At 74.5% G+C, this 115,343-nt stretch carries 91 protein-coding genes; 56 read left to right on the forward strand and 35 right to left on the reverse strand.

Annotation, left to right across the window (positions count from 1 at the left end; genetic code table 11):
* Window positions 1–204 precede the first annotated feature (204 nt).
* The 5 genes from FB00_RS01800 (at window position 205) to FB00_RS01820 (ending at window position 5,800) form a co-directional block, all read left to right on the forward strand.
* Window positions 205–1,458 (forward strand): branched-chain amino acid ABC transporter substrate-binding protein, encoded by a 1,254-nt coding sequence (locus FB00_RS01800; RefSeq protein WP_047231071.1) that lies wholly within the window; start codon window positions 205–207, stop codon window positions 1,456–1,458.
* Between the two features lie 110 nt (window positions 1,459–1,568).
* The gene (locus tag FB00_RS01805; protein ID WP_186008848.1) at window positions 1,569–2,627 is read left to right on the forward strand and encodes a branched-chain amino acid ABC transporter permease; all 1,059 of its coding nucleotides are present in this window, start codon (window positions 1,569–1,571) and stop codon (window positions 2,625–2,627) included.
* Entirely contained in the window at window positions 2,624–4,021 is a 1,398-nt protein-coding gene (locus FB00_RS01810; protein ID WP_197088711.1) for a branched-chain amino acid ABC transporter permease, read from the forward strand. Before FB00_RS01805 ends, FB00_RS01810 begins: the two co-directional genes overlap by 4 nt.
* On the forward strand, window positions 4,018–5,094 hold the full coding sequence (locus FB00_RS01815; protein WP_082140854.1) for an ABC transporter ATP-binding protein: 1,077 nt from the start codon (window positions 4,018–4,020) through the stop codon (window positions 5,092–5,094). Before FB00_RS01810 ends, FB00_RS01815 begins: the two co-directional genes overlap by 4 nt.
* Window positions 5,081–5,800 (forward strand): ABC transporter ATP-binding protein, encoded by a 720-nt coding sequence (locus FB00_RS01820; protein ID WP_047231073.1) that lies wholly within the window; start codon window positions 5,081–5,083, stop codon window positions 5,798–5,800. The genes FB00_RS01815 and FB00_RS01820 overlap by 14 nt, the downstream gene beginning before the upstream one ends.
* A gap of 59 nt (window positions 5,801–5,859) precedes the next feature.
* Here the strand turns inward: FB00_RS01820 and FB00_RS01825 are convergent, their stop codons facing one another.
* Complete coding sequence (locus FB00_RS01825; protein ID WP_047231074.1) at window positions 5,860–6,864, reverse strand: sensor domain-containing diguanylate cyclase; 1,005 nt, start codon at window positions 6,862–6,864, stop codon at window positions 5,860–5,862.
* 163 nt (window positions 6,865–7,027) lie between these two features.
* Here FB00_RS01825 and FB00_RS01830 point away from each other — a divergent pair, with 163 nt between their 5' ends.
* On the forward strand, window positions 7,028–8,869 hold the full coding sequence (locus FB00_RS01830; RefSeq protein ID WP_047231075.1) for a PQQ-binding-like beta-propeller repeat protein: 1,842 nt from the start codon (window positions 7,028–7,030) through the stop codon (window positions 8,867–8,869).
* A 21-nt stretch (window positions 8,870–8,890) separates the two neighbouring features.
* Window positions 8,891–10,609 carry a PQQ-binding-like beta-propeller repeat protein gene (locus tag FB00_RS01835; RefSeq protein ID WP_047231076.1) on the forward strand — a complete coding sequence of 573 codons (1,719 nt, stop codon included), beginning with the start codon at window positions 8,891–8,893 and terminating at the stop codon, window positions 10,607–10,609.
* A gap of 20 nt (window positions 10,610–10,629) precedes the next feature.
* Here FB00_RS01835 and FB00_RS01840 read toward each other — a convergent pair whose 3' ends face one another.
* Window positions 10,630–11,565: a transglutaminase-like domain-containing protein gene (locus FB00_RS01840; RefSeq protein ID WP_047231077.1), complete on the reverse strand. Its 936-nt coding sequence runs from the start codon at window positions 11,563–11,565 to the stop codon at window positions 10,630–10,632.
* Window positions 11,566–11,705: 140 nt separating this feature from the next.
* On the opposite strand from FB00_RS01840, the gene FB00_RS01845 reads away from it, so the two are divergent.
* Entirely contained in the window at window positions 11,706–13,175 is a 1,470-nt protein-coding gene (locus FB00_RS01845; protein ID WP_082140855.1) for a DUF1254 domain-containing protein, read from the forward strand.
* 4 nt (window positions 13,176–13,179) lie between these two features.
* On the opposite strand, the gene FB00_RS01850 is transcribed toward FB00_RS01845, so the two are convergent.
* Entirely contained in the window at window positions 13,180–14,016 is an 837-nt protein-coding gene (locus tag FB00_RS01850) for a MerR family transcriptional regulator (protein ID WP_052877361.1), read from the reverse strand.
* 73 nt (window positions 14,017–14,089) lie between these two features.
* On the opposite strand from FB00_RS01850, the gene FB00_RS01855 reads away from it, so the two are divergent.
* Both FB00_RS01855 and FB00_RS01860 read left to right on the forward strand, forming a co-directional pair.
* Entirely contained in the window at window positions 14,090–16,468 is a 2,379-nt protein-coding gene (locus FB00_RS01855) for a S9 family peptidase (protein ID WP_082140856.1), read from the forward strand.
* Between the two features lie 7 nt (window positions 16,469–16,475).
* Window positions 16,476–17,468, forward strand: coding sequence for a hypothetical protein (locus FB00_RS01860; protein WP_047231078.1), 993 nt, complete (start codon window positions 16,476–16,478; stop codon window positions 17,466–17,468).
* 31 nt (window positions 17,469–17,499) lie between these two features.
* Here the strand turns inward: FB00_RS01860 and FB00_RS01865 are convergent, their stop codons facing one another.
* From FB00_RS01865 to FB00_RS01875, 3 genes are all read right to left on the reverse strand, one after another.
* Entirely contained in the window at window positions 17,500–18,144 is a 645-nt protein-coding gene (locus FB00_RS01865) for a zinc ribbon domain-containing protein (RefSeq protein WP_197088712.1), read from the reverse strand.
* Window positions 18,145–18,296: 152 nt separating this feature from the next.
* Entirely contained in the window at window positions 18,297–19,214 is a 918-nt protein-coding gene (locus FB00_RS01870; RefSeq protein WP_156186260.1) for a hypothetical protein, read from the reverse strand.
* Between the two features lie 2 nt (window positions 19,215–19,216).
* Entirely contained in the window at window positions 19,217–20,239 is a 1,023-nt protein-coding gene (locus FB00_RS01875; protein ID WP_047231079.1) for an SPFH domain-containing protein, read from the reverse strand.
* Between the two features lie 95 nt (window positions 20,240–20,334).
* Between FB00_RS01875 and FB00_RS01880 the strand changes: the two genes are divergently transcribed.
* The 4 genes from FB00_RS01880 to FB00_RS01895 all read left to right on the forward strand — a co-directional run bounded on the left by FB00_RS01880 (window position 20,335) and on the right by FB00_RS01895 (window position 24,861).
* Complete coding sequence (locus FB00_RS01880) at window positions 20,335–21,186, forward strand: NUDIX hydrolase (protein ID WP_047231080.1); 852 nt, start codon at window positions 20,335–20,337, stop codon at window positions 21,184–21,186.
* A 68-nt stretch (window positions 21,187–21,254) separates the two neighbouring features.
* A complete protein-coding gene (locus FB00_RS01885; RefSeq protein ID WP_047231081.1) occupies window positions 21,255–23,009 on the forward strand; it encodes a hypothetical protein in 1,755 nt (584 codons plus the stop codon).
* Window positions 23,010–23,255: 246 nt separating this feature from the next.
* Window positions 23,256–24,557, forward strand: a complete 1,302-nt coding sequence (locus FB00_RS01890) for an inorganic phosphate transporter (protein ID WP_082140857.1) — start codon at window positions 23,256–23,258, stop codon at window positions 24,555–24,557.
* 25 nt (window positions 24,558–24,582) lie between these two features.
* A complete protein-coding gene (locus tag FB00_RS01895; protein WP_047231082.1) occupies window positions 24,583–24,861 on the forward strand; it encodes a hypothetical protein in 279 nt (92 codons plus the stop codon).
* A gap of 10 nt (window positions 24,862–24,871) precedes the next feature.
* Here FB00_RS01895 and FB00_RS01900 read toward each other — a convergent pair whose 3' ends face one another.
* The 3 genes from FB00_RS01900 to FB00_RS01910 form a co-directional block, all read right to left on the reverse strand.
* Window positions 24,872–25,924, reverse strand: a complete 1,053-nt coding sequence (locus FB00_RS01900; protein WP_047231083.1) for a LacI family DNA-binding transcriptional regulator — start codon at window positions 25,922–25,924, stop codon at window positions 24,872–24,874.
* A 235-nt stretch (window positions 25,925–26,159) separates the two neighbouring features.
* Window positions 26,160–27,917 (reverse strand): discoidin domain-containing protein, encoded by a 1,758-nt coding sequence (locus FB00_RS01905; protein WP_047231084.1) that lies wholly within the window; start codon window positions 27,915–27,917, stop codon window positions 26,160–26,162.
* A 169-nt stretch (window positions 27,918–28,086) separates the two neighbouring features.
* Complete coding sequence (locus tag FB00_RS01910) at window positions 28,087–29,301, reverse strand: glycoside hydrolase family 3 N-terminal domain-containing protein (protein WP_047231085.1); 1,215 nt, start codon at window positions 29,299–29,301, stop codon at window positions 28,087–28,089.
* Between the two features lie 204 nt (window positions 29,302–29,505).
* On the opposite strand from FB00_RS01910, the gene FB00_RS20840 reads away from it, so the two are divergent.
* Together FB00_RS20840 and FB00_RS01920 are read left to right on the forward strand one after the other, a co-directional pair.
* Window positions 29,506–31,281 (forward strand): choice-of-anchor A family protein, encoded by a 1,776-nt coding sequence (locus FB00_RS20840; protein ID WP_052877362.1) that lies wholly within the window; start codon window positions 29,506–29,508, stop codon window positions 31,279–31,281.
* Entirely contained in the window at window positions 31,224–33,092 is a 1,869-nt protein-coding gene (locus tag FB00_RS01920; protein ID WP_047231086.1) for a DUF5979 domain-containing protein, read from the forward strand. Before FB00_RS20840 ends, FB00_RS01920 begins: the two co-directional genes overlap by 58 nt.
* 97 nt (window positions 33,093–33,189) lie before the next feature.
* Here the strand turns inward: FB00_RS01920 and FB00_RS01925 are convergent, their stop codons facing one another.
* Window positions 33,190–33,618 carry an SRPBCC family protein gene (locus FB00_RS01925; RefSeq protein ID WP_047231087.1) on the reverse strand — a complete coding sequence of 143 codons (429 nt, stop codon included), beginning with the start codon at window positions 33,616–33,618 and terminating at the stop codon, window positions 33,190–33,192.
* Between the two features lie 85 nt (window positions 33,619–33,703).
* Here FB00_RS01925 and FB00_RS20845 point away from each other — a divergent pair, with 85 nt between their 5' ends.
* On the forward strand, window positions 33,704–34,630 hold the full coding sequence (locus FB00_RS20845; RefSeq protein WP_156186261.1) for a hypothetical protein: 927 nt from the start codon (window positions 33,704–33,706) through the stop codon (window positions 34,628–34,630).
* A 72-nt stretch (window positions 34,631–34,702) separates the two neighbouring features.
* Here FB00_RS20845 and FB00_RS01935 read toward each other — a convergent pair whose 3' ends face one another.
* Together FB00_RS01935 and FB00_RS01940 are read right to left on the reverse strand one after the other, a co-directional pair.
* Entirely contained in the window at window positions 34,703–35,197 is a 495-nt protein-coding gene (locus tag FB00_RS01935; protein ID WP_197088713.1) for a nucleoside deaminase, read from the reverse strand.
* 19 nt (window positions 35,198–35,216) lie between these two features.
* A complete protein-coding gene (locus tag FB00_RS01940; protein WP_047231089.1) occupies window positions 35,217–36,353 on the reverse strand; it encodes a threonine aldolase family protein in 1,137 nt (378 codons plus the stop codon).
* A 101-nt stretch (window positions 36,354–36,454) separates the two neighbouring features.
* Between FB00_RS01940 and FB00_RS01945 the strand changes: the two genes are divergently transcribed.
* Complete coding sequence (locus FB00_RS01945; RefSeq protein ID WP_047231090.1) at window positions 36,455–36,697, forward strand: hypothetical protein; 243 nt, start codon at window positions 36,455–36,457, stop codon at window positions 36,695–36,697.
* A gap of 15 nt (window positions 36,698–36,712) precedes the next feature.
* Here the strand turns inward: FB00_RS01945 and FB00_RS01950 are convergent, their stop codons facing one another.
* Window positions 36,713–38,416, reverse strand: coding sequence for an alpha-amylase family protein (locus tag FB00_RS01950; protein WP_047231091.1), 1,704 nt, complete (start codon window positions 38,414–38,416; stop codon window positions 36,713–36,715).
* A complete protein-coding gene (locus FB00_RS01955) occupies window positions 38,413–39,402 on the reverse strand; it encodes a TIGR03885 family FMN-dependent LLM class oxidoreductase (protein WP_047231092.1) in 990 nt (329 codons plus the stop codon). Before FB00_RS01955 ends, FB00_RS01950 begins: the two co-directional genes overlap by 4 nt.
* Before the next feature lie 140 nt (window positions 39,403–39,542).
* On the opposite strand from FB00_RS01955, the gene FB00_RS01960 reads away from it, so the two are divergent.
* Window positions 39,543–39,995, forward strand: a complete 453-nt coding sequence (locus FB00_RS01960; RefSeq protein ID WP_047231093.1) for a VanZ family protein — start codon at window positions 39,543–39,545, stop codon at window positions 39,993–39,995.
* On the opposite strand, the gene FB00_RS01965 is transcribed toward FB00_RS01960, so the two are convergent.
* Together FB00_RS01965 and FB00_RS01970 are read right to left on the reverse strand one after the other, a co-directional pair.
* On the reverse strand, window positions 39,985–41,631 hold the full coding sequence (locus tag FB00_RS01965) for a fucose isomerase (protein ID WP_047231094.1): 1,647 nt from the start codon (window positions 41,629–41,631) through the stop codon (window positions 39,985–39,987). The two genes, FB00_RS01960 and FB00_RS01965, sit on opposite strands and share 11 nt — an antisense overlap.
* Entirely contained in the window at window positions 41,628–43,229 is a 1,602-nt protein-coding gene (locus FB00_RS01970; protein ID WP_082140897.1) for an FGGY-family carbohydrate kinase, read from the reverse strand. Before FB00_RS01970 ends, FB00_RS01965 begins: the two co-directional genes overlap by 4 nt.
* Before the next feature lie 459 nt (window positions 43,230–43,688).
* Between FB00_RS01970 and FB00_RS01975 the strand changes: the two genes are divergently transcribed.
* The 5 genes from FB00_RS01975 to FB00_RS01995 are packed head-to-tail and all read left to right on the forward strand — an operon-like array spanning window position 43,689 to window position 49,063.
* On the forward strand, window positions 43,689–45,026 hold the full coding sequence (locus FB00_RS01975; RefSeq protein ID WP_047231095.1) for an ABC transporter substrate-binding protein: 1,338 nt from the start codon (window positions 43,689–43,691) through the stop codon (window positions 45,024–45,026).
* Window positions 45,027–45,028: 2 nt separating this feature from the next.
* A complete protein-coding gene (locus FB00_RS01980) occupies window positions 45,029–45,997 on the forward strand; it encodes a carbohydrate ABC transporter permease (protein ID WP_052877364.1) in 969 nt (322 codons plus the stop codon).
* Window positions 45,994–46,926, forward strand: a complete 933-nt coding sequence (locus FB00_RS01985; protein WP_047231096.1) for a carbohydrate ABC transporter permease — start codon at window positions 45,994–45,996, stop codon at window positions 46,924–46,926. Before FB00_RS01980 ends, FB00_RS01985 begins: the two co-directional genes overlap by 4 nt.
* Entirely contained in the window at window positions 46,923–48,422 is a 1,500-nt protein-coding gene (locus FB00_RS01990) for an FGGY-family carbohydrate kinase (RefSeq protein ID WP_047231097.1), read from the forward strand. Before FB00_RS01985 ends, FB00_RS01990 begins: the two co-directional genes overlap by 4 nt.
* Window positions 48,419–49,063, forward strand: a complete 645-nt coding sequence (locus tag FB00_RS01995) for a class II aldolase/adducin family protein (protein ID WP_047231098.1) — start codon at window positions 48,419–48,421, stop codon at window positions 49,061–49,063. The genes FB00_RS01990 and FB00_RS01995 overlap by 4 nt, the downstream gene beginning before the upstream one ends.
* 57 nt (window positions 49,064–49,120) lie before the next feature.
* On the opposite strand, the gene FB00_RS02000 is transcribed toward FB00_RS01995, so the two are convergent.
* Complete coding sequence (locus FB00_RS02000; RefSeq protein WP_156186262.1) at window positions 49,121–50,179, reverse strand: LacI family DNA-binding transcriptional regulator; 1,059 nt, start codon at window positions 50,177–50,179, stop codon at window positions 49,121–49,123.
* A gap of 83 nt (window positions 50,180–50,262) precedes the next feature.
* Here FB00_RS02000 and FB00_RS02005 point away from each other — a divergent pair, with 83 nt between their 5' ends.
* Entirely contained in the window at window positions 50,263–51,249 is a 987-nt protein-coding gene (locus FB00_RS02005; protein WP_047231100.1) for a ketose-bisphosphate aldolase, read from the forward strand.
* A gap of 9 nt (window positions 51,250–51,258) precedes the next feature.
* Here FB00_RS02005 and FB00_RS02010 read toward each other — a convergent pair whose 3' ends face one another.
* Window positions 51,259–52,269 carry a LacI family DNA-binding transcriptional regulator gene (locus FB00_RS02010; protein WP_047231101.1) on the reverse strand — a complete coding sequence of 337 codons (1,011 nt, stop codon included), beginning with the start codon at window positions 52,267–52,269 and terminating at the stop codon, window positions 51,259–51,261.
* A gap of 107 nt (window positions 52,270–52,376) precedes the next feature.
* On the opposite strand from FB00_RS02010, the gene FB00_RS02015 reads away from it, so the two are divergent.
* The 5 genes from FB00_RS02015 (at window position 52,377) to FB00_RS02035 (ending at window position 57,630) form a co-directional block, all read left to right on the forward strand.
* Entirely contained in the window at window positions 52,377–53,039 is a 663-nt protein-coding gene (locus FB00_RS02015) for a GntR family transcriptional regulator (protein WP_052877365.1), read from the forward strand.
* Between the two features lie 221 nt (window positions 53,040–53,260).
* Window positions 53,261–54,136 (forward strand): dihydrodipicolinate synthase family protein, encoded by an 876-nt coding sequence (locus tag FB00_RS02020; protein WP_047231103.1) that lies wholly within the window; start codon window positions 53,261–53,263, stop codon window positions 54,134–54,136.
* A gap of 127 nt (window positions 54,137–54,263) precedes the next feature.
* Window positions 54,264–55,703 (forward strand): MFS transporter, encoded by a 1,440-nt coding sequence (locus FB00_RS02025; protein WP_047231104.1) that lies wholly within the window; start codon window positions 54,264–54,266, stop codon window positions 55,701–55,703.
* Window positions 55,700–56,845, forward strand: coding sequence for a sialidase family protein (locus FB00_RS02030; RefSeq protein ID WP_052877366.1), 1,146 nt, complete (start codon window positions 55,700–55,702; stop codon window positions 56,843–56,845). Before FB00_RS02025 ends, FB00_RS02030 begins: the two co-directional genes overlap by 4 nt.
* Window positions 56,842–57,630 carry a fumarylacetoacetate hydrolase family protein gene (locus FB00_RS02035; protein ID WP_047231105.1) on the forward strand — a complete coding sequence of 263 codons (789 nt, stop codon included), beginning with the start codon at window positions 56,842–56,844 and terminating at the stop codon, window positions 57,628–57,630. Before FB00_RS02030 ends, FB00_RS02035 begins: the two co-directional genes overlap by 4 nt.
* 3 nt (window positions 57,631–57,633) lie before the next feature.
* On the opposite strand, the gene FB00_RS02040 is transcribed toward FB00_RS02035, so the two are convergent.
* Window positions 57,634–58,086 carry a YchJ family protein gene (locus tag FB00_RS02040; RefSeq protein WP_047231106.1) on the reverse strand — a complete coding sequence of 151 codons (453 nt, stop codon included), beginning with the start codon at window positions 58,084–58,086 and terminating at the stop codon, window positions 57,634–57,636.
* Window positions 58,087–58,221: 135 nt separating this feature from the next.
* Complete coding sequence (locus FB00_RS02045) at window positions 58,222–60,042, reverse strand: carbohydrate-binding protein (RefSeq protein WP_156186263.1); 1,821 nt, start codon at window positions 60,040–60,042, stop codon at window positions 58,222–58,224.
* A gap of 111 nt (window positions 60,043–60,153) precedes the next feature.
* On the opposite strand from FB00_RS02045, the gene FB00_RS02050 reads away from it, so the two are divergent.
* Window positions 60,154–60,876, forward strand: a complete 723-nt coding sequence (locus tag FB00_RS02050) for a DUF305 domain-containing protein (RefSeq protein ID WP_197088714.1) — start codon at window positions 60,154–60,156, stop codon at window positions 60,874–60,876.
* Window positions 60,877–61,030: 154 nt separating this feature from the next.
* Here the strand turns inward: FB00_RS02050 and FB00_RS02055 are convergent, their stop codons facing one another.
* Window positions 61,031–62,011 carry a glycoside hydrolase family 19 protein gene (locus FB00_RS02055; RefSeq protein ID WP_082140862.1) on the reverse strand — a complete coding sequence of 327 codons (981 nt, stop codon included), beginning with the start codon at window positions 62,009–62,011 and terminating at the stop codon, window positions 61,031–61,033.
* Window positions 62,012–62,332: 321 nt separating this feature from the next.
* On the opposite strand from FB00_RS02055, the gene FB00_RS02060 reads away from it, so the two are divergent.
* The 11 genes from FB00_RS02060 to FB00_RS02110 all read left to right on the forward strand — a co-directional run bounded on the left by FB00_RS02060 (window position 62,333) and on the right by FB00_RS02110 (window position 77,315).
* Complete coding sequence (locus FB00_RS02060; RefSeq protein WP_047231107.1) at window positions 62,333–63,442, forward strand: LacI family DNA-binding transcriptional regulator; 1,110 nt, start codon at window positions 62,333–62,335, stop codon at window positions 63,440–63,442.
* On the forward strand, window positions 63,439–64,401 hold the full coding sequence (locus FB00_RS02065) for a carbohydrate ABC transporter permease (RefSeq protein ID WP_052877368.1): 963 nt from the start codon (window positions 63,439–63,441) through the stop codon (window positions 64,399–64,401). The genes FB00_RS02060 and FB00_RS02065 overlap by 4 nt, the downstream gene beginning before the upstream one ends.
* 3 nt (window positions 64,402–64,404) lie before the next feature.
* The gene (locus tag FB00_RS02070) at window positions 64,405–65,232 is read left to right on the forward strand and encodes a carbohydrate ABC transporter permease (protein WP_047231109.1); all 828 of its coding nucleotides are present in this window, start codon (window positions 64,405–64,407) and stop codon (window positions 65,230–65,232) included.
* Window positions 65,233–65,279: 47 nt separating this feature from the next.
* Complete coding sequence (locus FB00_RS02075; RefSeq protein ID WP_047231110.1) at window positions 65,280–66,566, forward strand: ABC transporter substrate-binding protein; 1,287 nt, start codon at window positions 65,280–65,282, stop codon at window positions 66,564–66,566.
* 134 nt (window positions 66,567–66,700) lie between these two features.
* Window positions 66,701–67,897 carry an ADP-ribosylglycohydrolase family protein gene (locus FB00_RS02080; protein ID WP_197088715.1) on the forward strand — a complete coding sequence of 399 codons (1,197 nt, stop codon included), beginning with the start codon at window positions 66,701–66,703 and terminating at the stop codon, window positions 67,895–67,897.
* Window positions 67,894–69,375, forward strand: a complete 1,482-nt coding sequence (locus FB00_RS02085; RefSeq protein ID WP_047231111.1) for an ADP-ribosylglycohydrolase family protein — start codon at window positions 67,894–67,896, stop codon at window positions 69,373–69,375. Before FB00_RS02080 ends, FB00_RS02085 begins: the two co-directional genes overlap by 4 nt.
* Entirely contained in the window at window positions 69,372–70,352 is a 981-nt protein-coding gene (locus tag FB00_RS02090) for a ribokinase (RefSeq protein ID WP_047231112.1), read from the forward strand. The genes FB00_RS02085 and FB00_RS02090 overlap by 4 nt, the downstream gene beginning before the upstream one ends.
* A gap of 53 nt (window positions 70,353–70,405) precedes the next feature.
* A complete protein-coding gene (locus tag FB00_RS02095) occupies window positions 70,406–72,499 on the forward strand; it encodes an SUMF1/EgtB/PvdO family nonheme iron enzyme (RefSeq protein WP_047231113.1) in 2,094 nt (697 codons plus the stop codon).
* Complete coding sequence (locus tag FB00_RS02100) at window positions 72,496–73,716, forward strand: CaiB/BaiF CoA transferase family protein (RefSeq protein ID WP_047231114.1); 1,221 nt, start codon at window positions 72,496–72,498, stop codon at window positions 73,714–73,716. Before FB00_RS02095 ends, FB00_RS02100 begins: the two co-directional genes overlap by 4 nt.
* A gap of 92 nt (window positions 73,717–73,808) precedes the next feature.
* On the forward strand, window positions 73,809–74,618 hold the full coding sequence (locus FB00_RS02105; RefSeq protein WP_231581662.1) for an HpcH/HpaI aldolase/citrate lyase family protein: 810 nt from the start codon (window positions 73,809–73,811) through the stop codon (window positions 74,616–74,618).
* 153 nt (window positions 74,619–74,771) lie between these two features.
* The gene (locus FB00_RS02110) at window positions 74,772–77,315 is read left to right on the forward strand and encodes an alpha/beta hydrolase-fold protein (RefSeq protein WP_082140864.1); all 2,544 of its coding nucleotides are present in this window, start codon (window positions 74,772–74,774) and stop codon (window positions 77,313–77,315) included.
* Between the two features lie 146 nt (window positions 77,316–77,461).
* On the opposite strand, the gene FB00_RS02115 is transcribed toward FB00_RS02110, so the two are convergent.
* Together FB00_RS02115 and FB00_RS02120 are read right to left on the reverse strand one after the other, a co-directional pair.
* A complete protein-coding gene (locus FB00_RS02115; protein WP_047231115.1) occupies window positions 77,462–78,148 on the reverse strand; it encodes a chitinase in 687 nt (228 codons plus the stop codon).
* A gap of 213 nt (window positions 78,149–78,361) precedes the next feature.
* Window positions 78,362–79,981, reverse strand: coding sequence for an asparaginase (locus tag FB00_RS02120; RefSeq protein ID WP_082140865.1), 1,620 nt, complete (start codon window positions 79,979–79,981; stop codon window positions 78,362–78,364).
* 185 nt (window positions 79,982–80,166) lie between these two features.
* Here FB00_RS02120 and FB00_RS02125 point away from each other — a divergent pair, with 185 nt between their 5' ends.
* Both FB00_RS02125 and FB00_RS02130 read left to right on the forward strand, forming a co-directional pair.
* Window positions 80,167–81,594, forward strand: coding sequence for a pyridoxal phosphate-dependent decarboxylase family protein (locus FB00_RS02125; protein WP_047231116.1), 1,428 nt, complete (start codon window positions 80,167–80,169; stop codon window positions 81,592–81,594).
* 77 nt (window positions 81,595–81,671) lie between these two features.
* Complete coding sequence (locus tag FB00_RS02130; protein ID WP_047231117.1) at window positions 81,672–82,214, forward strand: hypothetical protein; 543 nt, start codon at window positions 81,672–81,674, stop codon at window positions 82,212–82,214.
* Window positions 82,215–82,313: 99 nt separating this feature from the next.
* Here the strand turns inward: FB00_RS02130 and FB00_RS02135 are convergent, their stop codons facing one another.
* Together FB00_RS02135 and FB00_RS02140 are read right to left on the reverse strand one after the other, a co-directional pair.
* Window positions 82,314–83,459, reverse strand: coding sequence for a ScyD/ScyE family protein (locus FB00_RS02135; protein ID WP_047231301.1), 1,146 nt, complete (start codon window positions 83,457–83,459; stop codon window positions 82,314–82,316).
* A gap of 292 nt (window positions 83,460–83,751) precedes the next feature.
* Complete coding sequence (locus tag FB00_RS02140) at window positions 83,752–84,996, reverse strand: endonuclease/exonuclease/phosphatase family protein (RefSeq protein ID WP_082140899.1); 1,245 nt, start codon at window positions 84,994–84,996, stop codon at window positions 83,752–83,754.
* A 231-nt stretch (window positions 84,997–85,227) separates the two neighbouring features.
* On the opposite strand from FB00_RS02140, the gene FB00_RS02145 reads away from it, so the two are divergent.
* Complete coding sequence (locus FB00_RS02145; protein WP_047231118.1) at window positions 85,228–86,061, forward strand: VOC family protein; 834 nt, start codon at window positions 85,228–85,230, stop codon at window positions 86,059–86,061.
* 78 nt (window positions 86,062–86,139) lie between these two features.
* Complete coding sequence (locus FB00_RS02150; RefSeq protein ID WP_047231119.1) at window positions 86,140–87,513, forward strand: hypothetical protein; 1,374 nt, start codon at window positions 86,140–86,142, stop codon at window positions 87,511–87,513.
* 71 nt (window positions 87,514–87,584) lie between these two features.
* On the opposite strand, the gene FB00_RS02155 is transcribed toward FB00_RS02150, so the two are convergent.
* Both FB00_RS02155 and FB00_RS02160 read right to left on the reverse strand, forming a co-directional pair.
* A complete protein-coding gene (locus FB00_RS02155) occupies window positions 87,585–89,474 on the reverse strand; it encodes a glycerophosphodiester phosphodiesterase (protein WP_052877371.1) in 1,890 nt (629 codons plus the stop codon).
* 166 nt (window positions 89,475–89,640) lie between these two features.
* Window positions 89,641–90,450, reverse strand: a complete 810-nt coding sequence (locus FB00_RS02160; protein ID WP_231581663.1) for a MerR family transcriptional regulator — start codon at window positions 90,448–90,450, stop codon at window positions 89,641–89,643.
* A gap of 39 nt (window positions 90,451–90,489) precedes the next feature.
* Between FB00_RS02160 and FB00_RS02165 the strand changes: the two genes are divergently transcribed.
* On the forward strand, window positions 90,490–90,948 hold the full coding sequence (locus FB00_RS02165) for a DUF6194 family protein (protein ID WP_047231120.1): 459 nt from the start codon (window positions 90,490–90,492) through the stop codon (window positions 90,946–90,948).
* Window positions 90,949–91,064: 116 nt separating this feature from the next.
* On the opposite strand, the gene FB00_RS02170 is transcribed toward FB00_RS02165, so the two are convergent.
* The gene (locus FB00_RS02170) at window positions 91,065–91,739 is read right to left on the reverse strand and encodes a histidine phosphatase family protein (protein WP_047231121.1); all 675 of its coding nucleotides are present in this window, start codon (window positions 91,737–91,739) and stop codon (window positions 91,065–91,067) included.
* 133 nt (window positions 91,740–91,872) lie between these two features.
* Window positions 91,873–93,072 (reverse strand): hypothetical protein, encoded by a 1,200-nt coding sequence (locus FB00_RS02175; RefSeq protein WP_047231122.1) that lies wholly within the window; start codon window positions 93,070–93,072, stop codon window positions 91,873–91,875.
* 125 nt (window positions 93,073–93,197) lie between these two features.
* Between FB00_RS02175 and FB00_RS02180 the strand changes: the two genes are divergently transcribed.
* On the forward strand, window positions 93,198–94,064 hold the full coding sequence (locus FB00_RS02180; RefSeq protein WP_047231123.1) for an alpha/beta fold hydrolase: 867 nt from the start codon (window positions 93,198–93,200) through the stop codon (window positions 94,062–94,064).
* Between the two features lie 34 nt (window positions 94,065–94,098).
* Here FB00_RS02180 and FB00_RS02185 read toward each other — a convergent pair whose 3' ends face one another.
* On the reverse strand, window positions 94,099–96,423 hold the full coding sequence (locus FB00_RS02185; protein ID WP_047231124.1) for a glycoside hydrolase family 65 protein: 2,325 nt from the start codon (window positions 96,421–96,423) through the stop codon (window positions 94,099–94,101).
* A gap of 559 nt (window positions 96,424–96,982) precedes the next feature.
* Between FB00_RS02185 and FB00_RS02190 the strand changes: the two genes are divergently transcribed.
* The 3 genes from FB00_RS02190 to FB00_RS02200 all read left to right on the forward strand — a co-directional run bounded on the left by FB00_RS02190 (window position 96,983) and on the right by FB00_RS02200 (window position 104,900).
* Window positions 96,983–98,140: a multicopper oxidase domain-containing protein gene (locus FB00_RS02190; protein WP_082140867.1), complete on the forward strand. Its 1,158-nt coding sequence runs from the start codon at window positions 96,983–96,985 to the stop codon at window positions 98,138–98,140.
* 184 nt (window positions 98,141–98,324) lie between these two features.
* Entirely contained in the window at window positions 98,325–102,260 is a 3,936-nt protein-coding gene (locus FB00_RS02195; RefSeq protein ID WP_082140868.1) for a ThuA domain-containing protein, read from the forward strand.
* A 168-nt stretch (window positions 102,261–102,428) separates the two neighbouring features.
* Window positions 102,429–104,900 carry a chitobiase/beta-hexosaminidase C-terminal domain-containing protein gene (locus tag FB00_RS02200; protein ID WP_047231125.1) on the forward strand — a complete coding sequence of 824 codons (2,472 nt, stop codon included), beginning with the start codon at window positions 102,429–102,431 and terminating at the stop codon, window positions 104,898–104,900.
* Window positions 104,901–105,172: 272 nt separating this feature from the next.
* On the opposite strand, the gene FB00_RS02205 is transcribed toward FB00_RS02200, so the two are convergent.
* Both FB00_RS02205 and FB00_RS02210 read right to left on the reverse strand, forming a co-directional pair.
* The gene (locus FB00_RS02205) at window positions 105,173–105,802 is read right to left on the reverse strand and encodes a glycosyltransferase (protein WP_156186264.1); all 630 of its coding nucleotides are present in this window, start codon (window positions 105,800–105,802) and stop codon (window positions 105,173–105,175) included.
* Window positions 105,803–105,987: 185 nt separating this feature from the next.
* Complete coding sequence (locus tag FB00_RS02210; RefSeq protein ID WP_156186265.1) at window positions 105,988–106,980, reverse strand: hypothetical protein; 993 nt, start codon at window positions 106,978–106,980, stop codon at window positions 105,988–105,990.
* A 154-nt stretch (window positions 106,981–107,134) separates the two neighbouring features.
* Here FB00_RS02210 and FB00_RS02215 point away from each other — a divergent pair, with 154 nt between their 5' ends.
* Window positions 107,135–107,659: a hypothetical protein gene (locus FB00_RS02215; protein WP_047231307.1), complete on the forward strand. Its 525-nt coding sequence runs from the start codon at window positions 107,135–107,137 to the stop codon at window positions 107,657–107,659.
* 59 nt (window positions 107,660–107,718) lie between these two features.
* Here the strand turns inward: FB00_RS02215 and FB00_RS02220 are convergent, their stop codons facing one another.
* Window positions 107,719–108,939, reverse strand: a complete 1,221-nt coding sequence (locus FB00_RS02220) for a saccharopine dehydrogenase family protein (protein WP_047231128.1) — start codon at window positions 108,937–108,939, stop codon at window positions 107,719–107,721.
* 124 nt (window positions 108,940–109,063) lie between these two features.
* Between FB00_RS02220 and FB00_RS21900 the strand changes: the two genes are divergently transcribed.
* The 3 genes from FB00_RS21900 (at window position 109,064) to FB00_RS02230 (ending at window position 110,576) form a co-directional block, all read left to right on the forward strand.
* Entirely contained in the window at window positions 109,064–109,321 is a 258-nt protein-coding gene (locus FB00_RS21900) for a hypothetical protein (RefSeq protein ID WP_156186266.1), read from the forward strand.
* Window positions 109,322–109,402: 81 nt separating this feature from the next.
* Window positions 109,403–109,789 carry a hypothetical protein gene (locus FB00_RS02225; protein ID WP_047231129.1) on the forward strand — a complete coding sequence of 129 codons (387 nt, stop codon included), beginning with the start codon at window positions 109,403–109,405 and terminating at the stop codon, window positions 109,787–109,789.
* 43 nt (window positions 109,790–109,832) lie between these two features.
* Window positions 109,833–110,576 (forward strand): VWA domain-containing protein, encoded by a 744-nt coding sequence (locus tag FB00_RS02230; RefSeq protein WP_197088716.1) that lies wholly within the window; start codon window positions 109,833–109,835, stop codon window positions 110,574–110,576.
* Between the two features lie 32 nt (window positions 110,577–110,608).
* On the opposite strand, the gene FB00_RS02235 is transcribed toward FB00_RS02230, so the two are convergent.
* Window positions 110,609–111,496: an HNH endonuclease gene (locus tag FB00_RS02235; protein WP_047231130.1), complete on the reverse strand. Its 888-nt coding sequence runs from the start codon at window positions 111,494–111,496 to the stop codon at window positions 110,609–110,611.
* Window positions 111,497–111,537: 41 nt separating this feature from the next.
* Entirely contained in the window at window positions 111,538–112,866 is a 1,329-nt protein-coding gene (locus FB00_RS02240; protein ID WP_047231131.1) for an FAD-dependent monooxygenase, read from the reverse strand.
* A gap of 267 nt (window positions 112,867–113,133) precedes the next feature.
* Here FB00_RS02240 and FB00_RS02245 point away from each other — a divergent pair, with 267 nt between their 5' ends.
* On the forward strand, window positions 113,134–115,311 hold the full coding sequence (locus FB00_RS02245; RefSeq protein WP_052877372.1) for a family 43 glycosylhydrolase: 2,178 nt from the start codon (window positions 113,134–113,136) through the stop codon (window positions 115,309–115,311).
* The last annotated feature ends 32 nt before the right edge of the window (window positions 115,312–115,343 follow it).

Here is a 115,343-nt window from a genome sequence, read left to right on the forward strand (position 1 = left end):
GAGGCGCCACCTCCCGCGGATTCGTGGGTCCGGAGCCCTCCGAGATGCCGCGGAGGGCTCCGGGCGACACGTCCACGGGCAGGTTTCGTCCCCGGGTGACCTGTGTCACTATTCAGCACGCAATTCAGTGTTGAATTCAGCGATCGACCGCGGAGAGAAGCGGCTTGGCGGCCCTCCGCGGGGATCAGGACCACGGAGGTTGGCATGCATCGCACAGCACGACGGGCGAGCGGGGGTGCTGCTCTGCTCCTCGCGGCCACTCTCGTCCTCACCGCCTGCGGTCCCCAGTCCCAGGGCGGCGGAGACGACGAGACGACCGGGACGTCGACCGAGACCGACGACGGCGGCTCGGCAGAGCTGAGCATCGTCCCGTCGGTCCAGATCGACATCGACGGTGCCGAGGTCCCGGCCGCCGAGGCCGGCAACCCGGTCGACCCGGCCGGCGACGGCAGCGCCGAGTGCGCCGAGGGCACGTCGATCGCGATGGCGGGTGCCCTCACGGGCCCGAACGCCGCGCTCGGCCTCAACATCCTGTACGGGGCGCAGGTCGCGGTGGACGCTTTCAACGAGGCGAACCCCGGCTGCCAGGTGACCATCAAGGAGTTCGACACCGAGGGCGACCCGCAGAAGGCCACCCAGGTCGCGCCGCAGATCGTCGGCGACGCGTCCGTGCTCGGTCTGCTCGGCCCGGCGTTCTCCGGCGAGACCGCCGCGACCGGCGACGTCTTCAACCAGGCCGGCCTGCTGTCGCTCACGGCGTCGGCCACGAACCCCGACCTGACGACGAACGGCTGGACCAACTTCTTCCGCGGCCTCGCCAACGACGCCGTCCAGGGGCCGTCGGTCGCCAAGTACCTCGTCAACACGAAGGAGTTCGGCAGCGTCTGCGTCGTCTCCGACAACTCGGACTACGGCATCGGCCTCGCCCAGCAGATCACCGAGGGCCTGGGCGACGCCGCGAACGAGGACTGCGCCGCCGAGGTCAAGACGGGTGACAAGGACTTCTCGGCCGCCGTCCAGATCATCTCGGGCGCCGACGCCGACGCGGTCTTCTACGCCGGCTACTACGCCGAGGCGGCGCCGTTCGTGCAGGGCCTGCGCGACGGCGGCGTCGACATCCCGTTCGTCTCGGCGGACGGCACGAACGACCCGCAGTTCGTCTCGCAGGCGGGCGCCGCGTCCAAGGGCGCGATCCTCTCCTGCCCGTGCGGCCCCGCACCGGAGGACTTCGCGGCCACCTACGAGGAGTCGGCCGGCCAGGCGCCGGGCGTGTACTCGGTCGAGGGCTACGACCTCGCGACGATCATGCTCACCGGCATCGCCTCGGGCGTGACCGACCGCGCGGGCCTGATCGACTACGTGGCGAACTACTCCGGTGAGGGCCTGGCTCGCACCTACGAGTGGGACGACACGGGCGAGCTCGCCTCGGCGCTCATCTGGATCTACGAGGTCCAGTAGTCCGACGACGACGGGCGCCCCGCCCCGACGTCCCCCGCGCGGGGACCGGTCGGCGGGGCGCCCGTCGTGGACCACGACCTCGTACACCAGAGAAAGAATCAGGGAGCGTCATGCCCGCTCTTGCTGACGCGCTGATGCACAGCGCGACCGCCGGTCCCCTCGTCCACCAGTCCCTCATCGACTTCAACATCGCTGGCCTCGCCCGGAACTTCTGGGGCCTCACCATCGAGGGCCTCACCTACGGCGCGATCTACGCGCTCGTGGCCGTCGGCTACACGCTCGTCTACGGCGTGCTGCGGCTCATCAACTTCGCCCACTCCGAGGTCTTCATGCTCGGCATGTTCGGGCAGTACGCGACCCTCATGCTCCTGGGTTTCGCCCCGAGCGGGAACGTGTACGACAAGGGCATCGCCCTCACCGTCCTCTACCTCGGCATCGCGATGCTCGGCGGCATGCTCGTCGCGGGCGGCGCCGCCGTCGGGCTGGAACGCGTGGCCTACAGACCGCTGCGACGGCGCGGCGCACCGGCGCTCGTGTTCCTCATCACCGCGATCGGGATGTCGTTCATCATCCAGGAGTTCGTGCACTTCGTGCTGCCGAAGCTCACGGGCGGCACCCTCGGCGGCGTGAACGCCCAGCAGCCGATCCGGCTCGTGCAGCCCGAGGTGCAGTTCACGATCGGTGGCGCGCCGGTCACGAACATCACGATCGTCATCATCCTGTCCGCGCTCGTCCTCGCCCTCGCGACGGACATGTTCATCAACCGGACCAAGTTCGGCCGCGGCATCCGCGCCGTCGCGCAGGACCCGGTGACCGCGACGCTCATGGGCGTCTCGCGCGAGCGCGTCATCATGCTGACGTTCCTCATCGGCGGCATCCTCGCCGGCGCGGCCGCGCTGCTGTACACGCTGCGCGTGCCGAACGGGATCATCTACTCCGGCGGTTTCATCCTCGGCATCAAGGCGTTCTGCGCCGCGGTGCTCGGCGGGATCGGCAACCTGCGCGGCGCGCTGCTCGGCGGCCTGCTGCTCGGTGTCATGGAGAACTACGGCCAGGTCGTGTTCGGGACGGAGTGGCGCGACGTCGTCGCGTTCGTGCTCCTCATCGTCGTCCTCATGTTCCGCCCGACCGGCATCCTCGGCGAGTCGCTGGGGAGGGCGCGCGCATGAGCACCTCGACCCCTGCACCCCAGCCCGCCCCCGAGGGGCGCCCCACGTCGATGCCCCCCGTGGGCCGCGTCGCGACGAAGGACCGCCCCCACGGCGGCGTCGGCGACCGGTTCCGCCTGTGGTGGGACGCCCAGGCGCGACCCACCCAGTGGCTGATCGGCGTGCCGTTCCTCATCTTCATCGCGCTCGTGCCGATCCTCAACATCCCGGTGCTCACCACGGTGGGCACCAACTTCGGCGGCGTCATGGCGCAGTTCGGCATGATCGCCCTCATCGCCATCGGGCTCAACGTCGTCGTGGGCCAGGCCGGCCTGCTCGACCTCGGGTACGTCGGCTTCTACGCCATCGGCGCGTACACGGTCGCGATCCTCACGAGCCCCGACAGCCCGTGGAACCAGACCGACGAGTGGCTGTCGCAGGACTGGGCGTGGCTCGCGGCGCTGCCGATCGCGGTCGCGATCACGTCGTTGTCGGGGCTGATCCTCGGGTCGCCCACGCTGCGCCTGCGCGGCGACTACCTCGCCATCGTCACGCTCGGCTTCGGCGAGATCGTCCGCCTCCTCGCGGACAACCTCGACGAGCTCACGGGCGGCGGCCAGGGCCTGCGCGGCGTGGCCTACCCCCGCGTCGGGGTCTCGGAGGAGCTGCCCAACGGCGTCTTCTCCGCGGGCAACGCCGCGGGCACGCTCAACTCCGGCGTGTGGTGGTACTGGCTCAGCCTCGTGTTCATCGTCATCTCGCTGCTCCTCGTGGGGAACCTCGAGCGCTCGCGCGTCGGGCGCGCCTGGGTCGCGATCCGGGAGGACGAGGACGCGGCGGAGATCATGGGCGTCCCGACGTTCCGCTTCAAGCTGTGGGCGTTCGTCATCGGCGCGTCGATCGGCGGCGTCGCGGGCGCGCTCTACGCGGGCCAGGTGCAGTTCGTCATCCCGACGAACTTCAACGTCATCAACTCCGTGCTCTTCCTCTGCGCGGTCGTGCTCGGCGGCCAGGGGAACAAGCTCGGGGTGATCCTCGGCGCGTTCATCATCGTGTACCTGCCGAACTTCTTCCTCGGCCGCACCGAGCTGTTCGGCATCCCGATCAACGGCAACGAGATCGCGAGCTACCGGTACCTGTTCTTCGGGATCGCGCTGGTCGTGCTCATGATCTTCCGTCCACAGGGTCTGATCCCCGTCCGGCAGAAGCTGCTCGCCTACGGACGAGAGCTCTACGTGGCGGCGCGCCGTGCGGCGCAGGCGGCCACGCGGTCCGGGTCCGACGACGGTGCGCGGCCGGGGACCCCGGCAGTCGCCACGGCGTCGGGTGCCTCGGGCACGACGGGCGCTGCGCGCCCGACGGCCGGCGGGACCCGCACGGGAGAGAGCACGACGGACGGGGAGGAGACCCGATGAGCACCCACGACCCCGGCGGCATCGGGGCGGGCGGCGAGCACGGCGACGAGCACCTCGCGTCGTCGGGCCGCGCCGACTCGTCCCGCGCCGACCTCTACATGCCGGGCGCCGTCCTGGAGGAGCCCGCGATCGTCGACGTCGCGGACGTGCGGCCGGAGCTCGCGAACCCCGACCTCGTCGACGCGATGGTCGCGCCGGACCGCACGGTCCACGCGAAGGTCGGCGAGCCGCTGCTCCAGATGCAGAACGTCACCGTCCAGTTCGGCGGCCTCGTCGCGCTCGACGACGTGTCGTTCGACATCCGGCGCGGCGAGATCCTCGGCCTCATCGGGCCGAACGGCGCGGGCAAGACGACGGCGTTCAACGCGATGACGGGCGTCTACCGGCCCACCAAGGGACAGGTCGTCTTCGACGGGTCCCCGGTCGGCAAGCTCAAGCGGTACCGGATCACGCAGCGCGGCATCGCCCGCACGTTCCAGAACATCCGCCTGTTCAACGAGATGACGGCTCTCGAGAACGTCGTCGTCGGCTCGGACGCGCGGCACCGCACGTCCGTCCCGGGCGCCCTGCTCCGCACCCCGCGCCACCGGCGCGAGGAGCGCGACGCCATCGACCGGGCGCTCGCGCTGCTCGAGTTCGTGGGCGTCGGCGGGCGGGCGACCGAGAAGGCGCGCAACCTCTCCTACGGCGACCAGCGGCGCCTGGAGATCGCGCGCGCCCTGGCCACGGAGCCCAAGCTCCTGTGCCTCGACGAGCCCGCGGCGGGCTTCAACCCGGCGGAGAAGGAGTCCCTCATGGACCTCATCCGCCACATCCGCGACGACGGCTACACGGTCCTGCTCATCGAGCACGACATGCGCCTCGTGCGCGGGGTGACCGACCGCATCGTCGTGCTCGAGTTCGGGCGCGTCATCGCGGACGGCACCCCCGACGAGGTCACGAGCGACCCCAAGGTCATCGCGGCCTACCTGGGCGTGCCGGACTCCGAGCTGACCGCCGACGAGGGGGGCACGGGCGCGGACCGTGCCGCCGGGCCGACGACCGAAGGAGGCAGCGGCGATGCCTCTGCTTGAGCTGCAGGACATGACGGTCGCCTACGGGCGGATCGAGGCGGTGCGGGGCATCTCGATCACCGTCGAGGAAGGCGAGCTCGTCACCCTCATCGGGGCGAACGGCGCCGGGAAGACGACGACGATGCGCGCGATCTCGGGCATCCGTCCGGTGTCGCGCGGCAAGGTCCTCTTCGACGGCAAGGACATCACCAAGATGAAGGCCCACCTGCGCGTGCTCGAGGGCATCGTGCAGGCGCCCGAGGGACGCGGGATCTTCCCCGGCATGACCGTGATCGAGAACCTCGAGATGGGCTCCTACGCGCGCACGTTCGCGTCGAAGGCCGAGCACGACGAGACCCTCGACCGGGTGTTCGACCTCTTCCCGCGCCTCGCCGAGCGCAAGGAGCAGGTGGGCGGCACGATGTCCGGCGGCGAGCAGCAGATGCTCGCGATCGGTCGCGCGCTCATGGCACGCCCACGGCTCCTGCTCCTCGACGAGCCGTCGATGGGCCTCGCGCCCATGGTCATCCAGCAGATCTTCCGCATCGTCTCGGAGATCAACGCCCAGGGCACGACGGTCCTGCTCGTCGAGCAGAACGCGCAGCAGGCGCTCTCACGCTCCGACCGTGCCTACGTGCTGGAGACGGGAGAGGTCGTGCGCAGGGGCGGCGGCAAGGAGCTGCTGGCCGACTCGAGCATCAAGGAGGCGTACCTCGGCGTGGCCTGACGCCTGGCCCGGCCGGTCGAGCACGTCTCTGCGCGCTGTCGAGAACGACATGGGTGCCGTTATCCGACGGATAACGGCACCCATGTCGTGTTCGGCGGGGTGGGCGCGGTCGGCGTCGTGCGCGCCGCCGCGAGGCGGGCCTCGCCCTCGCGCACGAGCTCGTCGGCGTCCGCCGCTCCGGCGACGGACCACGTGAGCGACGTACGGAACGTCGGCCGGATCAGGCCCTCGGGCGCGCCGAGCTGCGCCAGGACCTCCTGACGCAGGGCCTCGGCGCTCGCGGCGGCCTCGACGTCGCCCATCGCGGGCAGCGTCGCGAGGACCGCGAACCGGTCGCCGTCGACGCGGCCCGCCTCGCAGCCCCCGGGGAGCCACGACCGCAGCCGGTGGCCGACCGTCGCGAGGAGGGCGTCCCCGGCGTCCTGCCCGTGGAGGGCGTTGACGCCGGACATGTCCTGGACGTCGAGCAGGAGCAGCGCGACGCGCGTGCCGCCCCGCGCGACCAGCCGGCAGCGCCGGGTGAGCGAGTGCCACGTGCTGCGACGCGAGAGCAGGCCGGTGAGCGCGTCGTGCGTGGACCGCTCCGCGAGCGTCCCGACGAGCGAGCGCACGAGCTCCGCCGCGCCGACGCTCGCCCAGCGGCCGCCGCGGACGAGCACGTCGTCGTACCGGCGGTCGTCGGGCCGCGACATGGCGAGCGTCGCGACCTCGGTGACGGCCGCCGTCGGAGCGACGACGAGCGGGGACCAGTCGGTCACGCTCGCGACCGGCCGGCGCTCGAGGACCGCGCGGCCGTAGCCGAGCCGGCCCGTCAGCGCGGCGACGAGGCTCGTGCGCACGACGACGCCGGTGCGCGCCGCCCGAGCGCCTGGCGGGGGGACCTCGTCGTCGTGCACGACGACGCACGAGACGTCGGGGTCGCGGAACAGGACCTCGAGCTGGCCCACGGGCATGGAGGAGCCGACCGTCAGCACCGGCCGCGCGAGGTCGGCGACCGTGCCGCTCGCTCGCGCGGGCGGGCGCATCGCCGTGTGCCGGGCCAGCTCGGTGAGTTCGTCGTGCACACGGGCAGTGTGGCGGCGTCACGACCGTCGCCGCCGGGACGGGCCCCAGTGTTCGTCGAGAGTTCACGGCCGCGTCACGCGACCGTCGCCGGGCGTCACCGGGACGCCGCGGGGCGGGCTGCGCGGGGCGAGGTCGCGAGGTCGCGTCGCCTAGGCTGGACGCGTGCCGCTCCGCCGTCGTGACGCCCGGGACCGACTGACCTTCGAGCTGGTCGAGTCGGCGGACGCGGACGTGGACCTCGAGGACGACGGCCATGCCTGGGGCTCCGCGAGCGGCTCCGCCCCTGCGCCACGCGGCACCGCCGGCCTCGCCTGGTCGGGCGCCGCGCGTCCGGTCGACCTCGACGCGCGCGAGCTCGGGCAGGGCGCGGCGGGCCTCGGCCTCGAGGACGTGCTCGAGGCGGACGCGCCCGACCCGGACGATCCCACGGCGGACGGGGCGCGTCCGGACTCCCCGCGGGCGTCCCGCCCCGGGCGGCGGAGGGCCGTGGTCGGCGCGGTCGCCGCCGGGGTCGCCCTCGTGCTCGGCGGGATGCTCGCGGTCGACGCGTGGCACGGCCGGGGCGACATCGCCCGTCTGCGCGCCGCGCCGGGCGGGGTCGAGCCGCTGCCCGACGCCCCGCGAGAGCAGTGGACCGCTGAGGTGGGTCTCACGGGCGGGCTCGCGCTGCTGCCCGGCAGCATGGTGACGGTGGTGGACGGGGAGGCGGTCGCCGTCTCGCTCGACAGCGGTGCGGAGCGCTGGCGGGTCGGTGTCGGGAAGGACGCGACGTGCGGGAGCGGGATCTTCTGGGCTCTGCCCTCGGGGGAGCCCGACGACACGCTCGTGTGCGTCGCCCCTGTCCGGGAGGCCCCGGGAGGGATCGTCCGGGACCGGTCGCCGGAGATCGACCCCATGACCGGACGCATCGTGGCCGCGACCTGGACGATCACGGTGGTCGACGACGACGGCGAGGTGCTGGGCCAGCGTGAGGCGAGCACGGACGGCGCGCTCCTGACCCCGGGCCCCGGCGGGACGGTCGTCCGCGCCGAGCGGGTGGGCGAGGTCCCGGCCGGCGAGGGCGCGGTGCTCGAGACGGACGACGCCACGGGGATGCCGCGCGAGATCCCGGACGGACGTCCCGCCGTCGTCCAGGTCGAGGACGCGCTCACGGGCGACGTGCGCTGGGAGGCGGAGCTCCCCTTCGTCGCGGGGGCGGGCCAGTGCATCGCGTGGGGCGAGGCCGACGGCGAGGAGTCGATCCGAGCAGACCTGGAGAACCTGTGGACGGCGGTCGAGACGCGCCTGCTGCGTGTCGAGGGCTGCGGCGTCACGGCATGGTTCACCCTCGACGGCACGCGCCTGGACGAGGCCGAGAACCCCGTCGACGGGGTCGTCGCGCTCTCCGACGGCACCTACTCCCGTGACCCGATCGGCTACGACTACGGCTGGGGACCCTCGAGCGGGACCGAGCCGAACTCTGCGCCTGCGATCCTCGGGGCGGACGGGTCGGTGCGCTGGGAGCCGCCGGGCAGCGTCCTCTCGCCGTCGGCGACCGACGGGCGCCCGGTGCCGACCCTCGTGCGGGACGGTCTGGACCTCGTCGCGTTCGACGTCGAGGGCACCGAGCTGTGGCGCACGTCCGAGCAGAGCACCGCCGGCGCGGTGCTCGTCGCGGCGGGCGGGACGCTCGTCGTCAGCAACGGGTACGGTGACGGCGCCCTGGCAGGCCTCGACCTCACGACGGGCGGCGAACGCTGGTCGCTCGACCGGGAGGAGCTCATCGCGGGGCTCGAGGTCGGGTCGGGATGGTCGGCCGACGTGGCCTACACGGACGGGTCCCGGGCGATCGTCTCCGTCTCCGACTGGGACGCGGGGACGACGTCGCTGCTCGCGCTCGACCTCGCCGACGGCGGCGTCGCGTGGACGGCGGAGACCGCCGGTCCCGACGGCGGCTCCTGGGTCGCGCCGCTCCAGGGTCGGCTGCTGCGGATGAGCGACACCGAGATCACCCGGCTCGGTTGACGGCCGTCCTACGCTGGGGGCGTGCCGCTCCGACGACGAGACGGCGGTGACGACCGTCGCACGTTCGAGCTCGTCGAGTCGGCCGGGGTCGACGTGGACCCCGACCTCCTCGACGCGCCGCACCCCGTGCTGCTCGGCGCGCTCCCGCGCGACGCGCCGCCCGGTCTCGAGCCGCACGACCCGACAGGGACCGGGGGCGGCGAGGGCCTGGACGAGGTAGGCGCCGGAGGTTCCCTACCGCGCGCGCCCCGCGTGGACCGTCGGCGACGGCGATGGGTCGCCGCGGCCGTGGTGACGGGTGTCGTCGCCGTGCTCGTGGGCGGGATGCTCGTCGTCGACGCGGTGACGAGCCGTGACGCGCAGGAGCGGCTCGAGGCCGCACGCGGGGCGGTGCGCCCCCTCGACGTCGCCCCGACCGAGCGGTGGACGGCGCCGGCCGCGGCCGACCGCGGTGTGGGGTTCCTGCCGGGCCTGCTCGTGACGGTCGAGGGCGACGAGGCGGTCGCGCTCGACCTGGACACCGGCGCCGAGGCGTGGCGCGCCCCGCTTGGCGCGGACGAGGCGGTGTGCGGGTCGTGGAGCCCGTGGGAGCTGTCGAGCGTGGCGTCGCGCGAGGTCGTGTGCGTCGCGGGCACCGGGATCGGGCCGTTCTGGTACGACCCGGGTGCGCAGGCGCGGTCGGGCACGGGCGTCCCGCCGGCGAGCGTGACGGTCCTCGACGACGCGGGGCGGGTCGTCGGGGAGCGCGAGGTCGAGATCGCAGGGGCGGTCCTTGCTCCCGGTCCCGACGGCGGCCTGGTCCGGGTCGAGCGCGTCGGAGATCCGGGACCGCCGAGCGGCCCGCCCGTGTCGGTCGACCCGGGGGCCGGCGAGACGGTCGACGGCGTCGCGGGGCGCGACGTCCTCGTGACGGTCGAGGACGCCGTGACCGGCGACGTGCGCTGGCGGAGCGAGCTCCCGTTCCAGGACGTGCCGTGGTCGTGCACGTCGTGGGACGCCGAGACGGGCGGCGAGGAGATCGACCCGGACCGGCTCACGCTCGTCGCGACGGAGACGCTGGTCGACGTCGGCGGGTGCGGCGTCGCGGCGTCGTTCCTCCCCGACGGCGAGCGCCTCGACGACCCCGACCTGCCCACGGACGGCGCCGTGCCGCTCGCGGGCGGACGGTTCCTCGTGGACGCGGACCGGCAGGGCACGACCGGGGCGCTGCGGGCCGACCGCGTGCTCGACCCCGCGGGGGTGCCCGTCCTCGACGCCCCGGGCGAGGTGCTTGACCCGCAGGCGACCGACGACCCGGCGCCCGGCGTGCTGTTCGTGCGCGACGGGATCGACCTGCGCGCGTACGACGACGAGGGCGCGCGCCTGTGGACCTACGACGGCGCACGCGTCCCGGAGGCCGTCTACGTGCTCGCCGAGGGCACGGCCGTCGTCGGGACGGCGAGCACGGTCCTCGGCCTCGACGCGCTGTCCGGAGAGCAGACGTGGTCGCGGTTCCTCGACGACCTCGGGGGCGACGAGGGCCGCTCGGCCATGGTGACGCAGGCCTTCACGGACGGGCGGTGCGCGATCCTCGTGCTCGTCGACCCGTCCACGGGCACGCACCCGCGCGTGGTCGCGCTCGAGCTGTCGTCGGGATCGGTCGCCTGGGAGCAGGACCTCGAGGGCGAGTGGGCGTCGTTCGTCCCCGCGCAGGGCCGGCTCTTGCGCTGGGACGGCCAGACGGTCGCGCTGCTGGGCTGAGGCGCGGCGCGCCCGCGAGCTCACCCGACGAGCACCGCGTCCCGCGGGAGGGCGGCCCAGCCGGTCCGGCGCGCGACCAGGTCGGTCCAGCCGAGCCGGCCGGTGGGCGACCACGTCATCACGTAGCGCCCGGGCCGGAGGCGGTCGTCCGTCGCCCACAGCCCGGCGAGCGCCGCCTCGGCGGTCCGGTCGCCCGCGTCGGCCAGGAGCGTGAGCTCGGCGACCCGGTCGGTGAGCGCGAGGACGGCCGGGTCCGGCGCGGCGCCGGGCATCGTGGCCGCGCCCCACACGTCCCACAGGAGGAGCTCGTGCTGCTGCCGGTGCGCGAGGTCGGCGAGCACGTACCGCTGGACGAACCCCGGACCGGCCAGCCAGGGCACGTCGGGGCCGGCGCCGTGGTCGGCGAGGTCGCGGCGCCCGGCGCGGTACGCCGTCCAGACCTCGGCGGCGGTCTCGAAGGGCGCGCCCTCGCCCGTCGGCAGGTCGTGGAGGTCGAACGCGCGGGACCCCTGCTCGAGCTCCGGGTCGGACCGGACCCAGCGCTCGCCGTCGTGCCGCTCGACGACGACGTGGTCGTGGTGGAACCCACCCTCGCCGAGGTAGTCCGTGAACCCGAGCCGCGTGCGCGCGGGGACGTCGTGCTCACGGAGCACGGCGACGGCGAGGAGGGAGTGGTCCCGGCAGCACCCGCCGGCCTGCTGCTCGGGGGAGCGCGGCGCGTCGAGCGGGCCCGGCGCGCGCTCCACGACCGCGTCCAGGGTCGACGCGACCCACCGCCGGTCGACGTCGTCGAGCTGTGCGGGGGTGGGTGCGGTCGCCCCGGCGCGGTAGTGCACGACGGCGGTCGTCACCGCGGCGTGCAGGCGCGCCGGGTCGGGCGTCACGGCGGCGAGCAGCGGGGCGTGGCGGCCAGGGTCGGAGTACGGGCTGTGGTCGGCGTAGCGGGAGACGTCCATGCGCCGACCCTCGGCCCCGCCCCAGGGGCAGGGTCAAGCCTCCTTCCGGTGGCGGTGCGGTGGCCCCCGACCTACGGTCGGCGCAGCCGCTCGGCGTCGAGCGCGCGAGCCGTGCACCGACCGACCAGGGAGCCTGAGCCATGTCCGACGCGAGTACCGGGTCGAGCACCGACGAGAGCACGGCGACGAGCGCCAGGGCCGACGCGCTGGCGGCGGCGGTCGCCGCGGTGAGCACGCCCTCGCCGGTGGACACCCCGCTCGGGCGGTTCGAGCTGGTCGACGGGGTGCCGACCCCGGAGTCGGTCGAGCGGCTGTACGGGTCGCTCGACTTCCTGCGCGGCGTGGAGGCGTTCCTCAGCGCGATGCCCGGCGCGTCGCTCGTGGCGATGCGGCGCGGGTTCCGCGAGCTCGGCCTCCTGCGCTCGAACCAGGTCGGGTACACCGACCCGCGGGCCGACTCGGGCGGGATCTTCCTCACGCCGAACACGGCGACCACGTACGGGTCGCTCTTCGTCGACCTGCGCGAGACGGGCCCGCTCGTCATCGAGCCCCCCAAGAACTCGCTGTGCGTGGTCGACGACTTCTGGTTCCGCTACGTCGCCGACATGGGCATCGCGGGTCCGGACCGCGGCGAGGGCGGTCGCTACCTGTTCCTCCCGCCCGGCTACGACGGCGAGGTCCCGGACGGCTACTTCGTCTACCGGACGCCCACGTTCACCAACTGGGTCGTGCTGCGCGCCCTGGGCGGCGTCCCGGCGATGAAGGAGACGCGGATCTACCCGCTCGCCGACGCGGGGGACCCGCCCCCGACCGAGTTCGTCAACATCGCGGGCACGCGCGTCAACACGGTCCACGCCAACGACGCCTCGTTCTTCGACGAGGTCGCCGAGATCGTCGCGGAGGAGCCGACGAGCGCGCTCGACCCCGAGCGCGCCGGGCTGCTGCGCGCCGTCGGCATCGTGCCCGGGCGTGCGTTCGACCCGAGCCCGGAGCTGCGCGCGACGCTCGACACGGCGGCACGGGCGGGGGCAGCGATCAGCCGCGCGCTCGTCTACTCGCCGCGCGACCCCGAGGCGCGGATCGCGCCCGGATCGAGCTGGCTCCAGGCGTTCCTCGGCGGGTCGTACGAGTTCCTCGCCGACGGGGCGCGCCTGCTCGACGCGCGCGCGCAGTTCCACTTCTTCGCGACCGTCATCACGCCGGCGATGGCCCACGCCCAGGTCGGGGCCGGGTCGGCGTACGCGTACACGGCGCACGACGCGCAGGGCCGGATCCTCGACGGCGCGCGCACGTACCGGCTCGTGCTGCCGCCGAACCCGCCCGCGAAGAACTTCTGGTCGGTGGACCTCTACGACACCCAGACCCGCTCTCTGCTCCAGACCGACGACCCGTACCCGAGCCTCCTGAGCCTCAGCGGCACGGTCGCGACGGAGGAGGACGGCAGCACCGTGCTGTGGTTCGGCCCGGAGCCGCCCGCGGGACGAGAGAGCAACTGGGTCGGGACGGTCCCGGGCCGGTCGTGGTTCCCCATGCTGCGCCTCTACGGGCCGCTCGAGCCGTGGTTCGACCGCACGTGGCTCCCGGGGGACCTGGAGCTGGTCGAGGACTGACGGGCTAGCGGGCCGAGTGCGGTCCGGCGGCGAGCGCGACGTCCGCGACGACGGCGTCCGGCTCGTCGGACCACGGGACCGCGTACACCTCGCGCGACGTGGCGTGCGCCAGCCCGGTCGCGACGCGCAGCGCGTCGAGATACCCGACGATCTGCGGGAAGCGGCAGTCGCGCGAGGGGACCTCGACGTACGCCTCCGTGCGGGCCGGGTCCTCGCGGAGCACGACCGGCCCGGCGGGGACGACCGCCCCGCGGTACGGGACGCACGCCTCGACCCGCCCGGGTACGTCGCGGCCGACGGGCGAGTGGTAGATCACCCAGTGCGCGGCGCCCGCCTCCGCCCCGGCCGCGGCGAGGTGCGCGCGGATGGTCAGCAGGTCGGCGCTGAACGTGGGGACGAGGTCGTCCTGGGTCGTGGACGACGTGATCGTGGCGACCGTGCACGCGGGGACCTCGCGCCACCGGACCTCGGCCTCCCCGCGCCCGGTCGCGAGCGCACGCGCGAGCTCCTCCGCGGTCGCGCGCTGTTCCGCGAGTGCCCGCTGCCGCTCGTCCCACCACCCGAGGAGGACGTCGCGCACGTCGCGCGGGTCGGCGTCGAGCACCTCGGGGACGCGCGCGAGCGGCACGTCGATCCGGCGCAGGAGCGCCAGGGCGCGGCCTCGCTCGACCTGCTCGGGCGCGTACGCGCGGTAGCCCGTGCGGGGGTCGACGCCGGCCGGGACGAGGAGGCCGTTGGCGTCGTAGAGCCGCAGCGCCTTGATGGACAGCCCCGACGCGCGCACCATCTCGCCGCTCGTGAGCGTCCCCGCCGTCGGGCGGTCCCCCTGCTCCTGCGTCACGCGTCGAGCGTAACGACGGGAGCAGGCCGTGCCACGGCGACGGCGCGCCGCCGGGCGGCACTACCCTGGCCAGATGCCTGACGACCTCACGCAGACCGCCACGCCGACCCCCGCGGAGCGGGAGGAGCCGCAGGCGCCCGTCGCGCCGCGCCGCCCGGCGCCGCGCACGCACCACGGGGAGACCGTGGACGACGACTACGAGTGGCTGCGGGACAAGGAGTCGCCCGAGGTCGTCGCGCACCTCGAGGCCGAGAACGCGTACACCGAGGCGCGGCTCGCGCACCTCGAGCCGCTGCGCGAGCGGATCTTCGAGGAGATCAAGGCGCGCACGCTCGAGACCGACCTGTCGGTGCCCGTGCGCCAGGGCGCGCACTGGTACTACGCGCGCACGGTCGAGGGCTCGCAGTACCCGATCCGGGCACGCGCGCCGATCGACACGAGCCTCGGCAGCGACGCGCCGTCGTCCTGGGTGCCGCCCGTGCTGGAGCCGGGCGTGCCCGTGCCGGGCGAGCAGGTGCTGCTCGACGACAACGTCGAGGCTGAGGGCCACGACTTCTTCTCGCTCGGGTCGTTCGACGTGTCGGTCGACGGGACGCGGCTCGCGTACGCGGTCGACGTCGTCGGTGACGAGCGGTACACGCTGCGGATCCGTGACCTGGAGTCCGGCACCGACCTCGTCGACGAGGTCCCGGGCACGTTCCCGGGCGCCGTCTTCTCCCCGGACGGGCGGTACGTCTTCTACCCGACGGTCGACGACGCGTGGCGGCCCTGGCGCGTGTGGCGCCACGAGGTGGGCACCCCGGCGACGCAGGACGTCGTCGTGTTCGAGGAGCCCGACGAGCGCTACTGGGTCGGCGTCGGCGTCTCGCGCTCGCAGCGGTTCGTGCAGATCGACGTCGGCTCGAAGATCACGTCGGAGACCTGGCTGATCGACGCCGCGGACCCGACCGGCGAGCCGCGGGTCGTGTGGCCGCGCCGCGAGGGCGTCGAGTACACGGTCGAGCACGCCGTCGTCCCGGCGACCTGGCTCCCGGCCGACCCTGCGGAGGTGTCCCCTCCCGAGGCCGCGACGGGCGACGACCGCAGGGCCGACGGGGAGCAGGCCCAGGGTCGCGACGTGCTGCTCGTGCTGCACAACGACGGCGCGGAGAACTTCGAGCTCGTCGTGACCGGCGTGCCCGACGGCGACGACTCCGCGGGCGGGCCGGCCGGCCCGGGCGACGCGACCGTCGTCGTGCCGCACGACCCGGAGACGCGGCTCGAGGGTGTCGACGCGTTCGCCGGGCACCTCGTGGTGTCCTACCGGCGCGACGCGCTGTCGCGGGTCGGGGTGATCGACCTCGCGAGCACCGAGCCGCCGCGCCCCGCGGGCCTGCCGACGCCGATCCGCACGGGCGACACCCCGGCACCCACGGGCGACCACTGGCACGTGCACGAGGTCGCGTTCGACGAGCCGCTGTACACCGCGGCGCTCGCCGGGAACCCGGAGTGGGACCAGCCGAACGTCCGCCTGTCCTACGCGAGCTTCGTCACGCCGTCGACCGTGTACGACCTGCGGGTCGAGACCGACGAGCTCACGCTCCTCAAGCAGCAGCCCGTGCTCGGCGGGTACGAGGCCGCGGACTACGTGCAGCGCCGCGAGTGGGCCACGGCCGAGGACGGCACGCAGGTGCCCGTCTCGCTCGTGTGGCGGCGCGACGCCGTCGGGCTCGACGCGACGGGCACGGGCGCGGAGCCCGCGCCGCTGCTGCTCTACGGGTACGGCTCGTACGAGATCAGCATCGACCCGGGGTTCTCGATCTCTCGACTGTCGCTGCTGGACCGCGGGGTCGTGTTCGCCGTCGCGCACGTGCGCGGCGGCGGCGAGATGGGGCGACGCTGGTACGACGAGGGCAAGACGCTCGCCAAGCGCACCACCTTCACGGACTTCGTCGCGGTCGCGCGGCACCTCGTCGACGCGGGCTGGACGAGCCCCGAGCGCCTCGTGGCGCAGGGCGGCTCCGCGGGCGGGCTGCTCATGGGCGCGGTGACCAACCTCGCGCCCGAGCTGTTCGCGGGCGTGCTCGCGCAGGTCCCGTTCGTCGACGCGCTCACCTCGATCCTCGACCCGTCCCTGCCGCTGACCGTCGTCGAGTGGGACGAGTGGGGAGACCCCCTGCACGACCCCGAGGTCTACCGGTACATGCGCACGTACACGCCGTACGAGAACGTGCCCGACGACGCGGCCCACTACCCGCGGATCCTCGCCGTGACGTCGTTCCACGACACGCGCGTGCTCTACGTCGAGCCGGCCAAGTGGGTCGCGCGCCTGCGGGCGGCCGGGGCCCCCGCGCTGCTGAAGATCGAGATGCACGCCGGGCACGGCGGCGTCTCGGGCCGGTACGAGGGCTGGCGCGAGGTCGCGTACGAGGACGCGTGGGTCCTCGACGTGCTCGGGCTCGCGGCGCGGTGACGGTCGGGTGACCGGCCCGGCGCCCGCCCCTGACCCGCGGACCTCGCGCGACGCGACGCCCCCGGGGACGGCGGCGCTGCTGCTGCGCCCGGTCGGCTACCTCGCGATCGGGCTCGTGTGGACGGCGATCGGCCTGTTCGTCGTCGGCCTGTACCTCGCGGTCGCGGCGTACGGCCTGTTCGAGCCGCCCGCCGACCAGGAGCCGTGGGCGGAGCTCGTGGCCTCGCCCGGCGCCGTGCTGGGCCGGCTCGCCGTGCTCGCGCCGATCGTCGTCGTGCTCGCGGGGCCGGTCGCCTGGTACCTGTCGTGCGCGATCTGGCCGCTCGCGGCGCTGTCCTTCGTGTACGCCGGCCGTGCGCTGCGGCCGTCGTACCGGGGAGACCGGCTGTCCTTCACGAGCCACGCCGCGCCCGGCACCACGCTCGGGCCGCCCGTGCCCGGGCCGGTCGCGATGTCGCTCCAGCCCCAGCGGCGCTCACGGCTCACGGACACGCTCATGCGCTTCTACGCGTGCGGCTGGAACCTGGACCTCCGCGAGCTCTGGCCCGCGGTCCCCGCGGGGATCGCGTGGGTGCTCGCGAGCACCGGGGCGTCGACGGCGCTGCCGTCGGGCTGGCGGGTCGGGCTCGTCGTGGCCGCGGTCCCGTTCGCGCTCTGGTCCGTGGTCGCGTTGCGCCGGGCCTGGACCTGGCGGTTCCACCGCGAGCGCGCTCGCCTGGCCGCACGGCGCCGGCTCGAGCGGCACGGCGACCAGTACCGGATCGACCCGCGCGTCGTCCGCACGCGCCCGCAGTCGCCCGAGCACCGGGCCGGTGTCGAGGCCGAGCGCGCCGAGGCGCGCGTCGCGCAGGACCGCCTGACGAGCCTCACGAGCGACGAGATCGGCGAGCGTCGCGAGGCCGTGCTCCGGGCGCGCCGCGAGCGTGAGGCGCGTGCGGCGCGGGAGGCTCGCAAGGCGGCGCGTCGGGACCGGCGGGGCGGGACGCCGTCGGACCGCTGAGCCCGCCGCCCTGGGTTCCGACCGCCGGCGTTCAGGCGGCCTGCGGGCTGCCGCACTCCGCGCAGAACCTCGCGCCCGCGGCGTTCTGCGTGCCGCACTCGCGGCACGCGGCGACCCGGGCGAGGCGCTCGCCGCACTCGCCGCAGAACTTGCCGCCGTCGACCTTCGCGTCGCACGACGGGCACCGGGTGACCGCGGCCGTCCGCACGTCCGCGCCGCCGACGAGGTCGGTCGTGCGGAGCTGCTCCTGGACCTGGTAGCGGCGGGCCTCGGCCTGGAGCTGCGCGAGCTCCTCCACCTGCTTCGGTGAGCAGCGCACGCACTGGCCGACCGCGTCGTTCCAGCAGACCTCGTGGCACATCCAGTCGCCGCACCCGTGGCACTGGCGGAAGGCGTCGCGCACCTCGCCGACGGCGGCGTCGAGCGCCTTGTCCTTCGCCGACGAGTTGGTCTGCCGGTCGGCGGCCCACGACCCCGCCGCGTACGACAGGTCGGCCACCTTGCCGCCGAAGAACCGGCCCGCCGCCTGGATGAGGCTGCTGCCCTTGGCGACCACGTCCGTCTGGTAGGCCGAGCGGTAGCCGTTGCCGCACCGCTCGCACCGGAACTCGAACTGGTACCCACCGGCGTTCGACAGGTCGCGGACGTTGTCGGTGAAGGCGATGGGCGCACTCATGGCAGGGACCTCGGCAGGCTCGGGGGGTCGGCGTCCCCGCAGGCCAGGCCCGCGGGCGGGGGACGTCATGGGGATCCCATGACCGCAGCGATGCTACCCACGGACCCTCGTCGCCCGGGCGGATCACCCGGGTGAAATCGGGCATCCCGTGGTCAGGCGCGGACGAGCCGGAGCGGGGCGTCGGCGGTGCGGACCGTGACGGTCTGGCCCCACGAGGCGACGAGGCGGTCGTCCTCCATGCCGTCGCCGAACACGACGAGCCGGTCCGAGGCGACGGTGAGGGCGACGTCCGCGCCGTCGTCCACGACGCCCTCCGTGAGCGTGGCGCCCGTCGCGGGCGACGGCCATGCCTCGCGCACGAACCAGCCGAGCCGGTGCTCGGTGCGCCCCGGCGCCGGGCGGCCGCCGCGGTCGTGCGCGAGCGACGCCCACCAGCCCGTCGCGCCGGTCCCCGTGGCGACGAGCACTCCCGACGACGACTGCCGCTCCTCGCCCGCCGCGCACCGGAGCGTGTAGCGCGCGCTCTGGTGGCTCGGGTGCCCGACGAACACCTCGTTGAGCGCCGTGAGGTGCTGCCCGTCGTCGAGTTCGGCGCGCACCATGGTCAGCGCGTCGACGGGCAGGACCGCCGCGGGGTCGGGCGCGCCCGTGGCGACGTCGGCTCCGAGCCCGCTCAGGAGCGAGGTCGCCGCCCGCACCGAGTGCCGCACGAGCACCCCGGCGTTGACCCCGGGCTCGGGGTCGACGCCCAGCACGGGCTGCCCGAGCAGGTACTTCGCGACGTTCGCGACGAGGCCGTCCTGCCCGACGACGACCACGACGTCCTCCGGCGCGAGGAGGAACCGCGACAGGTCGGCGCGCTCGACGTCCGCGCGGGCCCAGCCGTCGGGCACCGCGGCCGCGACCGCCGCGCGGGCCGCGGTGAGCGCGTCGTGCCGAGACTGCACCTCGCCGAGCGACCGGCCCCGCGAGCGGAGGAAGAACTCCGCCTGACCGCGCGTGCCGTGCCGGTCGAGGAGCTCGTCGAGCTCGGTCCGCCGGTGCACGACGACGGCGCGTCGCCGCAGCACCGTCAGGCCGCCTTCCCGGTGGTGCCCGCCGTGGCGCCGAGCAGCGAGCCCAGCACACCCGTGAGGAGGTCGGGGGTGATGGTGAGGTTCTGGACGTCGGGGAGCGAGCCCGCCGCCTCGCGGACCGCGAGGGCGAGGAGGGTGCCCTGGCCGGCGCTCGCCCAGACGTCCATGCGCGCCTGCTCGGCGGCGGCCTCGGCCGCGCCGACGACGCGCACCTGCTCGGCCTTCGCGTCGGTCGCGAGCTGCGCGCGCTCAGCGGTCGCGCGGGCGTCGACCAGCGCGGCGGCGGCCTTCTCCTCCGCCTCGCGCCGGGCGTTCGCGCCCTCCTGGGCGACGAGGCGCTCGCGGCGGGTCGCGAGCTCGATCGTGCTCGCCAGCTCGTTCTCCGCGATCGCGCGCTCGCGCTCGACGGCGAGGGCCCGGCGCTCGTACGTCGCGCGGTCGGCCTCGGCCTGCACCCGCTCGCGCGCCGGCGTCTGGAGGGCGCGCTCGACGTCCTTCTCGGGCCGGACGGCGAGCACCTGGACGCCGATGACGGCGATCCCGGTCGCGGCGAGGCGCGGGTCCGTGGTCAGCGCCTCGGCGAGCACGTCGCGCACGCGGGGCACACCGGCCGTCAGGGCGTCGGCGAGGGGCATCGCGGCGAGCGCGTCGGCGGCGCGGCTCTGCGCGAGCCGTCCGACGATGCTCGTCACCTGGTCCCGGCCCGCGGTGCTCGTCTCTCCGCTGCCCGGGTCGACGGCGAAGTCGAGGCGCTGCGAGACGGTCACGGGGTCGGCGAACCGGTACGTGACGCCGGCCTGGACGGTGACGTCCTGGTGGTCGGCGGTCACGGCGTGGAAGAAGACGGGCAGCTCCTGGTCGTCGACGGGGACCTCCGAGAGGACCGACGTCGTCGGGCGGAACCAGAACGCCTGCCCGACGCCCTCGTGCGCGACGCGCCCGCGGCGCAGGTGCACGACGTGCCCGGTGGGGCTGCCGAGGAAGTGCCGGGTCCACGGGTAGGTGCGGATGGTGGCCATGGTCGTCTCCGATCGTTGTCGTCACTCTGACGATAATGACGCTAGACCGGCGGAGATTTCTCGTCAACCTGACATCAATGTGCGACGATGGCCGCATGACGCCGTCCGCGAGCCCGACGCCCGACGTCCCGCCGACCGCCGCGCTGCTGCCCGTCACGGTCGACGTCGTCGCGCTCACGGTCCGCGACGACGCCCTGCACGTGCTGCTCGTCGAGCGCGGCATCGAGCCGTTCCACGGCGCGCTCGCGCTCCCGGGCGGGTTCGTGCTGCCGCGGGAGGGGCTCGCCCGGGCGGCTCGGCGCGAGCTCGCGGAGGAGACCGGCGTCCGCCCGCCCGGTCACCTGGAGCAGCTCCGCACCTACGGGCCGCTCGACCGCGACCCGCGCGGGCCGGTCCTCTCCGTCGCCTACCTCCTGCTCGCGCCGGAGTTCGGCGTCGTCCACGCGGGGTCGGACGCCGGGGGAGCGGCCTGGTACCCCGTCGAGCCCTTGCTCGGGGCGGTCCCGGGCGGGCCGACGGCGTCGGGCGACCGGGCGCCGTCGGGCACGGGCCTCGCGTTCGACCACGCGCGGATCCTCGCCGACGGCGTCGAGCGCGCCCGCGCCAAGCTCGAGTACTCGGCGCTCGCGACGGCGTTCTGCCCGCCCGAGTTCACCGTCGCCGACCTGCGGCGCGTCTACGAGGCGGTGTGGGGCGTGCGCCTCGACCCGCGCAACTTCTCGCGCAAGGCCACGACCACCCCGGGCTTCCTCGAGGACACCGGCCGCACGACGTCGGGCGGCGCCGGCCGCCCCGCGGCCCTCTACCGCGCCGCGCCGAACCCGGGGTCCCTCCCCACGACCGGCCGCGCCTGGGGAGCGACCCCGGGTTCGGCAGGGGACCCGGACCTCGCGCCCGCGAGCGTGCCCGCCGTCCTCGACCCGCCGCTCATGCGTCCGCGACGCTGACCGCCGCGGCGCGGGCCGGGGGAGAACTCCCCCTCGACAGCGGCGTCGGGCTGAGTACGCTCGCGCGCATGTCGACCTACAGCTACTGGCGCAGCGACCAGGGCAACATGCAGGCCCTCTCGGACGAGCTCGCCGCGCAGGCCGCGATGGCGCGGTCGCGGGAGGCGTCGCTCAACCGACGGCTGCGCTCGCTCGAAGGTGACCTGTCGAGCCGCGTGGAGGTGCTCACACGCCTCGTCAACGCGCTCATCGAGCTGGGCGAGGTGCGCGAGGAGCTCGCGCTGTTCACCCCCGCCCGACGCGCCCGGGACGCGGCGCGCGCCCTGACGCGCGCGGTCGTGGCGGGGGAGGGCGACGTGTCGCACCTGCGCCGGTCGCCCGACCTGGCCGACGTGCCCGGCTACTGGCTCGTCCCCGCGGCGCTCGCCGTCGCCGAGCTCCCCGCGGGCCGGCTCGACGCGGAGGCGGCGCAGGAGGCGCTGCTGCGCGACCGTCGTCGGGCCGCGACGTACCTCGTCGCGGTGTGCGCGCTCGTCGGGCAGCCCGGTCTCGCGCGCGAGTGGACGCCCGGGGTGCTCGACGCCCCCGTCCTGCCGGCGGCCGGCTGGGGCAGCGCCGACGGAGCGCCGGAGGCGGGGCCGGAACGCCCCGGCGAGGCGCCGGACGAGGTCCTCGTGACGACCGCCGAGCGGGCGCTGTGGCGCGCGGCGGCCGCGGGCCACCTCGGGGACGACGGCGTCGCGGTCGTCCGCGCGGCGCTCGCCGAGCGCGTGGCCCTGCTCGACGACGACGCGCACGCCCGCTGGCGCGCCCGGCTCCTCGAGGCGGCGCCCGCGCTCCCCGCGAGCGGGGACGACTGGGGCTCGCCCGAGGCCGGGGCCCCCGACGGGTCCGGCACGCGTCGCCGGGCCGCGGCGCCCGACGCCCTGCCGCTGCTGCGGTCCTGGACCGCGTGGTCGCGGGCCGTCGTCGCCGGGGAGATCGCCCTGGCCGCGGCGGCACGCGGTCCGCTCGCGCTCGGGGCGTCGTCGTCGGTCACCACGGGCGACACGGGCACGGTGCCCGGCACCGCCGCGACGCCGAGCGGCGCACCAGCCCCGGGCGCGGCGCTGCTGCGGGTCGTCGGGTCGCTCGTGAACGAGGGGGCCCCCGTCGAGCGTGGCCTCCTCGAGCGCGCGGAGCTGCTGGCCGACCGCGTGGGCCGCGCGCCCGAGGACGACGGCCCGGAGTGGGACGCGTCCGCGGGGGCGCTCGTCGACCTGCTCGTCGACGACGCGCGCGGCACCGACCCGGGGCTCGCGGCGCTCGCGGCACCGCTGCTCGTCGACGACCTGCGCGTCGCGAGCCACGCGCGCGCCTCCGAGCTCGCGGCGACCCCGGCGCCGTCGCGCGCGCTGCGCCTCGCCGGCCGGACCGTCACCGTCACGCCGGCCGACGACGGTGCGGCGCTCGCCGCGACGGCGCGGTCGGAGCTCCTGGCGCGCCCCGTCGACGGGGTGTCGTGGGGCGTCGTCGGCGGGGTCGGGGCGATCGCGGTGGTGGCGCTCGTGCTCGGCATCGCGGTCGCGCCGGCCTGGTTCGCGGTGACCGTCGTCGCGGGCGTGGTCGCCGCGTGGCAGTGGTTCTCGGGCGAGCAGCGCGCACGGGACCAGCGCGCGGCCGCGCGGTCGAGCGCGGAGCGGTTCGACGCCGAGCTGGCCGAGGCGCGCACCGCCGTCGCGGCGGAGGCGGAGCGTGCGCGGACGCAGCGCGAGGCGGTCGCGACCGTCGTCGACGACCTCGACGACGCCCTCGCCGACCTGGGCGCGCCGACCCCCGCCTGACGCGAGCGACCCGGGCGGTCCGGGTCCCCTCCGAGCCGCGTCCGCCGCCCCGCCCGCCACCCGTCAGGAGGGCCCGCCAGGGCCGGACCGCCCGTGCCCGCGGGCCGTCCGGCCCTGCTCGGCACCTGCTCGACCAGACACCCGTCGGGCGTTCGAACGGCGGCTTCGAACACCGGATGAACTGTCGGTGAACAGTGGCAGAAGAATCCACAGGATGGTCGAGCGGGCTCCGGGGATGACCCCACCATGGACGACGTGACCGAGACGCTCCTGCTGGTGCTCGTCGTCGTGACCGCACTGGCCTTCGACTTCACCAACGGCTTCCACGACACGGGCAACGCGATGGCCACGTCCATCGCCACCAAGGCCCTCAAGCCCAAGACCGCCGTCGCCCTCTCCGCCGTCCTCAACATGGTCGGGGCGTTCCTCTCCCTGGCCGTCGCGGCGACCATCGCGAAGGGTCTGGTCGACGCCAACGTCATCACCCTCGAGGTCGTCCTCGCGGGGCTCGTGGGCGGCATCACCTGGAACCTCCTGACCTGGTTGCTCGGCATCCCGTCGAGCTCGTCGCACGCCCTCATCGGCGGCGTCGTGGGCTCGGTGCTCGCGGCCGTCGGCACGCAGGGCGTCATCTGGAGCGGCGTCGCCGCGAAGGTGCTCATCCCCGCGCTGCTCGCCCCGCTCGTCGCGGTGGGCGTCGCGAGCGTCGGCACCTGGGCGGTCGCCCGCCTCACGCGCGACGTCCCCGAGGACGTCTCGACCCGGGCGTTCCGCTGGGGCCAGGTCGGCTCGGCCTCGCTCGTCTCGCTCGCGCACGGCACCAACGACGCGCAGAAGTCGATGGGCATCATCCTGCTCGCGCTCATCGCGGCGGGCGCCGTCCCGGCGGACTCGGGCGTGCCGTTCTGGGTGATCCTCGCCTGCGCGTCCTTCATGGCGCTCGGCACGTACCTGGGCGGCTGGCGCATCATCCGCACGCTCGGCAAGGGCCTCGTCGAGATCGACACCCGCCAGGGCATGGCCGCCGAGACGTCGTCCGCGGCCGTCATCCTCATGTCCGGCCTGTTCGGCTACTCGCTCTCGACGACGCACGTCGCGACCGGCTCGATCCTCGGCTCGGGCGTCGGGATGCCGGGCGCCAAGGTCCGCTGGGGCGTCGCGGGGCGCATGCTCGCCGCGTGGGGCCTGACGCTCCCGGCCGCCGGGCTCGTCGGCGCGGCCTGCTACGGCATCCAGCACGGGATCGGCGGCACGGCCGGCACGGTCGTGGTGTTCGCCATCCTCGTCGCGACGTCCGTCGCCATCTGGGTCGCCTCGCGCCGCAAGCCCGTGGACCACAACAACGTCAACGACGCCTGGGAGGAGGGCGCCGTGGACGCCGGGCTCGAGACCGAGGTCGTCGAGGCGCGCGAGGCCGCGCTGGAGCGCCGCCTCGACGCGGCAGACCCGTTCGCCGACGCGGAGCCGCAGGCCGCCGCGTCGCCCGTGCCCCCCTCGGGCGCACCCACCGTGACCCCGACCGCCGCGCGCCAGCGCGCGAGCGTCTGACCCCGGCAGCCCGGAGGAGAGAACCGTGTTCGTCGAGATCGACTCGCTGCTCAAGGTCGTCGTCGCCGGCCTCGTCGTCGGCGCGGGCCTGCCCGCACTCTTCGCGCTCGGGGTCCGGCTCGCCGCCGGCCGCGCCGTGCCCGTCGAGGTCGGCACCCCGGACGGCCGCTTCACGTCCGACGGCCGGACCGTGCGCGTCGAGCGCGCCACCCGCGGTCGCCAGGTGGGCGCGCTCGTGTGCTTCGCCGTCGTCGTCGTCGCGATCGCGGCGGGCATCGCCTTCATCGCGAGCGGCGGCCACTGACCCGGACGGGTCAGGCGGAGCCGCGCACCACGAGGGTCGGGTCGAACAGGACCGAGCGAGGCTCGGTCTCCGGGGCGTCGATGGCCGCGAGCAGGAGGCGTGCCATCTCGGCCGCCATCTCCTCGACGGGCTGACGCACCGTCGTGAGCGGCGGGTGCGCCTGGTGCGCGACCGTGGAGTCGTCGAACCCGACGACCGCGACGTCCTCCGGGACGCGCCGCCCGGCCTCCTGGAGGACCGTGGACGCGCCGTCGGCCATGAGGTCGCTCGCGCCGAACACGCCGTCGACGTCGGGGCGCGCCGCGAGGAGCTCGCGGGCCGCGGCCTCGCCGCCCGCCCGCGTGAAGTCGCCCTCCACGACGAACGGCTCGGGGAGACCCGCGACCCGCACCGCGTCGAGGAACCCCTCGAGACGGGCGCGCGCGAAGGGGACGTCGGAGGGCCCGGCGACGGTCGCCAGGCGAGTCCGGCCGCGGGTCACCAGGTGCTCGGCCGCGAGCCGGCCGCCCGCCGCCTGGTCGAGGTCGACCCAGCTCACGCCGGCCGACTCGTCCGCGCCGTCCAGGTGCGTCGAGAGCACGACCGGCACGGACAGCGCCGCGAACCGCGCGGGGAGCGGGTCGCCGGAGCTCGACGTGATGAGCAGGACGCCGTCGACGTGGCCCTGGCGCACGTAGCGCACGACCTGGTCGTGCGCGGGCGGGTCGGCGGGCAGGATCGCGAGGTGGATGTCGCGCGGCCGGAGCACCTGCTGCGCGCCGGCCGTGACCCGGCCGATGTACGGGTCGGTGAACAGGCGCTCCAGGAAGGCGCTGGTGTGCGGCCGCTCCGTCGGCTCGGAGACGACGAGCGCGACCGATCCGGTGCGTCGCGTCACGAGGGTGCGCGCCGCGAGGTTGGGGACGTAGCCCGTCTCGTCGATCGCCTTCTCGACGACCTCGACGATCGCGGGGTCGACCGTCGGCACGCCGTTGATGACGCGGGACACGGTGGCTCGGGAGACGCCGGCGACGGCCGCGACGGCCTCGAGCGTCGGACGGGGAGAGGAGCGACGGGCTGCCATGTCGTCAGTTATACCGCCCGTCCGGGGCCGTGCGGCCGGCCGTCCCTCGCGCGCGGGGGACGGCCTCGTCGGGCCGGGACACGGGGCGGTGCCCGACGGCGCGGGAGCAGCACCGCGCCGTCGGGCACCGGTGCGGGCGCTGGAGGGGCGCCCGCCGTGGACCGGTCACCGGGAGAGGCGGGGCCTCACCACGGGAACGGGCCGGCGACCCGCAGGGGCCGCCGGGTGCGGGTGCTCACCGGTACACCCGCACGTAGTCCACGAGCATGCGGGACGGGAACGGCGTGCTCGCGTCGGGAGCGCCCGGCCAGTCTCCGCCGACCGCGAGGTTGAGGATCAGGTAGAACTCGTGGTCGTAGACCCACGGCCCGCGCGTCGACTCGACGGTCTCCTTCGACGCGTAGAACGTGTCGCGGCCGTCGAGCGAGAACTGGATGCCCTCGCTGTCCCACTCCGCGGCCCACACGTGGAAGTCGTCGGCGAACCGTGCGCCGCCCGGCAGGGTCGCCGGGCCGCCGTAGCCGCCGGCCCCCCAGTACGCGGGCGCGTGCAGCGTCGAGTGCGTGATCGTGGGCTCGAACCCGACGTTCTCCATGATGTCGATCTCGCCGTTGTACGGCCACGGGCGGCCCTCGAGGAAGTCGGAGCCCATCATCCAGAACGCCGGCCACAGGCCCTGGCCCGCGGGGATCTTGATCCGGGCCTCGAAGCGGCCGTACTGCGTGTTGAGCGACGTCGACGTGTTCATGCGGTGCGACGTGTACGCGCGGCCCTCGGCGTTCTCGCGGCGCGCCTCGAGGACGAAGTGCCCCTGGCCGTCGTGGAAGCCGTTGCCCGACGCCGTGTAGACCTGGTGCTCCGCGTTCTGCGGCATCCCGGGGTCGATGTGCCACCTCGTGGCGTCGGCGGGCGTGCCGGCCGGAGCGTCGAACTCGTCGGACCAGACGAGGTCGAGGTCGTCGAAGTCGGGGTCCGCCGGCTGCGCGGGCGGGGCGGTCGGCGCGCCGCCCGTGCCGTAGACCTGGAACTCCCACAGCGAGTAGCCGTAGGGGCTGCTGCGGTCGTTCATGTGCACGCGCACGTGGCGACCGTCGGCGTCGAGCGGGATCGTCTCCTTGAACCCGCTGCCGGTCGTGGTGGAGAACACGGACCGCCACGACGACCCGTCGTCCGAGACCTCGATGTCGTAGCCGGTCGCGAACGCCGGGTCCCACTGGAGGACGACCTGGGTGACGTGCGCGGGGGCGCCGAGGTCGACGGCGATCCACCCCTCGTCGACCCAGCCGGTGTCCGGGGACGTGGCCCAGCGCGACGCCGGGTCGAGGTCGAGCGCCTTGTCCGGGGTGCAGTCCCAGCAGTTCGGGTCGAGCGTCTGGGAGCTCGACGCCGATCCGGGCTTGCCGTAGGAGAGCAGGCGCGCGGTGCCGGGCTCGGGCTCGCCCGTGCTGCCCTCGTCGCCGAACACCTGGAGCTCCCAGAGGGACACGCCCCAGACGGTCGCGCGCTGCGTGGCGGTGAGCCGCACGTAGCGCGCGGCGACGTCGAGGGGCAGCGTCTCGTCGCCGCCCTGGCCGTTCGTGGTCGAGTACGCGGTCGCCCACGCGCCGCCGTCGGTCGAGACCTCGATGCGGTAGCCGGACGCGTACGCCGTCTCCCAGTCGAGCTCGACGCGGTCGAGGTCGTGGACGGCGCCGAGGTCGACCTGGATCCAGGCGCCGTCGGCGTGCGCGCTGGACCAGCGCGTGCCGCGGTCGCCGTCGACGGCGGCGGCCGCGGTGCTCCAGTCGAACTCGGTGCTCGACGACGTCGCGGCGCGGCCCTGCGAGAGCGGGTCGTCGGGGGCGGCGGTCGCGGGCGCCGGGACGAGCGCGCCGAGGGCGAGGAGCCCGACGGCGGTCGTGGCGGCCGCGAGGGCGCGGCCGCGGGGCCGTGGTCGGGGCCGTCGGGAGGTGCTGCGGGCAGTGCTGCGGGTGCCGCGGGACGCGGTGCGCATGGACGTGCTCCTTCGAACGTCGGACGGGTCACGAGCCGCTCGAGGAGTCGGGCGAGCCGCTGTGCTCGCGCCGATAGAGCGCTCTCTCACACCCTGGACCAGCCGGTCCGCGGAGGTCAAGAGGGCGGAGCGATATTTGTTACTGACCGGTCAGCCAGTTGTTGTCGGGTCAGCCCAGGCGCTCCTTGGCGGTGAGCACGCGGAGCACTGCGGCGTCCACCTTCGCCGCGAACGCCGGGTCGGTCGTCGCGCGCTCGACGACCGTCGCGACCATGGGCTGCACGACGCTCGGGTCGGCGGACGCGAGCACCATGTCGCCGCCCGCGTCGATCGTCAGGACGGCGCGGTCGGCGGGCGACCACGCCTGCACCTGCTGCGCCGCGGACACGTCGTCCGTGATGACGACGCCGTCGAACCCCAGGTCGCCGCGCAGCATCCCGTCGACGACGACGGGCGAGAACGCCGCGGGCAACGACCCGTCGATCTGCGGGTAGACGGCGGTGGACGTCATGACGAACGCGGCACCCGCCTCGATCCCCGAGGCGAAGACGGCGACGGACGGGTCGTCGCGCGTCGTCACGTCGTCCGTGACGCCCGCGTCGGTGTCGGTGTTCTCGGTGACGCGGCCCAGCCCCGGGAAGTGCTTGATCGTCACGTCCACCCCGGACGCCTCCATGCCGGCGCTGAAGGCGTTCGCGTGCGCCGTCACCGTGTCCGGCGTGGTGCCGTAGTTGCGCTGGAAGTACCCGATCGGCGGGTTCTGCGCCTCCGTCCCCTCGGGCACCAGGTCCATCACCGGCGCGAGGTTGAGGTTCACGCCCGCGGCGGCGAGCTCGCCGCCCCACGTCGTCGCGTCGGCCTGGAGCGCCGCGGGGTCGAGGCCCGCCTGGTCGGTGGCCGTGGGGATCTGCGAGAACCCGGGACCGCGCAGCACCTGGACGTAGCCGCCCTCCTGGTCGGTCGCGACGAACAGCGGCGTGCCGTTCGTGGTCTCCGGCGAGACGAGCGCCGTGAAGCCCGCGACGAGGTCCGCCGTCGGGCCGGTGCCCGCCTGCGACCGCCCGGCGAGGAACACGTTGCCGACGTGGAGCTGCGACACCGCGTCGTAGCTCACCTGCTGGGGGTCGCTCACGTCGACGCCGACCATGAAGAGCTGGCCGACCTTCTGCTCGAGCGTCCACCCGGCGAGCGGGTCCTCGGGTGGGGTGGACGGCGTCGGGGGAGGGCCCGACGGCGACGGCTCGGGGGAGGCGGTCGGCGCGCCCGACGGTGACGGAGCCGGGGCAGGGCCGGGGCGGGTGAGGTACCACGCGACCGCCGAGACGGCGGCGAGCGTGGTGACGACGGCGACGACGATCCAGATGGTCCGGGCACGGGTGGTCACAGGGCGGGCACCTCCAGCGGCCACCGTAGCCCGCTCCGTCGCGCGGGAGGTCGTGGACACGTCCGCGCCGCGTGCTGACCGGAGCCGCGGGTATGACGCGCATCACCTCGATGTTCCCGTCATGATCCTCACGGGGGAGCGTCTCGTGTGTGAGAGGTGCGGCCCGATCGGGCCGTACCGCATCGTCCGACCTTGGAGCCAGGCATGTCCCGTCGCCCACCCACCCGCACTTTCGCCCTGGGGGATCGCACCCGGCGCGTCGTCGCCGCGACGATCGCCGCCGTCCTCGCCCTCGTCGGGGCGGTGGTCCTGGTCACCGGGCCGCAGGCCCGGTCGGCCTCGGCGGCGCTCGGGTTCTGCCCGGACCCCGGCGACATGCCCAACATCGGCAACCTGCCGGCCTTCACGGACTCGAACGTCACCGTCTACACAGGCGGTGACTACCGCGCCACGGCGAGCGCCGCAGAGTCCGAGGGCCTTCTCGTCGTCGGCGGTGACGCTGTCGTCGACGCTCCGGGGAACTTCAGCGTGGGTGCCGTCGGGGCGGGCTCGCAGATCACGCCGCCGGACGGGGCGGTGATGTTCGCCGTCGGAGAGGGCCTCGACATCGCGGCCGGAACGAGCGTCACCGTCGGCTCGACGCTGCCCAGCGGCGGCGCGGTGAACGTCGGCGGGACCGTCACGGGAGCGGGGAGCCTCTCGACAGCGGGAACCGTCCCGGGCGTGGAAGCGCCCGTGACGGAGGGCATGGGGCCCGGTGCGCTCGCCGAGTGGTCCGACTTCGGGTCGGTGATAGCCGACGCGTCGAGCACGATCGCGGGGTGGCCGGCGACGACCGGTGTCGTGTCGGGGAACCGGGTCGTCTTCACGGGCACCGGCACGGACGACCCGCAGGTGTTCTCCATCGACGCGACGGAGCTCGACGGCGTCACCGAGGTCGAGTTCGCCGCCATCCCGGAGGGCGCGGCGATCGCGATCAACGTGACCGGCGACGCGCCCGTGGACTTCAGCCCGAACTTCTGGGTCGGCAACGGCGTCAACCAGATCAACGCGTTCGGCCCCCAGTTCGGCAACTGGGCCTCGCGGATCCTGTGGAACTTCGAGTCGACGCCGGAGCTCGCGCTGGGCCGGGCAGACCAGTTCCTCGGGACGATTCTCGCCCCGGCGGCGGACGCGACGATCACGACGAGCACCAACGGGCGCGTCCTCGTCGGGGGGAACCTCACGTTCGGCGACCCGAGCGTCACCGGCGGTCTCGAGATGCACAACTACCCGTGGATCGGCCCGGGACCGTTCGACTGCACCTCGGCAGCGAGCTTCGTCGTCCAGAAGACCGTGACGGGCGAGGCCGCCGCCGACGTGCCCGCCGGGACGACGTTCGAGGTCGAGTACACGTACGAGGAGCCGGACGGGACGACCGGTGGCGACACGCTCGTCGTGCCGATCAGCGGCGCGCTCGTGAACGGTCCGACGCTGCCGGTCGACACCGTCGTGACGGTCACCGAGACGGACCTTCCTTCCGTGCCCGGCGTCGAGTGGGGAACGCCCGTGATCCAGGTGAACGGCGAGCCGCTGGGCGACCCCGCGCAGTTCACGATCCAGGAGAACCAGACCGTCACGGTGACCGTGGTGAACACGGCGAACGGCGGCGCCGTCCCGACGGTGGGCGGGTTCTCGGTGGCCAAGGCCGTGACGGGTGACGCCGCGGGGCTCGTCCCCGCCGACACCGCGTTCCTGGTCGACTGGGAGGCGGGGCTCCCCGAGGGGGCGACCTACGACGGCGACCTGTCCGGCACGCTGACCGTCCTCGCGGACGGGACCGTGACGAACGGTCCCTCCGACCTGCCCGTCGGCACCACCGTCGCGCTCGCCGAGCGGACGCCGCTGCCCGAGGTGGACGGCGTCGAGTCGGGGGGGATCCGGTGCTCAGCCCGGCGTCGCCCGTCACGATCGTCGAGGGCGCGACCGGGGTCGCGGTGACCGTCACGAACGTCGCGGTCGCCGTCGTCGGGGGATTCACGGTGCAGAAGGCTCTCGAGGGAGGCGCGGCGAGCGCCGTCCCCGGTGACACCGCGTTCCTGGTCGACTGGACCGCGACCGTCCCCGCGGGCGTCGCGTACGACGGCGCCACGTCGGGCACGCTGACGGTGCGCGCCGACGGGACCGTGGCGAGCGGCCCGACCGACCTGCCGGTCGGCACGACGGTGACGCTCGCCGAGCAGCAGCCGCTGCCCGAGATCGCGGGCGTGGAGTGGGGTGTACCGACGCTCGAGCCTGCCTCCCCGATCACGATCGTCGAGGGACCGACCGGTGTCGCGGTGACCGTGACGAACACGGCGGACGCGCCCGCGGAGATCGGCGGGTTCGCGGTGCAGAAGTCCGTCACGGGCGACGCGTCGGGGGCGGTGCCGCCGGACACCGCGTTCGTCGTCGCGTGGGAGGCCGAGCTCCCCCCGGACTCCGGCTACGAGGGAGCGACCTCCGGGACGCTCACCGTGCTCGCGGACGGGACCGTGGTGGACGGGCCGCAGGACCTTCCCGAGGGCACGGTCGTGACGTTCACCGAGCAGACGATCCCCGACGTCCCGGGCGTCGACTGGGGCACGCCCACCGTGTCGCCCGGCACCGTGACGATCGGTGACGGCGACGCCGTCGCGGGGGTCGTGGTGACGAACACGGCGACCGCGCGGACGGGCGGGTTCTCCGTCGCGAAGGCGGTCGAGGGCGGCCTCGCCGGGAGCGTGCCGCCGGGCACGCAGTTCGAGGTCGAGTGGTCCGCGACCCTGCCCGCGGGCTTCGCGTACGACGGCCCGCTCACGGGGACGCTGACCCCGCTCGCGGACGGCACCGTCGTCGACGGCCCGCAGGACCTCCCGGTGGGGACGGTCGTGACGTTCACCGAGATCAACCTGCCCGAGGTCGACGGCGTCGTCTGGGGCGCCCCCACGTTCTCCCCGGGGTCGGTGACGGTCGGGGACGGCGCGAACACCCTCGTCACGCTGACCAACACCACGCAGGACGTGGCCGAGGTCGGCGGGTTCTCCGTGGCCAAGGAGGTGACCGGCGACCGCGCGGAGCTCGTGCCCGCCGACACCCTGTTCACCGTCGCGTACTCGTACGAGCTCGACGGCACCCTCGTCGGCGGCTACCTCCAGGTCCCGGCCGACGGGACGGTCGTCGCCGGCCCGCAGAACCTCCCGGTCGGCACGGTCGTCACCTACACGGAGGCCGACCTGCCCGACATCACGGGCGTCGCGTGGGGCGTCCCGACGTTCAGCCCGCAGTCGGTGGTCGTCGGCGACGGGGACGACACCCTCGTCACCGTGACGAACACGGCGAACCAGGCGGCGGGCGGGTTCTCGCTGGTCAAGCGGGTGACCGGCGAGGCGTCCGCCGCCGTCCCCGCGACCACGGAGTTCGTCGTGGCCTACGCGTACGACTCGCCCGCCGGGACAGTCACCGGGACGCTGACCGTCCGCGCCGACGGGGTCCCGGTCGAGGGGCCGCAGGACCTCCCGGCCGGGACCGTCGTCCGGCTCACCGAGACGGAGCTGCCCGAGATCGGTGGGGTCGACTGGGGCGCGCCGGCGTTCACCGTGGACGGCACGGCGGTCACCGAGGTGACGGTGGGTGACGGCACGGTGGTCGTGACGCTCACGAACACGGCGGGGGAGCAGGGTCTCGCGGTCACGGGCTCCGACGCGGTGCTCGTGACGACGCTCGCGCTGCTGTTCCTCGGGACCGGCGCCGCGCTCGTCGCGATCCGCGCCCGACGGGGCCGCACCGCCTGACCCTCGGGACGTCGCCCCACCGCGACGCACGACGGGCCGGTCACCCCGCGGGGTGACCGGCCCGTCGTCGTACCGCTCGCGCGAGCGCTGTCCGAGCTCAGTCGTGGCCCGCGAGCGTCGCGAGCGCCTTGGTCCACAGCGCGTGGGCGCGCTCCGCGCGGTCCGCCGTCTCGATGTTGCGCTCGACGACGCGCACGCGCGTCCCGGAGTCGTCCGGCTCGAGCGTGATGGCGATGTCGTGGTAGTTCTCCGGGACGTCGGGCAGGCCCATCGTCGGGGAGAAGTGCGTGAAGTGCAGCAGCCGCGGGCGCTCGACCGCGACGACGGTGCCCCAGTCCGCGAACTCGCGACCCATGTAGTGGCCCTCGAACGTCACGGGGCTGCCGGGCATGAAGTCGGTCTCGACGTTCATGCCGAGCATCCAGCGGGCGCTCGGGTGCATGAGCTCGGCCCACACGACCTGCGGGGGTCGTGCGACGTGGATCTCGGCGGTCGTGCTGTGGTCGGTCAGGGTGGGGTCGCTCATGGGTACCTCGGGGGGCTCGGGGGCTGGCTCCTGGGGCCGACGGTAGACCCTCCGGGCGACACCGGCAGCCGGTAGGTTCGGGCACGTGACCCGACTCGTGCTCGTCCACGGCCGCGACAACCAGGGCCTCGACGCCGACGTCCTCGACCGCACGTGGACCGCCGTGCTGGGCGCGGGCCTCGCGGCGGCCGGGTCGGACCTCGCGCTGCACGACGACGACACGTCGTTCGTCTTCTACGGCGACACCCTCGTGGGGCTCGTCGCGGGCGACGCCGACCCGCCGCCGGTGACCGTGCACACGCTGGCGGCCCTGCCCGACGACGAGCTCGCGTTCGTCGCGGCCGTCGCCGAGGAGGTGCTGCGGGGCACGGGAGCGCGCGTCCCGGCGCGCCCCGAGGGTGCCGGGACGGGCGAGGGGACAGGCAGCGGGGCCGATGTCGGGGCATGGCTGAACCTGCTGCTGGCCGCGCTCGACCGGTACGTGCCCGGCCTGAGCGGCGCGGTCGTCGTGCTGCTCGCGCGCGACGTGTGGGCGTACCTGCACGACGACGCCGTGCGCGCGACGATCGACGACGCCGTCGCGGCGGCGATCCCCACGGACGGCCCGGCCGTCGTGGTCGCGCACTCGCTCGGGTCGGTCGTGGCGTACTCGGTGCTGCGCGAGCACCCCGACGCCGCACGGTGGGACGTGCCCCTGCTGCTCACGCTCGGTTCACCGCTCGCGATCCGGGCGATCCGCGGCGTCCTCGCGACCCGCGCCGCGCTGCGCGTGCCCGCCCCGGTGCGGCGCTGGGTCGCGGTGCGGGACCGCCGGGACGCGCTCGCGCTCCACGGTCTCGGCCCGGACGCGTTCCCGCTCGACCCGGCGACGCCGGCGATCGAGGACCTCGTCGTCGCGAACGCGGCACCCGGGCACCACGCGGCGGCCGTGCTGCTTGCCGACGGCAGCCCGGCGGGCTACCTCGCGCTCCCGGAGGTCGCGGGCGCGGTGGCGGCCGCGCTGGACGGCTGACGCGACCTGTCAGCGCCAGGTCGCGGCAGGGCGCGACAGGTCGCGACAGGTCGCGACCTCGCGCCGGCAGGCTCAGGACACGCCATGGAGGCGCGCGTGCAGCGACCGGATCTCGGGCGCGAGCTCGAACGCCGGGCCGCGGACGGCGACGCCGGGGGCGACGTCGCCGATCGCGAGCGGGCGCACGGGTCCGGGCGCCACACCCCACTCGTCGAGCCAGCCGACGAGCTGCGTCGTGCTCGACGCGTAGACGATCGGGCCGAGCCCGACCCAGGCGTGGGCCGCGCTGCACATCGCGCAGTGCTCGCCCGACGTGTACACGACCGCGTCGCGACGCTCGCCGGGCGTGAGGTGCTCCGCTGCCCAGCGGGCGATCTCGAACTCCGGGTGCCGGGTCGCGTCGCCGTCCTTCACGCGGTTGCGGTCCTCGAACCGCACGACCCCGTCGCGGTCGACGAGGAGCGAGCCGAACGGCTCGTCGCCGTCGTCGAGCGCCTCGCGCGCGAGCTCGACGCAGCGGCGCAGGTGGAGGAGGTCGTCGGCGGTGGGCAGCGTGTCGGGAGTCATGGCGCCCATCCTCGCCCGGTCAGCGCGCGACCGCGAGGACGCTGCGCACGTCCGCGACGAACGCGTCCACGTCGCCGGGGGTGGTGTCCCACGCGCACATCCACCGGACCTCGACCCGGTCGGGCGACTCGCCCGGACCCCAGTCGTAGAAGCGGTGCCGTTCGCGCAGGCGCTCGACGGCGGCGCGGGGGAGCGTCGCGAAGACCGCGTTGACGAGCGTGGGCTGCGTGAAGGCGAGGCCCGACGTCGGCGCGGGGACGGCGTCGTCGGGGCCGAGCGCGGCGGGGACGACAACGTCCGCGAGCCCGGCGCGCAGGCGCGCCGCCATCGCGTTCGCGTGCCGCGCGTTGCGCAGCCACAGCTCGTCCTCGTCCGCGATCTCGTCGACCTCGGCGACGGCGTCGCCCACCGGCTCGAACAGCGCGAGGAGCTGCGCGGACACGTAGCGCATCTTCGACGCGAGCTGCATCGTCGCCTTGCGCACGAACTCGAGGCCGTCGACGGCCGACGGGTCGAGCACGACGACGGCCTCGCCGAGCGCGAGCCCGTTCTTGGTGCCGCCGAACGACAGCACGTCCACGCCCGCGTCCGTGGTCAGCGCGCGCAGCGGGACGTCGAGCGCCGCGGCGGCGTTCGCGAGTCGCGAGCCGTCGAGGTGCACGCGCATGCCGCGGGCGTGCGCGGCGTCGGCCACCGCGCGGATCTCGGCGGGCGTGTAGAGCGTGCCGAGCTCGGTCGACTGCGTGAGCGACACGACGAGCGGCTGCGCGCGGTGCGGGTCGCCGAGGTCGCCCGCGAACCGCTCCACGGCGTCGGGCGTGAGCTTCCCGTCCGGCGCCGGCACGGCGAGCACCTTGATCCCGCCCACCCGCTCGGGTGCGCCGTTCTCGTCCGTGTTGAGGTGCGCGTGCTCGGTCGCGACGACCGCGCCCCAGCGCGGCAGCATCGCCATGAGCGCCACGACGTTGGCGCCCGTGCCCGTGAGCACCGGGTAGGCCGTGGCGTCCGGGCCGAAGCGGGACCGCACGGCGTCCTGGAGGCGCGCGGTCCACGGGTCCTCGCCGTAGGAGATCTCGTGCCCGGCGCTCGCCGCGGCGAGCGCGGCGAGGACGTCGGGGTGGGCGGGGGAGTAGTTGTCCGAGGCGAACGAGGTCACGTGCCCAGCGTAGGGACTGCGCCGGGGCGAGCGAGCGGGCGCGGCCGTGCCTAGCGTCGGAGAGACGCCCGGCCGGGCGCCGTGAGCACGGAGGTGCAGCCATGACCATGAATCCCCACGACCCCGCCGACCCGCACCGACCCGCCGACCCCGGCGGACCGGTCGAGCCGGCGCGACCGGCCGAGCCCACGGTCGAGCCGCCGAAGTCCCCGGGACCGCCCCCGGACCCGTCGGAGCCGCCGCGCGACCCGAGCCACGCGGACCCGGTCCCCGACTCGCCGCCCGACTGGCCGTCGTCGCCGGGCCGACCCGTCGGCCCCGACGAGCCGAGCCACGACGACTGACGACCGGCCGCCGGCTCACAGGAGCCGGCGCGAGCCCGGGTGCGTGACGCGCAGCCAGCGGTAGCCGTAGCCGTCGAGCCGGACCTCGGCGCTCCCGTCGGGGTCCGGCTCGACGTCGTCCGCGTCGAGCAGGTCGACGAGGCGCGCGTCCTCCGGCAGGTCCTCGAGCGCGAGCCGGACCACGACCGGGTCCGGGGACAGGTTGTGGACGGTGACCATGGACGCCTCCTGCCACGTGCTGCGCAGCGCGAGGACCGACGGCTCGGGCTGGTCCAGCACGTCGACGTCGCCCCAGCCGAGCTCGGGGCACTCGCGGTAGCGGTGCGCGAGGAGGCGCACGAAGGTCAGCAGGGAGTCGGGGTCGCGTCGCTGGTCCGCGACGTTGACGTGCTCGGGCGCGTAGCCGTCGCCGGGCACGGGCCCGGAGAGGCGTCGGGCAGGAGCGCGCGAGAACCCGCCGTTGCGCCCGGACGTCCACTGCATCGGGGTCCGCACGGCGAGCCGACCGTCCGCCGCGAGGTTCTCGCCCATGCCGATCTCCTCGCCGTAGTAGAGGACGGGAGTCCCCGGGAGCGCGAAGAGCAGCGAGTACACCATCCGCACGCGCCGCGGGTCGCCGCCCAGCATGGGCGGGAGCCGACGCCGCAGCCCGCGCCCGTAGAGCTGCATGTCCTCCTCGGGCCCGAACGCGGCGAAGACCTCCTGGCGCTCGTCGTCGGACAGCTTGTCGAGCGTGAGCTCGTCGTGGTTGCGCACGAACGTCGCCCACTGCGCGTCGTGCGGGATCGGGGGGCGCGAGGCGAGCGACGCGGCGAGCGGTCCGGCGTCGTGCCGCGCGAGCGACAGGTACAGCGCCTGCATGCCGTTGAAGTCGAACTGGAGCGTCAGCTCCGAGCTCGACGGGCCGGACTCGCTCCCGTCGCCCTCCCCGTCGTCGCCGAAGTAGAGGCGCTGCTCCTCGAACGGCAGGTTGACCTCGCCCATGAGGATCGAGTCGCCCGTGCGGCGCGAGAGGAACGAGCGCAGCGCGCGCAGGAAGTCGTGCGGGTCCTCGATCTCGTCCGACGGGTTCGCCGCCGCGTCCCCGAGGAAGAAGGGGACGGCGTCGACGCGGAACCCCGAGAGCCCGAGCTGGATCCAGTAGCCCATGGTCTTCGCGATCGCGTCGCGGACCTGGGGGTTGGCGGTGTTGAGGTCCGGCATGTGGCGGTAGAAGCGGTGCCGGTACCACTCGCCGGTGCGCTCGTCCCTCGTCCAGATGCTCTCCTCCTGGTCGGGGAAGATCACCTGGTCCTTCGTGGGCGGCGGCTCGTCGGCGCGCCACACGTAGAAGTCGCGGTACGGGTTGTCCGTGCTCGACCGCGAGGCCTTGAACCACGGGTGCCGGTCGGACGTGTGGTTGACCACGAGGTCGGCGATGACGCGGATGCCGCGGTCGTGGGCCGTCCGGATCAGCTCGACGAGATCCCCGACGTCGCCGAGCCGCGGGTCGACCGCGAGGAAGTCGGTGATGTCGTAGCCGTCGTCGCGGTCGGCGGTCGGGTAGAACGGCATGAGCCACAGGCACGTGACCCCGAGGTCGGCGAGGTGGTCGAGGCGCTGCACGAGCCCGGCGAAGTCGCCCACGCCGTCGTCGTCCCAGTCCATGAAGGTCTCGACGTCCAGGCAGTAGATCACCGCGTTCTTCCACCACAGGTCGCCGGTGTCGCTGATCCTCATGCCGCACCCCCCTCGGTCGTCGCGGTCGCCGACCGCAGCAGCGGCAGCAGCGTCGCGCCGGCCGCGTCGAGGAACGCGTCCTGCTCCTGCCCCACGTGGTGCAGGTACACCTCGTCGAACCCGCACGCCACGAGCTCGGCGACGCGGTCCGCGAACCGCTCGGCGTCGTGCTCGACCAGGACCGTCCCGCGCACCTCCTCGGGACGCACGAGGTCCGCGACGGCGTCGAACTGCTCGGGGGTCTCGAGGTGCCAGCTCACGCTCGGGGGCAGCAGGTTCGAGCGCCACTGGTCGTGGGCGACGGCGAACGCGGCTGCGTCGTCGTCGCCCCACGCGACGTGCACCTGGAGGGCGAGCGGGCCGCGCCCGCCCGCGTCGCGGTACTCGCCGACGACGCGGCGCAGCGACTCGACCGGCTGGTTGACCGTCACGAGGCCGTCCGCCCAGTCCGCGTGGCGGCGTGCCGTCGCCGGGGTGACGGCCGGGCCCACGAGGCGCGGGACGACGTCGGGCAGCGACCAGACGCGCGCACGGTCCACGGTGACGTGCCCGCGGTGCGTGACCTCCTCGCCCGCGAGGAGCGCGCGGATCACGTCCACGCACTCGCGCAGGCGGGCGTCCCGGTCGGCCTTGGTGGGCCACGGGTCGCCCGTGACGTGCTCGTTCATCGCCTCGCCCGAGCCGAGCGCGGCCCAGAACCGGCCGGGGAACATCTGGCCGAGCGTCGCGATCGCCTGCGCGACCACCGCGGGGTGGTAGCGCTGGCCGGGCGCCGTGACGACGCCGAACGGCAGGTCGGTGCTGGCGAGCGCGGCGCCGAGCCACGACCAGGAGTGGCCCGACTCGCCCTGCCGCACGCTCCAGGGCGCGAGGTGGTCGGAGCACATCGCGACGTCGAACCCCACCTCCTGGGCGCGACGCGCGGCGGCGAGGAGCGGGCCCGGGGCGATCTGCTCGTGGGACGCGTGAAATCCGAGGGAGACCATGGCGCCCAGTGAACCGAGGCTCCGCGCCACACGCTCGGCGAGACGACCGCGCCGGACGCGCCGGAGGGGGAACGGTGGAGGGAGCGTGGCCGTCCCGCGGCTCCCGCCTCCGGCCGCACCCACCCCCGTACGCTGCGGGGATGCGCCTGCTGACGTGGACGTTCGCCGCCTACCTCGCCGCCGTCCTCGTGGTGACGCTGTGGCCCTCCCCGCAGTCGACCGACGCGCCGGGCTGGGCGACCGCCACCCTGGACTTCCTCCAGAGCCTCGGGATCCCGATCACCCTGCCGGTGCTCGAGGCGCTCGCGAACGTCGTCATGTTCGGGCCCTTCGGCGTGCTCGGGGTGCCGCTCCTGCGCGGCGCGACCGCACGACGGCGCGGCGCACCGCTGGGCGTGTGGCACGCCGCCGCGGTCGTGACGCTCGCGGGCTGCGCGCTGTCGGTGGCGATCGAGCTGACCCAGAACCTCCTGCCCGGCCGCGTCCCGACCGTCCAGGACGTCGTGCTGAACACGGCGGGGGCGCTCCTGGGCGCGGCGCTGGCAGCCGTGCTCGTGCTCACCGTCGGCGCGCGCCGGCCGATCACCGGGTGAGCGCGCTGTCCCCGCACAGGTGGACCGGCAGGCCGAGCGCGGCGAAGAACGAGGCCTTGGCCTCGAGCGCGCGGTCGGCGGTCCCGGCGTCGGGCGCGTACGCCACGTTCAGGTGGTTCGCCTTGTGGCGGGCCATGAACTGGTCCCGGCTCACGCCGTGGAGCACGGCGTGCATGATCGGCCACTCCGGGTTCGTCGCCTCCTTGCGGCGACGTGTCTCCTCCTCGGGGAGCGACACCGCCGAGGCGCGCCCGAGGTCGACCTGCAGGACGCCGTCGGCGATGTAGACGCGGGACCAGACGATCTCGCCGGCCCGGGAGACGCCGTTGATCGTGGAGCCGCCCGCCGGGAAGAAGACCGGGTCCTGGCGCCAGCCCTCCGCGCCCGCGTAGCCGCCCTCGAGGTGCGAGGCGGGCACCGAGCCGGAGATCTCGAAGACCCACACGAACTGACCGTCGTACTCCTCGCCCCACCGCACGTCGTGCAGCGTCGTGGCCGGGTCGAGCCCCATCGCCGTCCACAGCCGGTTCGTGACGAGCGCGTCGACGGCGACGCCCTCGTCGGCCTCGTTGAAGTGGGGGAACGCCTGGCCGTCCCACAGGACCCGCTGCCCGTCGCGCGAGCGGACCGGCGGGCGCTGGACGTTGTTGAGCAGCCCTTCCGCGAGGTCCGAGGCGGGGCAGATGTCCTTGAGGCCCTGCTGGTACTGGATGCCGACCGCGTCGAGCCCGAAGTCGTCGGCGATGCGCAGGGCCGCGACGTACATCTTGTGCTGCCAGCGGAGCTGCGTGGGCGTGAGCTCGGTCGCCTCGTCGGTCCCGAGCCGGAAGGTCATCCCCGCGTCCTCGAGCCAGCGCTGGACCTCGTCCGCCTCGTCGTCGGTCACGCGCTGCATCTCCGCCCAGAGCGCCGACTGGGAGAGGCGCTCCTTGTAGATGCCGAGCCCGTTGAGCAGCTCGTCGTCGAAGATCGCGTTGTACATGCCCATGCAGCCCTCGTCGAAGACGCCGATGATCGCCTTCTCCCGCAGGAGCTGGGCCGCGAGGGCCTCGCCGAGCTGCTTCTCCGGAGACTCCGGGAGCGCGGGGAGCGGGTGGACGTGGGAGTCGTCGTGCTCGATCGTCCCGGTCGTGACCCACGAGCGGATCGCGTCCTGGAACCAGGCGTCGGTCCCGTCGACGGTCCACACGGTCGAGTACGGCGTGCCCATCTTCGTGAGGCCGGCGTTCAGGCCGAGGAGCCCGACGAGCCCCGGCCAGTCGCCCGCGAAGTTGGCGGCGGTGAGGATCGGGCCGCGGTGCGTGCGCAGCCCGGCCAGCACGTGGTGGCTGTACTGCCACACCGCCTCGGCGACGACGAGCGGTGCGTCGGGCGGGATGGTCGCGAACACGTCGAGCCCCATGCGCTGCGAGCTGATGAAGCCGTGCCCGGTCTCGGGGTCGACGTCGTTGGCGCGCACGACCTTCCAGCCGTTCGCCGCGAACGCGTCGGTGAGCACGCGTTCGAGCTCGACCTGCGTCGGCCAGCCGGCGACGTTCGCGGACTCGCGCAGGTCGCCCGACGCGACGAGGTAGACCGTGCTCTCGGGGGCCCGGACCTCCGGTGCGAGCTCGGGGACGGCGTAGGTGCTGGTCATGCGGGTGCTCCTTCGAGGGTGGCGCGGTCGGTGGAGAGGGTGGCGGGACGCTCGGCGGAGGCGGGAGCCGCGGGGCGGGCCGTCCGGCGGGCGAGCGCGTGCACGACGTCGCGCGTCGCGGGGTACAGGTCGCGGTACAGGCGGTAGAGCTCGTCGTACGCGGGGCGTGTCGCGGGGTCGGGCTCGACGACACGTGCCGGGGGGTTCCACGCGGCGACGTCGAGGAGCCGCCCCTGCTCGTGCACGAGCCCGGCGGCGAGCATCGCGGCACCGTAGCTCGCGCCGATCGTCCGCGTCGGGACGACCTGGGGGAGTCCGGTCACGTCCGAGACGACCTGCGTCCACAGGTCGCCCTGGGTGCCGCCGCCCACGGCGACGACCCGGGAGATGTCGGCCCCGGCGTCGCGCAGGGTCTCGACGTTGTGCCGCACGCCGAACGCCGTGGCCTCGAGCGCCGCGCGGTAGAGGTCGCCGCGCGTGTGCGAGACGGTGAGGCCGGCGACGACGCCCCGTGCGTCGGGGTCCTGGACCGGGGTCCGCTCGCCCGCGAGGTAGGGGAGCATGAGGAGCCCGCGCGCGCCCGGCCCGGAGGCCGCGGCCTCGGTGAGCAGCTCGGGGTAGCCGGCCCCGGTCAGGTCGCGGAGCCACGACGTGATCGCGCCCGACGTCGCCATGCCCCCGGCCAGGTTGTGGGTCCCCGGGTAGGCGCCGACCGTCCCCCACATCGTCTCGCTGCGCAAGGGCTCGGCGACCGTCGCGACGAGGAACAGGGTCGTGCCGTACATGAGCATCAGGTCGCCGACGTGCGTCGCGTCGACGCTCACGGCCTCCGACCAGGCGTCGATCGTCCCGGTGACGACCGGCGTGCCCGCCGGGACCCCGGCGAGGGGCTCGCGCGTCACGCCCGCGGCCTCGCCCGGCCAGCGCAGCGCGGGGAGCTCCAGCCCCGGGGCGACGAGGTCGGCCCAGTCGTCGATCCACTCGTGCGTGCGCGGGTCGTAGAGGGGCGTCGACTGCGACGCGGAGTGGTGGTCGAGCACGTAGGCGCCGGTGAGCCGGAACGCGAGGTAGGACGCGGGCATGAACAGCCGCCGGGCGCGGGACCACGCCTCGGCCTCGTGCTCGCGGACCCAGGCGATCTTGGGCCCTGCGGCCTGGGACGAGAGCGCGGAGCCGCAGCGCTCGAGGACGGTGGCGCGCCCCAGCGCGGCGTCGATCTCGGCGATCTGGCGGGTCGCGCGCGTGTCGACGCCGTAGAGGATCGCCGGGCGCACCGGCGTCCCGACCTCGTCCGTCAGCAGGACGCACGGACCCATGCCCGACACCCCGACGGCCGCGACCACGAGGTCGGCGGGCACGTCGGAGCCGCGGACGGCGCCCGGGGCCAGGTCGGACGTGAGCTCGGTGACGATCGCGACGAGCTCGTCCCACCAGACGGCGGCGTCCATCTCGACGTGTCCGGGCGCCGGCCGGTCCACGGTGTGGGCGCGGGTCGTCGAGCGGAGGATCGCGCCGTCGGGCCCGACGAGCACGCCCTTGGTGCTCGACGTGCCGACGTCGACACCGACGAGGCCCGGGGTCGCGGGGGGTCTGGGCATGCCCACCAGCATGACAGAAATCGATTACAGAAACAACGGCGGCTCCGACCTGCGCCGTTGCTCGGCGACATCTCGCCATGTGAGACAGATTCGAGGGTTGACGCAACTGTGACCTGTGTGTCGGCGCGGTGTCGCGGGGTCCGAGCCCGGCCCGCTCCGCCCCGGGACAACGACGGCCGGACCGGTTGTCACCCGTCCCTGCGGCGCCCGCGCCGTCAGTGGGCGCCGCACCATTCCGCGCCCCGCGAGCGCGCCGTTGTCGGACAACGGACACCCCGCTGTCGGCCCGTGTCTCGTGACCGGCGACAACGCCGGGCGCGCGTGGCGAGGGCCACCGGACAGGCACGGACGACACGCGGCCGGCGCGGCCGCGGAGGAGACGTCGGTGCCGTTGACGACCTCCACCCGGAGACGTTCGATGAGGCCCTCGCATCCAACGACGGAGAGAGGACGGACGCGATGAAGCTTCCCCGAACTGCGCGCCGCGGCATCCAGGCCGGAGTCGCGCTCACGATCGTCACGTCGCTCGCGGCGTGCGCGGGCGGCGCGGATCCTGAGCAGTCGGGCCAGGGGGGCGAGGGCGGGACGACGGTGTCGTTCCGCTCCTGGAGCCCGATCGAGCAGACCACGCGTCAGATGATCGACGCGTTCACCACCGCCAACCCGGACGTCACGATCGACGCCACGATCTTCAACTACCCGGAGTACGTCGTCGACCTCCAGACCCGCGCGAGCTCGGGCACGATGCCCGACCTCGTGGGGCTCCAGCCCGGCGCGCTGACCCAGCAGTACCGGGAGAACCTCATGCCGCTGGAGGACTGCGCGGCCGAGACCTGGGGCGACGACTGGGAGTCGAAGTTCTTCCCCATCGGCCTCGAGCAGGCCCGCATGGGCAACCCCGAGGGCGACGAGCACTACTACGCGCTGCCGCTCCTCGTGCAGACGGTGAACCTCTGGGCCAACTCCGACCTCCTCGACGAGGCCGGCATCGAGCCACCTGCCACGTGGGCCGACCTCGAGAGCGCCGTCGACACCCTCGGCGGCGGCTCGGCGGCGCCGTTCCTGCTGCCCGCGAAGGACTCGTGGCTGCGGAACGTCGTGTTCCTCCAGATCGCCAACAACATCGAGCCCGGGCTCGTCTACCAGGCGGAGTCGGGCGAGGCGTCCTGGACGGACCCGGCCGTCGTCGAGGCGTTCACGTACTGGCAGAAGCTGTTCACGGACGGGATCGCCCAGCAGGGCGCCCTGGCGCTCGACGCCTACCCGAACGGCGTCAACCAGTTCGAGGCCGGGAACGCCGCGATGATCCCGCTCGGCGCGTGGTGGATCCAGCAGTCCGACCCCTCGCGCTCGGACATCCCGCCGCTGTCGCAGGGCATGGAGGGCTACGAGCCCTTCCTCTTCCCGACGATCCCGGGCGGGGCTCCGGAGCCGCAGCTCGTCGGCGGCATCGACGTCGCGCTCGGCATCTCGAAGGACGCGAAGAACCCCGACCTCGCGTGCCAGGTCCTCACGGACTGGATCGCGGGCGACGGCGCCCAGGTGCTCATCAACACCTTCAACGACCTGCCCGCCGTGCAGGGCCTCGACCCCGAGGAGTTCACGAGCGACAAGCAGCAGGAGATGTGGAAGACGTTCACCGAGGACTGGATGCCCGAGGTGCAGTACTCGCGCTACTTCGAGTCGCCGAACATCGACACGGCCGTGGCCGACGCGCTGTCCGCGGTCGCCGCGGGCCAGTCGACGCCGGAGGAGGCCGCGGCCTCGGTCCAGGCGGTCCAGGACGGGCTGGGCTGACGATGGCAGCCCTCGTCTCCGGGCGACCCGCGGCGGCGACGCCGCGGGTCGCCGGGTCGCGCGCGACGACGCCGACGGGACGCAGCACGCGTCGCCGCCAGCAGCTCGTCGCGCTCGGCTTCATCGCCCCCGCGCTCCTGCTCTTCGCGGTGTTCGTCGTGTACCCGATCGTGTTCAACGTCCAGGCGAGCACGCTCGACTGGGACGGCGTCAACGCCGGGACGCCCGCGGGCGTCCAGAACTACGCCGACCTCGCCCAGGACCCGGTCTTCCACATCACGCTGCGCAACTCGCTGCTGTGGATCCTCCTGACGATCGTGCCGCAGGCCGTCATCGGCTTCACGCTCGCGTGGCTCCTCAACACCCGGTTGCGCGGGCGGACGGTCTACCGGGCGATCTTTTTCCTGCCGGCCGTCCTCTCGCCCGTCGTCGTGGGCATCGTGTGGCAGCGCCTGCTCGACCCGTTCAACGGCGTGCTCGCGCAGCTCGGTCGGGCCACCGGCCTCGAGGTCCTCACGCGCCCCTACCTGTCCGACCCGTCGACCGCGATCGTCACCGTGATCGTCGTCAACGTGTGGATGTGGTCGGGCTTCTCGATGCTCTTCTACCTCGCCGGGCTCCAGCTCCTCGACCACTCGGTCCTCGAGGCGGCGCGCATCGACGGCGCCAGCGGCTGGTCGCTGGTCCGGCGGATCGTCCTGCCGCTCCTCAAGCCCACCCACCTGTCGCTGGTCCTGCTCGGGATCATCGGCTCGCTCAAGACCTTCGAGCTCGTCTGGGTGCTCACCGAGGGCGGGCCCAACCACGCGTCGGAGCTCATGCCGACGTACATGTTCAAGGAAGCCTTCCAGCTCCAGTCGTTCGGCTACGGCGCGACGATCTCGGTCGTCCTGCTCGTCCTCGCGATCGGCTCGTCCGTCGCGATGCTGCGCACGTTCGGCGCGGGGTTCATCACGGGGGAGAAGTCATGACGGCACTCAGCTCCGGCACCGCCCGCGCGGGGCGCGCGCCCGACGAGGACGCCGCGCCCGGCGGCGCCCCCGCAGCGGCGCGCCGCCGCCGCGGCCACGGGCGCAGCAAGGACGTGGACGCGCCGCCGCGATGGTCGCACTGGCTGCTCGGGCCGCTCGCGGTGCTGTGGATGATCCCCGTGGTCATGGTCCTCGGGATCTCCCTCCTGCCGACGTCCAACCCCTCGACGACGGCGCTCGGGCTGTTCCCCGAGGAGCCCACGCTGCGCAACTACGTGACGATCTTCGAGACCAACCCGATCCTCCAGCACCTGCTGAACAGCCTGCTCGTGTCGGTCCCGTCGATCCTGCTCGTGGTCCTCCTCGGCTCCATGACGGCCTTCGCGCTCGCCCGCCTGCGGGTGCCGTTCCGCGGCGTCGTGTTCGTGGGGCTGCTGCTCGCGCTCGTGCTGCCCATGGCGAGCATCGTCGTGGCGGTCTTCAAGATCCTCCAGGCGATCGGCCTCTACGACTCGCTCCTCGGCCTCGTGCTCGCCTACACCGCGCTCGGGCTCCCGTTCGCCGTGATCATGATCCGCACCACCTACCTCGCGATCCCCGACGAGACGTACGAGGCCGCGCTCGTCGACGGAGCCTCCGCCTGGACCATCTTCTGGCGCATCTACTTCCCGCTCGGCAAGGCCGCGGCGGCCGTGGTCGTCATCTGGCAGCTCATGATGACGTGGAACGACTTCCTCCTCCCGCTCGTGGCGATCAGCGACAACGACCTCAAGCCGCTGACGCTCGTCCCCCTCGCGTACCGCGGGATCTACCTGAGCCAGCCGGGCGCGCTGTTCGCGGTGCTCGTGCTCATCTCGGTGCCGATCGTCGTCGTCTACCTATTCATCCAGCGGTACCTGGTGAACGGGCTCGCGGGGTCGGTCAAGTGAGCTACCTCGGCATCGACCTCGGGACCACCGGCACGCGCGTCGGCGTCTACGACGAGGGCGGCAACGAGCTCGTCGCGCGCTCGCGCCGCACCACGGTCGTGCGACCCGCACCCGGTCGCGCGCACGTCGACGCGGAGGCCGTCCTGGACGGCGTCGAGGCGCTCGTGCGCGACGTCGTCGGCGAGCCCGCGGTCCGCGCGGACCCCGTCGAGGCGCTGTCCTTCTCCACGCTGGGCGAGGCCGTCGTGCCCGTCGACCGCGCGGGCCGTGCGCTCGGTCCGGCACCGCTGAGCATGGACGGGCGCGGCGCGGCCTCCGCGGCACGGCTCCGGGACGCGCTCGGCGACGACGTCGCCCAGGAGATCACCGGTCAGCCGCTGCACCCCATGTTCTCCGTGCACAAGGTCCGGGACCTCCTGCCCGACGCCGCGCTGCCCGCGGCGGTCCGCACGATGGACGACTTCGTCGCGACCCGCCTGGGGGCGGCGCCCGCCGTCGACCTCACGATGGCGGCCCGCACCGGCGCGTTCGACGTGCGCTCGCGCACCTGGTCGGCCGTGGTCCTCGACGCGCTCGACGTCCCGGGGCACCTCTTCTCCCCGGCGGTGTCCGCGGGCGAGGTGGTCGGCACCGTCTCCGCGGACGCCGCCGAGCGCACCGGCCTGCGACCGGGCACGCCGGTCGTGGCCGGCGTCCACGACCAGGCCGCGGCCTTCCTCGGCGGCGGGGGGCGCCCCGGGCACCGGGCCGTGTTCTCGTTCGGGTCGAGCGACTGCCTCACGGTCGGGACGCGGGCCCGTCCCGGCGGCCTCGACGGCACCGGGCTCGCGACCTACCCCGTCGGCGACGACCTGTGGGTCACGCTCGCGGGGACCGCCGCCGGCGGGTTCGCGCTCGACTGGTTCTCGACCATCGTCCACCACGACCGGATCGACCCCTGGGCGTCGCTCTACGAGGTCGGCGCGGTGGACCCGCCCCCGCTCCTCGTCGCCCCGTACCTCGCGGGCTCGGGCACGCTCGACAACGACCCGTCGGCGCGCGGCGCGCTCCTCGGGCTGACGCTCGAGACGACGACCGCCCAGATCGCGCGCGCGTTCGTCGAGGCGTCCGGGTTCGAGCTCGCGAAGATCCGGGCCGCGCTCGCGGAGCGCGGCGTCCCCCCGGTCGAGGTGCACGCCGTCGGCGGCGGCTCGGCCAACCTCGCCGCGCTCCAGGCGCGCTCCGACGCCGCGGGCGTCCCGCTGCGCGCCGTCGTGCGCGAGGCCGCGGGACGGGGCGCCGCGCTGCTCGCGGCCCTCGGGGTCGGCACGTTCCGGAGCGTGCTCGACCTCCCTGCACCACCCGTCGTCCACGAGGCGAGCCCGGACCCGCGCCACGCGGCGTGGTACGCGCGGCAGCGCGCGACGTTCGACTCGCTCCACCGCCTCCTCACCCCCGTCAGCACGTCCCTCGCCGTCGAGCACCTCGACGGCACCGCACTCAAGGAGATCGCATGACCACGCTGGACACGTTCGACCTGCAGGCCGCGCGCGAGGACGTCCTCGCGTACTGCCTGGAGTCCGTGAAGCTCGGGCTCAACTTCAACACGCAGGGGAACATCAGCCTCCGCATCCCCGGCACGTCGACGTTCCTCATCACCCCGACGGACCTCGAGTACGACCGCATGACGCCCGACGACCTGGTCGTGGTCGACGAGGACGCGAACGTCGTCGAGGGCCACCTCCTGCCGTCCTCCGAGGTGACGGTCCACCTCGCCGTGTACGCCGCCCGCCCCGACGTGCAGGCGATCGTCCACACCGAGCCGACGTACGCGAACGTGTTCGGCGTGCTCGGGGAGCCGATCCGCGGCGCGCTCGTCAACATGGTCATCTACACCAAGGGCGACGTGCCGATCATGCCGTTCGCGCTGAGCAACTCGACCGAGTTCGGCCGCGACATGGCGCGCTACCTCGAGGACCGCAACGCCGTCGTGTGGGCCAACCACGGCCTGCTCACGGTCGGACCGAACCTGCGCGACGCGTTCAAGACGAGCGTCGCGGTGGAGAGCGCGGCGAAGGTGCTCTCCGCGGCGCGGGCCGTCACGGACGAGCCGATCGTGCTCGACTACGCGTCGCTGGGCATCACGCACACGCTCTGACCCGTGCCCGGCGTGCATCGTCCCCGCGGGGCCGGCCCGGCGGCCCGCCGCCGCCGGCTACCCGAGGACGTTGCGCGCCGGGTCGATCGGCACGCAGCCGCACGTCGTGCCGTAGGCGATGTCGTAGTCCATGTCGAGCAGGCGCGGCGGCAGCGCCGGGTTGTTCATGCGCTCCGTGAGGAGCTGGACGGTCCGCGCGGCGAGCGTCGCCGCCGGGGCGACGGCGTTCGTCGGCACCAGGCCCGTCGTCCCGACGCCGGGCACGTTGTCGAACGTCGTGAGCACGACGTCGGACGGCACCTTGAGCCCGAGGCGCTGCGCCGCGGTGAGCACGCCCCAGAACATGAGGCTGTTCGTCGCGAGCACGCCGAACGGCGGCTCGAGCGTCCGGAACAGCGAGTACGCGGCGGTCGCGGCCTCCTCGGACGTCGTGAGCCCGGCGAGGACGTGGTTCTCGGTCCCCGTCCGGCTGACGACGCGCTGGAAGGCCGTGTGCCGGTTGCGCAGGGTGGAGACCGCGAGGTCGCCCGCCACGAGGCACACCCGCTGCACGTGGTGCTGCTCGATCATGTGCAGGGTGAGCTGCTCGGCCGCGTGCCGGGCGTCCGGCAGCACGTGGTCGACCAGACCGCGGACGGAGGGGACCGTGCGGTCCACGACGACGGTCGGGACGGACTGCGCGAACTCCACCAGGCCCGGTGCGCCGGTCGGGAAGATCACGAGGCCGTCGACGTCGAGGCGCCGGAAGGCCGTGAGGATCGACTCCTCGGTGTGCAGGTCGTCGTCCGAGTCGGCGGAGAGCAACGTCGGGCTGACGTTCGCCAGCCGCTCCTGGAGCGCGCGGCTCACCGCGGCGAAGTAGTCGTTGCGCACGTCGGGGAACACCAGCCCGACGACCCCGGTCCGTCGCTTGCGCCCTCGCGGGCGGGCCTCGCCCTCCAGCCCCAGCTCGGCGATCGCGTCCTCGACGAGGCGACGGGTGGCCGCGGCGACGTGCGGCTCGTCGTTGACGACCCGCGACACCGTCTTGATGGACACCCCGGCGCGCGCGGCGATGTCGGCCAGCCGCACGGACCGGCCACCCGCTCCCGCGGTCCGGTCGTCGTCCTGCGTCACGTCGCCTCCGCCCGTCGCCCGCACGAACCCGTCGCCGTCCGCCCGGGCGGCACGCTCCCGACGACACGACAGGAAGGTCAGCCATGACCCTCGTCACGAACCGTACCCTGCTCGACGCCGCCGCCCGGGGTGGCTACGGCGTCGGCGCCTTCAACGTCGCCGACCTCGCGATGGCGACCGCGGTGCTCGACGCCGCGCGCGCGACGGCGAGCCCGGTGATCGTGGAGACCCTCGCGGGCTCCCACCCCTACGGCGACGACCGCCTCTGGTGGTCGCTCCTGCACGAGGCGGTCGCCGCGTACCCCGACGTGCCGGTCGCGCTGCACCTCGACCACGGACCGGACGAGGAGACGTGCGCGCGCGCCGTCGCGGCCGGCTTCACGAGCGTGATGATCGACGGCTCGGTCGGTCCGGACGGTCGCCCGGCCGGCTTCGAGGAGAACGTCGCGGTCACGCGCCGCGTCGTCGAGCACGCGCACGCGCACGGCGTGTCCGTCGAGGGGGAGCTCGGGACCATCGGCGGCTCGAAGGACGGCCGCAGCCACGCCGAGATCGTCCTCGCCGACCCGGAGCAGGCGGAGGAGTTCGTGCGCCGCACCGGCGTCGACGCGCTCGCCGTCGCGATCGGGACGTCGCACGGCGCCTACAAGTTCACGAGCCCGCCGGACGGCTCGGTCCTGCACATGGACCTCGTCGAGCGCATCGCGGCGCGGGTGCCCGGCACGCACCTCGTCATGCACGGGTCGTCGGGCCTGCCGGCCGACCTGCGCGCGACGATCAACGCGCACGGCGGCGACCTGCCGGAGTCGTGGGGCGTCCCCGACGCGGAGAAGGCGCGCGCGGCCGGCCTCGGGGTCCGCAAGATCAACCAGGGCATGGACCACTACATGGCGTTCACCGCCGGGGTCCGGGTCGCGCTCGCCCAGTCCCCCGGGGACGTGGACCCCGCGGCCTACCTCGCCGAGGGCCGGCGCTGGGCGCAGCGGCTCCTCGAGGAGCGCATGGCCCTGTTCGGGCAGGCGGGGCGGGCGGCCGACGTCGTGGCCCAGGAGGCCGCGGCGCCGCGCTGAGCCCGGTGCTCACGGCCCGGCGGGCGTCTCCTGCACGACCCGCCGGGCGGGCTCCTCGTCGCCCGCGAGCCGGTCCAGCAGGAGGCGGGCCGCCGTCGTGCCGAGGGCACGGGGGTCCAGGGGCACGAGCGCGACGTCGGACGTGCGCGACGTCGCGAAGGGCAGGTCGCCCACGATCCCGACCCCGAGCGCGGGACCGCTGCCCGGTCCCTGGCCGTCCACCGCGTCCGCCGGGGACGCCGCGGGGCGGCCGTGCGCGTCGGCGAGGGCGCGGAGCACCCCGACGCCCACCAGGTTGTTCGTCGCGACGACCGCGTCCGGCGGGTCGGGCCGGGCCAGCAGGGCGACGGTCGCGTCGTAGCCCCCGTCGACGCGGAAGTTGGCGTGCACGAGGAGGTCGTCCGCCTCGAGGCCCGCGCCGTCGAGCGCCTCCCGCCAGCCGCGTGCGCGGTCGACCGCCGTGCTCGTCGCGACCGGCCCGGTGACGCACGCGATCCGCCGGAACCCGCGTGCGACCAGCGCCTGCGCGGCGCGCCGCCCGAGCGCGACGTTGTCGAAGACCACCTGGTCCACGTCCTGGCCCACGCGGCGGTCGATCACGACGACCGCACGGCGCCGGGCGCGCAGCGCGGCGATCTCGGGAGACCCGCTCGCGGGCGCGACGACGACGCCCGCCATGTTCTCGTGCTCCGCCACCGCGAGGTAGCGCCCCTCCTTGGCCGGGTCGTCGTCGGTGTTGCAGAGGACGACGGAGTACCCGGCCTCCTGCGCGACGTCCTCGACGCCCCGAGCGACGGCCGTGAAGAACGGGTTCTCGACGTCGGGCAGGACGAGCGCGACGACGTCGCTGGAGCGGCGGCGGAGCGAGCGCGCGGTGCGGTCGGGCACGTACCCGAGGTCCTCGACCGCGGCGCGGACGGCGGCCGCGAGCTCGGGTCGCACGGTCTTGCCGTTGAGGACCCGGGAGACCGTGGCCGTGGACACGCCGGCGTGCCGGGCGACGTCGACGATGCGGGTCATGCCCGCGAGCGTAGCCGGGCGACCGGGTCCGATCCTTTCGGCTGCGGCACAATGGTCCGGTCATGGGCCCGGCGTCGGCCCTTCCGGTCGGGGACGAAGGGGCGAGGGTGTCGGTCGACACGGTGCGTGCAGGGTCGCTGGGGGATCGCCTGGCCCATGTCCTCAGGGTCGCGATCGTCCGCGGCGAGCTGGCCCCGGGCGAACGCCTCGTCGAGGAGGGCGTGGCGCGGCAGTACGACGTCTCGCGCGGGCCCGTGCGCGACGCGCTGCGCGTGCTCGCGGCCGAGCACCTCGTCGAGTCCGAGCGTCGGGGCTACGTGGTGCGCGGCGTGAGCGCCGACGACGTCGACGAGCTCTACGACGTGCGCAGCGCGCTCGAGGCTGTCGCCGTACGCGCTGCGGCGGAGCATGCCGACGAGGTCGACTGGAGCGCCAGCGAGGCGGCGCTCGCGGGCATGCGCGAGGCCGCCGACGCGGGGGACTGGTACACGTACGCCGCCCACGACCTCGCGTTCCACTCGACGCTCTACGCGGCAGTCCCCAACCGTCGGCTGCGGACCCTCTGGGCGCAGATCGAGCCGACGTTCGCGGTGATGCTCCAGGAGACCAACAAGCAGGACGTCGACCTGCACCCGTCCTGCGCCGACCACGAGCGCCTGCTCGACGCGATCCGTGAGCCTCGTCTCGACGAGGCTCTCGCCTACCTCCACGAGCACCTTGCCGGCTCCCGCCGCCGGATGAAGGACGCGCTGCACCAGCCGCGCCGCTGAGCGCCCCCGCACGCCCCACCACCGCCCCGGTCTGCCCCCGTGCAGGTCGGGGCTTTCTTCTGCCCTTCCGCGTGCGCGGCGCGAGGGGCCCGTCGCCTCGTCGCCACGACAGGCGCTAGGTGTTGACGGTTGACTGTTAACAGTAAACAGTGCCATCCTGACGGCGGCGCGAGGCAGCGCCCCGCGCAGCGACGCGAGACACCGACGAAGGAGACGTGCCCATGACCACGGCACCGGAGATCATCACCCCGCCCGTCACGACGTACGACGCCTCGGGCGCTCTCGACCTCGGTGCGCTGCGCGTCCTGCTCGCGCACGTCGAGCCGGAGGTCGACGGGGTCTTCGCCGTCGGCACCACGGGAGAGTTCCCCGCTCTCGACGCGTCGGAGCGCGGCGAGCTCGTCCGCACGAGCGTGGAGGTCTTCGGCCCCGAGCGGACCGTCGCGCACGTCGGCGCCGCGTCGGTGCGCGAGGCGCTCGGGCACCTGCGGGTCGCCGAGGAGGCGGGCGTGCGCCGCTTCGCGGCGATCACCCCGTACTACCTCACCGCGAGCGACGAGGGCGTGGTCCGCTACTACGCCGAGCTCCGCGCGGCGACGCAGGGCGAGCTCTACGCCTACGTCTTCCCCGACGTCGCGTGCTCGGACGTCGCGCCCGCGCTGCTCGCGCGCCTCGCCGACCTCGGCCTCGACGGGGTGAAGACCTCGGGTGCCGCGTCCGCGCGCGTCGACGAGTACCGCGCGGCCGCCCCGGGCCTCGCCCTGTGGTCCGGGAACGACGCGGACCTGCCCCACGTGGTCGCTGTCGGCGGGCGCGGGACCGTGTCCGGGGTCTCCGGCGTCGCCCCCCGGGCCTTCGCGGACCTGCGCGCAGCCCTCGTGGCGGACGACGCGGCCGCCGTCGTGCAGGCGCAGGCCGTCGTGCAGCGTCTCGTCTCCGCGCTGGGCCCGAGCATCGCGCGCCTCAAGTACGGGCTCGACGTCCAGGGTCTCCCCGGAGGAGCCACCCGTATGCCGATCGACCCGCCGTCCGACGCCGTGAAGGCGGAGATCCGCGCGGCGCTCGCCGCCGCCGGGCACGACCTCGCCGCCGCCTGACACCCGCCTCGAACCGCTCGACCCGCGGCGCCCCGGACGGGTGCCGCGGGAGGGGCCCGGGCCCTCGCCGCTGAGACCCGGAGCCCCCACACTGAGATCAGCGGAACCCCGCACCGAAGGAACAACGATGTCCGTCACCGCACCCGCGGCCCCGCTCACGAGCAGGCGGTACGCCTGGAAGGTCACGCTCTCGAGCTTCGTCGGCAACACGCTCGAGTACTACGACTTCCTCGTCTACGGCACCGCCGCCGCGATCGTCTTCCCCGCCGTCTTCTTCCCGTCCGAGAACTCGTTCGTCGCCACGCTGTCGTCCCTCGGCACGTTCGCCGTCGGGTTCCTGGCCCGCCCGCTGGGCGGCATGTTCTTCGGCCGCCGCGGCGACAAGCAGGGGCGCAAGTCCACGCTCGTCCTCACGCTCGCGATCATGGGGACCGGGACCCTGCTCATCGGCTTCCTGCCGTCCTACGACTCGATCGGCCTCCTCGCGCCGGCGCTGCTCGTCGTGCTCCGGCTCGTCCAGGGCTTCGCCGTCGGCGGCGAGTGGGGCGGGTCGATGATCATCGTGCTCGAGTCCACGAACCCGCGGCACCGCGGCTTCTACACGTCGTGGCCCAACACCGGCGGCTTCTCCGCGCAGATCCTCATCACCCTCGTGTTCGCCTGGGTGTACACGCTCGACGACGCCCAGCTCCAGTCGTGGGGCTGGCGCGTGCCGTTCTGGCTCTCCGCCGTCGTGCTGGCCGTCGGCCTGTGGATGCGCCGCTCGCTCGAGGAGACGCCGGTCTTCACCGACGCCGTCGCCGGGCTCGAGAAGGAGGGCCGCAACCGCTCGCTCACCGTCGAGAACCTCGAGGCCAGCCAGGCCGCCATCCGTGAGCGCCAGGAGCGCGACGCCGCCGCGGCCGCGGAGCCCGCGTCGCAGGCGCCCACCCGCGGGCCGCTCGCGAGCGTCTTCCTCGAGGACTGGCGCAACCTGCTGCGCATCGTCGGGCTGCGCTTCGCCGAGGCGCTGCCGTACTTCCTGCTCACGGTCTTCGTGCTCAGCTACGGCCCGCAGCACCTCGGCATCGAGAAGGAGAGCCTCAACACCGCGATCCTCATCATGGCGGTCCTCGCGTTCCCCGCCCACGGGATCTTCTCGTGGATCTCCGACAAGATCGGTCGCCGGCCGGTCTACTTCTTCGGGGCCCTCGTCGTGTTCGTCATGGCCTTCCCGTTCTTCGGTCTGCTCAACACCGGCAGCTTCGTGCTCATCGTGCTCGGGTACGTGCTCATGCTGAACCTGGGGCACAACGCCATCAACTCGATCCAGCCGGCGTTCTTCGCCGAGCTCTTCCCGGCCGACCGGCGCTACTCCGGCGCGGCGACGGGCCGCGAGATCGCGTCGATCGTCGCGGGCGGCCTGACGCCGTTCATCGCGACCGCGCTCGCGGGCGAGGACGGGTCGCGGTGGCAGCTCGTCGCGCTGTACGTCATGGTCGGCGCGCTCATCACGATGCTCACCGTGTGGAAGACGCCGGAGACCTTCCGGCGCGACCTCAACGTCGTCGGCGAGACCGTCCGGTGACGACGCCCGTGGAGCGCCTGCTCGTGTCGGGCGACGGCGGGGCGTGGGCCCAGTGCCACGCGTCCACCGTCGCCCGCACGGGCGGGCGCACGCTCGTGGCGTGGTTCGCGGGGACCCGGGAGGGCACGCCGGACAACGCGATCTGGCTCGTCGCCGAGGAGGACGGCGTCTGGGGCGAGCCCCAGGTCGTGCTCGGTGAGGACGACGACGTCGCGTGGTGGAACCCGGTGCTCGCCGTCGCCCCCGACGGGCGGCTGTGGCTGTTCGCGCACCGCGGCGCCCGGATCTCGCGCTGGGTCACGTGGTATCGCACCTCGACGGACCACGGCCGGACCTGGACGGAGCCCCGCGAGCTCGTCCCCGGCGACGCGAGCGGGGGTCGCGGTCCGGTGAAGAACCCCCCGGTGGTGACGCCGGAGGGTGCGTGGCTCGCCCCGTCGTCGGTCGAGAGCGGTGGTGCCGAGCCCGTGTGGGCGGCGCGCTTCGACCGTTCCGAGGACGCCGGGGCGACCTGGGCGCTCGCGGACGTCCCCCTCGACCGGTCGCACGTACGGGGCGCGGGGATCATCCAGCCGGCGCTCTGGACGGGGGACGACGAGCTGGTCGCGCTGTGCCGGTCGAGCGAGGGCGTCGTGTACCGCACGACGTCGGACGACGACGGGCGCTCATGGTCGCCCGCGGTGCCCACCCGGCTCCCCAACAACAACTCCGGGCTCACGGTCCTCCGGCTCCCGAGCGGGCGTGTCGTGCTCGTCCACAACCCCGTGGGGGAGGACTGGGGCGCACGGTGCCCGCTGAGCCTCTCCGTCTCCGACGACGACGGGGTCACCTGGCGCCCGGCCGTCGAGGTCGAGGACGGTGTCGTGCCGCCCGCGAGCATCGCCGGCGTCGGGCTGCCGACCGTCGCGGAAGAGGGCGCTCCGAGCGGCTTCGCCGCCGGCGACACGGGGATCGTCACGGACGGCCGAGGGGAGTACTCCTACCCGTCCGCGACGCTCGACGACGACGGGTCCGTGCTCGTCGGCTACACCTGGCAGCGGCGCGGCATCGTCCTCGCGCGCGTGCCGGTGGACCTGCTCGACCGGGCTCCGGCGCAGGGGCGGAAGGACGGCGGCGCACCTGCCGCTCCTGCGGGCCGATGAGGATCGCCCGCCTCCGCACACCGCACGGACCGCGCGCGGCGGTGCTGGACGGCGACTCCTGGGACGTGCTCGTGGCCGACGTCCCCGAGCCCGCGACCGGTCGCGACGGTCGACCCGTCCTGCCGGCGTCGAGCGGAGCCCGGTTCGCGGCCGACGACCCTGCGGTCGCCGCCGCGCTCCTCGCGCCGTGCCGCCCCCGGGTCGTGGTCGGCATGGCGCACAACAGCGGGCCCGAGGGGCGGGCGCTGCCGCCGCAGGCGTTCCTGAAGTCGGCGCGCACCGTCGTCGGCCCCGGGACGGTCGTGCGCCACGATCGCACGCTGGGCGCCCTGGTGGCGGAGGCAGAGGCGGCGGTCGTCGTCGGGCGGCCGTGCCGGGACCTGCGCCCCCACGACGTGCCGGGCGTGCTGCTCGGGTGCACCGTCGCGGACGACCTCACGGCCGACGACCAGGTGGCCCTCGACGCGATGATGACGCGGTCGAAGAACGGCAGCGGCTTCACCCCGCTCGGGCCGTGGGTCGACACGGACGCGCGGCTCGACGACGCCGAGCTGGTCGTCGAGGTCGAGGGCGTCGAGCGCGCACGCTCCACGACCGCGGGGCTCGCCTACGGCGTCGTCGAGCAGCTCGTCTTCCTCACGCGTCATCTTGAGCTCGGCCCGGGGGACGTCGTCCTCACCGGTGCCCACCGGTCGGCCGTGCCCCTCGGCGAGCGTCCCGCGGGCGGTATCGAGGTCGCGCTGAGCGTCGGTGGCGTGGGGACGCTGCGCCACCGCGTGGCCTGAGGCTCAGGCGGGCTCGGTCCCGACCGTCCCGTCGACGTAGTACCAGCGGTCGCCCTCCCGGACGAACCGGCTGACCTCGTGGAGCCGACCGCGGTCGGTGCGGTCCGCGCGCGACCGGTGGTGCGCGACGAACTCGACGACCCCCGTGGTGTCGAACGGGCCACCCGCCTCCGTGCGCAGCACGTCGAGGCGGCGCCACACGACGTCGTCGTCCAGGTCGAGATCGGTCGGCCGCGTGGACGGGTGCCAGGTCGCGCCCAGGTAGCCGGCGTCCCCGACGGCGAACGCGCTGTAGCGCGAGCGCATGAGCGCCTCGGCGGTCGGGGCGTACGGTCCCGGGGCGGTGCCGTCCGGCGCGGGGCGCAGCCCCGCGTGGTAGCGGCCGCAGCACGCCGCGTAGGCGTCGCCGGACAGGCAGGGGCACCGCGCGTCGTCCGTGATCGGGTGGGCGGTCATGCCGCCGAACCTACCGGGGTCTCGCGCACGCTCGGGCACGCGCGACGACGCCCGCCCACCGGGTGGTGAGCGGGCGCCGTCGTGATGAACCTCAGCCGGGCGCGGGGCCCGGGCGGTCCGGTGCCGAGGTCGGCGTCAGTCCTGCGCGGCCCACGGGCCCCAGCGGTCGCCGGGCTCCTGGTTCCGCGTCCACCACTTCGCGGTGTACGTCGTCCCCTCGTGGGTCACGGTGTCGCCCTTGACGTAGACGCGGCTCGGCTTCCACGCGCCGACCCCGTCCGCGTCGACCCCCGCGATCTCCTCCCACGGGCCCCACGCGTCGGCGCCGGGCACCTGGCCCTTGGTCCACCACTGCGCGCGCCAGACGGCGCCCGCGTAGGTGACCGTGGTGCCGCCCGCGTAGGCGGTGGTCTTCGACCAGGCCGGCGGTTCGGTGTACGTCGGCTGGGCCTGCGGGTTGAACTCGTCCGTCACGACCGTCTTCGCCGCGTTGGTCAGCGGGTCGTCGAGCAGGAGCACGTCGAGGCCCTGCTGGATGTCGTTCGAGATGATCGCGCCGTTGTACCAGTACGCCGACCACGAGCCGCCGAGGATCAGGCGCTCCGAGGACAGCGGCCCGCGGTCGAACCACGCGATCTCGACCGGGTTCGCCGAGTCCGTGAAGTCCCACACCGAGATGCCGCCCTGGTACCAGGCCTGGACCATGATGTCGCGGCCCGGGACGGGGATGAGCGAGCCGTTGTGCGCCACGCAGTTCTCCGTCGCGGCCTGCTCGCGCTCGATCTTGTAGTAGCTCTTGAACACGAGCTCGCCGCCCACGATGTCGTAGATGGCGTCCGCGCCCTTCTCCGGCCCGACCGTCGGGTTGCACGTGGGCGCGCCGCCGCCCCCGAGCTCGTCCGTGAAGACGACCTTGGTGCCGGCGTTGTTGAACGTCGCCGAGTGCCAGAACGCGAAGTTCGTCGTGTCACGGACCACCTCGGTGACCACCGGGTGCGCACGGTCGGAGATGTCCATGAGGATGCCGTCGCCCATGCACGCGCCCGCCGCGAGGTCCTTCGACGGGTAGGTCGTGATGTCGTGGCAGCCCGACGTCGTGCTCGAGCCGTTGCCGCCGGGGTTGCCGCCGGGGTTCTCGCCCTCGTCGGGGAAGAGGACCGGGGTCGAGACGAGCTCGGCCGCGGCCGGGTCGTCGAGCGGGATCTGCACGACCGAGATGAGGTCGTGCGGCGGCTGGCAGTCGGGGAACGCCGCGTTGGGGCTGTACGACGAGACGTAGACGAACAGCTCCTCCCCGTCCTTCGACGGCGCGAGGGAGTGCGTGTGCGAGCCGCACTGCGTCTCGACCGACGACACGTACTCGGGCGACGTCGGGTCGGAGATGTCGAAGACCTTGATGCCCTCCCACGAGTCCTTGATCGTGGCGCTCTGGGCGACGTTCTGGCACGAGTCGTTGCTGCGCGAGGAGTCGGTGCTGAGGACGAGGAGGTCCCCGTAGACCGAGATGTCGTTCTGCGACCCGGGGCAGACGACCTGCGCGACCTGCTGCGGGGCCGTCGGGTTCGCGACGTCGTACACCGTGAACCCGCCGTAGTTGCCGGCGAACGCGTAGCGGCCCTGGAACGCGAGGTCGCTGCTGTACTGGCCCTCGGGCGCGAACTCGCCGTTCTTCGGGATGTTCGCGACGCGGGTCAGGTTGGGGCTGCCGGCGACCTCTCCGGGCGCCAGGACGTCGGTGGCCTGGGCGAGGGGAGCGAGGCGCTGGGCGGGTAGGTCCGCGAGAGAGCCGGCGGCCTGCTCGGTGAGCGCGGCCACCGCCTCGGGAGAGCCGTCGGACGGTTCGGCGGACGCCGACGAGGCCACGGCGAGCGAGGAGACGGCGAGCGTGGCCGCCATGGACGAGGCGAGCAGGACCCGGCTTCTTTGCCGGCGCGTCTTGTTCGTCGTTCGATGCACGAGCGAAACACCTCCTTGGTAGTGTTCTGCGAATTCTGTCCGGCAGGTGTGATCTGGACCACCCCAAGCGCGCGCATCGCGGCGACTTTTTACACGGAGGGAACAGGGCGGGTGCAGAGTTTTCCCAGCGGTAACGCGGCCCCGACCGTCGGCGCACGCACCCTGACCTGCGCCGTCGTCGTGCTCGGGGTCGCGGTCGGCGCCGCGGCGTGCACGCCGGACCCGGAGCCGACCTCGACGCCATCGAGCGTCGTCGTGCAGCCCGGCCGGCCGGGCGAGGAGGCGACGACGGTCGCGCCCGAGGACTACGACGCCGCGCCCGGGGAGGACTCCTGGAACCAGGCGGACGCCGCGTTCGTGACCGGGATGATCGAGCACCACCTCCAGGCGCTGGAGATCGCGGCGCTCGCGCCGGACCGCGCCGGGTCCGACGCCGTCCGGTCGTTCGCGGAGCGCGTCACCGCCGCGCAGGGCCCCGAGGTCCACGCGCTCGCGTCGTGGCTCCAGGCCCGGGACCTGGCCGTCCCGGAGGGGGCGGAGGGCGACGGCGGCACGGGGCCCCGCGCGCCCGACGGATCGGGGCACGAGCACGGTGACGGGGCGTCCGGGATGCTCACGGACGAGCAGCTCGCCGCGATCGAGGGTGCGAGCGGCGCGGAGTTCGACCGCCTCTTCCTCGAGGGGATGATCCAGCACCACCAGGGGGCGCTCGACATGGTCGAGGTCGTGCTCGTCGAGGGCCAGGACCTCTTCGCGAACGAGATCGCGGCCGAGACCGCCGCCGGCCAGGGCGGCGAGATCGACCGCATGCGCGACCTCCTCGCCGCCCTCTGACGCACCGAGCCAGAGCCGAGGCCCGCGAGGTAGAGCCGTGGTCGCGCGAGGTAGAGCCGTGGTCCGTGCGCCGGTTCTCTTGCCGGGGTGTGCGCGACCGTGGCCCGCCCCGACGTCGGGACGAGCCACGGTCGCCTGCCCGCGACAGGCAAGGTCAGCAGTAGAGGTTCGCGCCCGTCGTCGTGCCGAGGATCTGCGCGAAGCGCTGGAACGCGGTGACGCGCGACTGGACCTGTGCCGGGTTGCCGCCGTTGCACTCGATCGAGCCGTTGATCGAGCGGATCGACTCGCCGAAGCCGGCGCCGGAGACGATCGCCTGGTGCCCGGACATCGAGCCCGCGCCGGACTGCGTGTTCCAGAACCAGAGTCCGGTCTTCCACGCGACCGCCGAGTTCTGCTCCACGAGGTACGGGTTGTTGAGCAGGTCGATGCCGAGCGCGTCGCCCGCGGCCTTGTAGTTGTAGTTCCAGCTCAGCTGGACCGGACCCTTGCCGTAGTACGCGCTCTGGCCCGCCGGGCAGCCGTAGGGCTGCGAGTAGTCGCAGTAGTGCGGGTAGTTCGCGGTGTTGATCTCCTTGATGTAGACGAGGCCGCCGGTCTCGTGGTTGACGTTCGCGAGGAACGCCGCGGCCTCGCGCTTGGCGACCTCGGTGCCGCCCGTCGTCGCGAAGCCCGGGTAGGCGGACAGCGCGTCGACGAGGCCCTGGTACGTGTAGAACGCGTTCCGGTTCGGGAACATCTGGTTGAACTGCGCCTCGGAGACGACGAAGCCGCTCGGGTTCCCGGGGTTCCCGGGGTTGCCCGGGTCGGTCCCGCCGCCGCAGGCGCCCTGGGTGCGCCAGACGCCCCACTCGCCGGTGGTGCCGGGCGTCTCGCCCTGGGTCCACCAGCCGGCCTTCCAGTTCTGGCCGCCGTGCGAGACGACGGCGCCGCCCAGGTAGACCGTGCCGGAGCTCCACGCGGGGGCGCAGGTCGCGGCGTGCGCCTGCTGCGCCGGGCCGGCGACGGCCCACGAGAGCGCTCCCACGAGCGTGAGAAGAACGGCGAGGAGCAGGGCGAGGGGTCGGGTGGCGGGCCGCTGGGCGACCGCGGCGGGCGCCGCGGGTGAGGACGACGCCGGAGCTCGGGTGTGCATCGGTGCACCTTTCGTCGGTGGTCGGGTCGGTTCGAGCCTGGCGGCGCCTCGCCGTGGTGGACAACCCCCGTACGCAGAACCCCGTACCCGTGGACGGTGCGAGGCAGAGCCTCGGTCGCACGAGGTAGAACCCTGGTCACGACCACGGCTCTACCTCGCGTGACCACGGTTCTACCTCGGCGTGGGGCGTGCGGCGGGGTTGACGTCCGGGCGGGCGGGTGCGAGAGTGTGCGCATCCCGGAAACGTTTCCAGGGCTGTCGAGGTCGTCAGCCTGGAAACGTTTCCAGAACGACGGTCCTTCGACGACGAGGTGGACGACAGTGACGTCATCACGCGCCACGCTGATCCAGGTGGCACAGCGGGCCGGGGTCTCCCTGGCCTCGACCTCCCGCGCCCTGCACGGGACGGGCGCGAGCCCGGCGATGGTCGAGCGCGTGCGCGCCGCGGCCACGGAGCTCGGCTACAGCCCGGACGCGATCGGGCGGTCGCTGCGCCTGAAGAAGACGTTCCAGGTCGCGTTCGCCGTCGCCGACATCGGCAACCCCGTCTACGTCGAGATGATGACGGCGATCCACGAGGTCCTCGCGCCGCACGGCTACCGCGTCGTCGTCATGACGACCGGGGACACGACGTCCTCGACCGTCGAGCTCGTGCGCAGCCTGTCGCGCGGCTTCGTCGACGCGATGATCCTCAGCCCGCTGCGCACCGACGACGAGCTCGTCGAGGAGATCCGGCAGGCGCCGGTCCCCGTCGTCGTCATCGGCCGCACCCTCGCCGACCGCGGCATCGACTCCGTCTCCACCGACTCGGCGGGCGGCATCGGCGAGGCCGTGCGTCACCTGCTCGGACTCGGCCGCCGCCGGCTCGCGTTCCTCAACGGCCCGCTCGACACCACGCCCGGTGAGGCGCGCCAGCGCGGCTTCGACGCCGCGACGCGCGCCGACGACTTCACGGGGGAGCGCGCCGACGCCGTCGTCGCGGCGGACTTCACCGTCGCGGCGGGCCTCGCGGCCACGCGCGCGCTCCTCGACGGGTCCGACGACGGCGCCCGCCCGGACGCGATCGTCGCGGCCAACGACCTGCTCGCCATCGGCGCGATCCGGGCCGTGCGCGAGCGCGGGCTGTCGGTCCCCGAGGACGTCGCGGTGACCGGCATGGACGACACCGAGATCGGCCGGGTGTTCCAGCCCAGCCTCACGAGCGTCTCGCTCGGCTCGACCGAGCGCGGGCGGATCGCGGCGGAGCTCGTGGTCGACCTCGTGGACGGCGACGCGCGGGCCGGGCGCCACACCGCGGTCGGTCCGCGCCTCGTCGTGCGCGAGTCGACCGCTGCGCCGGCCGCGACGCCCCAGGCGTCCGGGCAGGACCGGGCGAGCGACGCCGTCGTGCACGGGGCAGCCGCCGACGCCGCGGGAGGGGTGACCCGATGAGCGCTCCGACCCTTGCAGGCGACCCGCACGCCGCGGCCGCCCGCCGACCCGACCGCGGCGCCCCGCGCCGGACGGGAGGCATGGCCCGCGCCAAGCGGCGCGAGGCGATCGCGCTCGTCATGCCGTCGCTCCTGCCGATCCTCGTGCTGAGCGTCGCGCCGCTCGTCATGGGCGTCGCGCTCGCGTTCACGGACGCGCGGCTCGTGCGCCACCCGGACTACCAGTTCGTGGGCGTCGACAACTTCGTGCGCCTCGCGGACAACTCGTTCTTCTGGGACTCGTTCCGCATCGGCATGATCTGGGCCGTCTCGGTGACGCTGCTCCAGCTCGTCGCGGCGATGGGCCTCGCGCTCCTGCTCAACTCCGGGCTCCGGCTCCAGGGGCTGACGCGCGTCCTCGCGCTCATCCCGTGGGCCATGCCGCCGGTCGTCGTGGCGATCATGTGGCAGATGATCTACTCGCCCAACGCCGGGCCGCTCAACGCGTTCCTCGGCGCCCTGGGACTGCCGGACGACATCAACTGGCTCGCCGACTTCTCGACCGCGCTGCCCGCCGTGATCGTCGTCGGCGTGTGGGTGGGCATGCCGCAGACCACGGTGACGCTGCTCGCCGGGCTCCAGCAGATCCCGGACGAGCTGCACGAGGCCGCCGCGATGGACGGCGCGGGCGCGTGGCGCCGCTTCACCGCGGTGACGCTCCCGAGCCTGCGCCCGATCATCACGTCGATCACGTCGCTGAACTTCATCTGGAACTTCAACTCGTTCTCGCTGGTCTACGTGCTCACCGAGGGCGGACCGGGCGGCCGGACCATGCTGCCGATGCTCTTCACCTACCTGGAGGCGTTCAAGAACCGCAACATCGGCTACGCCGCCGCGATGGGCGTGGTGCTCGTCGTCGTGGTCGTCCTCCTGCTCGCGATCTACCTGCGGTCGCAGTTCCGCTCCGAGAAGGAGAGCTGACCCGTGCGCGCACTCGTCCGCCCGGCCCAGTACGTGGCCCTCGCGTTCTACATCCTCTTCCTCGGCTTCCCGCTGCTGTGGCTCATCTCGGCGTCGCTCAAGTCGTCGGGCGAGCTCAACTCGCTGACCGTGAGCCTGATCCCGCAGGACTTCCACTGGGAGAACTACTCGCAGGCGCTCTCGCGGCAGGGCCTCGTGCGCTCGGCGTGGAACAGCGCGATCGTCGCGGTCGTCTCGACGGCGCTCGTCGTCGTCATCGCGCTGCCCGCGTCGTACGTGCTCGCGCGCCTGCGCGGCAAGATCCGCGCGGCGGGCGTCGGCTGGATCCTCGTGAGCCAGGTGTTCCCGGTGATCCTCATCATCCTGCCGCTGTTCCTCATCCTGCGGACCATCGGCCTCACGGACTCGCTCGTCGGGCTCACGCTCGTCCACACCACGTACACCCTGCCGTTCGCGCTGTGGATGATGCAGGGCTACGTGTCCGCGATCCCCGTGGACCTCGAGGAGGCGGGCTCGATGGACGGCGCGAGCCGGTTCACCGTGCTCCGCACGATCGTCTTCCCGCTGCTCATGCCGGGCATCGTCGCGACGGCGATGTTCAGCTTCGTCTCCTCGTGGAACGAGTTCTTCTTCGCGCTCGTCCTGCTCCAGTCGCCCGAGAACTACACGCTGCCCATCACGCTGAAGATGTTCATCGGCGGCGAGGGCAAGGTGGCGCTCGGCCCCCTCGCCGCGGGCTCCGTGCTCGCGGCCATCCCCAGCATCGTCTTCTTCTCGATCATGCAGAAGAAGCTCACCGGCGGTCTGCTGTCCGGCGCCGTGAAGGGGTGACCCCCCATGTACCCCCCCTGCAACACCCCCACCCGAAAGGTAGAACCATGAAGACTCGTGGTGCGTCCATCGCCGCATGCCTCACGATCACGACCCTGCTCGTCGCCTCCTGCTCGAGCGGGGGCGGCAGCGAGGACGGCGCCGACGGCGGCCCGGTCACGCTGAAGTTCCAGTCGCTGTCCGACCAGCCGGCCGCCATCGAGGCGACCGAGAAGATCGTCGCGGACTGGAACGAGGCCAACCCCGACGTCCAGGTCGAGATCGTGCCCGCGGGCTGGGACGGGATCTACGACAAGCTCATCACGCAGTTCAACGGCGGCGCCGCGCCGGACATCATCCACTACGAGGCCGCGAGCATCGTGCCCTTCGCCGTGGACGGCTACCTGGCCGACCTGTCCGAGTACATGTCGGACGAGAAGCGGGCCGACATCCCCGAGGGCATCCTCGACTCCGTGACGGTCGACGACCAGGTCATCGCGTACCCGACCGAGCTCCAGTCCTACATGGTGTTCGCCAACAAGACGATGCTCGAGGCCGCCGGCGTCGAGGTCCCCACGGGCGACACGATGACGTGGGACGAGCTGCGCGAGATCGCGAAGGCCACCACGAAGGACGGCGCGTACGGTCTCGGGTGGGGGCTCGCGAGCCCGACGGCCGCGTTCATGGCCATGGCGCCCGGCTTCGGCGGCCAGTACTTCGAGGGCACCGGCGCCGACGCGAGCATCACCATCGGCGAGGGCGAGATGGCGCTGCCGGAGCTCGTCGACGAGATGGCGCACACCGACAACACCGTGCTGCCGGTGACGCTCACGCAGTCCGGCTCGGAGACGCTCGCGTCGTTCTACGCGGGCCAGGTCGCCATGACGATCCAGGGCTCGTTCCAGGCCGCGAACATCGCCAACGACGCGCCCGAGGGCTTCGACTGGGTCGTGCTGCCCCCGCTCGAGGGTCCCGACGGCGCCGAGCAGGCCGCCAACCCGCAGACGCTCTCGGTGAACATCGACTCCGAGCACGTCGAGGAGTCCGCGGAGTTCATCGAGTTCTTCACCGACACGGAGAACCTCGCCGCGCTCAACGAGGCGGACGCGCTCATCCCGGCCACGACGTCGGCCCAGGAGGCCATGGCGTCCTCGCTCGGTGACGAGAACGGCTGGTCGACGATCCTCTCGTCCGGCCAGTACCTCACGTCGGCCCCGTACCTGTTCGTCGACGCGTACGCGCAGTGGAAGGACACGGTCGCGACGCCCGCGTACCAGAAGTTCCTCGCCCAGGAGATCGACGCCGACCAGCTCGCGACCGAGCTCGAGGCCGGCTGGGACGAGATCACCAAGTAGCAGGACAGGCGGCGGGGCGGTCGACGGACGACTGCCCCGCCGGGAACCGCGGCCCTCACGGGTCGCACCGGGCGCGACCGGCGCCGAGAGAGATCGACAGGGAGTGGACCGTGACCTGGCTGGACGACCGAGCGGTGGCAGTGATCACCGGAGCGGCGGTGGGGGACGCGCTGGGGGGCGCCACCGAGGGCTGGACCCCCGAGCAGATCGAGGAGCGCCACGGGGGGCGCGTGACGGGGATCGTGGAGCCCTGGTACCCGAACTGGCAGGACGCGCGTCCGATCGCGCCCTACCACAAGGGTGACGGGCACATCACGGACGACACCCTCATGACGCGCGCGCTCGTGGAGGTGTACGCGAAGCGCCGCGAGCACCTCGACGCGTACGCGATGGCCGAGGACCTCGTGCCCCTCATGATCGGCGAGCCGCGCTGGATCCCCGAGCTCGAGTCCACGGCCCTGCTGCTCCAGCGCGTGTTCCTCGCGGAGAAGTGGATCGTCGCGCGCCTGCACTACGGGCACGTCGACCCGCGCGAGGCCGGGGTCGGGAACGTCGTCAACTGCGGCGCCGCGATGTACGTCGCGCCCGTCGGCCTCGCGAACGCGGGCGACGCGCGCGGCGCGTACGCCGAGGCGATCGACCTCACCGGCGCGCACCAGTCGAGCTACGGCCGCGAGGCCGCGGGAGTGTTCGCGGCCATGGTCGCCGCGTCCGTCGCGCCGGGGGCGACGGTCGACGACGTCGTGCACGCCGCGCTCGACGTCGCGCACGACGGCACGGCCGCCGCGCTCCAGGCCGTCGTCGAGGCGTTCGACGGCTGGACGACGGCGCCCACGACGGACGAGGAGGAGCGCGCCCTCGCGCGGCTCGTCCGCGACACGGTCGCGCCGTTCGACTCCGTCGGGCCCGCGTACCGGCAGATGTCGATGGACGCGCGCCGCCCGTCGCGCACCAAGTCCATCGAGGAGCTTCCCGCGGCGCTCGGCTTCGTGCTCGGGCACCGCGGCGACTTCCGCGGCGCGGTGCTCGGCGCCGTGAACTACGGACGCGACGCGGACTCGATCGCCGTCATGGCCGGCGCGGTCTGCGCGGGCCTGGGCGGGACGGCCGTCGTGCCGGACGAGTGGCTCGACGCGATCGAGGAGGCGAGCCGGATGGACATCCGGGAGACCGGCCGGCTCATGGCGTCCGCGGCGGCGGACATCCTCCGCGCCGACCGCGAGCGCGCCACGTCGCGCCTGCGCGCGCTCGCCGAGCTCGGCGGCGCGTCCGTGGACGGGAGCGGCCTCGGGGTGCCCGACGGCGCCGCGCGGGCGGGTGACCCGGCGTGAGGCTCACGTGGGCCCAGCCCGAGGACCTGCTCGCGCACGAGCTCGTCCAGGCGGCGGCGGAGGACAAGGACGCCGCGGTGCTCGCGGACGTCCGCGACCGCTGGGTCGCCGCGGGCGGAGACCCCGTCCCCGCGGTGAGCGGAGCCGGTCCCGTCCCCGCGACCCCGGCGCTGCGCGCGCTCGCGCGCGACCTGCTCGTCGAGCTCGACGCGCTCGCCGCGGCGCCCGCGCCGCACGAGCCCGACGACTGGGACGCGATCCTCGCCACGCTCCCCGCGGCGCCCGGCCTGCCGACCCGCCCGGGTGCCGTCGGCTCCTCCGCCGGCACGGGAACCAGCACCGCCACCGACGCCGCGTACGCCGACCGCGTGCTCGGCGCGTGGACCGGCCGCGCGGCGGGCTGCCTGCTCGGCAAGCCGGTCGAGAAGATCCCGCGAGCCGGGATCGAGGAGATCCTGCGCGCGACGGGCCGGTGGCCCCTCGACCGCTGGTTCACCGCCGTCGGGCTGCCCGACGACGTCGCCGCGCGCTGGCCGTGGAACCGACGCAGCGCCCCGACGTCGCTCGAGGAGAACATCGACGGGATGCCCGAGGACGACGACCTCAACTACCCGATCCTCGCGCTCGCCCTGCTGGAGCGGCACGGGCGCGGCTTCACGACGGACGACGTCGCGCAGCTCTGGCTCGACGCGCTGCCCGCGGGCCGCGTGTTCACGGCCGAGCGCGCCGCGTACCGCAACATCCTCGACGCGCGGCCGGTGCCGGAGACGGCGACGCACCACAACCCGTTCCGGGAGTGGATCGGCGCGCTCATCCGCACGGACGTGCTGGGCTGGGTCTCGCCCGGCGACGTGCGCGAGGCCGCGCGCCTCGCGTGGACGGACGCGCGCCTGAGCCACACGCGCAACGGCGTGTACGGCGCGATGTGGGCCGCCGCGCTCGCGTCGGCGGCGATGGTCTGCGAGACGGTGGACGAGGTGCTCGACGCCGCGGACGCCGTCGTGCCGCCGGGCAGCCGCCTCGCCTCCGCGATCCGGCTCGGCCGCGAGGCGGGCCGCGACGGCGACGCGTCCGAGGCGGGCGTGCGCGCCGGGCTCGACGCGATCCACGCCGTGTACGGCGACCTGCACTGGGTGCACGTGCTCAACAACGCCGCGGTGATCGCCTACGCGCTCACCGCGGGGCGCGGCGCGGACGGCCGCGGTGACTTCGGCGCGAGCGTCGCGATCGCCGTCACCGCGGGCTGGGACACCGACTCGGCGGGCGCGACGGTCGGCGGCGTGGTGGGTGCGCTGCGGGGCGTCGACGGGATCGGCCAGCGGTGGACGCGCCCGCTCGACGGCCACATCGCGACCTCGCTGCCTGGCGGCGAGCAGAGGATCGTGGACCTCGCGGCGCGGACGGTCGCGCTCGCGGCGACGCCGGTCGTGGTGGCCGGGGGAGCCGTGCAGGATCCCACGGAGGAGGCACGGGCATGAGCACGACGGCGGGCGGGGAGCAGGGCGCCACGGTCCCGGGCGGGTCGGGGCGGGTCGTGGTGGTCGGGTCGGCGAACGTCGACCTCGTCGTCGACGTGCCGCGCCACCCCGGCGGCGGCGAGACCATCCTCGGCGGCGACCTGCGCCGCAACCCCGGCGGCAAGGGCGCGAACCAGGCCGTCGGCGCGGCCCGCGCGGGCGGCGCCGACACGACGTTCGTCGGCGCGCTGGGCCACGACGACGCCGCGGACCTGCTGCTCGCGTCGCTCGACCGCGGTGGGGTGCGGACCGACCTCGTCGAGCGCGTGGACGCCGCGACGGGCACCGCGCTCATCACCGTCTCGCCCGACGGCGAGAACGCGATCGTCGTCGCGCCCGGCGCGAACTCGCACGTGACGGTCGGCGCGGCGCAGGCCGAACGGATCGCGGAGGCGGACGTCGTGCTCGCGCAGCTCGAGATCCCGCTCGACGTCGTGCGCGCCGCCGCCGCGGCGCGCCGCCCGGGCGCGCTGCTGGTCCTCAACGCGGCGCCGTCGCGCGACCTGCCCGACGACGTCTGGGCCGCGCTCGACGTGCTCGTCGTCAACGAGCACGAGGCGGCGGACCTGGCAGGCGCCGGCGGCGACGCCGACCCGAGCACGCTCGCGGGGCTGCTGCTGGAGCGCGTGCCGGCCGTCGTCGTGACGCTCGGGGGAGAGGGCAGCCTCGTGGCGGAGTGCCGCCCGGGCGCGCCCCTGCTCACGACCGTCCCGGCGATCGCCGTCGAGGCCGTGGACACGACCGGTGCGGGAGACACCTTCTGCGGCGTCCTCGCCGCGGCGCTCGCGCGCGGCGCCGACCTTCCTGACGCCGCCCGGCTGGCCGCCGCCGCGGGCGCGCTCGCGGTGACCCGGGCGGGGGCGCAGGACGCCGTGCCCGACGCAGCGGACGTCGTCGCGCTCGCCGAGCGTGCCGCGAATCCCGCCCGACCGACCTGAGCCACTTCGCAGCACGTCCGACCGCGGGCCCGCCCCGCCGAGGGAAAGGCACCATGACCTTCACGTTCGACCCGCTCGTCCCGCGCCCGATCGACCTGCCGACCGAGGTCGCGCTCGACGGGCCGCTCACGCCCGAGCAGTCCCTCGCGCTCGACGAGGCGAAGATCTTCGTCGGCCCGGCCGACCCCGCCGACCGCCCGGCCTGGCGCGAGCGCCTCGCCGCGTGGCGCGACGACGCGCGCCGCCGCCACGGGTACACGGGCGCCGCGTACGACCGCCCGGACGCGGCGTGGGCCGCCGGGTGCTCGACGGTCGCGCAGGTCTGGCTGTGGGACGAGCTGCTGTACTCGTTCGAGGAGCACCGGTTCACGCCGGAGCGGTTCCTCGCCGACGCGCGCGAGCGGTTCGGCGGCCTCGACGCCGTGGTGCTGTGGCACGCGTACCCCGTCATCGGGATCGACGACCGCAACCAGTGGGACTTCTACCGCGACGTCCCGGGGATCGTCGACCTCGTGCAGACGTTCCACGACGCGGGCCTGCACGTGTTCGTCGACTACAACCCGTGGGACGTCGGCACGCGTCGCGGCGGCGACGACCTCACCGAGCTCGCCGCCGTCGTGCGCGACCTCGGCGCCGACGGCGTCTTCCTCGACACGCTGAAGAAGGCCGAGCCGGAGCTCGTCGCGCGGCTCGAGGCCGCGCGCCCGGGCATCGTCCTGGAGGGCGAGTCCAAGCTCCCGGTCGAGCGCATCGAGGACCACTCGTCGTCGTGGGCGCAGTTCTTCGCCGACTCGCCCGTGCCCGGCGTGCTGCGCGCGCACTGGTACGAGCGCCGGCACATGCAGCACCACGTGCGCCGCTGGCACCGCGACCACTCCGAGGAGCTCCAGTCCGCGTGGCTCAACGGCGTGGGCGTCATGGTGTGGGAGGTCGTGTTCGGCGTGTGGGTCGGCTGGTCGCGGCGCGACGCCGCGACCGTCACGCGCCTGGTCACGGTCCAGCGCGCGGCGCGGCCGCTGCTGCTCGACGGGGAGTGGACGCCGCTGGCCGAGCTCGCACCCGAGGCCGAGGCCGCCGGGGTCTACGCGTCGCGCTGGGAGCTCGACGGCGTGACCCTGTGGACGCTCGTCAACCGCGGCGAGACGGACTACGACGGCCCGCTGCTCCCGGCCGACCACTCGTCCCCCCGAACCCGGGGTTCCTCCTCAGGCGGGGCTGTCGCTGGGGAGGAACACCGGGCTCGGCGTGACGTCCGGGTGCCGGGGCGGGGGATCGCCGCGGTGCTGCACGTGGCCGACGGCGTCGGCGAGCCCGACTGGCTGGCGCACCTGCGCGACGTCGTCGGCTCGCTCGACACGGCCGCGCCGCACGCACCCGACGCGAGGTTCCCGCACCGGATCGCGCGGCGTCTCGCACCCGGTGCCGAGGCCCTCGTGGCGCGCGGGGCGACGGGCGTGCCCGGGGCGGGCGCCGTCGTCGTGCCCGCGGGGCCGTACGTGCTGACCGTCCGGTACCGCGCGCGCGAGACCGGGATGTACCAGGGCGCGCCGTACGTGGACGAGTGGAAGCCGCTCCCGCCGCGCCTGCACGACGCGCGGACCCTCCAGCGCGACGGCGAGCTCGCGGCGCCGGTCGCGGTCGGCGGCGACGTGACGAACGCGGAGTTCGCGGAGTTTCTCGCGGCCACCGGGTACGTGCCCGCCGTCGCGCACCGCTTCCTCGCGCACTGGGCGGACGGGCGTCCCGCGCCCGGCACGCAGGACGAGCCCGTGACCTTCGTCGACCTCGACGACGCCCGCGCGTTCTGCGCGTGGCGCGGCGGGCGCCTGCCCACCGAGGACGAGTGGCAGCTCGCGGCCGAGCAGCCCGGCTGGACGCGCGGCGAGCCCGCCGTGTGGAGCTGGACGGGCTCCGAGCACTCCGACGGCCGCACGCGGTTCGTCATGCTCAAGGGCGGCAGCGCCTACCGCGCCGAGGGTTCCGACTGGTACGTCGAGGGCGGCCGCCACGCCCCCGACTACGCGGTCAAGCTCCTCGTCCCCGGCCTGGGGCTCGCGCGCGGCGCGACCGTCGGGTTCCGCTGCGCGTGGGACCTCGCCGACGACCAGCCCGCCGACGATCAGCACGCCGAGGAGGTGACGGCATGACGGACGCACCGCGCGTCTCGCGCGACCCGGCCGCGGGCGCGCTCGCGGGCCTGCGCGTCGTCGACGCGTCGACGCTGTTCGCCGGGCCCATGGCGGCGATGCACCTCGGCGACCTGGGCGCCGACGTCGTCAAGGTCGAGCACCCCACGAAGCCCGACCCGTCGCGCACGCACGGCGCCGCGAAGGACGGCGTGAACCTGTGGTGGAAGACGCTCGGGCGCAACAAGCGCACCGTCACCGCGAACCTGGGGAGCGACGGCGGCCGCGAGGTGTTCCTCGCGCTCGTCGCCGACGCGGACGTCGTCGTCGAGAACTTCCGGCCCGGCACGCTCGAGCGCTGGGACCTCGGCTACGACGAGCTGTCCACGCGCAACCCGCGGCTCGTGCTCGCGCGCGTGAGCGGGTTCGGGCAGGTCGGGCCATACCGGACGCGCCCCGGGTTCGGCACGCTCGCCGAGGCGATGAGCGGGTTCGCCGCGATGACCGGCGAGCCCGACGGCCCGCCGACCCTCCCGCCGTTCGGGCTCGCCGACGGCGTCGCGTCGCTCGCGACCGCGTTCGCCGTCATGGTCGCGCTGTCCACGCGCGAGCGCACCGGGCACGGGCAGGTCGTCGACACGGCCATCATCGAGCCCATCCTCGCGATGCTCGGGCCGCAGATCACGCGCTGGGACCAGCTCCGCACCGTGCAGCCGCGCACCGGCAACCGGTCCGCGAACAACGCGCCGCGCAACACCTACCGCACGCGCGACGGGCAGTGGGTCGCGGTGTCGACGTCGGCGCAGTCCATCGCCGAGCGCGTCCTGCGCCTCGTGGGTCGCCCCGAGCTCGTCGACGAGCCCTGGTTCGCGAGCGGCGTCGAGCGCGCGCAGCACGCCGACCTGCTCGACGAGGCCGTCGGCGGCTGGATCGCGCAGCGCACGCGCGCCGAGGTCGTCGCCGCGTTCGAGGAGGCCCAGGCCGCCGTCGCGCCGATCTACGACGCCCAGGACATCGTCGACGACCCTCAGTTCCGCGCGCTCGGCACGATCCACGAGATCGAGGACCCCGAGCTCGGGCCGATGCTCATGCAGGGCCCGCTGTTCCGGATGTCCGAGAACGACGGCGTCATCCGCTTCACCGGCCGCGCGCACGGCGCCGACACCGACGCGGTGCTCGGCGAGCTCGGGTTCTCGCCCGAGCGCGTCGCCGAGCTCCGGGCGGAGGGCGCCATATGAGTGCGGGCGCCCGGTCGGGTCCAGGAACCGGGTCCGGGTCGGGAGACCGGCGCGCGTCCCGGGCCGGTGCGCCGCCGCTGACCTTGCTGTACGTGCCCGCGGACCGGCCCGACCGGGTGGCCAAGGCGCTCGCGTCCGCGGCCGACGTCGTGCTCGTCGACCTCGAGGACGCCGTCGCGCCGGCGCGCAAGGACGAGGCGCGGGCGCACGCCGTCGCGCTGCTCGACGACGCGGCGGCCGCGCGTGGGGTCCAGGTGCGGATCAACCACCCCGCGACGCCGTGGCACGCCGACGACGTCTCGGCCCTCGCCGGGCTGCCGCTCGCCGTCGGGGCGCGCGCGCCGAAGGTCGAGTCCGCCGACGAGGTGCGCGCGCTCGCGGCGGCGCTCCCCGGGCGGGCGCTGCACCTGCTGGTCGAGTCGGCGCTCGGCGTCGAGCGCGCGTTCGAGCTCGCGACGGCGTCGCCGCAGGTCGCGTCGCTCGGGCTCGGCGAGGCCGACCTGCGCTCCGACCTGCGGGTCGACGACGAGGCCGGGCTCGCGTGGGCGCGCAGCCGGGTCGTCGTCGCGGCCCGGGCGTCGGGGCTGCCGTCGCCCGCGATGTCCGCGTACACGCACGTGCGCGACCTCGACGGGCTCGCGGCGTCGTGCCGCGCCGGGCGGGCGCTCGGCTTCTGCGGCCGCACCGCGATCCACCCCGCGCAGCTCGACACGATCCGCGACGCGTTCCTCCCGACCCCGGACGAGGTGGACCGCGCGCGCGAGGTCGTCGAGCGCGTGGGCGACGCCGCGGCGTCGGGCACGGGCGTCGTCGCGCTCGCCGACGGCACGTTCCTCGACGTCGCGATGGTCGAGCGCGCGCGCACCGTGCTGGCCCTGGCGGACCGCCGCCCGCCCGGCTAGCGCGGCCGAGGCGCGCCGCGCGAGAACGACCCTCCTCCCGGCCGAGCACGACGTTGCTGTCGTCATCGGCCCGGTCACGACAGCAACGTCGTGCTCGGCGGGACGAGGGAGGGGGAGGGGGCAGTCATCAGCGGATCTCGACGAGGAGACACGATGGACGCAGCACGACGGCCGCACCGGCGGCCCGGGACGACGGCCGCGCTCGCCGCGCTGGCAGTGAGCGCGACGATCGGCGGGTCGGCGCTCGCGCTGCCCGCGACCGCCGCGGAGCAGGGCACGGTCGAGGCCGGACGGGTCGCGGACTCCGCGTCCGGGCCGATCGACTACACGGTCTACCTGCCACCCGGCTACGACGACGGCGAGCAGGAGTACCCGACGCTCTACCTGCTGCACGGGCGTGGCGACACGCAGGCCGCGTGGCAGCAGGTCACGGGCGACCTCGACGAGCTCATCGGGGCGGGCGAGATCCAGCCGATGGTCGTCGTCATGCCGGACGCGCCGTGGAACGACCGCGGCTCCTGGTACACGGACTCGCTCTACACCGGGGACGCGACGGGCGCGGGCGCCGGCACCGCCGTCGAGACGGCGTTCACGCGCGACCTCGTCGCGCACGTCGACGCGACGTACCGGACGGTCGAGGACCGCGAGGCGCGCGCCGTCGGCGGGTACTCCATGGGTGGCGCGGGCGCGCTGCGGTTCACGCTCGCGCACCAGGACACGTTCTCCGCGGGCATCGTGCTGAGCCCCGCGGTGTACGTGCCACAACCCCCGGCGGACTCCTCGGCGCGCGACCACGGCGCGTACGGCGTCGGCACCGCGCCGTTCGACGCCGACCGGTACACCGAGCTGTCCTACCCGACGGCGCTCGCGGCGCTCGACCCGGCGCTCCCGGTGCACCTGTTCGTCGCCGTCGGCGACGACGAGTGGGCCAACCCCGACCCCGCCGAGGCCACGCACGACATCGACTTCGAGTCCGCGCGCCTCTACAACCAGGCGCGCCGCGTCCCGGGCGTGACGGCCGAGCTGCGCGTGCTCGACGGCGGCCACGACTGGGACGTGTGGCGGCCCGCGTTCCGCGAGGGGGTCGTCGACGTCTCGGCGCGCCTGCGCACCACGCCGGCCGCACCGTGGGACGCCGAGCTCCTCGGCTCCGCGGGCGACGACCGCGCGGGCGGGGTCGCGGCCCTGCCCGACGGCGGGACCGCCGTCGCGCTGAACCTCGCCGGCGCGTGGGACGGGTACGAGCCCGCTGGCGGTTTCGACACGGTCGTCGTGCGGCGCGACGCCGACGGCGCCGAGGTGTGGCGGCACGCGGTCGCGACGGGCGCGGACGACCGCGCGTACGGCGTCGTGCCGGGCGTCGACGGCGGCGTGCTCGTCGCCGGGTACACGAAGGGCGACCTCGACGGCGCCCACGCGGGCACGACGCGCGACGACGGGTTCGTCGCGGCCGTCACGGCCGACGGCGAGCGCGCGTGGACGCTGCAGACCGGCGACCCCGGCGCTGCCGACCGCTTCTACGCCGTCGCGCCCGACGGCGCGGGCGGCGCCTACGTCGCCGGGTACACGAGCGGTGCCGTGGGCGACGCGCCGAGCGCCGGGGACAAGGACGCGCTGGTCGGGCGGGTCTCGGCGGCTGGCGAGCTGCTGTGGCTGCGCCAGGTGGGCGGGCCCGGCGAGGACAAGGCGCTCGCGGTCGCGGCCTCGCCCGACGGCGCGGTGTACGTGGGCGGGGTGTCGGGCGGCGGGATGCCCGGTGTCGACCACGCCGGCGCGAACGACGGCTGGGTCGCGCGCTACGCCGCGGACGGCGAGCAGGAGTGGCTGCGCGCCGTCGCGACGAGCGAGAACGACCAGGTCAACGGCCTCGTGGCGCGATCGGACGGGTCGGTCGTCGCCGTCGGGCACACGCGCGGCGCGCTGGGCGACGGCGGCAACCTCGGGGACAACGACGTCGTGGCGCGGGCGTTCGACCCCGCGGGCGAGGTCCTGTGGACGACGCAGGTCGGCACGTCGACCGACGACCGCGGCGTCACGGGCGTGCTCGGCGCGGACGACGCGGTGCTCGTCGTCGGCACGACCTACGGCGCGCTGGGCACGGCCGTCGGTGGGGTGGACGTCGTGACGCTGCCCGTCGCGGCCGACGGCACCCCGGGCGAGGCGACGCAGACCGGGTCGCGCGAGCGCGACGGCGCCGACGAGTGGGACGACGCGAACCTGTTCGCGGCCCCGGCCCCGGCCCCGGCCCCGGCCCCGGCCCCGGCCTCCTCCGGTCCGGGCTCGGCCGACTCGGCCGGCACGACCGGCGAGGGAGCGGCGCTGCTCACCGGGCTCACGTACGGCGCCCCCGCAGGCACGACCAACGCGGGTGCCGCGGACGTGTTCGTCGCGCGCGTGCCGTGGGACGCCGTCGTGCCGGGCGGCGGTGCGGGCCCGGCGCTCGACGTCACCGCCCAGGCGCGGTGCCTCGCGGGCAAGGCCTACGTCGCCGTGCGTGCGACGAGCACGGCAGACGCGCCCGTCGACGTCGAGCTCGTGACGCCGTACGGCGCGCGGGTCGTCGCGGACGTCGCGCCGGGGGCCAGCGCCTACCAGTCATTCCCGGCCCGGACCGCGACCATCGCCGCCGGGGAGGCGACCGCGACCACGGGCGGCCGCACCGCCGTCGTCCCGTACGACGCGCTCGCCTGCGCCTGACCGCCGCTGCTGCCGCCGGCCGGCGCCTGGCTCGACGTCCCGGCGGCCGAGCACGACCCCGCGCGCGGTCGAACACGACGTCGCTGTCGTTATCCGCCTGATAACGACAGCAACGTCGTGTTCGGCGCGGGGCGGGGCCGGGGCGGTCAGCAGGTGAGGTGGTTGCCCGTCGTGGTGCCGACGATCTCGACGTAGTGGCGGAAGAGGCGGACGCGGTTGTTCATCTGACGGGGGTTGCCGCCCTCGCACTCGAGCGGGCCGTTGATCGACCGGATCGTCTCGGCGAAACCGTGCTCGCCGACGATCGCCTCGTGGCACGTCATCGACGCGGTGCCGGGCTGCGTGTTCCAGTACCAGAGCGCGGTCTGCCACGCGACGGTCGGGTCCTGCTCGACGAGCCACGGGTCGGCGAGGAGGTCGACGCCCAGCGCCTCGCCGGCTGCCCGGTAGTTGAAGTTCCAGGAGAGCTGGAGCGGGCCGCGGCCGTAGTAGGCGTCCTGGCCGGCGGGGCACCCGTACGGCTGGGAGGGGTCGCAGTAGTGCGGGTAGTTCGCGGTGTTCACCTCGACCACGTGCACGAGCCCGTGCGTCTCGTGGCTCACGTTCGCGAGGAACGCCGCCGCCTCGCGGCGGGCCACCCGGTCGCCGCCCGTCGTCGCGAACGCCGGGTACGCGGCCGTCGCGGCGGCGAGCCCGGCGTACGTGTAGAAGGGGTTCCGCTCGGGGAACATCGCGTCGAACTGCTGCTCGGTCACGACGAACGTCGGCGCGGGGTCCGACGCCGGCGGCGAGGCGTGCGTCGTCGGGATGAGCGAGGGCGTCGGGTCGGCCATGGGGTCCTCTTCGTCGGCGGTGGCCGCGACGTCGCGGCCGCGATCACCCTACGCGATTCGTGAGGAGGCCTGCGTAATGCCCGCGGGCGAAAGGAGGAGCGCCCTGCCACCCGCCCTCGACCACGACGCCACCCGCCCTCGAGCACGACATAAGGGTCGCTATCGGCTGGATAACGACCCTCATGCCGTGCTCGGCGGCTGGGTGTCAGGAGATCAGCCGCACGTCGTCTCCGGGTAGGGCGCCGTCGACTTCGTCTGGACGGCTTGGCCGTCGACGTTCTTGTACGCGACGAGCGTCGCCTCGCCGGCGTCGAGCGTCTTGCCCTTGACCGAGAACGTCTTCTCGACCGTCTCCCCGGCGGGGATCTTCGTGAACTTGTGCTCGCCCGAGACCGTCGTGACCCGGACGTCGATCGGCACCGTGTCGGTGTTCGTCACCGAGGTGGTCAGCCAGAGCTGCTTGCCCGCCGCCTTGCACGACGGCGTCGCGGTGCCGGAGAAGAGCACCGCGGTCGCGCCCGGCTCGGCGCCGATCTCGTCCGCCGTCGCGGACTGGTCGAACGACGCGTTGCCGTAGGTCGTGAACCAGCCCTGCGCCGTCGCGAAGTCCTCGGTGAAGGCGCGCGACAGGAGCAGCAGGAGCCGCGCCTTGACGGCCGTGAGGTCGCCGCCCGCGATGATGCCGTTGCCGCCCCCGTACGACGACCCCGACCCGGTGCGCGTGGTCGATACGAACCACACGCCCTTGTCGCGGATCGCGGCGGTGCGCGCCTGGCTCATCGCGGACGAGATGCCGCCGGCACCCGTGCCCGCGGTGACGATGCCCCGGACGCCCGCGTTCGCGAACGCCGCCACGCCCTCGCCGCCCGCCTGCTGGTAGGACGTGACGATCTCGACGCGCGGGAGAGTCTTGGCGTCGACCTTCGCGAGGTCGAACGGCGTGAACCACTCCTCCGTGTCGCACGACATCACGCGGGCCGGCGCGCGGCCCAGGGTGATGTTGTCGCCGTCGATCCAGCCGAGCACGCCGTACTCGCGCGTCTGGAACGTGTCGGTCCGGTACGAGTTCGACTTGGTGACCTCGCGGGCCGCCTGGATCTCGTCGTTGAGCATGAGCACGGTGCCGAAGCAGAACGTCTGCTGCGACGCCGCGACCTTGATCGCGTTGTACAGGTTCGCCGGCGCGTCCGTGCCGAACACGAGGCTCGAGTCCGGCCCGGCGCCCGACCCCCACGGGCGCATCGAGCCGGACGTGACGACGGGCTTGCGCGACCGGACCGTGAGGTCGAGCCAGTACGCGAACTCCTCCTGCGTGTCGGTGCCCGTCGTGACGACGACGGCGTCGGCGGTCTTCAGCTGCTTCTCGACCTCGAGCGTGAGCGCGTGGAACTGCTCCATCGAGTAGCCCGACGAGCCGGCGTTGCCGAACTGGACGGCCGTGACGTCGGCGACGGCGTCGAGCTCGGGGCGCAGCGTGTCGAGCATGTCCTCCATGAGGTACGTGCCGGCGCGGTAGCTCGTGAACGTGTCGCGGCCGGTCGCCTTGCCGGCCATGGTGCCGCCGGTCGCGACGACGACGACCTTCGGCTTCTCCGCGGCGGCGGTCGCCGTCGCGGTCGCGTACTGCGTGGACGTGATGCCGAGCGGGTTGGCCGGCGCGGTCCCGGCGGCGAGCACCGGTGCCGCGGCGCCCTCGGCGCGTGCGGCGGCGGCCGACGCCCGGGAGTCGGCGACGGTGTACGCGACCGTCGCGGCGAGGGCCGCGCACGCCAGGACGAGCGCGACGACGGCCGCGACGGCGCGGCCGGACAGGGTCAGGGTGAACGTTCTCAACAGGGGGCCTTCCGTCGGGGGAACATCTGGCCCGCCCGACGCTAGGGACGGCGTGTTGCCGGGTGATTGCCTGGGCGTAAGAAGTACGCGCGTACCGGATCGCCGCCCGCACGGTTGACCGCGGCCCGGCGCGGGTCCAGCCTGGCGGGAGGGCCGGCGCGGGTCCGGCCCGGTCAGGAGCGGTCATGGACGATCGCGACGCCGCCCTCCTGCGGGCGCACGAGCACGCCGCCGCGTGGCTCGACTCCCTCGCGACACGGCCCGTCCCGCCGCGAGCGCGCGTGGCCGACGTCGTCGCCGCGCTGGGCACGGACCTGCCCGACGGCCCGACGACGGCCGCGGACGTCGTCGACCTGCTCGCCACCGCGTGCGGGCCCGGTCTGACCGCCATGCCGTCCGGCCGCTTCTACGGCATGGTCATCGGCGGGAGCCATCCCGCGGCGCTCGCGGCCGACTGGCTCACCAGCGCGTGGGACCAGAACTCCGCGCTGCGCACGGTGACGCCCGCCCACACCGCCGTCGAGGACGTGACGAGCGCGTGGCTGCTCGACCTGCTGGGCCTGCCCGCCACGGGCGCGGTCGGGTTCGTGACCGGCGCGACGACCGCGAACTTCACGGCGCTCGCGGCGGCACGCGGCGAGGTCCTGCGACGCGCCGGGTGGGACGTGCGCCGCGACGGCCTGACGGGCGCCCCGCGCGTCCGCGTGCTCGTGGGCGCCGAGCGGCACGAGTCGGTCGACCTCGCGCTGTCCTACCTCGGGCTCGGTGCGCCCGAGGTCGTGGCCGCGGACGACCAGGGCAGGATCTCGGTCGCCGCGCTCGCGGAGGCGCTGACGGACCAGGCCTCTACCTCGGCGGACCAGGCCTCTACCTCGGTGGACCAGGCCTCTACCTCGAGGGGGGCGGGCGGCCCGACGATCGTCGTGCTCCAGGCGGGCAACGTGCACTCGGGGGCGTTCGACCCGTTCGCCGCCGCGGTCGAGGTGGCGCACCGGCACGGCGCGTGGGTGCACGTCGACGGCGCGTTCGGGCTCTTCGCCGCGGCGTCGCCGTCGTACCGGCACCTCGTCGCGGGGTACGAGGCAGCGGACTCGTGGGCGACCGACGCGCACAAGACGCTCAACGTCCCGTACGACTGCGGGCTCGCGATCGTCGCGGACCCCGCGCCGCTGCGCGCGGCGATGGGGATGCACGGGGACTACCTCATCCAGAGCGACACGGGCGACCCGCTCGACAAGGTGCCCGAGCTCTCTCGCCGTGGACGCGCGTTCCCCGTGTGGGCGGTGCTGCGCTCCCTCGGACGCTCCGGGGTCGCGGACCTCGTCGACGGCTTCTGCCGGCACGCGACGACGTTCGCGGAGGGGATGCGCGCGCTCGACGGCGCGGTCGTGCTCAACGACGTCGTCTTCACCCAGGTGTGCGCCGCGTTCGGCGACGACGCGCGCACGCAGGACGTCGTGCGCCGCGTGCTCGACGACGGCACGGCCTGGATGTCCGGCTCGCGCTGGCACGGCCGCGCGGTGCTGCGCGTGTCGGTGAGCTCGTGGGCGACGACGGACGACGACGTCCGGGTGAGCCTCGACGCCCTGCGCCGCGCCGCGTCGTCGGGCTGAGGCCGGCACCGACGAGCACGGACCGGCGCTGGTCCGGCGTGGCCGCGGACGCGGGCGGGGCACCTACACTCGCTGCCGTGCCCACCGCCGAGGACCTCGCCGCCGCCGTCCGCGCGCGTGCCGAGGGGACGCCCTACCGGATCGTCGACGAGCGCCCGGACGGGTTCGAGCTGCGCCTCGACCGCCCGGACGTGGCGTGGTGGCGGATCTTCTCGCACAGCTACTACGCGACGCTCGTCACCCACGAGGTGCGCGTCCTGCCGGACGGCCTGCGGGTCGAGCTCACCGACGTCGTGCGGCGCACGCACTGGGCGCTCGACGCGGACGGGCGGTTCGTCGAGCCCGAGCGGGGCTGGGTGCGCTCCGTCTCGCGCGGGAACGTCCGGTCGACGTTCACGGCGTCGATCGCCGACGCGGAGTCGGGGGCGCGGACCCGCGTCCTCTTCGACACGTCGGCCGGGCGCCGGATCGTCACCGAGGCGGCCCAGGGCCTCGGTATGAGCGTGGGTGCGTCGGCCGGGAGCCGCGCCGCGACGATCGTCGGCCTCGTGGCCGCGGGTGTCGGGCTGGCCGTCGCGCTCGGCGCCGTGGTCCTCGCGCTCACCGTCGGCCGAGGCTGACGGCCAGCCGCGACCGCCCCCGGCAGGGCGCGGCCCGGGCGTCCCCGCCGCAGCGGGGCGCCCGGGCCGGGTAGCAGGCCGGTCAGCGGCCTCCCGCCGTCACCGACCGCGGTGCTTGCCGAGGTCGACGCGCACGAGGTGCCCGTCGGGCGGCGTCGTCTCGTCCGCGGGCAGCACGTTCGTCGTCGCGAGCAGGCCCTTGCCGTCCCACTCGAGCCCCGCGGGCAGCGGGACCTCCACGACCGTGCTCGGGCCGCGCTTGCCGACCTGCGAGATCCTCCCGCCGAACAGCTCGCTCACGTAGACCGTGCCCTTGTCCGTCACGGCGAGGTTCGTCGCGCCGACGAACCCGGTCCCGACCTGGCGCACCTTCCCCTTCCAGGGGTCCACCGTGTAGACGGCGCCGCGCGCCCCGAGGCTCGCGTCCTCGGGCCCGCCGGGGAGCGTCGTCACGTAGAGCACGCCGCGCGGTCCCACCTCGACGTCGGTGGGGACGGGCTCGAACCAGTACGTCTCGCCGACCACGCAGTCGGGCCACCCGATGGCGGCCGCTGCCTCCGCGGTGACCACCGCGGGCTGGGCCGGGAGGACGGCCACCGTGCGGACCTTCCCGCGGTCGCTGATCGACAGGATCGCGTTCGCGCCCGCGTCGGCGACGTAGGTCGTGCCGCGTGCCGTCGTCGTCGCGTACGGGTGGGAGTCGGCGATGCCCGTGTACAGACCCGGGACCGGTACCGGGGGCACCTGCGCGACGCACGCCGGGTCGGTCTCGCGCAGGCCGTAGGTCACGCCCGCGTCAGGGTTGTTCGCCTGCTCGTACGCGAACGTGTCGGCGAGGACGCGGGGCGTGCCCGTCGGGTTCCCCCAGCGGTCCGTGCGCAGCGTCGAGACCTCCGACGCGACCGGCCCCTGCTCGCCGAGCTGTGTCTCGGTGAACGTGATCCTGCGGTCGGCGTAGGAGACGCCGCCCACCTCGCCGCCGTCGGGCGACGCGTAGAGCACGTTCGGCGTGCCGTCGCGCCCGACGGCCGTGAGCAGGCCGGGGAAGTTCTGGGTGACGTAGGTCGTGCCGCGCGGACCCACCGCGAGGCTGAGCGGGGTGACGAGCCCGGTCGCGACGTCGGTCACGGTGGGTGGGCGTGGGTCGGGCTTGCCGCCGTGCGCGACGGCGGGGCTCGCGACGAGCACGAGGGCGGCGGTCGCGGCGGCGACGCCTGCGGGCAGGGCGGTGCGGATTCTTCTCATGGGTGCTCCAGGTCCGGCGGTCCCGGGGCGCGGCAGGGGTGTCGTCGCCGTGCTGCGGAGCGGCACGCGTGCGGGTCGCGCCGGGACGTGGGTGAGGTGGTCGTCGGGCCGGACGACGTGGCGCGCCACAGGTGTGCCGAGGGCGTGCCGTGCGACCGGCGAGGCGCCGGCCGGGAGTCTGCTGTGCGTCGGCGGTGAGCACAGACCTCCGAGTGTGCACCCGACGGCCGCCGCGGTCCAGGACCGTCGCCCCGGGCGACGGGCGCCCGGGGCGACCGGCGGGACCGGCGGGTCAGCCGCGCACGGCCAGGTCCACCCAGACGAGCCGGTGGTCGCTGCTCGGGAACGGGAAGACGCCCGTGAGCCGCGACAGCGGGTCCGCCTGGACCGGCCAGAACACCCCGGCGTCGCGCACGCGCAGGTCGCGCGACGGCAGCACGTAGTCCGCGCGCAGGTTGCCCGGCGCGGTGTCCGCGAAGTCGGCGGTGTCGAGCGCGGGGTCGCCCCGGTGGGTCGCGTTCGCGCCGCCCTGGAGCGCGGCGGCCTCGACGCCGCCGGCCGAGCGGGGCGCCGGGTCCTGGACGCGCCGGTGGTCGAGGAGCTGGTCGATCGCGGCGTCGACCGAGTCGCCGTCGAGCGGGTCGGCGTTCTGGTCGCCCAGGACGACGAAGCTCTCGCCGGGGTGCAGGCCCCCGCGGCGGCCGGCGTCGTCGTACACGTACCGCGACGCCTTGCCGGGTGTCACGTAGTCCGCCCAGAACCGGATCTCGTCGTGGTTGCGCCGCCCGTTGCGGTCCTCGGGGCCGTCGAACGTCGGGGGCGTGGGGTGGGACGCGAGCACGTGGACCGTCTCGCGGCCGACCCGCACGGGCACGTCCCAGTGCGACTTGCTCGACAGGCGCACGACCTCGAGCTCCTCGGGCGTGAACCAGTCCGCGGGTGCGGCGGTCGCGGGGTCGTCGGGGAGCAGCGCGCCGGGCATGTCCTTCCACAGGAAGTGCTGGAAGGTGCGGACGCCGCGCGTGTCGATCGGGTACCGCGACAGCACGACCATGCCGTACTGGCCCTCGAACGCCCCGAAGCCGAACGCGTCGTCGCCCCCGCCGACCGTGCCGTCGTTGTTGAGGTCGAACCCGCTGGGCACGCCCGTGTTCGACGGGGCGACGTACGCGTAGCGGTACTCGATCGGCGCCGCACCACCCTGGGAGACCTCGAGGTAGTGGTCGCGGAACAGGTCGACGGCGCGCCCGTCGGGCACGTAGTCGAACTCGTTGAGCAGCACGACGTCGGGCCGGGTGCGCTGGAGCACCTCGGCGATCGTCGCGGCCTGGGGGTCGTCGGGGGTCGAGAGGTCGGCCTCGAGCTCTCCGGCTGCGGCGCGGTTGAGGCTCGCGTTGTACGTCGCGACGCGCAGCGTCGCGCGGTCGTGGCCGTGGCCCTGGCCGTTGCCCTGACCGTTGCCGCCGTGCGCGGCGGCGGGGCTCGCGGCGGCGCCGACGACTCCTCCGGTGAGACTGACCGTGAGGGCGACCGCCAGCGCGACGGGAACGGCGAGGACGGAGGTCAGGGCGGTGCGTGCGGTGCGGGGCTGGGCGCGGTGGACAGGTCTCGTGGACACGGTGGCTCCTCGTCGTCGGGGACGGTGGTCGTCGAGAGGTTCTCCGCCACCGTACGCACGCCCGTCCGCGCGCGGTAGGGCGGTGAGGTGACCGGCGGGTGAACGGCGGCAGGTCCTGCCGACATGGGTGCCCGGTGGGACCCTGGGGCCATGGACACCTCGCAGTCCCGCCCCGTCCGCACCTACCCGCACGGCGTGCCGTGCTGGGTGGACACCGAGCAGCCCGACGTCGACGCCGCGCTCGCGTTCTACGGCGCGCTCTTCGGGTGGGAGTTCGAGGACAGGCTGCCGCCCGGCACGGGGGAGCGCTACGTCGTCGCCTCGCTCGGCGGGCAGGACGTCGCGGCCGTCGCGTCGGGAAGCGGGGTGCCGGAGTGGATCACGTACGTCGCGGTCGACGACGTGGACGCGTCCTCCCGGGGCGTCCCCGACCTCGGCGGTGAGGTCCTCGACGGCCCGACGACGATCGGGCCGCCCGGCCGCACGGCGTCCGTCCGCGACCCGCAGGGCGCGACGTTCCGGCTCTGGCAGCCCGGGACCCGGGTCGGCGCGCAGCGCGTCAACGAGCCCGGCACGTGGAACTTCAGCGTCCTGCACACGCCCGACGTCGCGCGGGCGCTCCACTTCTACGGACCCCTCCTCGGGTGGGAGGTGGACCCGGAGCTCGGCGCGGGCATGGCGCGCGTGGCGGGCTACGGCGACCACCTCGCCCGGACCGTCTACCCCGAGATCGACGCGAACCAGGAGGGTGCGCCGCCCGGGTTCCGGGACGTCGTGGCCGGCGTGGTCGAGGACGGCGGGCCGGCCCACCACGCCGTGGTGTTCGCGGTCGCCGACCGGGACGCCGCCGCCGAGGCCGCCGAGCGCGCGGGTGCCGTCGTCCTGTCCGCGGAGGTCGGCGAGTGGACCCGCGAGGCCACGATCCGCGACCCGCAGGGCGCCGTCCTCACGCTGTCGCAGTTCACCCCGCCCGAGGGCTTCTGACTACGGGGCGTCTCCGGGTCGCGTGCGCGGCGTGGTCGGGCCGACGTCCCGGCCGCCCGCGTGCGGCATCATGACGCCGTGAACGTCGTCACCCGCACCCCGCACGACCAGGTCGTCGCCCGTCTGCGCGCCGCGGACCTCGAGTACGGGCGCGTGGGCCCGACGGACGAGCGCGGCTGGACGTTCGCCGAGGTCGACACGGAGGTCGACGTCGAGGCCGGCCGCGAGCCCGGCACGCCCGCGGCGGTCGCGGACGCGCTCGCGCGGGTGGACGAGCTGGTCCCGGCGCCGTGGGTCGTGCAGCTCGACGCCGGGTCGGACCTGCTGCCCGACGGCGTGAGCGCGATCCTCGCGGCCCGCACCGACCCGGTCGCTCCGCCGGCGGTCATCACGTGGGCGCCTCTCGACCCGTCCGGGACGAGCACCGACCACGCGATGCGCCTCGACGGTGACCCGAGCCCCGTGCTCGCGGCCGTCGCCGCGCTCGTCGGGCTGCGGGACGCGTCGACCGCGCCGGACCTCCTGCGCGAGCTCGAGCACCCCGACGACCTGCTCGACACGTTCACCGCCGTCGCCGACCTGCCGGCGACCGACTCGGCGGCACCCGACGCCGTCGTCCAGCTCGTGCGCGCCGACGCCGCGTTCGTCCGCGCCGCGGTGCGTCGTGCGGGGGCGGCGTGGGTGCGCGCGACGGACGAGCGCACCGCCGTGTGGACGGTCGAGCGGCCCCCGTCCCCGGTGCCGGGTGCGCCTGACGACGAGGTCCGGGAGGCGTTCACGGACGCCCTCACCGGGGAGTTCCGCGCACGGTCGACGATCGAGCGCGGCCTGCGTCCGGGCGAGGCCATGATCAGCCTGGAGCGAGCGGGAGGCGGCGTGTCGTGGACGCTCACGACGCCCGGGCAGCCGTGGGTCTTCGGGAGCTGGAACGACACGTGGACGGACCTGTCCACCTCCGGGACGGACGGCGCCTACGACGCGCTCGTCGAGACCTTCGGCGAGCCGCGCGACCCCAGCCGGCTGCGCGCGCTGCTCGCCGCGTCCACGTGGCCCGGCGACCCGGTCGCCGACCTCGCCTACCTCCTCCGCCTGCCGTCGGCGGTCGTCGAGGCGGTCGAGGACCCGGCGCGGTTCCGGCACGGCGCCGAGCGGGTCCAGCCCCTCGGCCCGACGGCGCCGCTCACCACGACCGAGAAGGCGGCGCTCGAGGCCCGCGCGCCCCGGCGCGGGACGGGGAAGACCGTGCGGGACGTCGTCCTGCTCGTGCTGGGCGTCGTGCTGCTCGGCCTCGGGGCGGCGATCCTCGCGACCGACGGCACCGTCGTCGGGTCGGACGGCCCGCCCGACTGGTCCGTCGTCGTCTGGATCGCCGGCGGCGTGCTCGCCCTCGCCGGCTGGGCCGGCCTCGGGTCGGCCCGCTCCGACCGGCGCCGCTTCCTCGCCGACACGTGAGCGGGCCCGTCCCCGGTCGCAGCACGACCGGGGACGGGCCCGCTACCGCGGCGCTCGGCGGGGCGTCGGCGTCAGCGGCCGGCGAGGTGGTCGAGCTCCTCGAGCAGGCGCTCGCGCGTCGCCGCGTCGTCGACGAACTTCTCGAGGGTCCGGCGCACCGACTCCCAGCGCCCCGCCTCGACGGCGCCGAGCGCGCCCACGAGCTGGCCGGGCGGGAGGTCGAGCACCGCGACGCGGGCACGCAGGCCCTCGGGCGTCACCGTGACGACGACGGTGCGCTCCGCCGTCGCCTCGCCGCCCGCGCCCCGGGCCGTCGCGGAGACGGTGTGCTCGCCGAGCGCGAGGTCGGCGGCGGCGACCGCCGCACCGTTCTCGACCGGCTCGCCGTCGAGCGACACGACGACCTCGTCCGCGTCCGTGGCGCTCGCGGCGACGACGAGCGTGCCGCCGCGCTCGACCTCGGCACCCTCGGCCGGGCTCACGACCTCGACCGTCGGTGCGGCGGGGGCCGGCGCCTCCTGCTCGCGCGCCTGCTTCCAGCCGATGAAGGCGCCCGCACGGTCGGTGATGACGCCGTCGACGCCGATCTCCGTGAGCCGGGCCCAGTCGGCCGCCGAGTTCACGGTGTACGGCATGACGGCGATGCCGGCCTCGTTGAGGTCGGCGACGACGCTCGGGCGCGCGAGCAGCGCGGTCGCGGACGGGTTGTACATGACCGCCCCGAGGTCCTGCGCCACGGCGACGGGGTCGGCGTCGAGCGAGCCGCGGAGCAGACCGCGCGGGATCTGCGGCGCGTGCTCGCGCGCGGACCGCAGCGCGGCGACGTCGAACGACTGGAGCACCACGCGGTCCTCGAGCCCGGCCTCGACGACCATGTCCACGACGCGCTCGACCTCGGCGGACGTCTCCGGGCCCTTGATCTCCAGCAGGAGGGTCGACGAGCCGGTCTCCAGCAGGTCCAGCACCTGCGCGAACGTCGGCAGGTGCTGACCGGCGAACGCGGGGGAGAACCACGACCCGGCGTCGAGCGCGGTGACCTGCGCGCCGGGCAGCACGGCGACGTCGCCGGAGCCCTCCGTCGTGCGGTCCACGGTCTGGTCGTGGAGCACGACCGGGAGCCCGTCCGCCGTGGTGTGCACGTCGATCTCGACGTACTCGGCGCCCGTGCGCATGCCCGCCGCCACGGCGGCGAGCGTGTTCTCCGGCGCGACCGACGAGTACCCGCGGTGCGCGACCGTGACGGGGAGCTCCCCGTCGTCGCCCACGTAGGACGCGGGCTCGATCTCGGTGACCGTGACGTCGTCGACGCTCACGGTCGCCCCGGCCGTGACGAAGCCGAGCGCGCCGTCGCGCGACCGGTCGATCCGCCCCTCCAGGAGGGTCTTCCCGTCGAGCGCGTAGGTGACCGCGGCGCCCTGTACCTCGACCGACAGGCGCACGTCGCGACCCGTCGCCGCGTCCTCCGGGGCGGACGCCGTGTACGGGACGTTCCACGCGTTCGCTGCCGTCCGCTGCGCGATCTCGACGCCGTTGTGCGCGGTCGTCGTGCTGCGCAGGACCGCCTGCCACCACGGGACCGCGCCGTCGGGCGCGACGTCGAGGATCGCGCCGGCCCAGCGGGAGGCGTTGTCCACGCTCTCGAAGCGGAGCGTCGCCTCGAGGCGGTAGTTCTCCGCCGACTGCCCGAAGACGATGCGCGCGGGCGACGACCCGTCCGGGGCGTCGCCGACGAGCCGGCCGTCCCGCACCTGCCAGTCGCCGAGCACGGGCGTCCACCCCTCGGGGAGGGCGTCGCCGTCGAACGACTCGGCGAGCAGCACGTCGCCGGGCTCGGCGGCGGCCGGGGCGGCGAACGGGACGGTCGCGGTCGTGGTCGCTGCCACGACGAGCGTGCTCGCGAGCAGGGTTCCCGCCAGCGCGGCGGCGGTACCGCGCACGGCGCGGCGTCGGGTGGTCGTCATCGGGTCCTCCGAACGTCGGGACGGTTGCCCCGGCGACGCTACGAAGGCCCCATGACGGTGCGGTGGACGCCGGGCGACGCCGGAGGGACGGCCAGGTGACGGGACACGATTCCCTGACGTTCACCCCGAGCTCGTCGAGTGCCCCCCTCGAACGCCACCCCGAGCGTCACCCGGGCGGCCCCGGTACGCGCGTCAGCAGGCGCGCGACGTCGTGCCCGGCCTCCAGCAGCGCCAGGGTGCGGCGCGCGATCGCGTCGAGCCGCGCGTCGAGCGCGGCGAGCGGGTCGGCGACGTCGGCCGGACCGATCGTCCCGCGCAGCGCGTCGATCGCGCGCCGAACCTCCGGGACCCGGTACCCGGCCGCCCGCAGGGCCGTGACGACCCGCGCCTCGCGGACGGCCGCGGGCGGGTAGCGGCGGGCCGACACCGCGCCCGTGCGCGACGCGACGCGCTCCGGCGCGAGGAGCCCCTCGTGCTCCCAGAACCGCAGCGTCGACGCCCGGACGCCCAGCGCGGCGGCGAGCTCGGTGATCGTGAGCACGGGCCCGTCGGTCGCCGCCGTCGCCGGGGCCGGGCCGTCGGCAGAGCCGGCCGCGCCGTCGCCCTCCGCCCGGACCACGAGGAGCGCGCGCCGCGCGGCGAGCGCCTCCTCGCGCTCTCTCGTGAGCGTCACGTGCAGCCGGGAGACGAGGCTCGCCGCCTCGTCGAGGGGCAGCGAGCGCGCGTCGCGCAGCACGCGCCGTGCGACGACCGGCCCGACGGCGGACGCGAGGCCGCGGTACGCGCGCAGGGCCAGGACGTGCTCGTCGCCGAACGCGCGGTACCCGTTCGCGGACCGGCCGGCGGGCGGCAGGACGCCCAGGGCCTCGAGGTCGCGCACCTGCTGGACCGAGCACCCCGCCGCGCGCGCGACGTCGGCCGTCCGCAGCGGCCGCGACGCCCCGCCGGCTGTCGCCCCGCGCCCCGAGACCGTCACGCCAACCCTCCAGAAGCACTTCAAGCGGACACTCGAATCATGAGTATGGAGCAGATCCTCGGAACGGTCCGGTCGTTCGACGGCGTCCTCGTGCTGTCGCCGGGGCCCGGCAGCGAGTTCCCCGCGCTGGCGTGGGGCGACCACTTCTTCTACTACGCCCCCGACGGCGAGGTCCCGCACGGGCAGCCCTACGGCACCGTCGTGACCAAGGACTACCCCGACGACGCGGCGTCGCACCTCGACGAGGAGGGCCGCTGGAGGGTCAACGTGCACGTGGGGCGGGACCGGTTCCGCGACCTCGTCGGCGCCGATCCCCGCGACGGGGCGGCGTCGGAGGTGGCGGAGACCGACCTCGTCGTGCCGCACCCGGTCTACGGCGCGCTCGGCTGGGTGTGCGTCGTCAACCCGGGCGAGCGCACGACCGGGCTCGTCCTCGACCTGCTGCGCGCCGCCCACGACGACGCCCGCGCCCGCGCCGCGCGCCGCACCGCGCGGTAGCGACGACCCGCCGCGCGCCGGTCGACCACGAGGTTGCCCCGCCCCGACCACGGGGTTGCTCCCGTTCTCCGGTCGATATCGACAGGAACCCCGTGCTCGGCGGGTGGGGAGCGGCCTCAGACCGGGACGGCGGTGCCCGACGGCGCGGGGCGCGCGGCGACGTGGCCGTGCCCGGCGACGTCGACGCCGACCGCGAGGACGCGCGGGACGCCGTCGGTCACCTCGACGGTGGAGACCGAGGCGTTCGGGAGCGCGACGAGCCCGGACGGGTCGAGCGTCGCGAGCCACGCGCCGAGCGTGAGCCCGTGCCCGACGACGAGCACGTGGCGGTCGAGCACCGCACCGGGGCGCGAGGCGTCGTCGTGCGCGGCGACGACCCGCGCGAAGACGTCGCGCACCCGGCCCATGAAGTCCTTGCCGGCCTCGCCGCCGCCCACGCCGGGGTGCGTGCCGGCCAGCACGCGCGGCACGAGCTCCGCCCACGGCTCGACCGCGTCGAGGTGCGACTCCGGACGCCGCTCGTACGACCCGAACGACAGCTCGCGCAGGTCGTGGTCGACGGTCAGCGGGAGGTCGGGGTGGTGGCGCAGGATCTCCATCGCCGTGAGGACCGCGCGGCCCTGAGGAGAGGAGTACGCGGCCGCGAAGTCGTGCCGCGCGAGGTGCTGCGCGGTCACGCGCACGCCCGCGCGACCCGTGCGGGTCAGGGGCGAGTCGCACGACCCCTGGAGGTGGCGCCGTGCGTTGAGGTAGGTCTGCCCGTGTCGTACGAGCGTGATCGTCAGGGTCATCGTCGCTGTGCCCTCTCCGGTCGTCCCGGTCTGCTGGTCACGGCCGACGCTAGGCCGTCCCGGTGTCGGCACGACGACGTCCCGGTGACGATCGCGTGGCCGGGGCCGGAACGGCCGAGGGCGGACACCCGGGTCACACCCGCGCGGGAGCCTCGTCGCGCTCGTGGTCGTCCGTCGTCGCGTCGTCGGCCTCGGAGCGCGGGTCCGGGCTCGCGGCGTCGTCGTCGACGCCTGCGTCGTGCTGGTCGGCGGGCTCCGCCGTCACCGGGGCGGGCCACGGCTCCTCGACGCCCTCCGCGCCGTCGTGCGGCCTGGCGCCGGCGGCCCGGTGCACGACGACCGCGAGCGGAGCGACGAGGACCCCGCACACCAGGCCCCACGCCAGACCGGCCTGGAGCACGGGAAGCGCGCGCCCGGCGTCGGGCAGGACGCCGCCGGCGGTGACGGTCGAGACGACGACGGGCACCGCCGCGGCGACGGCCGCGCCGGCGACGCACGCGAACCAGGCGGAGAGCAGGAGCGCCCAGCGGCCCTCCGCCGGGGGCAGCCGGCGCGCGGCGAGCGCGGTGAGCAGCCCCACGGCCAGCCCGACCCCGAGCGGCAGCGCGAGGTGCACCGGGTCGGCCAGGAGCGCGTCCCGGTCGACGGCGAGACGTGCGGACGGCAGCAGCACCACGTCGCGTGCGACGCCCCACGGCGACTGCGGGTCGACCGCACCGGGGAGCACGGTCCTCCCGACGCCCGCCGCCGCCCAGAGCACGCCCGTCGCGGCGCCCGCCGCGAGGGCGGCCGGCCAGGCGCGCACCGTCGCGGGGGCGCGGGTGTGCCGCGTGCCCGCCGGGTCGTCGCGCCGGTCGGTCAGCGCGCGCGTCACGACGACGGCGAGCCCGACGAGCAGGCCGTTCACGAGCCCCCACCAGCCGCCGAGCGCGGTGGCGACGAGCTCGGTGATCGTGTCGGCGCGCCACGGCAGCGTGACCCCGGCGAACCACGCGGCCGTCGCGGCGAGCGCGGACGCCGCGACCGTCGAGAACCAGACGGCGAGGAAGGTCGCCCACCGGCCGGTGCCGGCGGGCAGGCGCCGCACCGCGAGCTGGGTGCCGGCCGCGACCAGCGCCCCGGCGAGCGCGGCGGTGAGGAGCGTGCTGCCGGAGACGGGCGCCCCCGCCGCGACGGGCGCGGTCGGGTGGGGGAGCAGCGCACGGACGCCCGTACCCGGCACCGCGAGGGACGTCCCGGACAACCAGTCCCCGAGGCGGCCCGTCACCATCCAGAGGACCGCGGTGAGCGTTCCGGCGACGACGACGGCGGGGACGGTCCTCGATGACGGCATCCTGAGAGGGTAGTGGCAGCCCCGCGCCGGTCGCGACGACGAGCGATGAGTTCCGAGGACGGTCGTCGTCAGAACGCTCGGGAGCCCTGGTACACGACCGCGGGCACGACGACACGGAGGTTGCCATGAGCGAGCGCAAGACCTACACCCTGGACGTGCCCGGTGCTGTGATCGCCTACGACGTCTGGACGCCGGACGTGGCGGGCGACCGCACGCCGGTGGTCGTCATGGGCTCGCCCATGGCTGCCTCCGGGTTCGAGCAGCTCGCGGGGCTGCTCGACGACCGCGTGGTCGTCACCTACGACCCGCGCGGCACGGAGCGCAGCACGCTCGCGCCGGACGGCGAGGTGTCGGTCGAGGCGCACGCCGACGACCTGCACGCGGTCGTGACCGCGCTCGGGCTGGGCCCGGTGGACGTGCTCGGGTCGAGCGGGGGCGGCGTCGTCGGGCTGTCGTGGATCGAGCGCCACCCGGGCGACGTGCGGATCTTCGTGTCGCACGAGCCGCCGATCACCCCGCTGCTCGAGGACGCCGGCCTCGCGACGACGGTGCAGGCCGACATCGTCGACACGTACCGCCGCGAGGGGTTCGGCCCGGCCATGGCGAAGTTCGTCGCGCTCGTGAGCCACGTGGGCCCGCTGCCCGCGGACTACCTCGACCGCCCGGCCCCGGACCCGGCGATGTTCGGCTTCCCGACCGAGGACGACGGGTCGCGCGACGACCTCCTGCTCGGCAAGAACCTCGCGACGATGCCGGGCTGGGCCCCGGACGGCGCGGTGCTGCGGGCGTCGGGGACGCGGGTCGTGCCCGCGGTGAGCGAGCAGGGCGAGGGGACGCTGGCCTGGCGCGGCGGCGCGGCGCTCGCCGAGCTGCTGGGCGTCGAGGCGGTGACGTTCCCCGGCGACCACGGGGGCTTCATGGTCAACGAGTGGTCGCCGGACAACGACCCCGCGGCGTTCGCCGCGGCTCTGCGCGCGGTGCTGGACGCCTGACGGACAGCCGACCGGGCCGACGCCGGAGACGGCGCTACGAGGCGTCGAACAGCGGCGCGCGGCCCGGCGGCTGGGCGGGCGGCGGGTCGGCGATGCCCGGCAGGAGCGGCCGTTCGACCTCCGGCTGCTCGGGCGTGAGGTCGAGGCCCTCCTCGTCGTGGACGAGCCGCAGGCCGCTCCCGGACACGAGCCGGTAGGTCACGCCGTCACGTCGGACCTCGACGCGGGCGCGCGACTCCCCGTGGTGGACCGTGAACGCGAGCCGCGTGAGGCGGGCGGGGAGCCGCGGCGCGAGGCGGAGCGCGCCGTCGTCGTGCCGCAGGCCGGCGATCCCGGTGACGACGGCGGTCCAGGCGCCCGCGAGCGAGGCGACGTGCAGCCCGCCGTCCGTCGAGGCGCGCAGGTCGCACAGGTCCAGAAGCGCGCACTCGCGGGCGTACGCGTAGGCGAGGTCGACGTACCCGATCTCCGCGGCGACCACCGCCTGGGCCGGCGCGGACAGCGACGAGTCGCGGACGGTGAGCGGCTCGTAGTAGTCGAAGTCCCGGCGCCGCTGCTCCGCGCTGAACTCCTCGGGCGCCGTGTGCAGCGCGAGCACGAGGTCCGCCTGCTTGACGACCTGCCGGCGGTAGAGCTCGACGTAGTGCACGTGGTCGTCGAGCGGGAACCGGGCCGTGCCCTTGGACTCGAAGTCCCAGTGCGCGTGGTGCGTGAAGTCCTGCGACTGCTCGGTGACACGGAGCTCGGCGTTGTACGGGACGGTCATGCGGTCGGCCGCACGGAGCCACGCGCGGCGCTCGTCGGCGGTGACGCCCCGCCGGGCGGCCTGCTCGGGGAACCGCGCGCACAGCTCGTCGGCGGCGCGCAGGTTCTTGCGGGCCATGAGGTTCGTGTACGTGTTGTTGTCGACGACCGCGGTGTACTCGTCGGGCCCGGTCACGCCGTCGATGCGGAAGCCGGCCGCGGTGTGGTGCCCGCGCCCGGCCCACAGGCGCGCCGTCTCGACGGCGAGGTCGACGGCCACGTCCCGGGCGAGCGCGTCGTCGTGCGTGGCCGCGACGTGCCGCACCGCGGCGAGCGCCACGGCCGACGCGACGTGGAACGCGGCCGTCCCGGCGGGCCAGTAGCCCGAGGACTCGCGGCCGCTGATCGTGCGCCACGGGAAGGCCGCGCCCGGCAGGCCCAGCTCGGCCGCGCGCTCGCACGCCCGGTGGAGCGTCGCGTGCCGCCAGCGCAGGTGCGAGGCCGCGGCGCCGGGCAGCACGTGGTCGAGCACGGGCAGCACGAACGTCTCGGAGTCCCAGAACGCGTGCCCCCCGTACCCGGTGCCCGTGAGCCCCTTGGCCCGCACGCCGACCCCCTCGACGCGAGCCGCGGCCTGCACCACCTGGAACAGCGAGTGCCGCATCGCCTGCTGCATCTCGTCGTCGCCGTCGAGCTCGACGTCGCCCCGGTCCCACACGTCCGCGAGGACGCCGGCCTGCTCGCGGGCGAGGCCGTCCCACCCGGCCTGCCGCGCGTCGGCGAGCACCGCGTGCGCGTGGGCGGGCAGGGCGTCCGCGTCCTCGCCGCCGGCGTACGCGGCGAGGACGACGACGTCCAGCCACTGGCCCGCGCGCAGGTCGACCGTGAGCGATGCGCCGCCGCCGCGGTGGTGCCACACGGGCGAGACGCCGTCCGCGGTCTCGACCACGTGGGCCGTCTCGACCGCGACGCCGCGCTCGGAGCGCACTGTGCGCTGGCGCACCGACGAGCCGTCGGCCTCGTGCCGGCACGAGACCGTGCGCAGCCCGGGCGCCGCCCGGTCCTCCTCCGGGGCCCCGTGCGGGCAGTCGGGCACGGGCCGCAGGGTCAGGGTCACGTCGTCGTGCGCCTGCACCCGCCAGCGCGTCGCGACGACCGCCCGCCGCGCGAGCGGTACGAGCCGCTCGTTGTGGAGCGTCACGGTGCCGCCCGTGGGCGAGGTCCACCGCAGCTCGCGCCGCAGGACGCCGGCGCGCAGGTCGAGCTCGCGGGCGTGGGCCTCGACCGCACCGGTGAGGCCCGGGTCGTCGTCCGCGGTCCGCGCGTCGACGGGCGCGCCGTCGACCGACCAGCCGAGCCGCCAGGCGTCGACGACGGGCACCAGGCGCTCCTCGACCTCGGGGTAGGCGTAGGCGCGCTCGGCGTAGGTCTGGTCGAACTCCTCGTAGACGTCGGCCACGAGCGTCGCCGGGTCGTCGTCCGCGGCGACCTCGTCGAGGACGCCTCGCACGCCCACGTAGCCGTTGGCGAGGGACAGGAGCGAGGCGGCCGTCTCGGGGGAGTCGACCGCGAGACCCGGTTCGCGGACCGACCAGGCGGGGGGATCGTTCGTCACGCGGTCACTCCACCACGGGTGTGCGCCGCACACCCGCCGGGCGCCCGGCACCGCCACCGCACCGCGCGACCGACGGCTCCGGGACCCGGGGCTGGCGGAGAAGTGTCGGGTGACCGGGGACTTTTGCTTGTTGTCGACACAACTTTCGACTAACGGTTGACATCGCCCCCTGACTGCGGTGTCATAAACCTCGTTGCCCCTGGAACCGACCAGGGGACCGGACGTCGGCGCAGGGGAGCTCGGCGTCCGGACCGACAGCCGACGGCGCGCACCGACGCGTGCCCCGGCGGGACCATGGCGGTCCCGGACCTCGCCCCACGGTCGGTCTCCCACCGGTCGAGGGTCGAGCCCCGCACGACCGAGCACCTGACTCGACCCTCTGCGACGCGGGACACCCCCGCACGACCCAGTCCTGCCCACAGTGCACCCCCCACAGCACCACCCGGGGAACCTCCGCGCGCCCACGTGGCGCCGGTCAGCGTGACGGCGAGCGCCGGCACGCCGGTCCGGCGCGCCCGCGAGCCGCCCGGACGACCCCGTACGCCCGGAAGGAGTCCCCATGCCCGACCCGACGACCGAGACCGAGACGCCCGCGAGGCCGCTCTCGCGACGGGCGCTTCTCGCAGGGGCAGGCGTCGTCGCCGCGAGCCCCGCGGCCGCTCTGCTGCTGGGCGCCGGCGGCAGCGTCGCCGCCGCACCCCCGGCCGCCGCCGCGACGACGACCGGTGCGGCCACCGGTGCCGTGGCCACCGCCGCGGGCGACGTCCGCAAGATCACGATGTACGCCGAGCGGATCTCGGACACGCTCGTCGGCTACGGCCTCGAGCGCGGCAAGGCCACGGTGCCCGGCCCGATCCTGGAGATGTGGGAGGGCGAGACCCTCGAGATCACGCTCGTCAACACGACGGACAAGCGCCTGTCGATCCACCCGCACGGCGTGAACTACGACGTCAACAGCGACGGCAGCACGTTCAACAACTCGTTCAACGAGCCGGGCGAGACGCGCACCTACACCTGGTCGACCGTCAAGATGGCGCGCGACCGCGGCATCTGGATGCCCGGCAGCGCCGGCTACTGGCACTACCACGACCACGCGTGGGGCGAGCACGGTACGCAGGGCCTCGCCGCGGGTCTCTACGGCGCCCTCGTGGTGCGCCGCGTCGGGGACGTGCTGCCGCAGAAGCAGTTCACGATGGTCTTCAACGACATGACCATCAACAACAAGGTCGCCCCGGACACGCCGATGTACGAGGCGAAGCTCGGCGAGCGCGTCGAGTTCATCTGCATCGGCCACGGGAACCAGCTCCACACCTTCCACCTGCACGCCCACCGCTGGGCGAACAACCGGACGGGCCTGCTCGCGGACCAGTACGACACGAGCCAGGTCGTCGACAACCGGGACCTCAACCCGGGTGACGCGTTCGGGTTCCAGGTCGTCGCCGGTCTGGGCGTCGGGCCGGGCGCGTGGATGTACCACTGCCACGTCCAGTTCCACTCCGACGGAGGGATGGCCGGCATCTTCCTCGTGCGCAACGCCGACGGCTCCATGCCGCCGGGGGCGCAGGAGTCCATCGACCGGTTCCAGGGCCACGGCGCCCACACGATGTCGGCACCGTCGGGTGCTGCGCCGTCCGGGGCCACGGCCACGACCGACGGCGCCGCCGCCGGCGGGACCGGGCCGGCCGTCGTCGGCCTCACGGAGCACACCGGCCACTGACCCGTCGGCCGACCCAGTCCCGACGGGCCGCCGGCCCGTCCCGCACCAGCACCACCCGCACCAGCACGACCCGCTCCCGGCCCGCCCGGGAGTGCCGCACCGATGACGAAGGAGTTGGAGAGTGCTGTCCAGACGATCGACATCCCCCGCGAGGGGACGCTCCCGACCAGGAGCACTGCTGGCCATGACGGTCGGCCTCACGAGCGCCGCGCTCGTCGCGAGCGCGGCCGTGATCCCGGCCTCGGCCCAGCCCGTCGCCACGACACCGACGAGCACGGCGGTCGCCTCGAGCGTGGCTCCCACGGCCGGGTCCGTCGCGGCCGCGACGGCCACCGCTCCCGTGCGTGTGCTCGTGTTCCACGGCGCGCCCGACGAGCAGACCGACCCGGTCGTCGCCGCGACCGCGGCGCTGACCGAGCTGGGTGCCGCCAACGGGTTCGACGTCGAGGCGACGTCCGACCCCGCGATGCTCAGCGAGGCGACGCTCGGCGAGTACCGCGGCGTCGTCATGCTCTCCTCGGAGGGCATCGAGCTGAGCGGCGAGCAGGAGGCCGCGCTCCAGGCGTACATCAACAAGGGCGGTGGCTTCCTCGGCGTGCGCGACGCCGCGCGCGCCCAGGAGGCGTCGAAGTGGTTCGAGGGCCTCGTCGGCGCCCGGATCAAGGGCGCGACGATGACGGCGGAGAAGGTCGCCGAGGCGACCGGCACCGGCCGCAGCCCGGCCGCCGAGACCCCGGCGAAGGCCGTCGACGGCGACCCCAACACCAAGTGGCTGACGTTCGCCCGCACGGGCCAGCTCACGCTGCGCATGGAGCAGCCCGTCGCGGTCGTGAAGTACGGCATCACGTCGGCGAACGACTCCGCGGGCCGCGACCCGAAGAACTGGAAGCTGCAGGGCTCGACCGACGGCCAGACGTGGGTCGACCTCGACACGCGCACCGACGAGGACTTCCCGCAGCGCTTCCAGCCGCGCACGTTCGACGTCGAGAACGAGACCGAGTACGGCTGGTACCGGCTGGACGTCACCGCCAACTCGGGCGACGCCGAGGTCCAGCTCGCCGAGCTCTCGATCTTCGGCCCCGACTCCGTCGAGCAGCCCGACCCGGAGATCCCGCTCGAGGAGCGCACGGTCGACCTGGTCGACCGCCAGCACCCCGCGACGGCGGACCTCCCGCTCACGTGGGACCGCGAGGACAGGTGGCTGGACTGGGCCGACGACCCGACCGGTGACGTGCACACGGTCGCGACGCTCGAGCCCGGCCCCGACGCCGGCCCGACGACCAACCCGTTCCAGCCCCTCTCCTGGTGCCGCGACTACGACGGCGGCCGCTCGTTCTTCACCGGCATGGGCGGCACGCCCGAGAGCTGGGCGGACGAGACGTTCCGCGAGCACCTGCTCGGTGCGCTCCAGTGGACGACGGGCGTGGTGCGCGGCGACTGCCAGGCCACCATCGCGTCGAACTACAAGGCCGAGCGCCTGTCCAAGGTGAACACGGCGGGCACGCTGGACCAGAACGGCGAGCAGCACGGCCTGACGATCGCGCCCGACGGCACGGTCTTCTACATCGGCCGTGGCGCGTGCGCCACCGGCCCGATCGTCCCGTGGAGCGACCCGAACGTGGGCCTCGGCTGCGGCACGATCCACCAGTGGGACCCGGAGACGGGTGAGGCGAAGCTGCTCACGACGCTCGACGTCATGGGCAACCGTGGCAGCGGCGACGAGCTCGTGAAGAACGAGGAGGGGCTGCTCGGCATCGTGCCCGACCCCGACTTCGCGACGAACCACTGGCTCTACGTGTACTGGATGCCGCACGAGAACATCGATCGTGAGCGTCGCGTCGGCTACCGGACCGTCTCGCGGTTCACCTACGACCCCGCGACCCCGACGATCGACCAGAGCACGCGGGTCGACCTGCTCGAGTGGGAGACGCAGATCCACAGCTGCTGCCACGCGGGCGGCGGCATGGCGTTCGACAGCAAGGGCAACCTCTACATCGGCTCGGGCGACAACAACTCGTCCGGCGGGTCGAACGGCTACTCCGGCAACAACTGGACGCAGGAGTACGCGGGGATCAGCTTCCAGGACGCGCGCCGCACGTCGGGCAACACGAACGACCTCAACGGCAAGATCCTGCGGATCCACCCCGAGGACGACGGCACGTACACGATCCCGGACGACAACCTGTTCCCGGTGGGCGAGTACCCCGCGGACAAGACGCGTCCCGAGATCTACGTCATGGGCGTGCGCAACATCTCGCGCCTCCAGATCGACCCCGACACGGACTGGCTGACCGCGGCCTGGGTGGGCCCGGACGCCGGCAGCCCGAACCCCGAGCTCGGCCCGGCCAAGTACGAGACCGCGACGATCATCACGTCCGCGGGCAACCAGGGCTGGCCGTACTGCATGGGCAACAAGCAGCCGTACCGTGACCGGAGCAACGAGGACGCGAGCGTCCTCACCGGCTGGTACGACTGCGACAACCCGAAGAACACGTCGCCGCGCAACACGGGTCTCGTCGACCTGCCGCCGGTGCGCGACAACATGATCTGGTACTCGCCCTCGGGCGGCGGGCCGGTGTTCCCGGACCGCGGCAACGGCATCCCGACGTACGAGGACGACGAGGCGACCTACACCATCCCGTGGCTGCGGGGCGGCGGCCAGGCCGTCATGTCCGGCCCGACCTACCGCGCGTCGCAGGTGGACCCCGAGTCCGACGTCGCCTGGCCGTCGTACTGGGAGGGCAAGTGGTTCATCGGCGACCAGTCGAACTCGAACAACCGCGTCGCGGTGACGGTCGACCCGGAGAACCTGGACGCGCCCGTGTTCATGGAGGACCTCCGCCAGATCATCCCGGGCGGTCGCGGTGACGGGCTGCTCCAGAGCTGGATGGACGCGAAGTTCGGTCCGGACGGCGCGCTGTACCTGGTCGACTACGCGGGCGGCTTCTTCAGCCTCGACCCGAACCAGAAGCTCATGCGGATCACGTACCAGGGCGGGGCTCCGACCCCGGCTCCGGCGGCGTCCGCGACGAGCATCCAGGGCGACCCGCTGACGGTGCAGTTCACCGGCGCGCGTTCCGGTGGCGTCTCCTACCTCTGGGAGTTCGGCGACGGCTCGACCTCGCGTCAGGCCAACCCGAAGCACAAGTACCCGCGCGTCAAGAACTACGAGGCCAAGCTGACCGTCACGTACGCCGACGGCTCGAAGGCCACGGTCACGACCGACGGCTCGCCGTCGTGCACCCTGCCCGACGAGCGCGAGACCGTGTTCTTCGGCGACGTGGACTCCACGGTCGAGAACCGCGACCTGGGCGCGTGCAACATCGCCGACCTGTTCCAGGACGAGAAGGAGTGGCGCACCCACGCCCGGTTCCTGGCGCACGTCGAGTCGGTGGCGAAGAGCCTGTACGACGACAGCCGCATCAGCGACCGCGAGCGTGCTCGCCTCGTCGACGCGGCGGCCCGGTCCCAGATCGGCGCGTACCCCGGTGGGTACCGCACGATCTTCGACGGCACCGAGGCGTCGCTGTACGACTGGTTCCAGGCACCGGGCGGGAAGTTCACGCTCGAGCCGGGCGGGTCGATCCGCTCGCAGGGCGGGCTCGGCATGCTCTGGTACGCGGGCGAGGAGCTCGGTGACTTCTCCGTCAAGCTCCTCTACCGCGACGTCTCGGCGGGTGACCACTACGCGAACGCGGGCGTGTTCACCCGGTTCCCGAACCCGAACGAGCCTGGCGACGTCGAGTGCGCCGAGGGTCAGTCCCCGGCGTGGGTCGCGATCTCGTGCGGTCACGAGATCCAGATCTACGACGGTCCGACGGGCGAGCCCCAGAAGACCGGCTCGGTCTACAACTTCGACCCGCTCGGCCTGAACACCGGCGGCGAGAAGCCCAAGGGCGAGTGGAACGAGTACGAGATCCGGGTGGTCGGGCAGCAGTACACGATCATCCGCAACGGCGTCGTCATCAACGAGTGGGAGAACTCGCCGGGACAGCAGTCGTCCCGGGCCGGCGACCCGCCCACGGACCTGCGCCAGTTCGACAGCGGGTTCATCGGGCTCCAGAACCACGGGAACGCGGACCTCATCGAGTTCCGTGACATCCGGGTGGCGGACCTGTAGCACCGCCGGGCGGGGACGGCCGAGCCGGCCGTCCCCGCCGAGCCCGGGGCCGCCGTCGTGCAGCACGACGGCGGCCCTCGGGGCGGGCCGCACGGCCCGCCCGACCCGCTCCCGACCAGCCCGACCAGCCCGACAGACCCCCCAGAAACCCCGGAGGAGTGCACCCTCATGGAACGACGTACCAGTCCCGGCGGCTCCCGCCGCCGCGGCCCGCGGCGGTTCCTCGCCGCCACGGTCGCCGGACTCACCGCGACGACGGTCCTCACCGTCGCCCCGGCCTCGGCGACCCCCACCGCACCGGCGACGGCGTCGTCCGCCGTCGTGTCCGCCGCCGACGCCACCGTCGCCGCCGAGCAGGTCCTCACCTGGACCGCGGACAACAGCGTGACCGACTACAAGGCCTTCCCCGCGACGGCCGAGGCCGGCCCCGCGACGATCGTCTTCGAGAACAGCATGGCGACCGGCAGCACGTTCGGCATGAGCCACACGCTCACGTTCGACACGTCGTCGCCGGGCTACAACCACGACGTGAACCTCAACATCCTCGCGAGCCCGTTCGACGCGAACGGCGGGCGGCACGAGGCCCAGGTGACCCTCACGCCCGGCAAGTACCGCTACTTCTGCGCGATCCCCGGGCACGGGGAGATGTGGGGCGAGCTCGTCGTGACCGACGGCGGCGGGGGCGAGGACACCACGGCACCGTCCGTGACCGCTCTGGTCACCGGCGAGCAGGACGGCGACGGCGCCTACGTGGGCGGTGCGACCGTGACGCTCGACGCGACCGACGACGACTCCGGCGTGGCCGGGGTCGAGTACGACCTCGACGGCGCGGGCTGGCAGGCGTACACCGAGCCGTTCGTCGTCGACGCGGTCGGTGCGCACACCCTCCAGTTCCGCGCGACCGACGCGGCGGGCAACACCTCCGAGGCCCAGACCGCGGAGTTCACCGTCGTCGAGGGCGACGTCGAGGAGGACACCACCGCCCCGACCGTCGAGCCCATGCTCATGGGCCAGCAGGACGAGAACGGCGCCTACATCGGTACGGCGGCCTTCATGCTCCACGCCGCGGACGAGGGGTCGGGCGTCGCGTCGGTCGAGTACCAGGTCGACGGCGGCGCGTGGCTGCCCTACACGACGACCGTGCCCTTCACCGACCTCGGCGAGCACACCGTCTCCTACCGCGCGACCGACGTCGCGGGCAACGTGTCCGAGGTCGGCTCCGTGACCTTCACGGTCGTCGAGGGCGGCGAGCAGGACACGACCGCCCCGACCGTGACCGCCGAGGTCACGGGGGAGCAGGACGACAACGGTGCGTTCGTCGGCTCCGCCACGGCGACGCTCACCGCGACGGACGACGCGTCCGGCGTGGAGAGCGTCGAGTACGACCTCGACGGCGCCGGCTGGGCCCCGTACACCGAGCCCATCGTGGTCGACGAGCCCGGCGAGCACACGCTCGTCTACCGGGCCACCGACGCCGCGGGCAACGTGTCCGAGGACACCGTCACGGAGTTCGTCGTCGTCGCCGACGCCGGCGAGGACACGACGGCCCCGGTCGTCGCGAACGAGCTCAGCGGCACGCAGGACGAGAACGGTGCCTACGTGGGCTCCGCGTCCGTGCTCCTCACCGCGACCGACGAGGGGTCGGGCGTGGCGTCCGTCGAGTACGACCTCGACGGCGCGGGCTGGACCGAGTACACCGAGGCCGTGGCCGTCGACGAGCCCGGCAGGCACACGCTCGCCTACCGCGCGACCGACGCCGCGGGCAACGTCAGCGAGCCCGCGACCGTCACGTTCGACGTCGTGGCGGGCCAGGGTGGCGACACCGTCGCACCGACGGTCGACCACCGCGTGATGGGTGGCGCGAAGAACGAGGAGGGCGAGTACCTGTCCAACGTGTTCGTCCGCCTCCTCGCCAAGGACGCCGACTCGGGCGTCGCGTCGGTCGAGTACCAGGTCGACGGCGGCGCGTGGACCGCGTACTCCGGCCAGATCTCGGTGCGGACCCCCGGGTCGCACACCGTGACCTACCGCGCGACGGACGTCGCGGGCAACGTCTCGGCCCCGAAGACGGTCACGTTCGTCATCGCGGGCGGCGAGGAGCCGGGCGACACCGACGGCCCCGTCGTCACGGCGGGCGTCAGCGGCAGCCGCACGCGCGACGGCGACTTCGTCGCGAGCGCGCGCGTCACGCTCACGGCGGTCGACGAGGAGTCCGGCGTCGACCGCATCGAGTTCCAGGCGAACGACGGCGCGTGGCAGCGCTACGCGGCCCCGGTCGCGTTCGCGGCCGACGGTCAGCACGTGGTCCGCTACCGCGCGGTCGACGGCGTCGGCAACGTCACGACCGGCGAGGTCACGTTCACGGTCCTGCAGCTCGTCCGCGACCGCTGCGTCGGGTCGGACATCCGTCCGACGGTGATCATCGACGGCCACGACAGCACGGTGCAGAACTACGACGACGGCACCGGCTGCACGGTCAACGACCACGTCGCCGAGAACGACGAGTACGCCACGCACCGCGAGTTCGTGGACCACGTGAGCCTCGTGACCGAGGACCTCGTCCTCGACGGCGTCCTCGACGACGCCGAGCGCGAGCTCGTCATCACGGCGGCCGAGCTGTCCGACATCGGCCGCCGCTGACCGCCACCTGACGGTCCGACCGAACCAGTCCGATCGACGACGGCCCGGACCCGCACCTCCCAGGTGCGGGCCGGGCCGTCGTCGTGCTAGGCCCACCCGGGGCCGCCGCCCGCCCACCTCGCGCCCCCCGCCCCCCTCCCGCGCCGAACACGACGTGAGGGTCGTTCTGGGCGGCTTAGCGACGCTCATGTCGTGCTCGACGGCGGGTGAGGTCGTGGTCGGAGGGCTGGCTTGAGGCAGCAGGCGGCGGGCGGCCGACGTCGGCGCCCGGCTCAGGCGGGCGCGTCGCCGTAGACCGGGCGCGCGAACGCGAGGACGATGCCCACCCCGCCGCGCTGCGCGAGGCGGGCGCGGTCCTCGGGGTGGTCCAGCAGGTGCCGCAGGACGCGGGCGACCGCCTCGGCGTCCGCGACGTCGACCGTGTCCGGGTCCGGCCCGTTCGCCGGGCGGACCTGGAGCAGGTCCTCGCCCTCGGCGTGCCGGGCCCGCGCGCCGTCGCGCAGCTCGACCCGGAGGGTCGGGCGTCGCTCGCCCTCCAGCACCCGCACCCCCGCGACGTCGTCCCACCGCACGACGACGCGTGCCGGCTCCGGCCCGACGGGCAGCTCGATCTCGTGCGGGCGCAGGACGACCGACTGCTTCGACGGCCCGCGCACGTACATCACCAGCCCGGTGCCGAAGCCGAGGACCATGAAGCAGGAGACCGCCGCCGCGACCCCCTCCTCCTGGAGCAGCAGCCAGACGACGAACCACACCGACCCGCCGAACAGCACGACCAGGATGAGCAGGACGGCCAGGTAGTCGGCGACGGGCGTCAGGCGCTCGCGGCCGCGAACCCCGCCGCGCACCGCGGTCCACACCATGCTCGGCCGATGCGGGGGACGGGGCGGACGGCTGCTCACGGGGACAGTCTGCCGGGCCCCCGGGCCGGTGCCGAACACGACATCGATGTCGTTCTCGGGCTCGGAACGACACGGATGTCGTGCTCGACGGCGGGCGACGTCGTGGTCGACGGCGGGGCAGGGGTGGGCCCGACGACGCGCGCCCGGCCGACTGGGTGCGCCGCCGACGCCGGGCGTCCGGTCGGTCAGGACCCGCCGAGCAGCATCCGCTTCGCCGCGGCGAACTCGTCGTCGGTCAGGGCGGCGGACGCGTGCAGGCCCGCGAGCTCCGAGAGCGCCGCCGCGATCCCGTGCTGCACGGTGACCTCGGGAGTGCCCCCGTCGCGGGTCGTCCTTGTCGTGGTGGTCGTGGTGGTCGACGACGTCGAGGACGCCGTGCCCGGCGTGGGTGAGCCCCAGACCGGCGCGTCCCCAGGGGTGGTCGGGGTCCCCGTGCTCGCGGAGTCGGCGACCGTGGAATCGGTGACGGACGCGTCGGTGACGGTGGCGGACGCGGCGGCCCGTGCGGCGTCGTGCAGGGCGCGCGTGCGGTCGCGGCGCGCCTGCACCACGACCCGCTCCCCGGGCAGGCGCCACACGACCACCGGGTCGCCGGGCTGCGGGACCTCCGACGGGAGCAGGTTCGTCACCGGCGCGAGGCGCGTGACCGTCGTCGTGAGCGCCCCGTGCCGCACGCGGACCACGCACTGCGCGACCCCGCCCGAGTCCGTGCGGTCGGTGACCGACGCCGTGACGACCCCTGCCTCGCGGACGGCGGCCTTCCGGTCACGGTGGTACTGAGCGTAGAGCGGGGCGTCGTCGCGCGACCGCCGCAGCGAGCGCGCGTACCCGGCCCAGAGCGGGCCGAGGAACACCCACGGGAAGATCGTCCACACGACGTTCCAGAACCACGGGAAGAAGCCGTCGTGGTCCCACGCGTTGACCGTGACGAGCCAGACGAAGCCCCCGGACAGCAGCACGAGCAGCACGCCGTTGCGGATCTTCCTCCCGACGCTCGACGGCGGGTCCAGGAGGCCGTCGGGCGTGCGCGGCAGGTCGTCGACGGACTCGTCGTTGCCCACCAACCGCAGGATGGCCCTGGGGTCGGCGACCTTGCGCGCGAGAGCGGCGGACGGCGGGAGGGGCGGTTCGTCGTGCCGGGGGTCCGGGAAGGACGCCCTCGTGGTGTGGTCAGACATCATCCTGATCCTACGAGCGACCGCTGTCAGCTTCCCGCCGACCATGGGTCGACGATCGTCTGGCGCCGGACATGGTCGACGACACCCATGGTCGGCGGTCGATGGCCGCGTGCTCGGCCTCGAGCACCGTCACGATGCGTGGCAGGGTGGCGGCATGACGACGCTCGCCCAGGTCCGCGCGGCCGCGCTCGCCCTGCCCGAGGTGGCAGAGGGGGACGCGGCCGCCGGGACCGTGTCCTTCGTGGTGCGCGGGCGACGGTTCGCGGCGGCGACGCGGGACGCCGTCGTGCAGCTCCGCCTCGCGGACGACGACGTCGCGCGCGTGCTCGCCGAGCACCTCACCGCGCGCAGGTGGACGCGCGGCGACCATCTGCTCGGCGCGAGCGTGCCGCTCGCCGACCTCGACGGTCAGCAGGCCAACCACTGGGTGCGGCGCGCATGGTTCGCCCGTGCGCCGCAACGGCTCGGGGCTGCTCTCGTCGCCGCGGATTCCGCGGAGCCGGGGTCCGTCGGCGACCTCCCCGCTGCCATCGGCCGCCCGGCGACGCGTGCGCTCGCCGGTGCGGGCATCGTCTCGTTGTCCGACGTCGCGCCGCTCAGTGATCGGGAGCTGCTCGCCCTGCACGGGGTCGGGCCACGTGCCGTACGGATCCTGCGCGAGGTGCTCGCGGCGCGCTGACCGGCCGTGGTGCCTGCGGGAGGGCTCGCGCGTCGCCCTCGGCTGTCCGAGCGCGGGTCTCAGCGAGCGATCGTCACGGTGATGCTTGCCTCGCGGGCTGTCGCGAGCAGCGCGTCGACGCCGAACGCCTGGACCGGGCCGAGCGCTCCGGTGCCGCGGGCATCTCCCAGTGCGGCGTGGGCGGCGCCCCACGCGAGGAAGTGCGCAGTGAGGTCGTAGGCGTCGGGTCCGTCGAGCCGGGCGCGGCGCAGGACGTCCCCGGACACGCTGCGCGCGACCGCGAGGACGTGGGTGCGTGACGCCGCCCGGGCGGCCGCGTCCGGGCCGCCGCTCGAGCCGGCGCGCGACCGTGCGAACCGGCGCAGCGCGCCGCCCAGCCCGGGGACGCGCAGAGCGCCGGTCGCGATCGCGGTCGCCACGGGCGCGAACCGCACCGCGGGGCTGGTCACGCCCAGCGCGACCTCGACGTCGCGCAGACCAGGCGCGAGAGGCGGCAGCGTGAACGGCTCGGTGCCGCCGGCCGTGATGCCCCGCACGCGGCGCCCCGCGCCGAGGTCGAACGCGACGACGCGAGCCGCGACGCGCTCGGCCCGCAGGTGTCCGTCGCGCCAGGCGTACGAGGGTTCCAGCACGGTCTCGAGCGCGCTCGCGCGGGTCCCGCCGCTCACGCCGCCGCCGGTGGGGAAGTAGCCGATCTCCAGGCGCGCGGCGTCCGCTCCCTCGTCCTGGAGCGCGAGCGCGCCGGCGAGGTTGCCCGGCACCCAGTCGTGGCCGAACGCCGTGAGCAGCGCCGCGCCCGTGCGCCCGGCGCGCGGGCCGAGCTCGTCGAACACGCGCCGGATGAACGCCGGCTCGCCCGTCGAGTCGAGGTAGACGGCGCGCGCGTCGATCGCGGCCTCGACCGCCGGGCCGCCGTGCCGGACGAACGGGCCCACCGTCGAGACGAGCACGTCGCCCGACTCGATCAGCGCCCGCACGGTCCGCGGGTCGTCGACGTCCGCGACCGCGGTCTCGAGCGGCGGTGGGGCGGGGGAGTCCGACGTCGGACGCCCGGCACCGGGGGTGCCCGTGGGCTCGGCGCGGTGGCGGGGTGCCGCCGACGGTGCGCTCGCGGAAAGGTCGGCGGCGAGCGCGTCCAGGCGGTCCTGGGACCGCCCCGCGAGGACCGGCCGTGCTCCACGCGCCACGAGCTCGTGCGCGACGAGCGTGCCCGTGTAGCCCGTCGCGCCGAGGAGCACGATGCGGCCCGTCGACGTCGGGGAGGTCGGGGCGTCGGTCATGGGGTCGCCTCTCGCCGGAACCAGGGATCTCGCGAGACTACGGAGCGTTGCCGGGGCTCGCGCGTCGGCGGTGGTGCCGCTCCCTGCCCGTGCTCGGCGGCGGGTGGCGTGGTGTCCTGGCGGTATGGACTCGGAGCCCGACGGCGGACAGCCACCCGCGGGCGGGCTGCCCGAGGGCGGCGAGGCGCCCCAGGGTGACGGGCGGTCAGACGGCGGTGGGGCGTCCGACGGCGGTGGGCGGCGCGACGGCGGTGGACCGTCCGGCGGCGGCGGACAGGCCGACGGGCCTCGGCCAGGGCTGGTGGGCGTGCTGTGGTGCGTCGTCGTGATCGTGGTGGTGTTCGTGATCGGTGTGGCGATGGGCATGCTCGACGGCCGTTGACCACGCTCGCAGGGGCATGTGCATGAAATGAGCGATCGAGGGTATTGCGCATGTGCAGTTACTGCGCATAGTCTTTGGCGTATGACCTCCGACCCGCAGCGACCCTCGCGACCCCGCCTGGACGCGGCGCGCACAGCGCTCGACGAGGCGGCCGCCGCTGAGCCGGGCACCGCCGTCGAGCCGCTCGCCCGCGCCCGGGCCCTGCTCGACGTCGCGCTCGACGAGGCGATGGCCGAGGCGCTGCTCGCCGGGTCGTCCATGCGGTCCGTCGCCGAGGCGGCGGGCGTCGCCCCGAACACCGTGCCTCCGCGTCTCGCGCGGACCCCGGCGCTCGCGGGCTACTCCAGCCCCGACGGACGCGTCTCGGCCGAGGGCGTGACGCGCGCCCGCTACGACCGCGAGCGGGGCACCCCGCCGCCCGAGCCGACGACCGCCGTCGAACCGCTGAGGTTCCGCCGCCGCACCTGACCTGCCACGCCGTCCGTCCAGCAGCACGACGAAGGGAACCGCCATGCCTGACCAGACCCTCACGCACCTCGCCATGCTGCTCGACCGGTCCGGGTCCATGCAGACCATCAAGCAGGCCACCGAGCAGGGCTTCGACCTGTTCCTCGCCGAGCAGCGCGACGCGCCCGGCCGGTGCACGGTCACCCTCGCGCAGTTCGACAACGAGTACGAGGAGGTCTACACCGACCTCGACGTGCGCGAGGTCCCGCCGCTCGACCTGCGACCGCGCGGCATGACGGCGCTGCTCGACTCGATCGGGCGACTCGTCCAGACCACCGCGCTGCGCATCGCCCAGCTCCCCGAGGACCAGCGGCCCGGCGCCGTGATCGTCGGGATCATGACCGACGGCCTCGAGAACGCCTCCAAGGAGTACACGCACGCCGCGATCAAGGCGCTCGTCACCGAGCGCGAGGAGCAGTTCGGCTGGACGTTCCTCTACATGGGCGCCAACCAGGACGCGATCGAGGTCGGCGCGTCGCTCGGCGTGAAGCGCGAGCGGTCGCTCACGTACGACACGGCCAACGTCGACCAGGCGTACGCCGCGACGTCGCGCAGCATGGCCGGGATGCGCACGGCCATGGCCGCGGGCGCGCCGCCCGCTGCGGCGCGCGACCAGCACGCCGTGTACACGGAGGCGGACCGAGCCGCGGCTGGTGGCTCAGAGCCGCGCCCTCGACCCAGCACGCAGTCTCGGGGTGCAGGTGGTCCCGCGGTCGAGGCATCCGGCGCTCACCAGGCCCGGCCGTAGTCCGAGTACCGCTGCGGACTGCGCCGGGCGCGCTACGCGCGGCCGAAGTGCTCGAAGCGCCAGGCGAGCAGCTCCCGGTCGGGGCGGTCCGAGCGTCGGCGCGGGACGCTGAGCTGCCGGCCGTGCATCTCCTGGAGGCCGTGCTTGAGCATCGGGCCGTCGATCTCCTCCAGGAGCTTCATCGCGATGCGGACCTCGTAGTCCGGGGTGACGCCCAGCATGTTCTGGTCGTACGCGGCGTGGTGGATCTTGCACAGCGCCAGACCGTTGTTCACGGTCGGCACCCCGCGCTCGTCGCTGTCCGGGACGATGTGCGCGGCGTCGAGGAGAGCGCCGTGCTTGAGCTCGCAGATCGCGCACCGCGTCTCGTACGCGACGAGGACGCGCGTCCGGAACGCCGGCTGGTGCAGTCGTTGCTTGGCGAGCCGCCGTGCGTACTCGCGCTGCGGTGTCGTGAGATGAGCCGGGTCGGGGATGAACCGGAACGCCTCGTCGAGCGCGATGAGGAACTGACCGTTCTCCGGCTCGTCGTCCACGACGAACACCGGGGCGACGGGTGTGTAGATGTTCGGGACCTCTTTGCGGAAGAGGATGAGCGGCATCCCGCTCGTCATCGCCTCGCGCAGCTTCCGGTTGTCCCCACTCCAGGGGTCGCCGGAGCGGTACGCGTAGTGGAGGAGCCCGTCCTCGGACTCGGTGTCGTCGTAGGGTCCGCTCGCTGAGGTCACGATGGAGAGCGTCGACGAGAAGGGTCGAGGGTTGCGGATCCCGCGGGAGTAGTCGATGACCGGGAGCTTCTGGCCGTCGATGTGGAAGTCGAGCAGCTGGTCTCGATGGAGGAAACCACCGTTAGCCTCAGCCTGGTCCTGCACCCACTGGATGATGCGCACGCGGAGCGCGGCTTCGACGGCGGAGTCCATGCGCGGAGCTCACCAGATGTGGGGCTCTCGTTCAAGCGTCGTCACCGAACGCCTGCAACCGTGGCAGTTTCCGGTGGCCGCCAGCCGAGCACGCCGCGCAGCGCCCACGAGCCGAGCGCGGCGCTCCATGGCCCGGCGAGGCGAGCGCCGAGGTCGCGGGCCGTCGTCGCGACGGGTGAGACGACGCGCGACATCCCGGCCATCTGCTCCGACATCCGCATCACCTTCACGACACGCGGCCGCCGCTCGTCCGACCACCGGCGCAAGAGCTCCGGCACGGCCGCGACGTTCGTACCGCCCGTGCGCACGCCGAGCACGACGGCGTCCTCGAGCGCCTGGCACCCGCCCTGCCCGACGTTCGGCAGCATCGCGTGCGCCGCGTCTCCGACGAGCGCGACGCGTCCGGTCACGAGCGACACCGGCGGAGCAGGGAGCTGCCGCAGCTCGTGACGCAGCACGCGGCCGGGGTCGACGGACGCGAGCAGTTCGGGGATCGGCGCGTGCCAGTCGGCGAGCCGCTCGCGCAGCTCGTCGAACGACGCGGGCACGCCGGCGGCGTCGGCGACGGCCACGTAGGAGTACACGCGGCCGTCGGCGAGCGGCACGATCCCGACGACGATCCCACGCCCCCAGGTCTCGCCCCCGACGGGACCGTCGGGCTCGCCGGGCGGCGCCTCCGCGACGAGCCGCCACGCGGTCGAGCGGCCCGAGACAGGCCCGGGCGCGTCCGGCCACCAGCGTTGCCGGGTGGGCGAGTCGATGCCGTCCGCCGCGACGACGAGCGCGGCCTCGATCTCCTCGCCGTTCCCGGACGCGTCGCCTACCACGCCTTCTCCGGCGGCCGGACGGTCGCCGTCGGACGGCTCCTCGGCGTCCGCTCCCGACCCGCGACCGTGCGCTGGGGTCCGCGGCCCGCTGGCCTCGGGCCCGCCGCCGGTGCGCACCCGCACGCGCGCGGGCCGCCCCGCGTCGCCGGGGTCCACGACGGCGGTGTCGACGCCGAGCCGGAGCGCGCCGTCGGGCAGGGCGCCGGCGAGCATGCCGACGAGCTGCGCGCGGTGGAGCACGAGGGTCTGGTCACCGAACCGCTCGCTCGCGGCGGCCGCGTTCCCGCGCACGAGCCAGCGGCCGTCGGGGCGGCGCAGGCCGACCTCCCCCTGGAGCGCCGAGAGGTCGCGCAGCCGGTCGCCGAGCCCGAGTGCGCCGAGCGCACGCACCGCGTTGGGAGCGACGGCGATCCCCGCGCCGACCGGTTCGAGCGACGGCGCGCGTTCCAGCACCGTGACGTCCCACCCGGCCCGCGCGAGCGCGACGCCCGACGCGAGCCCTCCGATCCCGCCGCCCACGACGACGGCCCGCGCCGTCCTCATCGCACGTCCCCGATCACGGTCGTGACGCTACGGCAGCGCCGCGGTCTCCGCGTCCCCCGAGCGGGGGATCGCCCCGCGGTCTGCCGCCGACCCGGCGCCGTCAGCCTCCCGCCGCACGGCCTTCCACCGCACGACCTCGCGCACGAGCACCGAGATGTTGAGTATTGCGGGAAGTTGTTGACTTGTGTGGATCGGCCCGGGACACTCGAAACCCCGAGGTCGACGCCGTCCCGGGTTCTTGCCCCCTCACCGTCGAGAGGACACCCCATGAAGTTCCCCCTGTCCCGCGCGCGCTCGCGTGCCACCGCTGTCACGAGTGCGCTGGTCGCGCTCGGGCTGGCGGTGTCGGGCGCGGCCGCCGCCACGGCGGCGCCGGCCCCGGCGAGCGTTCCGGCTGCGGCAACCGCCGTGGCCGAGCCGACGATCTCCCCGGTCGTCGACGCCAACTTCCCCGACCCCGACATCCTGCTCGTCGACGGCGTCTACTACGCCTACGCGACGAACCATCAGGGCCAGAACGTGCAGCACCGCACGTCGACGGACCTGGTCACGTGGAGCGCGCCCGCCGACGTCGCGCCCGACCTCGGCGCCTGGGTCAGCGAGTCGTGCACGTTCGCGCCGGGCGGTGCGACCGACCGCTGCGTGTGGGCCCCGGAGGTCTCGGCGGTCGAGGGCGGCTACGCCCTGTACTACACGGCGCGTGACGCGACGTCGCCGCGGCAGTGCCTCGGCGTCGCGCTGTCCGACACGCCGGACGGCCCGTTCGTCCCGGTCGGCGACGACCCGATCGTCTGCCCCAACGGCGAGGCCGGCACGGAGGACCTGGGTGGCGCCATCGACGCCGCGACGTTCGTTGACGGTGACCAGCTGTACCTGCTGTGGAAGGCCGACGGGAACTGCTGCACGGGCAAGACGGCGATCATCTTCGCCCAGCCGCTCTCGCCCGACGGCGCGACGCTCACCGGCCCGCCCGTCGAGCTCATCCGCGTGGACAAGGCCTACGAGGGCCGCGTGGTCGAGGGCCCGACGCTCCTCGAGCGCGACGGCACGTACTACCTCTTCTACTCGGCGAACGACTTCGGCGGGGGCGGCTACCGCACCTCGTACGCCACGGCGTCGAGCCTGGCCGGCCCGTGGACCAAGGCCACGACCGAGCTGCTCACGAGCGACCGCTTCCAGGGCGACGTGCGCGGCCCGGGCGGGCAGGACATCGTCACCGCGCCGGACGGCTCCGACGCGATCGTCTTCCACGGCTGGAACGAGGCCTTCACCTACCGCGCGATGTACGTCGCGGACCTCGAGTGGACCGCCGACGGCGTCCCGTTCGTCCCGCAGGCGTCCGACCGTTACCAGGCCGAGGACGGCGTCGTCACGAACGCGCGCGTCGTGGCCGACGGCGGGGCGTCGGGCGGCGCGAAGGTCGGCGGCCTGGACTTCGCGGACTCGTCCGTGACGGTCGAGGTGCACGCCGACGAGGCCGGCCCGGCCCTGCTGGGCATCCGGTTCGCCAACGGGTCGTTCGACGGCTCGACGCGCGTGCCGTCGACCGGGACGCTGGCGGTCAACGGCGAGGTCGCGAAGACCGTCGTCTTCCCGCACACCACGTGGGGCAACTGGCAGACGTCCGAGCACCTCGTCGACCTCGTCGCCGGGACCAACACCATCACGCTGACCCGTGCGACGTTCTACACCGAGCTCGACGCGTTCGACGTCTACCCGGCGACGCGCGACCCGCGCCCGTCGGCCCCGCCCGTCATCCCGTCCGACGCGACGCGGTACGAGTTCGAGGACGGCGTCATCACGCGCGGCTCGGTCGGGAGCGCGTCGGGTGCGTCGGGCGGCCAGAAGGTCGGCGGGCTCGACTTCCTCGACAGCTCCGTCGCGCTCCAGGTGCACGCCGACGAGGCGGGCCCGTACACGCTCGGGGTCCGGTTCGCGAACGGCTCCGAGCGGGGCGGCTACACGCTCGCCTCGACCAGCACGGTCACGGTGAACGGCGCCGACGCGGGCGTCGTCACGTTCCCGCACACCACGTGGGGCAACTGGCAGTCGGTCACCCACGAGGTCGAGCTCCAGCAGGGCTGGAACACCGTCGCCCTGACCAAGCTCACCTGGTACACCGAGCTCGACGCGCTCGACGTCTTCCCGGCCGAGGTGCCGCCCGTCGACCCGCAGGTCACCGTCACCGCGCAGCCCCGCTGCCTCGGCGGCACCCCGTACCTCGCCGTCCGTGCGACGAACGACGGCGACGAGACCGTCGCGATCGCCCTGCGGACCGTGCACGGCGAGCGGTCGTTCGCCCAGGTCGACCCGGGCAAGAACGCCTACCAGTCGTTCAAGGCCCGTGGCGCCCTCGACGCCGGTGAGGCGCTCGTCGTCGTCACGGACGTCTCGGGCGCGACGACGGAGGTGACGGCCGCGTACGACGCGCTCACCTGCGCGTAGCGCACCCCAGCGACGCCCGCGGTACCGCTCGG

The organism is Cellulosimicrobium funkei (assembly GCF_001019615.1).
In the GTDB taxonomy this organism is placed as follows: domain Bacteria; phylum Actinomycetota; class Actinomycetes; order Actinomycetales; family Cellulomonadaceae; genus Cellulosimicrobium; species Cellulosimicrobium cellulans_E.

Bases quoted from the DNA above. Each gene is read 5' to 3' on its own strand.
- FB00_RS01800 (WP_047231071.1), top strand. From the start codon at position 205: ATGCATCGCACAGCACGACGGGCGAGCGGGGGTGCTGCTCTGCTCCTC.
- FB00_RS01805 (WP_186008848.1), top strand. From the start codon at position 1,569: ATGCCCGCTCTTGCTGACGCGCTGATGCACAGCGCGACCGCCGGTCCC.
- FB00_RS01810 (WP_197088711.1), top strand. From the start codon at position 2,624: ATGAGCACCTCGACCCCTGCACCCCAGCCCGCCCCCGAGGGGCGCCCC.
- FB00_RS01815 (WP_082140854.1), top strand. From the start codon at position 4,018: ATGAGCACCCACGACCCCGGCGGCATCGGGGCGGGCGGCGAGCACGGC.
- FB00_RS01820 (WP_047231073.1), top strand. From the start codon at position 5,081: ATGCCTCTGCTTGAGCTGCAGGACATGACGGTCGCCTACGGGCGGATC.
- FB00_RS01840 (WP_047231077.1), bottom strand. From the start codon at position 11,565: ATGGACGTCTCCCGCTACGCCGACCACAGCCCGTACTCCGACCCTGGC.
- FB00_RS01845 (WP_082140855.1), top strand. From the start codon at position 11,706: ATGTCCGACGCGAGTACCGGGTCGAGCACCGACGAGAGCACGGCGACG.
- FB00_RS01855 (WP_082140856.1), top strand. From the start codon at position 14,090: ATGCCTGACGACCTCACGCAGACCGCCACGCCGACCCCCGCGGAGCGG.
- FB00_RS01865 (WP_197088712.1), bottom strand. From the start codon at position 18,144: ATGAGTGCGCCCATCGCCTTCACCGACAACGTCCGCGACCTGTCGAAC.
- FB00_RS01875 (WP_047231079.1), bottom strand. From the start codon at position 20,239: ATGGCCACCATCCGCACCTACCCGTGGACCCGGCACTTCCTCGGCAGC.
- FB00_RS01880 (WP_047231080.1), top strand. From the start codon at position 20,335: ATGACGCCGTCCGCGAGCCCGACGCCCGACGTCCCGCCGACCGCCGCG.
- FB00_RS01885 (WP_047231081.1), top strand. From the start codon at position 21,255: ATGTCGACCTACAGCTACTGGCGCAGCGACCAGGGCAACATGCAGGCC.
- FB00_RS01890 (WP_082140857.1), top strand. From the start codon at position 23,256: ATGGACGACGTGACCGAGACGCTCCTGCTGGTGCTCGTCGTCGTGACC.
- FB00_RS01900 (WP_047231083.1), bottom strand. From the start codon at position 25,924: ATGGCAGCCCGTCGCTCCTCTCCCCGTCCGACGCTCGAGGCCGTCGCG.
- FB00_RS01905 (WP_047231084.1), bottom strand. From the start codon at position 27,917: ATGCGCACCGCGTCCCGCGGCACCCGCAGCACTGCCCGCAGCACCTCC.
- FB00_RS20840 (WP_052877362.1), top strand. From the start codon at position 29,506: ATGTCCCGTCGCCCACCCACCCGCACTTTCGCCCTGGGGGATCGCACC.
- FB00_RS01925 (WP_047231087.1), bottom strand. From the start codon at position 33,618: ATGAGCGACCCCACCCTGACCGACCACAGCACGACCGCCGAGATCCAC.
- FB00_RS01935 (WP_197088713.1), bottom strand. From the start codon at position 35,197: ATGACTCCCGACACGCTGCCCACCGCCGACGACCTCCTCCACCTGCGC.
- FB00_RS01945 (WP_047231090.1), top strand. From the start codon at position 36,455: ATGACCATGAATCCCCACGACCCCGCCGACCCGCACCGACCCGCCGAC.
- FB00_RS01950 (WP_047231091.1), bottom strand. From the start codon at position 38,416: ATGAGGATCAGCGACACCGGCGACCTGTGGTGGAAGAACGCGGTGATC.
- FB00_RS01955 (WP_047231092.1), bottom strand. From the start codon at position 39,402: ATGGTCTCCCTCGGATTTCACGCGTCCCACGAGCAGATCGCCCCGGGC.
- FB00_RS01960 (WP_047231093.1), top strand. From the start codon at position 39,543: ATGCGCCTGCTGACGTGGACGTTCGCCGCCTACCTCGCCGCCGTCCTC.
- FB00_RS01965 (WP_047231094.1), bottom strand. From the start codon at position 41,631: ATGACCAGCACCTACGCCGTCCCCGAGCTCGCACCGGAGGTCCGGGCC.
- FB00_RS01970 (WP_082140897.1), bottom strand. From the start codon at position 43,229: ATGCCCAGACCCCCCGCGACCCCGGGCCTCGTCGGTGTCGACGTCGGC.
- FB00_RS01975 (WP_047231095.1), top strand. From the start codon at position 43,689: ATGAAGCTTCCCCGAACTGCGCGCCGCGGCATCCAGGCCGGAGTCGCG.
- FB00_RS01980 (WP_052877364.1), top strand. From the start codon at position 45,029: ATGGCAGCCCTCGTCTCCGGGCGACCCGCGGCGGCGACGCCGCGGGTC.
- FB00_RS01985 (WP_047231096.1), top strand. From the start codon at position 45,994: ATGACGGCACTCAGCTCCGGCACCGCCCGCGCGGGGCGCGCGCCCGAC.
- FB00_RS01995 (WP_047231098.1), top strand. From the start codon at position 48,419: ATGACCACGCTGGACACGTTCGACCTGCAGGCCGCGCGCGAGGACGTC.
- FB00_RS02005 (WP_047231100.1), top strand. From the start codon at position 50,263: ATGACCCTCGTCACGAACCGTACCCTGCTCGACGCCGCCGCCCGGGGT.
- FB00_RS02010 (WP_047231101.1), bottom strand. From the start codon at position 52,269: ATGACCCGCATCGTCGACGTCGCCCGGCACGCCGGCGTGTCCACGGCC.
- FB00_RS02020 (WP_047231103.1), top strand. From the start codon at position 53,261: ATGACCACGGCACCGGAGATCATCACCCCGCCCGTCACGACGTACGAC.
- FB00_RS02025 (WP_047231104.1), top strand. From the start codon at position 54,264: ATGTCCGTCACCGCACCCGCGGCCCCGCTCACGAGCAGGCGGTACGCC.
- FB00_RS02035 (WP_047231105.1), top strand. From the start codon at position 56,842: ATGAGGATCGCCCGCCTCCGCACACCGCACGGACCGCGCGCGGCGGTG.
- FB00_RS02040 (WP_047231106.1), bottom strand. From the start codon at position 58,086: ATGACCGCCCACCCGATCACGGACGACGCGCGGTGCCCCTGCCTGTCC.
- FB00_RS02055 (WP_082140862.1), bottom strand. From the start codon at position 62,011: ATGCACACCCGAGCTCCGGCGTCGTCCTCACCCGCGGCGCCCGCCGCG.
- FB00_RS02065 (WP_052877368.1), top strand. From the start codon at position 63,439: ATGAGCGCTCCGACCCTTGCAGGCGACCCGCACGCCGCGGCCGCCCGC.
- FB00_RS02075 (WP_047231110.1), top strand. From the start codon at position 65,280: ATGAAGACTCGTGGTGCGTCCATCGCCGCATGCCTCACGATCACGACC.
- FB00_RS02090 (WP_047231112.1), top strand. From the start codon at position 69,372: ATGAGCACGACGGCGGGCGGGGAGCAGGGCGCCACGGTCCCGGGCGGG.
- FB00_RS02095 (WP_047231113.1), top strand. From the start codon at position 70,406: ATGACCTTCACGTTCGACCCGCTCGTCCCGCGCCCGATCGACCTGCCG.
- FB00_RS02100 (WP_047231114.1), top strand. From the start codon at position 72,496: ATGACGGACGCACCGCGCGTCTCGCGCGACCCGGCCGCGGGCGCGCTC.
- FB00_RS02110 (WP_082140864.1), top strand. From the start codon at position 74,772: ATGGACGCAGCACGACGGCCGCACCGGCGGCCCGGGACGACGGCCGCG.
- FB00_RS02115 (WP_047231115.1), bottom strand. From the start codon at position 78,148: ATGGCCGACCCGACGCCCTCGCTCATCCCGACGACGCACGCCTCGCCG.
- FB00_RS02125 (WP_047231116.1), top strand. From the start codon at position 80,167: ATGGACGATCGCGACGCCGCCCTCCTGCGGGCGCACGAGCACGCCGCC.
- FB00_RS02135 (WP_047231301.1), bottom strand. From the start codon at position 83,459: ATGAGAAGAATCCGCACCGCCCTGCCCGCAGGCGTCGCCGCCGCGACC.
- FB00_RS02145 (WP_047231118.1), top strand. From the start codon at position 85,228: ATGGACACCTCGCAGTCCCGCCCCGTCCGCACCTACCCGCACGGCGTG.
- FB00_RS02155 (WP_052877371.1), bottom strand. From the start codon at position 89,474: ATGACGACCACCCGACGCCGCGCCGTGCGCGGTACCGCCGCCGCGCTG.
- FB00_RS02165 (WP_047231120.1), top strand. From the start codon at position 90,490: ATGAGTATGGAGCAGATCCTCGGAACGGTCCGGTCGTTCGACGGCGTC.
- FB00_RS02170 (WP_047231121.1), bottom strand. From the start codon at position 91,739: ATGACCCTGACGATCACGCTCGTACGACACGGGCAGACCTACCTCAAC.
- FB00_RS02175 (WP_047231122.1), bottom strand. From the start codon at position 93,072: ATGCCGTCATCGAGGACCGTCCCCGCCGTCGTCGTCGCCGGAACGCTC.
- FB00_RS02180 (WP_047231123.1), top strand. From the start codon at position 93,198: ATGAGCGAGCGCAAGACCTACACCCTGGACGTGCCCGGTGCTGTGATC.
- FB00_RS02190 (WP_082140867.1), top strand. From the start codon at position 96,983: ATGCCCGACCCGACGACCGAGACCGAGACGCCCGCGAGGCCGCTCTCG.
- FB00_RS02195 (WP_082140868.1), top strand. From the start codon at position 98,325: ATGACGGTCGGCCTCACGAGCGCCGCGCTCGTCGCGAGCGCGGCCGTG.
- FB00_RS02200 (WP_047231125.1), top strand. From the start codon at position 102,429: ATGGAACGACGTACCAGTCCCGGCGGCTCCCGCCGCCGCGGCCCGCGG.
- FB00_RS02210 (WP_156186265.1), bottom strand. From the start codon at position 106,980: ATGTCTGACCACACCACGAGGGCGTCCTTCCCGGACCCCCGGCACGAC.
- FB00_RS02215 (WP_047231307.1), top strand. From the start codon at position 107,135: ATGACGACGCTCGCCCAGGTCCGCGCGGCCGCGCTCGCCCTGCCCGAG.
- FB00_RS02220 (WP_047231128.1), bottom strand. From the start codon at position 108,939: ATGACCGACGCCCCGACCTCCCCGACGTCGACGGGCCGCATCGTGCTC.
- FB00_RS21900 (WP_156186266.1), top strand. From the start codon at position 109,064: ATGGACTCGGAGCCCGACGGCGGACAGCCACCCGCGGGCGGGCTGCCC.
- FB00_RS02225 (WP_047231129.1), top strand. From the start codon at position 109,403: ATGACCTCCGACCCGCAGCGACCCTCGCGACCCCGCCTGGACGCGGCG.
- FB00_RS02230 (WP_197088716.1), top strand. From the start codon at position 109,833: ATGCCTGACCAGACCCTCACGCACCTCGCCATGCTGCTCGACCGGTCC.
- FB00_RS02235 (WP_047231130.1), bottom strand. From the start codon at position 111,496: ATGGACTCCGCCGTCGAAGCCGCGCTCCGCGTGCGCATCATCCAGTGG.
- FB00_RS02240 (WP_047231131.1), bottom strand. From the start codon at position 112,866: ATGAGGACGGCGCGGGCCGTCGTCGTGGGCGGCGGGATCGGAGGGCTC.
- FB00_RS02245 (WP_052877372.1), top strand. From the start codon at position 113,134: ATGAAGTTCCCCCTGTCCCGCGCGCGCTCGCGTGCCACCGCTGTCACG.